Raw genomic sequence first — 90,950 nt, 5'->3', positions numbered from 1 at the left:
TCTATTTCGTTGACCACTTTAAGTTTGAACGACATTGAGTAGTCCTTTTGGGTACGCTTGATGTACATCTGTTCTGATTTGTTCATTACACTTTCTTTTTGTGTAACGCTATTTCAGGACTAGACATATTATACTTATAAAAAACCATCGTAATCGATGGTTTTTTTTTATTTGATAGGCTCCAGGAAAGGATCAGGTTATAATTTCCACTGATGAAGAGCAGATGGCAAGCGTTATGGGACATTTTGATGTTATAATCCATACTGTTTCCTACGCACATGATTTAAATCCATACAACGGGACCTTAGCTACTAATGGCACTTTGGTTGTTGTTGGTTATTTGGGACCTTTGGACCCAATGTTGGTGACTGTCCCTATGATCAGTGGTGGCAGATCGGTTGCGGGAGCATTAATTGGTGGAATTGCAGAAACACAAGAATTACTGGATTTCTGTGGAAAGCACAATATTACTTCGGATATAGAGGTCATTAAAAATCAAGATATTAATAAAGCTTATGAACGTATGCTAAAGAGTGATGTACACTATCGGTTTGTAATTGATATGAAATCACTTAAAGGCTAAGTTCGACAACAATTGAAATACTTTTCAAATTCAGTTATAGCTACATAGCCATTACACACTTATTTATATTTATGGCGTATCCACTTTATAAATAATTGGTCCGGCAGCTCTATTGGATGAACCAAGGAATTATCGTAAATTCATAGAAACCTTAAACCTATCCCGTATGAAAGACTCTCGGATTATCTTTGCATTTGTACTTTCCGCGATGATGGCATGCAATCCAGGGACAAAGCAAAAAAAGGAAGAAACGCTCGCAGTTAAGAACATACCCAAGGTAGTTACGGCCGATATTGAGGCGGGCATTAAGGCCAATATCGCCAAGAAGGTAGAAGAGGGGGGCGGATATTTTAATATGTCTGCGGATGGAAAAGAACTACGCCTGCAATTGGTTCGGGTGCATACCGAATACCTATCCAATTTAGGGCCTCAACGGCATTTTGCATGTGTTGATCTGGCCGATATAAGCGGTGATGTATATGACGTGGATTTTTTCTTGGACGGAGATCCTGGCAGTATGTCCGTAACCGAAACCACCTTGCACAAGCTTAATGGTAAACCCTTTTATACATGGAAACAACGTAAGGACAAGACGTGGTATAGAATGCCTGTTCTAAACGCAACCTCAGATTTGCTTGGTGTCTTGGAAGGGGAGGACAAATTTGAATTTCATTATGAGGTTACACTACCTGAAATGAAGGAATCGGCAAGAATTTGGATTCCCGTTCCGCAGAGCGATCGCTTTCAAACGGTTGTGTTACGGACTATCGAAGCTCCCGCGGAACATCGGATACTTGAAGAAAAACAATACGGAAATTCCATCTTGTACATGGAACTTTTCCCTGAACATAGTGGAAGGAAAATGGAACTGGTTTACGATGTAGTAAGGCAGGAGAAAAAGCCCTATGAAGAAGAAGCTTCACCAACAAGATATCTTAATGCCAATTTACTGATGCCTGTAGGAGACCGATTTAAAATCCTGGCAGATTCCGTTATTGCACAAAAAAGTAGCGAAGGAAGTATTATGGAGGCAAGGGCCTTGTACGACTATGTAATAGATAATATGCGCTACATTAAAGCGGGGAAATACGGCACGGGTGATGCGGTTTACGCCTGTGATGCACTTAGTGGCAACTGCACTGAGTTCCATTCTTTGTTCATATCCCTGGCCAGATCTGCGGGAATACCATCCAGATTTGCCGTTGGGGCGTCCATCCCATCAGACCGGGACGAAGGTGGTATTGATGGTTATCACTGCTGGGCAGAATTTTATGCAGAGGGTAAATGGTGGCCTGTAGATATTAGTGAAGCCAATAAATACACGGCTCTTGCTACCTACTATTTTGGCCGTCATCCGGCAAATCGAATCGAATTTAGTCGAGGGCGGGATCTTAAAGTAGAACCTGGTCCACTTTCAGGACCGATCAACTTTTTGGCCTATCCGGTAATGGAAATAGGAAAAAATCCAGCCTTCCCAAAAACGTTTTTTTGGTTTAATAGGAATGTTGGGAAAGAAACCTCAAAAGATATGGTAAGTCTATTCTGATACGGAATCCTTAGGATGTTCCTCGCTTTTTGGATGTTCTTCTTCCTCTTTTTTGGGATGTTCGTCAGCGTCATTTGTAGGATGTTCTTCATGAACTTCACCTTCTTCCATCATATCCTCTCCATGCTGTTCTGTCTTTTCCTCCTTTTTTTGCTCCCTACAGGAGTTCAATGTTCCGGCCGTAAGAAAGCCAAATAGGAGCATTACCAAAGTAAAATATTTAAGTTCTTTTAATCGGCTCATAATATCTATTGTTTTATTAATAAATAATCAAGGTCAGGGTGTGCTAAACACTTGATTACATTAAAGATAACCAATTTTGCCCTAACCCCGTCAATTACCCTAAGTTTATCCTGACTCTTGACCATTGTTCCCTATTCTGGAATAATAATATTTATGCTATTCTTTTCCACCAGCCATCGGGGGAGTAGGGTAGTATAGCTTTAATCAGCATGCTGATCAACCCTCAATGTCCAGTATAATCCCAACTATAAATAATGCTTATATTTGAGAAAACATATCGTCCACAAATGAATAAATTGGTCTTCTTTCCACTTCTAGCTTTCCTGATTATTTCCTGTAAAAATGAGCCTTCCAATAAAAATGAACTTCAATCCGAAGATAAAACCGTAGTTTTTGAAGGTATTTCAGAAGGGATAAAACCGGGAGATAATTTCTTCGACCACGTTAATAAAACTTGGTATGATGAAGCTGTTATTGCTGAAGACCAAGTAGGAGTAGGGTCTTACCGTTTTTTAAATATTCCGCAGCAAGAATTATTGCAAAACATCCTCGATGAAGTATCCAGTGGGAATCATGCCAAAGGTAGCATTGAACAACAAGTTGGCGATTTTTACGCTTCCGGAATGGATACTATTGGTATAGATCTAAGGGGTGTAACTCCTATATTGCCCATTTTAAAAAGGATAGATGCCATAGCCAATATTCCGATGATGATGGTGTTTGTTGCAGAGCAAATAAAATCGGGCGACTATTCTATGATTGCCCCCTACATTTCTCCTGATCAAAAAAACAGCAGTATCAATATTTTGCATTTCACGCAAACAGGTTTGGGCTTACCCGACCGTGATTATTATTTTGGAGAAGATCCTTCGGTTAAAAAGATTCAAGAAGCCTATAAGACCTACCTTGCCACTGTGTTTGAATTGGTAGGGGTGGCCTCTGCCAAACAGCAGGCAAATACCGTATATGCCATTGAAAAACAATTGGCAGAATCCCATAAAACCCGTTTGGAAAGAAGAGTTGTAAAAGAGAACTACCATAAATTATCCGTTTCTGGTTTAGACAAGACCCAAAGTAATATTGGCTGGAAAACTATGTTGAAAAATTTAGGTGCCGAAGTGGATTCAGTAGACGTTGGTCAGCCGGCATATTATGAAACCCTAAACTCCATGTTGACTTCTATTCCGTTGAAGGATTGGAAGGTATTTTTAAAAGCTAATTCTATAGGCTCGCATGACAATATTTTAAGTACCCCTTTTCAAGATGCAGCCTTTGAATATTCTAAAGTATTATCCGGTCAGACCCAACAACAACCGCGAAAACTACAGATGACACGTAATGTGGACCAGCAAATAGGTTTCGCGCTTGGGCAATTGTATGTAAAGCGATACTTTAATGAAGATGCCAAAAAACGGGCATTGGATCTGGTCAATAATTTTCAGAAAACCCTGGAAAAAAGAATTGAGCAGCTGGATTGGATGAGCGATAGCACCAAGCTAAAGGCCAAGGACAAACTCTACGCCATAAACAAGAAAATAGGATATCCGGATGTATGGAGAACCTACGATGTGGAAATAGATAGAGAGAAGTTTTTTGAAAATGTAGTTGCTTTACGGCAAGACGAATACCAGTATGAATTGGCGGACCTAAACAAAGCGCCCAATAGGGACCAGTGGCATACCACTCCGTCTACAGTTACGGCCTATTATAACCCCTCTTTGAACGAAATTGTATTTCCGGCAGGTATATTACAGTCGCCCTATTTTGATCTGTATGCCGACGATGCCGTTAATTATGGTGGAATTGGGATGGTGATCGGTCATGAGTTTACGCATGCTTTTGACGATCAAGGTGCACAGTACGACAAAAATGGAAATGTATCCAATTGGTGGACGGAAGACGATTACACAAAATTTAAGGCAAAAACACAACAAATTATTGACCAGTATAGTGATTTTACCGTATTGGACAGTGTGCACCTCAAAGGAGCCTTAACGGTGGGTGAAAACACGGCGGATAACGGTGGTATTGCCATTGCCTATGATGCCTTTAAGTTGACAGAACAAGGACAGGACACTACAAAAATTGGCGGCTTTACTCCGGACCAACGTTTCTTTTTATCTATTGCACGTATTTGGCGTGTTAAAATGCGGGATGAATTTTTACGAAATTATGTGGCTACCGACCCACATTCGCCGCCCATGTGGCGTGTAAATGGGCCCTTAATGAATTTCACTCCCTTTTATGAGGCCTTTGAAGTTAAAAACGGAGAAAACAATTTCAAACCTGAATCTGAAAGAATCAAGATTTGGTAAGGGTTAAATTGTCCGCTAATAAAATTATACCGTGGATTATTTAAAGGGATGGCCAGCTGGAGCATTCGCTTTGTTCCAACAATAGTCAGTTGCTTTTTAATATAAGTGTATTTTCGGCTTGTTTACTGTTGTGCCTTTGATCATTTGAACCATGATCACTATACCTTGCTGTTAAAACAATGGCACCTTTTTCGGAAGCGGACACTGCTTTTTCCTTTGTTTTGATAGTACCTTTAATTCCCGTTAAATAATCTTTATTTGAATCTAAATTATTGGCCAAAATCCAACGGACCATTTCTTGGACCTGCCCAACCTTCAAGTCTGGATGGGGGGGCATTTTCTCATCACCCCAAACAGAAGTGCTCCCAGAGATTATTTTTTCAGCTAGGGAATTTATAACATTTTGGTCATTATTGTATTTGGCAGCAATACGTTCAAACGATGGACCTATTAATGTTCCTTTGGCTTTGTGGCAATTGAAGCAGGTTGAATTACCCATCTGGACCAACGGCTTATAATTGGTATTGGCCTCACGCTGTAAATAGGGTTTAACCTCGGATGAATCCTGCAAATGCTTTACTACTAAAAGCACTTCGTTCGGGCTAATTTCATCGTATTCAGAATTGCCATCCTCAACATCCAAAACCTGAATTTCATACTGTAAAATGGAGTTCCATCTAAATGCACTGTTGGCAAAAGGTACTATTATTCTAATTTCTGGTGGGTTATTTTCTTGATTTTGAAATGATGAAAAACCCAAGAGAAAATAGAAACAAATACAAACGATAACGCCACTAATTACATTTTGTCTCATCCTATCAGGGATTAGAGCTTGTCTATGGTTTCTGCAACACGGTTAGCGGACCTAGTAGCGGCTTCTGTTCCCCAATTAAGGTTATCTGCATAAGCACCTGCAAAATGGATGCGGCCTTCAGGTTCTATGATATGGGGCCAAAATTTACTGAGTGCTCCAATTGGAAAGGCGGTTCTTTCACAATTGGGCGAATATTTTTGTTTGGTCCAATCCCGGCCCACAGCCAATTCGATCGTATCTCCCTTTCCAGGATAGACTTCGCGAAAGGCTGCCAGTACTCGCTGCGGTGAAACCCCTCCTGGTCCTGTCCCTAGTACGATCACACGATGGGTATCAACTTCTTCTGCGGATTGCCATACTTCCCAGAGATCTGGATGGTCCAGACTCATGTTAATATCCTTAAAGCCATCATCTTCCCAAAACTTGGAGCTCGCCTGAAATACAAATCGTTGGTAAGAATCATAGGTGATATTTTCGTTGATATATTGTTTTTTATCAGGTAATACAGGCTGTATGGGGATATTTTTAAGGGTAGGAAGTGGAATGCAATTCACAAAATAATCACCGGTAATTTCTTTCACCTCTTTTTGCCTTTCATAGGTAACGGTTACCCCTGTTTCCCCGTTGGTTATGGCAGTAATGGGACAATTAAGCCAAACTCTGGAACCCAATCTTTTGGCAAATGCATTCGGTAACATTTGGTTCCCTCCTTTTAATCTAAAAACTTCGGTGGGGTAGGTAGCCACACCCCTCATTTTTAAGATGGCGGCATACCACAATTCATAAAGTGCGGAAGAGTTATTTCCCCCCAAAAAGCCCAAGGCCGCTGGGGAAGCACCTTCTTTTTTATAAATATCAGACATGGGTACATTGTCCAATGCATCATACCCAACATTGAAGGGTTGGTATTCATCTTTGAAGACATCCAAGTATGGCTTGGTATAAAGCGATTTTAGATCGGACCAAGGATGGGTAGATAAATGGTTTATTTCTTTTTTATTAAATCCAAAATCTTTCAATACCGCAGGGTCTTGGAGCATTTGTTCCGTGTAGAACTTTCCATTGATCCGTCGTTTTAAATTTTTTCTCCTAGGGTAGGGAAGTGCCGTAATGTTGAATTCTTCGAGGTATTTCCAATATCTTTCATAACCGGGTTTAACAATATGTTCCTGACCAAAATCTCCATAAAGCCCATCGGACAACTCATCGCGCGTGGTATACACATGTCCACCATGTCTACCTGATGCTTCCAAAACCACAACCTCATGACCCTTTTTCATCAGTTCATAGGCACAGCATAGGCCCCCAATTCCTGCTCCCCCGATAATTATTTTTTTTGACGCTGCCGAAGGTTTGGTCCATTCGGAGGCGAGCTCCTCCTGCACCTTATTGGCGTTTAATGAATTGATAGGTAGAATAGAGGCCCCAACTCCTGCGGTGACCACATTTTTCATAAAAGTTCTTCTTTTTAGATGGCTCATAAATTGTGTATTAGAACTTGGAAGGGATATGTTGTTAGTAATGAATATACGAACTTTTTTAAAGCCGTCATATGTAATCCTCCTGAATAAATACGTGTGGCTGGAACAAGTAAAGGCCGACTTTTGGGAAGTCGGCCTTATTACTCAATATATCGTCTATAAATTCTTACAAATAAGCTTTTAATATTTTGTTACGTGATTTGTTTTGTAGAATCCGGATTGCTTTTTCTCTAATTTGTCTTACACGCTCTCTGGTTACTTCAAAGAGTTCTCCTATTTCGCTTAAGCTTATTGGGGTTCGTTGTCCAATACCATAATAGAGACGTATAATTTCACTTTCTCTATTTGGAAGTGTTTTTAACACCTGTTCAATATCCATCCTAAGGGAGTCTTTCATCATTTTGGCATCTGGACTGGTAGATTCCTTCGATTTTATTACATTGTATAAATTGGAAGATTCTCCTTCTTCAAAAGGCGCGTCCATGGACAAATGTTTTCCGGAATTTTTAATGGCAAGTTTAACTTGCTCGGGACCCATATCAAGTTCTCTAGCTATTTCTACCGCACTAGGAGGCCGCTGATAGGTCTGTTCCAAAGAAGAGTAAACCCTATTTATTTTGCTGATTTCACCAATTTTGTTCAAGGGCAATCGCACCATACGGGACTGCTCGGACATCGCCTGCAATATAGATTGGCGAACCCACCAAACTGCATAGGAGATAAATTTAAAACCTCGGGTTTCGTCAAAGCGTTTTGCTGCTTTCACCAATCCTATATTTCCTTCGTTGATCAGATCGGAAAGTCGTAAACCGTTGCCTTGATATTGTTTCGCGGCGGATACCACAAAACGTAAGTTGGCATTTACTAATTTATTAAGGGCAACCTGATCTCCTTTACGTATTCTTCTGGCCAGTTCCACCTCCTCATCTGCGCTAATCAAATCAATTTTTGATATTTCTTGAAAGTACTTTTCTAAAGATTTAGTGTCTCTGTTGGTAATTTGTTTAGTGATCTTAAGTTGCCTCATATATTTGTTTTAATTAATAATTCTTTGTAATAATATACGATTATTTTGCAGAATTCCTAATAAAACTGTAATTTTATTAGTTTTTATTTAAACAATTACACTTTTAAACGTGATTTTTCTTAAAAAGGTATAATTTTAAATAGTCCTTGAAACATTTTTTCGCCGAATTGTTTAGGGGAACGCCCAAAGTAATTATTTTCAACTCGTCGCACTGCCTCAATTACCTTCTTCATTTTCAATTTAAACACATAGAATATTAGCCTATTTTTCTGATAGGTCTTTAAAGTTCAAGACAAGATCATAATCAACAAAAGCATTATTGTTGGAAGTGGTTTTTCAATATAAATACACATAATTGGCAGTATACCTATATAGTTGGATGGGTAGCTTTGTTTCTTTTATTGAGAGAAACCTGATGCACCGACTGTTTTCATCCTAACTTTTCTAAATGTTAAAAATCGCATAGGTTAAAATACTATAGGTATTCATCAAGAATAGTGATACCTCCTAGCTTACTTACATTTATTTTTATCGATTCTATAATTGATGCATGATATGAAAAAATTATTCTTAGGTTTTTGTTTACTAGTAGGATTCGCCATTAAGGCGCAAACGGTCGCCGATCAGCCGTTTCTTCAAGATAGCGCTGAAAAGTTTTCTTTGGAAGAGGGGGTAGGGAATGTGGATTTACTTCAAATAGCGAGTGATCGAAATAAAGCCATTAAAGTGCTTTCCAACCAAGGGCTATTGCTCCCACACGAAAAAAGAATGCGACAAGATGTACAATATAGGCCCTTGATCGATATGAACATTGTTGCAATGACCGAGTACCAAGGTCAATTTGTTTACTTGACCAACAAGGCGGTTTTAAGCAATGCTTGGGCTGGCAAGTTATACATCAACCATAAGATAAACGCTCCTAGGGCTATGGGCATAGGTCCTGATTTTTTTACCATGATAGCAGGAGAAGGCGATTTTGTTATTTTTAAGAACAACCAAGAAGTTTGGAGGTCTTCCATCAATATCTTAAATCCGATATCCATACAGCATGACCCTAATTCCAATCAATTTTTTGTTTTGACGGCAGAGGGACTGTACCAAGTGGATAGTGAATTAAAAACAGCAAAAAAGGTATATGAGGCCAATAATTTAACGGCATTCAGTTTGTATGAAGACACCATTGTTGTGGGGACTACCAACGGGATACATATTTTGGACAGCAGATCATTTACCTTAAATAAATTAGACCAAAAACTACCTTGGACAGAAATTACCAGTGTTAAGAACATTCGCGGTAACCTATGGTTTGGGTCTACCAAAGGAGCCTTTAAACTCCGTGAAGATGGCAAATATGATTATTACGCTTCAAAGCGATGGCTGGTAGACGATCATGTGATCGACCTGGCAGATGGTCCTGACGGAAGTGTTCTGGTCCTGACCCAAAAGGGAATGAGTAAAATTGACTTTGTACCCATGACACTGGCGCAAAAGGCGGACTATTTTCAAGAAATTCAGCGGTTGCGACATATTCGCTACGGTTTTACTTCCGATCTGGCCATGAGAACCCCGGGAGACCTTTCTACGGGCTACTTTCATGATACGGATAATGATGGACTTTGGACTTCGATGTACTTGGCAGGGGAGTTGTTTAGGTATGCGGTAACTAAGTCCGAAGACGCCAAGCAAAACGCCTACGAAGCCTTTGAAGCCATGGAAAGATTGACTGCACTTCCCAATTTAAAGGGGTTTCCGGCTAGGTCTTTTGAGAGGGATGGTTATGAAGTAGGGTTGCATGCCAACGGGTTTTCTGAGGAGTGGAGAGAGAAATGGGAAAAAGAAAATGGAAGGATTTGGCAGTTGTCAGATGATGAACTTTGGCGTTGGAAGTCCACAACAAGCAGCGATGAATCTTGCGGACATTTTTTCGTGTATGCACTTTTTGCTGAATTGGCACCCGATAAAGCGTGGAGAGATAGAGCCATACATCAAATAAAAATTGAGATGGACCATATTATGGATAACGATTGGTACTTAATGGATTGGAATGGAAAGCCGACCGCTTGGGGAAAATGGAATCCAGAATATGTAAATAGCTTTCCTATCAATGTAGGGGATCGTCGACTGAATTCTACGCTTATTCTGTCTTTCCTTCAAACGGCCTATCATTTTACCAAGGACAAAAAATACAAAAAGGGGGCGGAAAAGCTGATAAAAAAATATGGCTATGATGAGAATGCCAACAGACCGGCCTCGGTTATTGGTTATGTGGATGGAGAGGATTTAAGCGATAAATGGAACCATTCAGATGATGAAATGTATTTCTTGACCATTCCCGGATTTGTTAATTATTCCTTCTCCGAAGAACAAAAAGAAGCCCATTTTAATGCGGTAAAAAGCCATTGGGAAGTAGAACGCTCTGAAAAAAATCCTCTATGGAATTATCTTTTTGCACTTTCTGGTGGAAAAAATATAGATAGTGAAGAATCCGCCTGGTGGTTGCAGGAGTTTCCAATGGATCTTATCGATTGGAAAATTGATAATGAGCACCGTAAAGACTTGACTAAAATAGAACCTAATTTCCGAAGCCAGACCTATACCGAGGTGTTACCGGGTGACGAGAGGACGCTTCATTTGCACAATGGAGCATACCGAAATAATGGCGGAAGCGATGGAAAACGGGAATACGCCCCCTATATCTATTTGTTGCCATATTGGGCAGGTAGATATGTTGATGCCATAAGTGCACCACAGGCTGAATAAGGTTATATTGCGACATTAAAAAGGGGAAGCCACGTGGCTTCCCCTTTTATTATTTAAAAGTATAGCGCTGCTCTTCTGTTGAAGAGGCGTTTAACAATTGGTTAAATATTCTTATGCTATCAAAATTTCGGGTAATCTCATCAGAGACAGCAAGGCCAGCTATACCCGTCTTCATTATGGCGGTAACATCTGCCAGGGTTATACCTCCAACTCCAATAATAGGAGTATCGGTTTTTAAGATATCTGTAATTGCAGTATAACCGTTTAGGCCTAAAACCGGACTTAAATTGTTTTCGGTCGCTACTGATCTAAAGGGACCTAAACAAATATAATCCACTTCTTTGGCTATTAATGTTTCGCAATCCTGCAAGGTATTTGCGGCACTACCTATCATTTGCCAAGTGTACAACTGATTTCTGGCCACGGTAGGCGTAGGGTCTTTTCGTTCTAAATAAACACCATCTGCTTTAACATCTTTTGCTATTTTATAATGGTCGTTAATAATTAATCTGGTTTGAAAATGAGCCGTAATCTCTCTTGCCTCTTGGGCTAACTTTAGCATTTTTTTATCTGTAACATCTTTCAACCCTAGTTGCACTAATTCTATACCAGAAGTACACGCTTTTTGTATGTTTTCCAAATGTGCTTTTGGTGAATTTCCCTGAGAGATATAATGTAGTTTAGGTATGATCATGCCTTGGTTTTTTGTAATCGAATATACATTTTTCACTATTAAATTGTAGCAGCCAATCTACTGGCCTGATTTATGGCACGTTTGGCATCCAATTCAACAGCTACATCTGCACCTCCCACTACATGTACTTTTATACCTTGTGCTTCCAATGGGGCTACCAATGCTGCAAATGGTACTTGGCCAGCACAAATGATAACGTTATCTACTGACAATACTTTTTGTGCTTCCTTATGAACATAATGCAAGCCATCATCATCAATTTTGGTGTATTGCACCTGGTTGATAAACTGTACTTTTTTATTTTTCAAGGTAGTACGATGAATCCAACCCGTGGTTTTGCCTAAGTTGCCACCAAACTTACCCTTACTACGCTTGAACATAAAAATTTCTCTTGGTGAGGGAGGGACTTCTGCCTTGACACCTTCAGTTCCACTCCTGGCCTTCATTGTTTTATCTATTCCCCATTCCTTTAACCAAGCGTCAATATTTAATGAGGTGCTTTCCCCTTCGTGTGCTAAATATTCTGAGACATCAAAACCGATTCCTCCTCCGCCTATAACGGCGACACGTTTGCCAACCGGCTTTTTCAACTTTAATACATCAATATAATTCAAGACTTTGGGATGATCAATACCTTCAATTTTCGGGGTTCTTGGTTTTATACCTGTAGCTACTATTACCTCATCAAAACTGCCATTTTTTAAATATTCCGCATCTACCCGCGTATTTAACTTTACAGTAACCTTATGTAATGCCAATTGGGTATTAAAATACCGAATGGTTTCATAAAATTCTTCCTTGCCGGGAATTTGCTTCGCCATGTTGAATTGTCCTCCTATTTCCCTATCGGCATCAAAAAGGGTAACCTCATGTCCCCGTTGTGCTGCTACGGTTGCCGCAGCCAAACCTGCAGGACCGGCACCTATTACAGCAATTTTTTTCTTTTTTTCCGTTGGATGATAATTTAGTTCCGTTTCATGACATGCCCTTGGATTCACCAAGCAACTTGCAACTTTTCGTTTAAAAACGTGATCCAAACAGGCTTGATTACAACCAATACAGGTATTTATCTCGTCCGCTTTATTGGCTTTAGCTTTATTTACCCATTCCGGATCCGCTAAAAATGGGCGTGCCATGGAGATCAAGTCTGCATGACCTTCAGCCAATACCTTTTCAGCTGTTTCCGGCATATTTATTCTGTTGGAAGTAACCAGCGGAATGGAAAGTTCTTCTTTCATTTTCTTGGTAACCCAGGTAAAGGCTGCCCTAGGTACCGAGGTTGCAATGGTGGGTATTCGTGCTTCATGCCAACCAATGCCTGTATTTATAATGGTGGCACCTGCTTTTTCGATCTCTTTGCCCAAGTCCACGACTTCTTGCCAGGTACTTCCTTTTTCCACCAGATCCAACATGGATAAACGATAGATGATAATAAACTCTTTTCCAACGGCTTCGCGGGTTTGTTTTACCAGTTCTATAGGTAAACGCATCCGGTTTTCATAGCTTCCACCGTAATCATCTTTACGCTTATTTGTTCTTTCTACAATAAATTGATTAGATACCCTTCGGACCCCATAATTTCTACCCCGTCATAACCAGCTAATTTGGATAGTTTGGCCGAGTTTACAAAGTCGCGAATGGTGCGTTTAATACCCGATGGTTTTAGTTTAAAAGGTTTAAAGGGACTAATAGGTGATTTTATGGCAGACGGGGCAACTGCGAAAGGATGATACCCATAACGCCCTGCATGTAGAATTTGCATACATATTTTACCACCTTCTTTATGCACTGCATCTGTAATTACTTTATGATGTTTTGCGTGTTTTTTTGTGCTCATTCGTGCCGAAAAAGGCCCTGTCCAGCCTTGAACGTTAGGGGCAATGCCACCGGAAACAATTAAACCAACACCACCTTTTGCACGTTCTGCATAATAGGCGGCTATTTTTTCAAAGCCATTTTTTTCCTCTTCCAAACCTGTATGCATGGAGCCCATTATAATTCGGTTTTTGAGGGATGTAAATCCTAAATCCAGCGGTTCGAAAATATGTTTATATTTGGTCATATTGCTTAATGTTTTTTTCGTGAGACCCTTTTTTCCAAAGCCATAGGCGCATTGAAATGTGATGGTCGATTTAACCCCGCTTTTTCAGCTGGGTATGTGGTTTAACACTTCGACACTTGGATCGATTCTTTAAATATTTCCTGCGCTGCACTGGTAATTTAGCCATAATTTTACTATGCACGCATAATAAATGACAAGATACGGTTTTTTTTGAATGTCGAGTGGTGTGTAACTGTTGTTGGCGTTTTATTATCGGTATATCAAAAGTGGTTAATGCCTCAGTTGCATATAAACTGAACGATAGTAGGAGGGGAGGGGCACCGAATTTGTTTGTAAGGTGCATATAATCCTTATTATAGTATAAATAGTTAAAAATTAATCCCCGAAAGAGATTCAAAAGTGTAATAGAGGGCCAACCAATATGCGATAAGTAAATTCCTGTTGGCCAGCAGATGTATGAAACGGTTTTTTTTTGGTTGCTCGAATAAATGCCATGTATTCTCTAAAAGAATGCATCAATCCAAAGGTCTGACTTCCCAATTTAAAAAAGTATTCCTGAAATCAAGAAAGGGTTCAATTCGCATTATTTGTCTTTTGTGAGTAAATTTATCGGAAAGGAAAATCTTTTATTGGACCATCGTGAAAAGGTACATTCGCCTTGAAAATCAATTCCTGGCCACCTGAAACTTTAAGGGGATCTATGTGGTTTTTGATTACTTTTTGCAAGTATTCATCATAATCCTCAATATCACGGTAAGAAACTAGTTCGGTTGATGTTACTTGCATTAAGTTGTCCTTATAAAGTCGCAATAAATTTGATTTATCCATTTCAATCGGTAATTCAGGTAAAACAAGACTGCTAGAAGTTTTACTGTTAAACGTAACATCCCAAACGTAAATGGGGTAGTTGCCACCATCATTTAGCCGAATACGTCCTATAATGTGATCTGTTCCAGTAATGTCAAAATTTATCTTGTTATTAGAAAAAGTAAAATCCAATGTATTATCAGGGACTGACAGGCTGGATTCTGGTATGCCTATGCCTGAGGCATAATAATTTTGATATTGGAGGCTATACCGGAAGGCATAGAAATTAGTGTTTAAATGATAGTTTAGAGGGTTGCCGGGTACAAGGTATTGGCTTCTGCGATCAATTAGCTGAAAATTATTAATGGCATAATCGTTAGCGGTCCAATAACCGTACATTAACAGTGAAGCTGAGTCTAAATCAGGACTATGTGAGGAATTGAAAAAGATGCTATGGGTTTCGACGTCATCAGATGTAAAACTCGTCTTATCCAAAACAAAGTTTTCAGGGAGGGGAGGATAAAGTATTATGTTTTGGTAATTCCCAAAATCATAATTGTATAAATAAAAAATTTCAGGGTCATGGTTGTCACCATCAATGTCATCGATAATGGTTACCGTAAAATTATTTCCCTCAATATTAGATTCAATACGGTAATCTGAATTGTAGGGTACATTAAGGTTCCAAGAGCTTATACGGTCTCCACTTGTGAATCCCTTTGTGGGATAGTTTTTTTTTGAACCTTCTTGGCCCCTGAAAGGCTTCTTTAAGTTTATTACTCCTGGATTGTTTCTAGTGAGGTTTGCATGGGTTGACATTCCAGTTGCAGATCCATTATCCGTTGTGGCAAATGTTAACATGAATTCTTCGTCACTGCCAAATTCTTCAAGTGAACTAAGGGTGACGACGTTGTCATCATTTGTAAATGTTTTTGCCGAAATAAGAGTGCCATCCATCTTAGAAGCAAAGGCTACTGCATTGATTATGTATTGATTTATCATTTTTTCTGGAAGGTTGATGGATATAAGTCTTCGATGGACCTCAAAATTCAATTCCTTGGCTTTGGTTTTCCCCTGAGTATTAGTCAATATTATTTTTAAAACATGTGAACCTGTATTATAACTTTCAGGATTAAAATCAAGTGAAATATCATTTGTGTTTTGAGATGAATAAATGGATTGGGAATCGATAAAAACTTCCACCATACCTTCTGTACTATTAATTGTCGCATTAATTTTAACAACCTCATCGATTATTTGTCCATCAATCATTGAAGAAACCATAATGTTTGTATCCATATCGGGTATATTGGATGAATGATCATTATTACATGAAAGAACTATGAAAAGCAACATTAGAAACGGAAATAATGGTAGTCGAGTAAAAGTCATAACACGGTATCGAACGAGGAATTAGTTTTGTGGTCAAAGCGAGGAATTTTATTCCATATTGCCTAATTTATCACAAAATATTTCTTGTACTCTAAATTTAGATTAATTTAAGAATATCCTTAAGGCTAATAAATATTAAGCATTGAGGAAATGCGACGGTTCGTTGGCCAATTTGTCACTACGCTATTTTAAATACTTCTTCCGGAAAGTTTCTTCATAATTCTTCACAAATGGTAATGAAGTCAATCGCAAACCTTGATTATGCGAGGTTCATGAATACCTAATTAAACCAATGACTAACAATGAAAAATACCAGCCCAACATGGTTCTTCGGACTATCTTATTTACCATTTATAACCTCTTCTGCGCACAGATAAAGTGATAGGGGAGTGTGAATTTTGGTTGACCAATTTCCTGTGGAAAAATACGATTTGTTCGAGGAAGTGTTTGTACATGTAATGGGCCATGTCTTGGGTGTGGGTACGCTTTGGAACTTAGCCCCATTTTTTGACAGGACCCTAAGAGGCGGGTCTGATAGCAACCCGTATTTCTTGGGAAAACAGGCGAACGTATTTTGGAATAGAGAAGGTGGAACCTTGGAATTGCAGATTGAGGGTGACTATGGCCCTGGTACAGCTTTAGGCCACTGGGATGAGGAAATCCTGAACAATGAGTTGATGACCGGATTTATAAACTTAGGTGAAAATCCTTTAAGTAGGATTACGGCAGGATCAATGAAAGATCTGGGATATGGTGCCGCCTCAGTTGGCGAATCGTACAACTTGCCCAAGGGCACAGCTGGCGTAGACATACACGACTTGGGGAACGAGGGAACAGCCGATAATCCAGGACTTCATATTGCAAAAATGGAAGTTTTACTGAAGCCAGTTGGTTTTGTAAACATTAAAAAATAATAAGTAGATCCAGATGCTTTGCTCCTACGTTTTAACAGGCTTAGGGCAAGGCTAATAAAAAGAGCTTTCACCAGATCATTGGTTCCGGTTGGAGGCTTTTTTTATTTGGAATTTCCTTCACTGGAATTTGTCCAGCGCTCAGCTAGGCAATTCATTATGCAATTGCCCTCCATATTTTAACATATCCCACGAGACCTTTTAAAAAAAAATATGTATTCAATATTACATAGGTAATGTTCTATCCATTTGTACGACCAAAAGCAGGATGAACCGTTATAGTTAGAATGAATGCAGCAGCAAAACAATAAACTCCGGACATTTAAAACCCTGAATTTTCTTAAAGCTATTCACTTCCCTTTACTTCAATTTATAATTCCAATATTTCTTTTTGTACATGTTACTGTAGAAGCCCAGGTGAAAGATACGCGTTTACCCCTCATTATAGATGCTGATACGGCAAATGAAGTAGATGATCTTTATGCCATTGTACGAGCAGTTGCAGAGCCTAAATTCAATATTCTAGGCATTACTTCAGCGCAGTTTCATACGTCACCATTGGCAACAGATAGTAGTGTTTATGAAAGCCAGCGAATCAATGAAAGAATACTTAAGTTAATGGGACAGAATACTATTCCGCTTCCTTTGGGGAGTAATGTCCCCATAAAGAATAGTGAGGAACCAGCCAGTTCTCCTGCTTCACATTTTATAGTTGATATGGCGCATGAATTGCCTGACGGTCAAAAATTGAATGTAGTTGTTTTAGGGCCTTGTACCAATATTGCCAGTGCCATTTTGGAGGATCCGTCCATTATTCCAAAATTGAAAGTACACTATCTCGGTTTTTGGCATAATGTGGAAACGAATATTTATAACAAAAAGGAATTCAATTCAGGAAACGACCCTAAAGCGGTAGAGATTCTGCTAAATACCGAAGGCCTTGATATTACTATAATGACAGCAACTACCAGCCAACACCTTGTGTTTACAAAAGCAGAAGTAGATGATAATTTAAAAACTAGGGGAGGTGTCTCCGATTATCTCATAAACCGATGGGAAACCTATGAACGTTGGTGGACCAAAGAAGATCCGGAAAAGAGTAGCTGGATTATGTGGGATGTAGCTATCATAGAAGCACTGGCCCGTCCCGAATTATCAAAAACCGAAACTTTTTTAACGCCTAAAGAAAATACGCAACGCTTAATAAACATCCATACAGAAATAGATGTAGAAATTATGAAAACAGATTTCTGGCAAAGCTTAAAAAAAATATAAAAAATACAGTATGTACCTAGACGTTACTACTTCAATTGCAGAAATTGGGATTTGTTTAAATAATATTGGTTTTATTGATCCAAAACACGAACAAATTCTCTCCGTTGAAAAGCCAGGTGAGGGAAACATGAACGTTGTCCTTAGAATCCGTACCAATAAGCGTTCTTTTGTTGTAAAGCAATCCCGTCCTTTTGTTCAAAAATACCCGCAGATTATGGCGCCCATTGGGCGTATATATGTAGAGTATCAATTTTACCAAGCAGTTTCAAATAAAGCTATTGAACCACATATTCCTGAAATTCTAAGGTATAATACAGACAACCATTTATTAATACTGGAAGACTTGGGGGATTGTAAGGATATGTCTTACCTGTATGATGAAAGAAATATTGGAACCTCCCAACTCCATCAGCTTTTGGATATTGCTTCCCAAATACATAAATCCAAACCTGAGGAATACCCTGAAAATATGGAATTGCGATTGCTTAATCACCAACACATATTTGTACTGCCTTTTCTTAAGGAAAGTGATTTTTCCCTGAATGCTATTCAAGAAGGACTTCAGGAACTCGCCCTTAGGTATAGAAGTGACGAAACATTAAAAAAAGAAATTTCAAAGGTGGGACAACAATACCTGTCCCAAGGCAATACGCTTTTGCATGGTGATTATTATCCCGGGAGTTGGATGTCAAAAGGAGACCACATCTACGTAATTGATCCAGAATTCAGCTTTATGGGATTTGCTGAATTTGACATTGGGGTACTGGCGGCACATAGTATTTTGATTACGATGAATATAGATGGTCTCCAAACCATAAAAAGTGGGTAATCAGAAAGGCTGAACGAACAACTACTCGCTCAAGTAGCCGGAATAGAGATAATGCGCAGGTTAATAGGTTTGGCCCAACTGCCTTTAAAAAGATCTATTCAGGAAAAAAAGTTGCTTTTAGAGATGGCCCGTACTTTGATTATGAATAAAGGCAATTAAGGTTTTACCATCTTCACAGATTTTTTTTCCTTCTATATGTACTTTCTGAAAAGGTAATGGTACATAAATTATGTGACCCGACGGCAGGAGGGAGGGCAATGTGTGCGGAATGGGATTTTATATGAAAACGCTGAAAAACTAGAAGAGTTACAGTAATTTTGTGATTAACATACTTTAAATAATTTCAGAAACTTGTTAGAGAAAAGGCAACAATTACCACAAGAGCAATTTATAGATGCAGATTATTTCATTTATTGTTTGGAAGGGGTTCAAGAAATAGAAACGGACAAGGTTACCGAGGCACAAGAAAACTTGGAACAATTGGCGATGAATTATGGCATAGCAAGTATTTATAAAACGTGCGACACTATTGAAGGACTAGAAGCTAGCTTAAATGCCCTGGTATTGGATGATCATAATTTTAAAGACTATGAAATAATCTACTTGGTTATAACAGGTGAAGCAAATAGTATATGCTTAAATGACTACTATTATAGTTTCCAAGAAATTGCAGAAATTTTTGAAGGAAGGTTAAAAGGAAAGATTTTACATTTTTCGAATGCAAAAATCTTGGATTTAGACGAAGAGGAAGCACAATATTTTTTGGATATCACTGGCGCAAAAGGTGTTTCTGGCTATGGTAATGAATTTAATGGAATAAGCAGCTCAAATCTTGATATAGCATTCTTTAACTTATTTAAAGAAGATGATAATATGTTAGATGTTGTAGAAGAGTTGCACCAAAGACATTACAATGTCTGCAAATTGCTGGATTTTAGATTGTATTATTAGTGAAACTCAATTTTGAGAAGTCAGTAAGACGCACTGAAAATTGAACTAATCCCGCTTTTTTCGGCGGGATCTAGGTTCAATACCTCGACCCTTAGGTCGATTCCCATTATTGGGTTCAGGGCTTGCCCTGAGGATTAATACCTTTTATTAAACCCTTATTGCCACTGGCTAAACCTATACGCGACAAAAAGTGATTACCCTGTGGGTAATCGCTTTTTTCGGCGAGATGATGTGTTGGCAAAAGAACACTCCAGTAAAACGGCTTTTACATACGCGATAAAAATTGATGACCCAGTGGGTGATTAATTTTTTCGCCGAGATGGTGCGTGGGCCAAGTTGTTGTCATCTTCTTTGATTTTTTTCTTTCCAAACGTTTTCCTTTGCAAAGTTAGTGACGCCCACGAAGGAGGTTCACGAGGTCCTATCTAATAAAATATGAAGGTGCCCAGTAAACACCTGCCCGACTTTGTCGTTCATGCGGACTTATTATGTAGCCGAGGCACTAGGGGAGTGGAATGCGTGTGGAATGAATTTTCTGTCTAAAGTTTTTTCTTTAAAATATACCCACTAATGGGTATTCGGTATTTTAACATTTACATGAACAGTGAAATTAAGAAAGGGAATTTTTATTGATTACCACAATTAAATTTAATCTTGTCGTGAATATTAAAAGGTTTAAAGAAATCCGTCTTATCGCCGGCAAGGTGTTCGGGTTTGTAAAAATCAATGGTAGGAGGGAAGAGGCAAGCAAAAGATACCTTTTTTAATAATATATCCATCAGATCATTGATTTAGAGAAGGTTACTGTTTATCACTTAAATATTTTCAATAGCGTTTAGGTAGACCTTGACCCAAATAACACGTATAAAGTCAGTTTTGCAACTACAAAGGGTGTAAAAAAAATACGGCAGCAACCGAGAAGAACTTAACATCAAAGCCATAGAGGCAATGAAAAATTACTTGAACAAAATCAAGGAATTCATTCCTTGTAATCGCGCTGTTTTTAGATTGGTTTAGTTAATGAGGCAATTTCTTTTTAAGCAGGCCATAAAGAAAAGTGCCTATTAAGGCACCCACAATTACAATCAAAATTGAAATGTAACCTGCTCCAGCAAGAACATACATAGGTCCCGGGCACACACCTGCAAGTGCCCAACCTAAACCGAATATGGTACCTCCAAATAAATAACGCCTAACACTTAAATCCTTGGGCTTTAAATTCATTTTTTCACCATCGATAGTTTTTATGTTCTTTTGTTTTATTATCTGTACGCCTATAATACCTATAACAACGGCAGATCCCATAAGACCATACATATGGAAAGAACCAAAATGGAACATTTCATAAATGCGAAACCATGAGGCGGCTTCCGATTTAAACATAATAATTCCGAATAAAATGCCTATACTTAAATATGTGATGTATCTCATCTTATCTAAAAATTAAAGGGTATAATAAATGAATCATAATCATGCCACCAACAAAAAAACCTATAACCGCAATTAGTGAAGGTATTTGTAGATTACTCAACCCAGAGACACCATGTCCAGAGGTACATCCACCGCCATATCGTGCCCCAAATCCCACTAATATTCCTCCGATTAATAACACAGCGATTATAAACGGGTCATCAAGCGCATCAACTGCAAATATTTCAGGTGGCATATAACCTTCTCCTGCACTTGTAATTTGATAATCTTCGGAGAGTTGTTGGGCAACTTTCGGATGAATACCTACACGAGAATCACCCATAAAATTTGAGGCTATAAAACCTCCGATAATAGCACCCAATACTACCATTAAATTCCAGCGTTTAGACTTCCAATCAAAATCAAAATAATTGGCGGTTCTTCCCGCACCCATGGCGGCACAAACAGTACGCAAATTCGAAGACATACCAAATTTTTTGCCTGCAAACAGGAGTAGAAACATCACTAATGCTATTAAAGGTCCTCCCACATACCACGGCCAAGGTTCATAGATTATGTTCATAATGAATTTCGTTATTAATAAAAATTAATTAATTAAAATCTTTCACATTATCTCCCAAATCAAATACGGTGGCATTTAAATATTTGGCTATAATACTACTACCCGCTGCACTTCTATACCCGCCGGCACAATGCACTACAATAGGCTTATCCGTTGGAATGTCATCTGCAGTATACCGCAACTCGTGCAAGGGGTGTGAAAGGGCTTTATCAAAAATCTTACTTTCTTCTACCTCGCTCGCATTACGCACATCAACGATGGTATAATTATTTGGATTTTTTTTAAAATCTTTCAAATTAAGCCGCTTTAAAACTATCAGGTCTTCTTGAGAGATCGTAATGACCTGTGTCAATTGCTTTTCGTATCCTATTTTGGCAACACGGTTTAACAGCCTGTCGAGATGCTCTTTTCCATCAATAACCAAAGTAAACTCTTCCTTTGGTCGCACAATAGCTCCTAGCCAGGTTTCGAACTTTGCATCGTCTGAAACCGCTTGAATATTAATACTTCCTTTTAGGTGTCCTTTTTTAAAGGTTTTTTCATCTCTAATATCCACTAGGAGCCCCGAAGCTGCACTTTTTTCAGAAAAGGGAATCGAACCAATAGCTGTTTCTAAATTAGCTGCGCCCCTCTTGTTAATAGTTACATTAAAAGGGAAATAGGAAGGAATAAAAGGAAGGCTTTCCAATAGTTTCTCAACAAATTTTTCTTTTGACTGTTTCTTAAAAGCCCAATTGTTTTTGCGTTCATCACCCAAGGTACTACTATGGGCATCACCCATACTTTTACCGCATAAAGATCCTGCACCATGGGCAGGGTATACCATTGCATCATCAGGTAAATCGTTGAATTTATGTTGTATGGTATCATACATGGCTTCGGCAAGTTGTTGGCGTTCATCTTTCCCTGCATTCTCGCGTAAATCAGGTCTACCCACATCGCCCACAAACAGTGTGTCTCCTGTAAATAGTAGCGTTTCATCGCCATCAACGGCAACAATGGTTATACTATCCGGGGAATGACCTGGTGTATTTATAACCTTTAATTTAATATTCCCTAAAACCACGGTATCACCTTCATCAAATGCTGTAAATGGATAATTGGGTTCCATTCTTTTACTGTGATATATGGATGCACCCGTTTCTTTATGTATCTGTAAATGGGAGCTTACAAAATCTGCATGCGGATGCGTTTCCAGTACAATAGTTATTTTGGCTTTGTGAGCTTTTGCATAATTATAATAGGGTTTCGGATCGCGTTGCGGATCAATTATCGCCATTTCACCATCGCTTATAACTGCATAAGAATAATGGGATAGGGGGCCATATTCAAATTGCTTGATCTTCATAATTTAAGTTTTAATAATAACCAGATTATACAATCGAATTTATAGGAATATAACAAATTGCTTTAACTGAATTAATCATTTTTGTTGCTCTAAAACAGGCTATAAACATATTTGATTGAGCCTTTTATATTTACCTAAACATTATGTCAAATACTCCGTGCAAAGTGAAAGTCTAGTTGATTTTTAGTTTTTCAGGCGAGACGATGCGCCTGCAAAAGAATGGTTTCTGGGATACGGGTGGGTTGGCATGCGCAGTTGGTTTATTGGCAGCTCATAATTAGCGTATTTGAAAATTTATGGGCTTTTGTACGGGATATTGAAATTATGACCAGTATTCAATAATGGGGATACAGTGGATATAAATTTTTTCGCGGGTTGACGCGGGTAGCCTTGTAGACAAAAAGTTTAATGGAAAGGGACACTCCTGTAAAACGGCTTTGACATACGCGATAAAAATTGATGACCCAGTGGGTGATCGCTTTTTTCGGCGGGTTGATGCGGCTGGGACGATATAAAAAATTTGTGTGTTACTATATCTACAATTATATCAAATACACCGTATACACCGTTTTACGCTATAGGCATAAATGTTCTATAATGTTCCGCGTGGCGCCTGCCCCGCCTTTGTGGCGGGGTAACTTGAGCTTTGGTAAAGCAAAGTTTTCTTCTACGATTTTTCCTGCAAATTTTTCTACCAAAAAGTTTCTTCCACAAGGGGTAATGGAAAACTTATTATACGACCCGACTAGCTTGTCCGCCGAAGCTTTTTTGCATAGGCCGATAGAAAGGGAGTGTAATGTGTGTGGAATGATTTATAAATTTTAATCTTTCATATTATGACCTTCAACTGTGTCAAATTAGAAACAGGATAATGTGATTTGCCTCTTAGGCTATTCCGGATAAACCTTCTTTAATACCAAATTAGCTAGAAATCTATTGGAAGAAGAAATCTCTAATAGGTCCGTCATGAAAAGGTCCATTTCCCTTATAAATAAGTTCTTGGCCCTCGGTAACCATTAGCGGATCTTTATGATCTTTGATTACTTTTTGAAGATATTCGTCATAATCATTTATGCCTTTATATGCTACCAGTTCGGTAGAAGATACTTTCATTAAATTACCTTCATATAGGTCTAATAGATTTGAAGACTTAACTTCATCGGGCAATTGAGGTATCACAATACGCTGTGTTGTTTTACTATTAAAAGTGATATCCCAAAGGTAATTCTGGTTAGTTGGGACCTTATCGAGGTCAAAAAGTCGTATTCTACCCAATATATGGTTTGTGCCAGTAATGATTAAGTCAGCGGTATTATCGGCATACTCGAAGTCTAGTGTAATATCAGGGATGGTAAAAACTTCTTTTGGAATACCTATGCCTGCAGCATAAAAATTACCAAAGGTTATCCAGTATCGGTAATCATAAAAATTGGTGTTTAGTGCATAATTCAATTGATCACCAGTAGAAACAGTTTGACTCATGTTATAAATCAAGTGAAAAGTGTTGATTTCAAAATCGTTGGAATTCCAATAACCATAAATATTCATGAACGCTCTGCTGTTGTCAAAATTCTGGGTCGAATTTAAAATTACACTCTTAGATTCAAGGCCAGCCGTACTGAAGTTGGCTTTATCTAAAATAAAGTTGTCGGGCAGTGTAGGATAGAGCGTTAAATATTGATAATTATTGAACATTCCCGAATTATTATATCCATACATGTAAAAAATTTCCGGATTATTAGTATCACCGTCAATGCCATTTTTGTGAAAAACGGTAAAATTCTCTTCCGCTGCGTTTAATGAAACACCATAATATGATTTAGAAGGTTCGTGCGTATTATCGGAGGTAATAAGTTCGTTGTCGGCAAAACCAACTGCTGGATAAGTTTTGACTTCTCCTTCACCTCCACGAAATGGTTTTTTTAAATTAATTGTTCCTATGTTGTTGCGTGTAAGGTTTGCATGCGTGAAGAGGTTCGTTGCATAGCCGTTATCGGTCAAGACAAATGTCAACATGAATTCTTCATCAACACCAAACTCTTCGGCTGAACTTAAGGTAATGATATCATCGGCATTATTAAAGCGTTTGGCCATAATAAGACTACCATCCATCTTAGAGGCAAAGGCGACAGCATTAATTATATATTGGTTTACCATGTTTTCCGGAAGATTGATGGCAATAAGTCTTCGATGCACCTCAAACTTCACTTCCTTAGTGATGGTTTTTCCATTTGTTTCTGTCAATACAATTTTCAATACATGTGAACCTATAGTATAACTTTCAGGGTTAAAATCAATTGAGATATCATTTGTATTTTGAGAAGAATAAATTGATTGAGAATCGACAAAAACTTCTACCAAACTTCCTGCGCTATTGACTGTCACATTGATTTTTGAAGCCTCATCGATAATTTGACCATCAGCGATTGTAGAAACCATAATAGTTGTATCGATTTCTTGGAGGTCGGATGAAGAATCCTTACCGCAGGAAAGAGCTATAAAAAGCAGTAAAGGCAACGAAAATATTTTTGGTCGGGTAAAAATCATAATATGGTTTTGAGCAACGTATTTGTATTGTTTTCAAACGTCTAATAGTAATCCATATTGTATATTTTGTTACTGAATCATTTTTTGATATAATTTTTTTTTATGCAGAAAAATTTTAAAAAACGTTAATCAAATATTCTCAACTTCATGATTTGACATAAAATAGTCAATATTTGTTATTATGTTCAATCGTTACAAAACATAATAGAATTATGATTTACGTTTTTCATTTAACCTTTACGGTATAATGGCAGCCGCATCATCTTTCTTGATTATTACTTCAGCCACTGGCTAAACCAATAATACAAAATGTATCATAATTTACATTATGTAAAATAGACTTTTTGTATCCCCTAGTTCATTCAAACTCAAAGGCCTCTTTCTTTAGGGTCAATAATTAAATCATCTCCAACAAGCCCTCCCAATCCTTCATCATAATTTCGTGGTCATATTAAACCCAAAATTATATTATATGAAAAAGATAATGTATTTATTTTTGATGGCATCTACAATTTTTGCCACCAGTTGTACTGACGATGATAGTACAGATCAACCCCCAGGAGTTTTTGAGGGTGAAAGCAAAACTTACCAATTACAATCCCGTTCGGATGCTTCCGTGTCCGGGACAGCCACTGTTGTGGAAAATGAAGACGGTACGGCTACCGTAAACCTTAAATTATCAGGTACCTCAGCAGGAAGTTTTCCTGCCCATGTACACGCCAATTCTGCGGCGGAGACCGGAGATATCATTATTGACCTTAATGCTGTTGATGGTGCTTCCGGAGAAAGTACTACCATAGTAACTGCTACTAAAAATGGTACTGCAATTACCTATGAGCAGCTATTGGAATTGGATGCCTATATTAATGTGCATCAATCCGCAACTGATCTTGGTACCCTTATTGCCCAAGGTGATATTGGTGTAAATGAACTTACAGCAGATTCCAGGGAATACGAGCTTAGCAGTGCTGCCGATGCCAATATTAGCGGAACAGCCACTATCTATAAGCGTGTTAGTGGAGCTTCCCTCCTAGAGATCGCTTTGGAAGGTACTCCAGCTGACGGGGAACATCCTGCCCATATACATCTTAATTCTGCTGCCGAAGGTGGTGATATTGCTATTTCCCTATCGCCCGTAATCGGTGCCACTGGAAAAAGTTATACCCATATTGAGGAAGACGATGCGGGCACTGCCCTTAACTATGAAGCCTTGTTGGAAATGGATGGCTACATCAACGTCCACAGGTCCGCTACCGAATTGGATGTACTTGTGGCTCAAGGTGATATAGGTGTCAACGTGCTAACAGGAGACTCCAAAGAATTTGCACTTCACAGTGTATTGGTGCCAACCATTAGTGGTACGGCTATAGTACACAAACGTTTAAGTGGAGCCTCCCTCCTAGAACTTCAATTGGAAGGTACTCCATCGGATGGGGAACATCCTGCCCATATCCATGCCAATACCGCTGCTGAAGGTGGTGATATCGCAATCTCCTTAAATGCGGTAGCTGGTGCCAGTGGAAAAAGCTGGACCCATATTGAGGCCGACGATGCTGGAACAGCAGTTAGCTACGAGGATTTATTGGAATTTGATGGGTATATCAACGTTCACAAGTCCATTGCCGAACTGGACGTTTTGGTGGCACAGGGCGATATAGGTCAAAACGAACTTACAGGTAATGAGGTTTCCTACGATTTAGCGGCAGTTAGTAATGCAGCCATATTTGGTACAGCTACCTTTTCGGAGCGCGTAAACAAAGAAACATTGGTGACTTTGGAATTGGTTGGTACTACCGCAGGCGCAATACATCCGGCACATATTCATTCTGGGGCTGTGGCAGATGCCCCTGGAGCGGTGATCGTAACTTTGGGCAATGTCATTGGAGATAATGGAATAAGCGTAACCAACGTTACCCAGGCAAATGCGGGCGGTGCGTTGGATTATGATGCCCTTTTGGCTATAGACGGATACATCAATGTACACCTGAGCGCCGAAGACTTGGACACTTTAGTGGCCCAAGGTAATGTTGGGGCCAATGTAAATTAAGGAATATTAGCTTCCCCTGAATACTAAAGCCTTGGATCGAAAAGATCCAAGGCTTTTTTTATGCTTTAGTAAGACCAAAGTTATATAAATCAGTTTTTAAACATAAAAAAGCTCTGAATATAATTATTCAGAGCTTTTCTATCCTAATATTTCCATGATTACAATTCCGCCCCTCTGTATGCTTAATGTGTATAATCGGGAAAAATATAGGGATTTCTTAATATCTCAACATGTTGCTGTATTCCTCAACTGACTTTTGTATCTCAATATAAGAACGAATTTGAGCCATTGTTTTTTCAAAGAGTTCAATTTTTAAATCCTTTTCCCTTTTTAATGCCTTGATCAAATCCGCATTCGTATTTTTCAAGGTTTGTAAAGTTTGCCGGAGGGTTTCAGATTTAATAAACAACGTGTATGTGTTGGGTTCACATACATAGGAGGTCAATTTTTTTTCCAATTGGGACAAATCATTATTGGTTCGTTCCAATTTAAGAATACATCCACTGTTGGAAGGCCTGCTAATTAAATTTCTACTAATTTTTGGGGTTGTTTCCATAGGACAAGCTTTGTTTTAGGGTTAACGGTTTTTTCTGATTTACTCTTATAATTTTGATTTTTTTGTTTTGCTCAAAAAAGATACGACAAAAATTCCATTTTTGGAATAGTAAATAGCTCATTAACATTAGTTTAAGCGAAAATTAACACCTCGATAACCTCGACGTACTGAATTATTTCATCGATAAACGGTATAAAATCTTCGGAAAGCTTGCTTTTCATTAGCTTTCTACAATTGCCAAATTGGTTTTCTTCCCCTCCACTCCCCTCCTGCCCTTAACCATTAATTTAGCACTAGAAATGGAAAGAGAAATTAGGTGCAAAAAGAAACCCCGATGAATTTCATCGGGGTTTATTAAAAATTATATTAAAACAAGTTGTTACCAGCTTACTTCCTCAGTGTCACCATTAGGATAAGTTACTGTACCTTTTTGGTCACAAGTTCCAGCTCCAAAATCCAAGGAAGCTGTCATACTATCAACCTCCAACTGCATTACGCCAGATGTTATAAAGGCGCAACCCAAATTCCATGATAAAGGTTCGGTCACTGTAAATTCATAGGTAGTACCGTTTACGGTTATATCCCAATCTCCTGTGCAGGTAGCATCGGGGCCTTCGGCATTAATATTCTCAAGATACCAGGTAAGTACTTTATTTCCTTTCCATTTTACAATATCTCCATTGGCGTCCTCAAAGGTAGCATCGGTAACAATTGTAAAAGCTGGACTGTTGGAAACTGAAAAATCGAAGGAAAAACTCTTGGTACCGTTAAGTATGTGGTCGTTAAAAGTAAAATCGGTAAAAGTAACCTCAAAGCTACCTTTGGTACCATCCGTACTTCCATTATTTCCGGTAAGGACAATAGTTCCGCTGATCGTTTTGCCGTGAATATTACATTGGTCATAAGCTACTGAAATACTTTCTTCGGTAAATGTAACCGCTGCACAGGCAGTCTCAGTTTTGTTACTTTTTCCAGATTTATCGTTGATCAATAATTCTGAAACCAACTCGTCCAGTCCTTCCGAAATGGAATTGACCTCCATTTGGGATTTAACCTGTTCGCTAGTTAGACTTTCATTATTCAATTCATTCATAGCATCATTGCTACAACCAACTAAGAATAATACTCCGAAACTTAAAATTAAATAGTTTACTGTTTTCATAGGATATAGGGGTTTATACCATAATTATCGGGCGCTAAATTAAGCCGTTATATAATATTATGTTAAAAAAAACGAAATTATTCGACCTATAGTATGTTTTATTAAGAAATATCCTACAAAATTGACGTTATTTCGTGAGATTTTACCGCTGTTTCTAAGGTCTTTACCCTTAAATTCAACTAAAATTAGCTGCCAATTCAATAGAATTAATCCAATTTTATACTAAAATTGTTGAATTTATCCTTTTGATAGGCCATTTTTTGCGTTGTGGGCGAGATGGCAAAATAGGGTGAAAAAGTGGTGGTAATAACGGTCTTGCCATCGGGCAAAAATTCCATGATACGGAGCCAACCATCTCCCCCATTACCATTCCAACCTCCACCCATAGCTTGCGCATTAAAAGTAATCTGATTCACTTTTTTGCCAGCTGCATTCCTGTCCTCTTTAAAGGCGGTATGCCCCTTAAAATTATCAGGGGAGCCAATATGGCCCGAAAACACCAACTGTACATTTTGGGATGGTGCCACTAGTTTTTCCCAGATAGCCTTGCCATAGTTGGCATCGATTATCGGGTAGTTTTCCTTTTCCTTATGTTTGTTTTCGGAATTTAAATAGGAATGGGTAAGTAAGACCACCGTATGGTCCTTATAAATTTCTTTGGAAATCTCGTTATTGGCCCATTGCAAAATGGTATCTCTCGGCGCAAATTCCAGATTCAGGAACAAAAATTTCCGTTGTTGGGGGGAAATAAATTCATAGGTAGCGTTTTCCACGGAGGGTAAGCCATCTATGTTTTTTCCAGCCGCCCGTAACGCCTTTGCATTTAATAGGTTCCTATGCACAGGGAAATATTGGCTGTAGTTAGATTTTCGGTTTTCAACACTTTTATAACCAAAGTCATGGTTACCGGCCGCTAAGATATAAGGTACCTTCCCATCCAAACGTTCAAAGGCATGTGACACTGCCCTCCACTGATCTCTACTGGGCATATTGCCGTTTATTTTATCCGAAACTAAAAGTTCGTTCTGTTCTACTAAATCCCCAGTACACAAAACCATTTTTATGTTTAGGGCATCAATATTTTCACTGATCCAGGCGGTCATGGTTTCCAAAGTGCCCTGGTTTCTTTCAAACTTTACATAGGTCTGGGTATCGGGGACCAAAATAATGGACCAGGAATCCGGATTGGTCAATTTTGGAGGGGTATAGGTTTCTTGTGCCTGTAAGGCGGTGAAGATCGTCAATATGGAAACAACAACAAGATAGTAATTACGACAGTGGTTCATTATGGTCAATTATTAAGGTTTGCAATGGATAAATTTAACATTTTTAAGATAAGACCATGCATGGAATCACCCACTAATTAGATTTATTTTTAAGGATTTTAACGTCAATAAAGTTGTTTTGACACTTCAATTATGATTAATTTCGGCCACGCAACAATTTTACCGATATCCATGCCCGATTTCCAGAACGAATTATATCCCCATCTTAAAAAGTACTTTGGTTTTGATAGCTTTAGAGATCAACAGGAGGAGATTGTTACTTCGGTTTTAAATAAGAAGGATTGTTTGGTGATCATGCCCACTGGAGGAGGGAAATCCATATGTTTTCAATTGCCCTCCCTTTTGTTGAAGGGCACTACTTTGGTAATTTCGCCTTTAATTGCCCTTATGAAAGATCAAGTGGACGGACTAAAGGCCAACGGTATACCAGCGGCTTTTTTCAATAGCAGTCAGTCCGCCGAAGAACAACATAAAATACTGGAAAGTACACATCAGGGAGAGTTGAAATTACTCTATGTGGCCCCGGAAAGTTTGCAAGGCCTCTCCCCTATTTTAAAGGAAGAATTTATAAGCTGTGTGGCCGTTGACGAAGCCCACTGTATTTCCTCTTGGGGGCATGATTTTAGACCCTCATATCAACAATTGGGATTTCTAAAAAGCACTCTTCCCCTCACCCCTATTATTGCCTTGACAGCAACAGCCGATAAGGCCACTAGAGAGGACATTATGGCACAGCTGAAGATTCCCAGGGCAAAACAATTTTTGGCCTCCTTCGACAGAAAAAATATTGCTTTGGAAGTAAGGCCAGCCCATGATAGGGTGTCCCAAATACTTCAATTTATAAAGCAACGGCCCAATGAATCGGGTATTATTTATTGTTTGAGTCGAAAATCTACAGAGACTTTGGTGGCAAAATTTTTGGACAACGGCATTAAAGCAGCGGCCTACCATGCGGGGTTGGATTTTGAGAGTCGCAACAAAGTACAGGAAGATTTTATTTTCGACAAAACCCAAATTGTATGCGCTACCATAGCCTTTGGAATGGGAATAGACAAATCCAATGTGAGATGGGTTATACATTATAATATGCCTAAAAATATTGAGGGCTACTATCAGGAAATAGGTCGGTCCGGTAGGGACGGATTACCCGCCCAGGCACTTTTGTTCCACAGTTATGGCGATGTAATACAGCTTCAACGCTTTGCGTCCGGAGCAACTAATGAGGAGGTACAGCTGGCCAAATTGGACCGAATGAAGCAGTTTTCGGAGGCATCCACCTGTAGAAGAAAAATCTTGTTGAGTTATTTTGGGGAATTTTTGGGGGAGGATTGTGGTAATTGCGATGTATGTAAAAATCCGCCGCAGTTTTTTGATGGAACCATTATAGCCCAAAAAATATTATCCACTATAGCCCGATTAAAGGAATTGGAAGCTACGGGAATTGTAATCGATGTATTGAGGGGAGCCCAAAATGCTGCTGTTTTGGATAAAAATTATCAGGAAATAAAAACCTATGGTATAGGTAAGGATATATCTTGGAACGATTGGCAACATTATGCTATTCAGCTTATAAATCAGGGTTTCTGTGAGATAGCCTTTCATAAGAACAACGTTTTGCAGCTTACCCCCTATTCCAAAGACGTCCTATTTGGTAAGACGAGGGTATTGTTGAGTAAACCATTGAAAAAGGAAGAAAGGGTGGCCTTGGAAAAAGAACAAAAAACCAAGAAGGTTGCCAAAAACTCGCTGTTTGAACGTTTACGCCTATTAAGATTCCAGATTTCCTTGGAGGAGAATATCCCCGCTTATTTGGTTTTCAACGATGCAACCTTGAAGGAAATGGAAGCGGAACGACCAACCAGTGAAGAGGAACTAATGCAAATAAATGGGGTTGGCCAGCGAAAGTTGGAAGTTTACGGGGAGGAATTTATTCAAGAGATAAGGGCTTTTCAAGCAGAAAAAAAAGCAAAGAAGAAAAAGAAGTCGCACACCTACCAGGACACCTATGAGCTTTATAAAGAGGGCAAGAGCATTGAAGAGATAGCCCAGTTACGAAAACTAAAGCCCACTACAATTTTTTCACATCTGGCCAAACTTTACTCGGACGGCAAGGATGTGGCTATCTATGAGTTTGTGGATAAGGAAACCATAGGAAAGGTCGCCCAGGCCAAAAAAGAACTTAAAGATCCCGAAGCTTTAAAACCTTATTATGAATATTTTGAAGAAAAATTGGAATATTCTACTATTAGACTGGCGCTTAGTGTTATTGAAAAAGAAAGGATTTTATAAATTGAGTTGAAAGTTGAAAGTTCAAAGTCGAAAGTTCTAACGGAGATTGAGCGTAGTCGAAATCGGAATGCCTCGTATGTGCGACTTCTCTCCCGATAGCTATCGGGAGCCTGAAAATAGGCTCATGTCGAAGTGACTGTTTTGTCTATTCCAGCGGAGTCGAGGATTTGTTTCTATTCAAAGTCCAAATTCCAATCTAATCTCCAAAAAAAAAATAGAACTAATTTTGCTAATAAAAGGAACATAGGTATTCTTAAATATTAATATCCGCAACTGAAAAATTCCCCTCTTGAGAGGGGCTAGGGGTGTGTGAGCTTTAAAGTTAAATCAAGTTTAGTGACAATCCAGTCCGATCCGATTATCTCGCTAGCAAGGGGGAAAACTCCTTAAGGGGTGACGAGACTATAGGCTCCCCCCTTCGTAACAAGGGAGGAGCCGTAAATATTATGTAAAAAATTTAACATTAAAACAACAATTTATTTCTGCTTGCGTTCTATAAAAAAAGTAATTTTATATCACAAAAAAAGATCGATATGTCATTTTTATCACCGCAAATTGAAGCTTTGGCCAAAAGAAAAAAAGAACAATCCCTGATTAAAAAACCAAATTCATGTGGTATTTTTCAGGAATACGGACATCTTGAAAAGATTCAAAAACCTGTGGATAGGAAATAGTCGCTTTTAAAGCGTTGTTAATCTTTTGGGAATAAGCTCTTGTCCAATCCAGGAATGAGTTTTAGCGCATTCTTGTAATAAACTTTTTTAAGTACTTCATCCGGTAGGTCCATACCGTACATGGCCCAGAAAGCATGGTATTTCTTGTGATACGGGAAATATTCGTCATCGGATTCCAAAACTCTAAAATAGGTAGGAAATTCTTCCGGTTTCCAGCTGTCCTTACCAAATAGAATTCGGTCCTGATATTTTAAAAAGAACTTATGTGCATTTCTTGGTTGTCGGCCCAATTCTGCAATAATAGCTCCTATACCCACATACATATTGGGCATTTCGTCCATTAATTTCCCCAAAGTACCCAAATCGTTGGCATACCATCCCATATGGGCATTGATAAATTTGGTTTTTGGATGCTTTTTAAACATTCTGTGTTGCTCTCCAATAATTTGCTCCCACGAAGCTGGATCCGTTGCTGAACGTTTTCTGCGAGGATGCGTCTTTAGTTCCAACCACCTTTCGTTATCGGAATTAACCTCATCCCAAAAGGGTTTTGGATCTGCAGAGTGAATGAGAACGGGCACTCCCAATTCCGCGCATTTGTCCCAAATGGCACTTATACGGTCATCATCTACAGCCAATCGTTTCCCAGAGGTATCAGTATCCCTTAGTCCCAAACTCTTATATACCTTAAGTCCCTTGGCGCCGTTTTTAATATCAGCTTCCAATTGGGCAACGGCCTTCTCGGCCCAGCCAGGTTTACCTACCCCGTCAAAATCCACATTGGCAAAGACCGCAAACCTATGGGGATAATGATCCTTGATATTTTCCAAAGATTTTTTAATTCTATCTCCTGAGCCACCACTTAGATTGACCATTACTCCCATGTTAAGCTTATCCATATCTGCAATCAGGGGGGAAAGGTCTTGTGTTGGCATTTGGTATTGATGGCCATGTACATCGATAAATGGATATTTTGCCCTATGGATTTCCTTGCCGGGAACTTTAAGTGTCGATACCGGATTGTACTCCTCAAAGCTCATGTCTTGGGCTATTAGGTTACAGGAAATTGCTAATTGTAAAATACAAACAAGGGATAAAGTTTTTAATGACATTGCAACATTGGATTAGATCCTAAATTTATACTTTATAGTGGACAACACGAAGTTAGAAGTAAAAAACTTACTTATTAATTAATCCCTTGTTTGAAGTCCGGCCTCAATGACGGAATAGCCAAAAGCCAAAAGCCACAAGGCATAAGAAATAAGCTATTCGGCAAAAACCTACACTCAATCTCTCAAGAGGGGAATTAGGTAGTAGTCAAGAGTCTAGGTTCTTGACACAAGACTCTTCTTCCCACCCTTCAATTCTGATAACTCCTTAGTACCAACTGTTCACTGAAGTTGACACTGACCACTGACTACTTATCACTCTTTTTCACCCGCTCGTATTCTTCCAAGGTATCAATATCAACCTCTTTTCCTTTAGGGGATAGCGTAAGGACATTTTTTATATGGGTCTTGATAATATCCCTAGCTCCAAAATCGGAGTCCAATGCCAGTAAAGCTTCAAAATGGGCTTTTCCAAAAATGGCGGGCACTCCCACCCTACCGGTATATTTTGTGGCTATAATGCTGTGTTGGGAATTTGTAAAATTATCCATCATGGTATTTAAATACTGCCCATCTATATAAGGTTGGTCGGTCAACATTATTAATACACCATCATAGTCTTCTTCCTTTTTTAGCAGATGCTTGGTACCACAGGCAATTGAATTCCCCAGTCCCATTTTCCAATCGGGAGTATAAACAGTTTCCGTATCGCCAAATTGGGTTTCTTTAATTATTTCCTCCTTATAGGCTCCTAAAACGGTCAATATGGTTGCGGCATTGGAATCCTGGGCATTTTTAAGGGCATTGCCGATTAAGGTGGTATTTCCCCAAGGCAATAATTGTTTTATGGCTTTCATACGGGAGGAAGTCCCGGCCGCCATAATCAAAATAGCTATGTTATGCTCTTTAGGTGTCAATCGTGTATGCCAGTTTCTTTATCTTTTAAAAGTATAGGTTCTTTTCGTCTGGAAACCGTTAGGATTTCGGCAACGATGGCTATGGCAATTTCCTGTGGTGTCTCAGCCCCTATATTTAGTCCGGCGGGTCCATGGATACTGTCCAAAAAGTCGTAGGTGATTTCAGGGCTAAGTTCCATTAGTTCGTTAAACAACTTTTCACGTCTTCTATGTGGCCCCAAAAGTCCTAAGTATATTGGTTTTGAATGCCTTAGGGTCAACAAATACTTTAAGTCTTTGGAATAGCTATGGTTCATCAGAATTATGGCCGTATTTTGGTCCACTTCATCCAAAGGAAAGCCCTCGGGTAGGGTTCCAAGAAATTCATTTGCACCTTCAAAATCCAATATATTCTTTTCCTCGGTAGGGTTGGCTATAACAGTTACTTCCCATCCTGTTAATGCGGCAAAACTGCATAACTGTACCGCATCGTGTTCAGCGCCAATGATAAATAGCTTAAAACACGGTTGCATGTTTTGCTCAAAAACCTCAAGTTCATCTTTTCCTTGATAGCCGGGGAACAGTGGTAATTCCTTATTCCCAAAGATAAAGGTTGAGCCAAAATAGGCATTTAACCCTTCTTTTTTTTCAAAATAAGAGCGTACCTTAAAATGTTGTCGAGATTGAATTGTTTGCTCAAAGGTTTCCAACAATATGGTGTCCGGTCTTAAGGGCTCCAATAAAATATAAAGTATACCCTCGCATCCCAAGCGATATCTACCATCATAGGTCATTATTTTGGAAGTTTGATCGTCAAAAACGGGCTGGGCCTGTCTAATTACTTCCTTTTCAACACATCCGCCACTTACGGCACCTACCATATGTCCGTCTTCCAGTATCAGCATCCGCACACCAGGTCTTCTATATGAGGAGCCATCCAAGGCTACCACGGTAGCCAAAACGGTCTTTATGCCTCTTGAAGTGGCAGATTGGTATTCCCGTATAATTTTTTTTAGTTCGTGTGTCATAATTATAATAAATCTCTGGTCGGGACAAAGGGCACCAACTCCCCTACTTCATATGGTTCACTTTTGGGTTCAAGCACAATAAATCCATCAGTATTCACCAAACTGCACAAGTCTCCCGATCCATTCTCCTTTACCAAGGAGACCACTAAATGTCCTCTGTTAAACCCTAGTTTAACCCTTAGCAACATTGTTAAATCGCCCTTCACCTCAGCAGCCTCTTTTAAAATAACATCAATTTTTTGTAGTGGCAGGCCTAATGATAGTTTAAGCCAATCCTTAAAATAGACATTGTAATTTGCAAAAGTGGAGACCGGATTTCCGGGAAAAGAAAATACTACCGTTTTAGTCTCTTTTTGAATTCCGAACCAAAATGGCTTCCCTGGTCGTTGGAAGACCCCGTGAAATATTTTTTCTACGCCCAATTCTTCCATTACCTGTGGAATAAAATCAAATTTACCCTTGGATACCCCTCCACTTAAAAGGACAGCATTGTTTACTTTCAAAGTATTGCCAAGTGTATTTTTTATACTGTCTTTTTCATCAGGGAGATGCAGCTTGCTAGGAACGATGCCCTCTTGTGACAAAGCCGAATAAAGAGTATGGATGTTGGATTTGCGTATTTGGTGTGGCAAAGGGATTTCGTCCACCTCTACCAATTCATTTCCAGTGGAAACAATAGCCACTTTTGGCAATGTTCGTACCAAGACAGAAGCTTTGCCCACTGCCGCCAATACCCCTATTTCTGCAGCTGATATAATAGAATTCTTTTCTAAGACTAGATTACCTTTTTTTTGATCACTTCCATTGAGGTGAATGTCCTGTCCCTGAACCGGGTTTTTAATTAAGCTGGCCCAACCATCGTCTATGACAATATGTTCGTACATTACCACTGTATCTGCATTGCTGGGCACCACTGCCCCTGTCATTATTTCAATACAATTAGCAGTGTTTTTCAGAAGTTGGGAGGGCATCCCTGCGGCCAATATCCCTTCTATTTTAAAAGTGGTCTGCCCCTTTTCAATGGCATCGTAGTTTATGGCAATTCCGTCTTTGGTAGCCCTATTAAAAGGAGGAAAATTTCTATCGGCAATAATATCTTCGGCGAGAATTCTGCCCATAGCTTGTTCAAGGGAAACTAGTTCATTGCCTAAATCCTGACTTAGGTCCAATACTTTTTGATAAGCGTCTTTAAAAGAAATCATGGAACACAAGTTACAATAAAAGAAGATTTGTTAATGGATTGTTCTTTGTAATTCTCTCCAAGTTATAGGTTTAATGTTCCTTTCTTCTAGCAGGGCCGCCGTATTGGGATCGGTAAAAAAGTCAAAATCCATTTGTCGCCATTCGGAACCAAAATTGGGATGGTCCACACAGACCTGTTTCATTTCCATATTGTCAAAGGCCGGATGGATTAAAATCACATTTAGTCCTGCTGTAAGGTTATTTAGCATTTGGGTATACAATTCTCCTAAGCCTGTGCTTTGCATGGCTTTAAAATTGCCTATATGTACTTTATGCACAATGCTGTCCGATTCCTGCAGTGAACCAAGGTTGCCAACACCCTCCAGCAACTCATCACTTAGGAAAATGGGTAGCTTGTATTCCTTGCCCAATTCCCTGTAGACGTCGAGTAATTCTTTGGTGAGCCCTAGGGTGTACATATGGGAATCCAAATGGGTAGGTTTAATTCCGGCATTCAATGCCCTATCAATTTGTGCCTTAAGCTCCTTTTTAACCTCTTGGGGTTTGGCCAATTTCTTTACTTGCTCTCTTTTGGTATGAAAAAAACCGCGCTCATCTACCAAGCTAGGGACTTCAGAATAAGGGAGTACGGGACCAAATTTATAATGTTTCCATTCGCAGGTCAATGTTAGGTGGATTCCACAATCATATTGTGGGTGTTGTTTGGCAAAATTGGCTATATCCCCAAACCATGGACAGGGAACCATAATGCTAAAGGAAGTTACAGTCCCTTTTTTCAAAGCTTCAATTGTGGCTGCATTTTCCGAGCAGGATAGACCGGCGTCATCGGCATGAATCATTAAAAGGATGTCATTCTTGCTATAACCCAATCGCTCTAAGTCGTAATGGTAGGCCATATAATTCCAATTTGTAGGCCATTGAGGCCGATATTATACTTGTTCTATTTATGGTGGGCTAGAAACCTATCGACTCCTCCCATTATATTGTAAAGTTCAAGTTTGTTATTTATTTCTTCCAACATTCTTACCGCCATTTCACTTCTTTTTCCGGATTGACAAAGTAGATAAATTGGTCTTTTGAAGTCCAATTCCTTTATACGGCCCTTTAATTCGTCCAAAGGAATATTTACAGCTTTAACTTGTGGTAAGGAAAAGTTTTCAAATTCCACTTCGGTCCTTACATCGATTATCTGCAGAGCTTTGCCCTCGCTTAACTTTTCTTCAATTACCTCCACACTTATGCCAGCGGTTGCTTCACAAAGATCTGCTCCATAGGATTTTTGAAGTTTTTTCAACATTAAATTTTCTGTTTGAAGACTAAATGTAATGGTTTGATAAGATTGATTCAATCCATTGAACAACAGTAATTTACCATTTAAAACTTCGCCAATACCTGTAACTATTTTTACAGCCTCCAATGCCTGAAGATTTCCAACAATACCGGGAATTACCCCCAAAACCCCATTTATGTTACAATTTGGTATCTCTTCTTGCGTAGGCATGTTGGGAAACAAACATCTGTAGGTTGGGCCGCCTTGATAATTAAAAACGCTAAGCTGTCCTTCAAAGCCTTGTATGGCACCGGAAACAAATGGTTTTTTTAGGATTACACAAGCATCATTTATCAAATAGCGTGTTGGGAAATTGTCGGAGCCATCCATTATAACATCAAATTGTGAAATAATTTCCAAGGCATTGTGTCTAGTGAGAAAAGTATCAAATGTTTTAAATTGTGTGTTGGAATTCTGAATCCTTAATCGCTCCAATACAACCTCCATTTTGGATCTTCCCAAATCCTTTTCTGTATACAGCACTTGTCGTTGCAGGTTGGTGATTTCAATAATATCCTGCTCCACGATACCTATTGTACCTACTCCCATTGCATTCAGATACAGGAGGGCGGGAATTCCCAATCCGCCAGCACCAACCACCAAAATACTGGAGTCCTTCAGCTTTTGTTGGGCTTCGGGTCCGAAATCCTTTAAAATAGTCTGTCTCTGGTATCTATTGAAGTTCATATATAAATAACAATCCGAGTTTAATATTTTCTGCAGTCTGTGGGAACTACCTAATTGGGGGCTAATCTCTGCAATACTTTTTCATAGTCCTCCTTGAAGTTTGCATTCCATAATACTTCTTCGTTCTCAGGAAATACCAATTTAATATTTTCATTGATCAAAAATTTACGCGGACAGGTACCAGGCCCGTTTTCTAAATAATCCAATGATTTTTCTAGACCGGAAGGTTCCCAAATGGCACATAAAGGTTCCGGTAAACCACTTTCCCTGGTGGCAAAGGCAGTAGCCATTTTGTCCGGATTCCTCAAGTCGATCAATTGTTCAAGGGCATCCTGATCCATTAGAGGCAGATCACAGGCCAAAACCAACCAAGCCACGTTAGGATTAAAATTGTGGGCACTTAATAGACCGTTGTAGGGACCTTTAAATTTGTTCCGATCAATAATTAGATTGTGATTCGTAGAGAATTCCGAAGCCTGTTCCTCGCGAATGCTCATATAGGTGTTATCACATACCTGCTGTAGGAGTGTGTAAAGGTATTCGCGTTGTGCTACGCCATGATATTTTATTAAACCTTTATCGGTTCCCATTCTGGTACTTTTTCCACCGGTAAGTACTAGACCATATATTTTAGTGGAGCTCATTATTTGTAGTTAAATTATCCGTGTTCTACCATAAACAAAAATCGTCCCAGGTATGGACACAATGATTTATCCGCCTATGGAGGTCATTGAATTTTCAAATATTCCGACATATTTTTCCTGTTCCTCAAATCCGGTTTTGGATCTACTGCCTATGGCTTTGAGAATCTGATCTTTAATTTTTTCTTTAGCATTTTCACCTCGCATCACCTCCCTAAGATTCATTCTAGGTTTACCATATAGGCAAGTAATCACATCTCCTGTAGCAGATATCCTTAGGCGATTGCAACTGCCACAAAAGGTTCTGGTAAAGGAGGGAATAAGTCCAAAAGTACCCTTGTGTCCCTTTATTTTGTAATTGATGGATGTAGATGTTTTGGGAGATTCAAGCTTGGTAATATCCGCGTATTCCGATTGAATATGGCTCAATATTCTTTTATAATCCCACGTAATGGTGTTGAAGGATTTGCTCCCACCATTGAATGGCATCTCCTCCAAAAAACGAACGGATACCGGATAATGCTTCATCACCTCGAGTATAGGTAATATATCTTGGGTGTTCTGATTTTCGAGCGCAATAAAATTAATGCGGACATTAAATCCTTCCGCAATCAATTTTACCAAATTGTTGTAAACGGTTTCATATTGATTTCGTCTTGTAATACGCTCAAAAGTTTCCTTGTCAATGGCATCGAGGCTAACATTGATATTTTTGATTCCCAAAGATTTTAGTTCCTTGATATGCGGACCGATTAAAGTGGCATTCGTTGTAATCGAAATATCTTTTAACCCTTTTAGATCGGCAAGTTTTCGCAATAATATCATTAGATCCTTCCTTACAAATGGTTCACCACCTGTAATCCGAATTTTATCTATCCCCTGCCCTACCATAATTTCACTCAATTTACAGAGCTCCTCAATAGTAAACAAAGAGTCTTTTTGAGCAAAATTTATACCCTCTGAGGGCATGCAATAGTTGCAGCGCAAGTTGCAACGGTCGGTTACCGCCAAGCGTAGATAATTTATTTTCCTATTGTGATTGTCTATCAGCATTAATCCTCTTTTTTTCTTATCCGCCACTAACTGGTGGAATTAGTGCAATTTCATCAAAATTATCGATTATGGTGTCATCATTTGCATAAGAATTGTTTACTGCCACGGCCAAAGATGATAATTTTTTCAGCTCAGGGTACATTTTACCCAAATATTCCTTTAACTCTTTCACGGTCTTGGATTTTTTCACCCCAAATTCACTTGAGCTTGGCATGGACAATGTTGAGCTACCTATAATGTCCTTTGTAACACCAAAAAGTAATATCGTCATATTTATCCAATTATAGGTTTAGTAGGGACTTGCAATAGTTCCGGGAATTTTGAAAATGGCTGCTGGGTAAATCTATTGCCGGTAGCAGCCTTTAGCGCATTGGCAACAGCTGCACCTGCAGGTGGTAATGTTGGTTCCCCCAATCCCGTTGGTGCTATTTCATTTTGTATCAGATGCGATTCCACTACAGGAATTTCTCCCATCCGTATCAAGCGGTATTTGTCATAATTCTGTGACTGGGGTTTCCCGTCCACAAAGGAGAGATCACCATACATGGCATGGCCCACGCCGTCTATAACACCGCCTTCTATTTGATTTTTGGCGCCCAAAGGGTTAACAACTATACCGCAATCTACCACGCAAGTAACTTTTTTTACGACAGGCATTCCGTTTTCAATTTCCACATCGGCGACTTCCGCAACATGGGAATTATGGCAATAATAAGCAGCAAAACCTTGGAAGACTCCTTCTTCTTTTTTGCCCCAACCCGATTTGTCCACAGCTACTTTGATAACATTTTGCATGCGTTCTGGTGAATATTGGATACGTTCGTCCGTAGTGCCCTTAACTTTTTCCAATAAATCCAAACGTAACTGAATGCGATCCACTTCCATGGTCTCCGCCAGTTCATCAAAGAAACTTTGTTCGGCAAAAGCCAAGAAATTGGTATAAGGTGCTCTCCACGCCCCAGTAGTAATATTGCTTTCATAGTTGGCGACATCCACTTGGTAATTCTCTATGGCACCGGCAGGGAAGAAATTAGGTATTAATCCATACATGTTTCCACCAATAGCTGCCTCCTTTAAATGGTAGGCGGTCACTTGACCGTCTTTTATGGCCGCTTTAATTCTATATTTTATAGCTGGACGATAGGTACCTGCAGTCATATCATCTTCCCGGGAAAACACCAATTTTACCGGCTTTTTTATAGCATTGGCAATTTCCGCTACCTCGTAAACAAAATCCCCGTAAAGCCGCCTTCCAAATCCTCCACCCATACGGGTCATTTCCAAATGAACGTCCTTAACATCCCTACCCAGCATTCCTGCAACAGCGGTGGCTGCAAACTCCGGGGTTTGTACAGGACCTACCAAATGGATCTTTTCATCGGTAATATTGGCGAAAAAATTCATGGGCTCCATACAGTTGTGGGGCAGGAAGGGTGATTCATAGGTACGCTCCAATGTTTTATCGGCCTTGGCAAAGGCTTTTTTGATATCTCCGTCCTTTCTTAGGGTCTTAAATTCCTTTCCATCCAATAATCCAATTAATTGCTTATCCTGAAACTCCGTACTTTCCATAACAGCGTCATCTACCCATCTCGCTGAAATTGCTTCTTTGGCTTTAAGGGCCTCCCAGGTAGTTTTTGCAATGACCACTACTTTATCACTCTTACTCATAGCCACGGTCCAGTTGCCAACTCCTTCTTTTGAAAGTTCCTTAGCCTTTTCGCCTATTCTAATTACATCCAAAACACCGGGCATGGCCTTTGCTTTGGAATCGTCATAAGATTCCAATATTTGACCAAAGGCTGGTGGTCGTAAAACACAGGCGTAGACCATCCCGTCCACCTTGTAATCCAAACCGAAAAGGGGTTTACCTGTTATTATCTTGTCTATGTCCACATTTTGGGCGTCGGTGCCAATAATCTTAAAATTCTTTGGTTCCTTGAGGGTTACACTCTCTGGAACTTCCATGGCCGCCGCCTCCTTGACTACATTACCATATCCTAGGGTTTCGCCTTTGGCATTGCTGATTACACCTTCAGATGTTGTGCATTCAGAGGGGTCTACTCCCCATTTGGCGGCTGCGGCATTTACTAACATTTGACGCGCCGTTGCCCCTGTCTGTCTTAAGGGCTCCCATCCGAGTCGGATAGACTGACTGCCACCTGCAAGCTGTCTGGTATAATTCTCGGTGTCCAAAATTCCCTGTTGTACATAAACCTTATCCCAGGCCACATCCAATTCTTCGGCAATAAGCATGGGCATAGCTGTTTTTACGCCCTGACCAATTTCAGGATTTGGCGAAAAAATGGTTACCGCACCATTATCTGCAATTTTTATAAATGCATTGAAATCATTAAAATTTAACTGGGAAATATCTACAGGTGGTTGCACCTTAGGCTTACAGGCGGTGAAAAGATTAAACCCTATGAGCAGTCCACCACTGGCAAGTGATGAAGTCCTAATAAAGGACCTTCTGTTAAACGTTATTGATGAGTCTGACATAATTTTTTTGTTTTTCATCCTCAATATTTAAAGGATGTATTTTTTTGAGGTAAGCGAATACGGTAACCTTAATGCCCACATGGGAAAGGATTACCCTATTTTGGTGGCTGCAACTTCAACGGCCCTATGAATTCTAGTATAGGAAGCACATCGGCATATATTACCGTGCATAGCTGTCTTTATTTCGTCTGAAGTGGGATTTGGATTTTTGTCCAAAAATGCAGAAGCGGTCATTATTTGTCCAGCTTGGCAATATCCGCATTGTGGCACATCTACTTCCTTCCAGGCCACTTGTACCGGATGGCTGCCATCTTCAGAGAGCCCTTCAATAGTAGTAATTTCCTGTCCGGCCACTGAGGCTATAGGTAAAGAACAACTTCTTACGGCATTGCCACCTAAGTGAACCGTGCATGCACCACATTGGGCAATGCCACAGCCATATTTTGTTCCCACCAAATCCAAATGATCACGTAATACCCATAATAAAGGGGTATCTTCCGCGACATCTACACTATTGGAAACTCCATTAACTTTGATGTCATATTTTGGCATAGTCGATGTTTTTAAGTTGAATTAAGTAATACCCTACAAGGTACCAAATTTAGGGCAAGAATGAATTATTTTAACAGTTTGTTAAGGGGATATTTCATACATGGTTTACAGCCTATCATCCTAGATTATGAACAATAAACGCTAGCGCAAAAGGCCCCTAATTTTAAGCAATAAAATTAAATTAAAGAGAGCTCTTGTCCAAATAACAATCCACATTGGGATGCAACCATAAAAAGGAACCTGGTAATGAAGTGGTAATTTCCTTGCTCAACAACTTTTTTATGGCCTTCTTTTTGTTAGGTCCGGTTAAGAGGAGAATAATTTTTTTAGATTTTAAAATATTGGACATTCCCAATGTTAATCCATATGTTGGCGCGGTCTTCATTTTATTGGCCATGGGATGCTTAAGGGAGGATTTGCTCAAATCTGCTATATGGCAATCCGGGTATAATATTTTAGAGGGTTCGTTAAATCCAATATGTCCATTTTTACCCAAACCTAGAATGCAAATATCTATAGGACCGTGTTCCTGAATTTCGTTTTCCATACGGTCACATTCCTTTTTTGCATCAGTAGGGCTGCTGTCGAAAGAAATATAATTGCTTTTATGAATTTGAAGTGGATCTAATAGATTCTTTTGAAGATAATACTCGGACGTATTGGGATAATCCCCATTGGTCCCTCCCCATTCATCCAATTTTATAATCCTTATTTCCTTGAAAATTTCTGGCGAGCTCTTGTAGGATTCCACCAATTTTTCATAAAGCCTAGTAGGTGAATTTCCCGTAGCGGTGCAAATAAGCTGCTGCGGCTTGTCCTTCAACTGGGACAATACGGAATCAGCAGCCATTTGGCTCATGTTTTCATAATCTGCACAATAATGTATATTCATATCAAGTCCAAGCTTTATCTACTGAAGGTTTATGTAAAATACAAAAATTTAGTGTTCGGCACCCTGCAGCAGCAAAGTTTTAGGCACTTTTATATTAAAGTGTTTTAACTGTCCAAACAGTTCAGTTGATAAATAGTAGTATAATTACCTAATAATCAGATGTAATACAGATCATTTATCAAATTCGAATAATTTTAATAGGGTCAAGTATTTTCAATGATTGATTACTAATATGGACTGCGGAAAAAATGTGAATAAAGTATTTAACAAATATTAACACTCAATTTAAACTTTAATATAATTTTAAATAGTTTTGAGCGTTCTGCTTGTTGAACGTTAAAAATTATGAAAATGAAATTATATATTAGAATGGCGGCTATATGCTTTGGCATAGCCTTATTTGTATCATGCGGAAATGCGGATGATGATGTAAAATATGGTTTAAATACTGGAGGGGACCTAGGTCTTGGAAAGCCAGTGGATGACTGTTTAAATTTAGGTGATGGGGAATTGGTTTTATCCATTCAGGATCAATTTACCACCCTGCCGGGCAAAGTATCTATCTTTTTTAAGGTATCCGATAAGGAAGGAGATCCAGTTCCCGGGCTAAAGGCCAGTCAGTTTACAATTTATGAGCAAGGTAGAAATGATGCCTGTTTTAATACCATATCTACTTCCGAATCATTTGCCAGGATCTCTCCAAATTCACAAATATTCAACAACAATACTATTTTGGTACTAGATTTAAGTAATAGTGTTTTGAGTAGTAGTATGGAAGAATTAAAAAATGCTTCCACTAGCTTTGTAAACAATGTGATGCCTGCAGTAGATACAGAATCGTTTAAAATGGCCATTTATTGGTTCGATGGGGAAGATAAATTGCATGTGTTAAATGAACTTACGCATGTAAAACAGGATTTAGTTTCTTCTATTCAGGGAATCAATGCCAATATTAGTAAAGATCCTTCAACCGATTTATATGGTGCGGTAATTAAAGCTACCGACAAGGCTGAAAAGTTGTTGGCAGAAAGTACTACCAATGACCGTATTGGAGCCGCCTCTGTGGTTATTTTTACGGACGGAACCGATCAGGCTTCGCGCTACACACAAACCGCTGCATTGAAAAAAGTGGATAATGCCAATAAGAACATTGCCTTCTTCAGTATAGGGCTGGGAGCGGAAATTGATGCTAATGTTTTAGGAAAAATAGGTAAGACTTTCAGTGTGTTTGCTGGTAACAAAGAACAATTGGAAACTACCTTCAACGACATTTCATTCAGAGTTTCCGAACAGGCAAATAGCTTTTACCTTTTTGAATACTGTAGTCCAAAACGTGATGGAAGTGGTGAAAATAACCTGGCCATTCAAGTTAAGGAAGGTAACAGACAAGGAGCGGTACAAACTAAATTTAACGCAAAAGGATTTACAGGAGGTTGTGAATAACAGTCATTAAGTTACTTTTAGTCAATAGGTTAGGGCATCAAATTAATTTGATGCCCTTTTTTTTATTAAGATTTCTTTAAGCCTTAACGTCTTTTTCTGCTATATGTCCGTATAACCTTACAGAAAACTATTTGTAAATTTTTTAATCAAAAAGAAATGAAAAAAGTAACGTTAGTTGGTTTGTTGGGAATGGCAGTTTTGGCTTCCTGTGTATCTAAGAAAAAATATGTTGCTCTTGAAGGCGATTTGTCCAATACCAAGAGCATGTTGACAAAAACCCAAGTAGAGAAAGAGGAATTGGAATCCAAAGTTTCCAAAATTGAAGCAAGGGTTGCAGAATACAACGAAAAAATAAATTCTTTACAAGAAATAAACGATTCTCAATTTAGTTCTGTTGATGATGTTGCTGTAATGAGCAACAACACAAAACAAAAAATGAGAGCCACTTTGGCAAAAATAGACCCTAGTGAATTGGCCAAGGCAAAAACTATGGAAGACTCCATGAACCTTGCTATTTCTTATAATTTAAAGAAATCCATTTCCGATGAAGATGATGACGTTCTTGTAGACATTAACAAAACAGTGGTCATGATCAATATTTCAGATAAATTATTGTTCAACTCAGGGAGTTACAAGGTAAGTAGCAAAGCCAACAATATTTTGGCCAAATTGGCCGAAGTGATCAACTCCGAGCCTAGCATGGAAGTCATGGTTGAAGGGCATACCGATTCTAAGACTATAAGCACAGCTATGTTTCAGGATAACTGGGACCTTAGTGTAAAGAGAGCAACTTCAATTGTAAGAATTTTGCAAGATAAGTACAACGTTGACCCTGCTAATTTAATCGCAGCAGGTAGAAGTAGCTATTTGCCATTGGTTGAGAACGACAGCAAAGAAAATATGGCCAAAAACAGACGCACCAGAATTGTGATTATTCCAAACTTGGATAAGTTTTTTGCCCTTTTGGATGCTGAATCCTTATAAGATAAAGTATAATTAAGTTTTAGCACAAGAAACCCCCGATGCCTGGCATCGGGGGTTTTTTTGTCCATGTTGTTCCAATGAATTTGGGCAACCAGAATTTATTATTTCTTCAATTTTTTTACATTCAGTAAATTGAGAATCTTATGAAAAACTTCACTGTTTTCATAGACCCCCTGGAAATCCTGTGAATGGGGTCCGTAGGCAAAAATTGGTACCATGGTCGCAGTATGGTCATCAGTGGTAAAATCGCCCTCGATCATTTTCTTTTCCATATTTCCCTGTGGCATTGTAAATCCGGATGTTTCATGATCTGCCGTAATAACTACCAAGGTGTTTCCAGTTTTATCGGCGAATTTAATGGCCTCGGTTATGGCAACGTCAAAATCTATTCCTTCGGTTACTATACCGGCAACCTCATTCTTATGTCCGTACGAATCTATTTGGGCGGCTTCTACCATTAAAAAGAATGGCTTGTTTTTGGCGTTTAAGAATTGAAGTCCATTTTTAGTGGCTTCTGCCAGTATATTTCCTCTACCTTTCAAAAAGCTGGGAACTTCGTTTTCAGCGAAAAACAATCCAATCTTATCTTTCTTGCTACCTCCTATTTCTGCTACATTCTTTAAAATTGAAAAACCCCTCTCCTCTAATTGATCCTTGTTAAAAATAGACCCCCCTCCCCCAATGAAAAGGGATAGCTTACTCTTTAATAGATCTTCGGCAATTTCCTCGGTGTCATCCCTATCCTTTTGATGGGCATAGAAAGAACTTGGAGTGGCACCTACTATTTTATCGGTAGTTATACAACCACTTATAAACTGATGTTGATCCAATAATTCGGTTATATTCATCAAGGGTTGGCTATTGGTCGCCATACCTATGGATCTATTGTAAGTTTTCGTCCCAGTAGCCAGCGCTGTTCCCGCTGCAGCGGAATCCGTTGTAAAATCGTCAGCGGATTGTGTTTTAATAAAGCCTATACTTTTTAATTGTGTTAAGGTTAGTTTTCCCCCATTGGCCAAAACCGATGAAGAAATTTGGGTTAGTCCGTTACCATCCCCAATAAGCAGTATAACATTTTTGATGCGCTTTTCTGTCTGATCGGACTTGTATGTTGGTGTATATACGTCAGATTTGGCCTTGTTATAATATACCCGGCTCCCTAAAGTTTGTAAATACCCCGATGATTTGTCCGGCATATCCGTATTTATATATTCCACTCCTAAATCATGGAAGGCTTTCCATGCTGTTTTGGAGTCAGGAGTGGCCCAAAAGCGGAAGGGCTTTTGAAAACTATGCGCTTTGTCTATAGTTGTCTTTACTTTTTGCAGGTCTTCGGCGGTTAACCTACCCTTGCCATTCCATCTGGAAAATTTATGAAAGGGAAGGCTTATCAATGCTACTTTTTCCCAAGCATCAGCCGTGGGAATATCGTCCAAACTTTGATAGTCGAACATTATAAACTGTGGATAATTTTTGTACTCTTCGGGCTTGGGTCTATTCCCGGATATTACCATCGTAATATTGGAGTTGTTGATGATAGTGGGATATTTCTCCAGAACGGAGACTATCTTGTTCAAGGTTGTATAGGTTTCGGATTTTATGTCTATCAACAATTGTAGTTCCTGTATTTTTCCCAATTGTAATTCCAGAACCCGTTCAATTGGATCTAAATACAGGCTTTCTATAGTATGGTTATTAATTATATCCTTTTCGTCATGGGTAGCAAACAGGGTATCATTTTTTAAAAAAACATCTACCTCGATGGAGTTGGCCCCATGGGCATAGGCATCCCAGAATGGCATATTCTGTAAATAATCGTTGTGGGAATGTACTTTGAATTGATGTGTTTCCTGTCCTATTATTAAATGAACGGACAGTAAAAAAAGAACTAACAAAAAACCATTTTTCCTAGACATGGATATTGATATTTATTATTATTGATATTAAATTTTACCCTTATTGAAACTTTGTAACTATTCCTGTTTTTGAAGAAATTACCTAGAACAGCCCAATTTAAACAAAACTATATAATTTCTCGTGTTTTAATGGCTGGATGTGGTTAAGTTAACCTATAGATAAACTCTTCCCCGAAAAGGCCGGACACATGGCCAACTTTTTACAAAATCAATGGTCTTAATAGAATTTGCAAACGAGCCGAAAGTAGGGTTTTTGGCGCGATAGTTGTTTTATTAATAACAACCCCAACAAACCTATGTTCATAATGCGTACTAAAAACTAAATTTTGTATCATTTAAAAATTAAAAATCATGGTTGTAATCAACGACATTTTTCAGTATAGCGCTATCAGTGAACTATCCAATTGGTTTAAGGGTGTGGCCATTACCATATTCATTTCTATCGTCACCATTCTATTTATAATGCTTTACTGGATACTTAAATATGGAGACAGTATGCGTATCTCTTTCGGGTATTAGAATTATCTTAAAATTAAGGCATTTTTAAAATTTCCTTCCCCAGATTTTAGATCGATAAGAAATCCATTGACAATGGCATAACGGGGCTTGCCCTGTTGTTCCAATAAAAAGTTAGGATTGATACCTACCCGCATCTTAAATTCAGGTACCTTGTAGTTCTTACCTATGACGTTGATGGGAAGCTCTATAAAATTCTTATCCTTTGGAATATTCTCCACCCTGACATAGGTGAAACCGGAACGCAATAAATCCATAACCTTTAACTGTTCAACCTCTTTTATGGACGCTAAGGTTTTGGGGTAAACCTTTCCGCCAGTCATTGAAAGACCTTTTCCTTCCAAAGTTTCATATCCATAAAAGGTGGAAAGATCTCCCTGATCCACAACCCTACTGCTGTTGTAATAATTTTGGTGCATTGCATCATCCACTTCCAGTTGGTGTATGCCCACATCCAACATATAATTTTTGCCCAACAAATTATAGGTTAGGTTATTGAGTTTTAGATCGAACAGTTTACGATCATTTTCAGGAATTTTTTCATAGTCGGCAAGTGGTATGCTCTTGTAGTTGCCTTTTGCAATACTATAAATTGCCGATAATATGGAAACATAATTAAGTTTTCTTATTTCCTGTTTTTCAGGATCATTATGGTACCCCCCGGATTCAATTAGAATGGCACTTGTACCCCACTTCTGAATATTGTCTCCAAAGGCTCTTGGTTCAAAATCGTCGTTATAACGACCAACTTGGCCTGGCGCATATTTTTGAATAATTTTATTCATATAGACAATGACCTTCATAGCATTGGCACGGACTTCATTGATGTCTTTTTCATAATTGAAGGCTGGGGCCAAATAGGAGATGGTGGCAGGCTTGTTTGTTCTTTCTGCGTTGTAGTACGTGCTTTGGTCATGTAAATTGAATCCAAAATCGGCATTTAAACTATCCCTAACTCTTTTTAAGGTTCTTCCCTCGGGCGATTGCAACGATAGTGCGTCCCTATTGATATCTATGCCCAAGGTATTTCTCCTCTGATAGATTTCAGCGCCATCCGGATTGAGCATTGGTAAAAAATGCAACTTTAGATTTTTTAGAATGTTCTCCTTTTCGCTCTTGAAATCGGTACTGGTTAAAAAGTTTAAAATATCAAATATCGCCTGGGTGGCTGTGGGTTCGTCCCCGTGCATTTGCGACCACAGAAAAACATCGGTCGGGCCTGTTCCAATGCTAATCAAGGAAAGGTTTCTCCCTTCAATGGATTTACCCACAACCGCTACCTTAAATTTAGGGTTGTTGGAAAGGGTGTTTATGAGGGGTTGTATATCTACATGTTTTATCCTTCTTTTATCTAAGGAAGGCTCCTTGTATTTCCCATAGCTAGCATATAAACTGGAGGTAAAATCCTTCTCCTGACCGAAGCTTGAAAACACAATTAAAAAACAAAGGATTAAGGTATATTTATTATGGACCATATTATTATTTTGCTGCTGGAGTTGATTTAAAATTAAGTTTTTTGGAGGCTCTTTTTACTCTTTTTAGAAATTTTTCACCGGGGTCGGTCTTTACGGTTCTATAGCCAGGGTCTTTTTCCAACCATAGGTTGCTGCCCTCAAAAAGGGTATACTCATAGTGGCCAATAAGATAATCGATATCGTATTTGGCTTTTAAATATTTCACTAACCATTTATTAGATCTTAATTGTGCCCGGGTAAGTTTCGTATCCCCTGTACCTCCAACGTTTTCAATGCCAATGGCACAATGATTTAAGCCAATTACGTGTCTGGCCATAGTGGTTTCGGGCATTAGCCTGTAAATTGTTCCATCTTGATCAACCAGAAATTGGGAAGATACATTTAACCCACTGGCCGCGCTTATCTCTGGTCTCCAATCTGGTAAAGTAGGTAATTCAAATGCCTGATACGATTTTTCCAAAGTTGGAATTACCGTCCAATGCAATACTATCATTTTAGGTTCTATGGAAGGTTCTTCTTGAACCAAACCGTAATGGTCGGATAAATATTCCAAGGTGAGATTTTTGCGCTCTTGGTCAAAAATGATGGGTTTGTCTACAATTTCCCGGTTCACAGAACAGGAAAGGGCAAGTAATAGGGTACACAAAAGGATACTGATCTTCATTATTTTTTTCGAATATAAACTAAAGGAATAAAGATACAATATCATTTCAATTCTAGGGAGTCCCTTTTAACCCTATAGTGGATGGTTATTTTTTTTCTTCCCCAATTTAAGGCCTTTTCCTTATCCTCGCCCATGTAGATATCGATGCGATTTTTCCATTTGGAATGCATCCTATCCTTTACCAGATAAATACTGGTATCGCCTTCTATTTTGACCTGGGTATTATAATCCAATCCCAAGGGTATCAAGTCTTTGGAAACGGCAATTATTTTCATGCCCGGCTTCAGCGAATCACCCCAAGCTGTAATACCTGGGTGGATTTTGGAGGTTTGGGAAGGAAAGGAATTATATGCGGTGGCCGTTACCCTTAGCTTTTTCCAGATATACCCATCATCCACAACTTTTTCCTTGCAGGTAGCCAAGGAAAAAAGGATGCCAGGCAGAACTAACCATAGTGTTAGTTGCCGACGATTTAAACCCAATTTACCTACCAAATTATTCACACCAGCTTTTTAGATTAATAAACCCACAAAATAGAGGGTTTGGTATCAGGTAATTAGAAAATTACTTGATATTGTTCTTATCGCTATACCATCTTTTCAGCCATTTGGAAATTCCCTCTAAACCAGGATATATGATCCTTTCAGTAATATTTGCCTGATCGAGCTTATCCCTTATTTCCCACTTTAATCCTGACGGGATAATGACCTTTTTTAAATATTTAGGATGGTTTTTAAGCCACTCCAATGGACTGGAATCCGGATCTAACATAAATGAAAAAAGTGCAAATTGGTTTATTATGCGATCATCAAGGGAAGGTGGCTCAAAAAACACCATGGTGTTTGTGTTCCTACTTGAAAAATCATATAGTTCCTCTAAGGAATTGCCAATCGTTTGTTTCAGTTCCATGGAGCTAAAATAGAAAATATCCTTGCTTAAAATAGGTGTTTTGAGCTCATCCGGCAGGTGCTCCCTTAGTGCTACATAGTTTACCATCCAGATGGCTCCGTCCACATTATAGGTACTCATGTCCTCCGTTAAAAAATGTAATGCAACATTTGGTGAGTGGGTCCAGTCAATTAGTCTTGTGGGCAGCCCATGGTGTTGCCCCAAGGAGATCCAGTTCCAAAGGTTGTTATAATCATCTATCAAGGTGTTTATGGGCGAGTACTTCTTAAAGTTTCTAATCATTGTACCTTCCACTTTAGAAGGTATTCTTCCCAATCTCTGCAGACTGGTTTCTAAACCAAATTGGGCATTATATACTCCTCTATAGGCATACGGAGAGCGAAATCTATCGATCTTATTGTCTTTTTCATTGAATAAATACTCTTGGAGTTCTAACCAATTCTTAGGTTCAAATAACTCGAAATCTGCCATTTTCTGAATAATTTAAGTGCGGACCAACGAAGGGTCCTATTTATGTCAACAATTATGTAAACCAATTTAAGGTTAGGCACTAGCCTTGTATGGGGGCAATGCCTACTTTGTTCCTATATTTTATTTTCAAAACACAATATTCATTTATATACTATTCATTCCCAAAACGGAAACTTGGGAATAATAAATTTAAACCTTTATTTAGAAATAAGTGGAGTCCTTTATAACTGCTTTCAAAACTTAGATATTATAGGCCCCTTAAACCGGACTATTTACCATTTGAGTGGCAACTATTATGTTGAAACCATCAGGTACCTTCTTTGGAACAATAATTTTGTTTTATACCATCTTGGTCGTTTTATACCCTTAATTTTTTTCGAATAAGGTAATTAGAGGTACCTCCATCATAACAAAAATTAGTGCAAATTCCTTTAAAAAAAGGGAGAAGTAATAAACCTCCCTCCACCTAAAGTATTAAAAATAAAACGGTTAACTTAGGGTGAGAATTCTTTTAAGGAAGAAACAGGCGGTATGAAAAAAATCATTTTCCTTTTGATAATTATTACTGGCACAACAAGTTTGGCGCAGTCTAAAATAGAAGGCTTTATTTACGACGGGATGGCGGATGATCCACTCCCCTATTGTACTATAAGAATTTACGGCACAAAGGCACATTCTACAATAACGAACGAGGATGGCAAGTTCGCAGTTGATAGTGTTTTCTCTAAAGATTCAATGGAAGTAAGGCACTTAGGGTTTAAAACGATAAAAACAGTGGTATCCTATTTTGAGAAGGAATCCAAACTTAAATTGGAAATGGATGTTTCCGTTTTGGACGAAGTTGTGCTGACCGCCGGCAAAGACGAGGTGTACCCCTATAAACTATTGGCCAGGATAATAGACGTGTACAGAAAGAGCACTAATACTACCGTCAGTAAGGCCTTTTTGACCATGATTTCCTCCACAAGAAATATTCCGATCGAGCATGTAGAAGGCTTCTATAACAGCGAGCAAAATTTGGCAAAGGGAATTTTGGACCTGAGGGTCAAAAGTGGTCGGTTTGGCCAAAACAGATCATTCCCCTTTTATAGCTTGGACAACACGAAAATTTTGAGCGACTTTCAACTTTTTGGGGCCTCCAAGCAAATATTGCCCGATTATCCAGGGAATTTGAGCTTTAATGCCATTGAAAGAATATACAATGTAAAAATTGATGATTGCATCAGCTGTAGCAAGGAGGAAATATCCATTTCGTTTTCCCCCAAGGTGGCCAATGGTAGATTGTTTAATGGTAAAATGTTGGTAGACCCTGAACTGTTGATGATCAAAAAAATAGAACTCTTGGCTGTTGATCCCATAACAAATGCATTGGCTTCCATCAACCCAGATGTAGTGCTGACTCCAAAGGAAATTCAGCTCAATATTGTTTTTAACCCTATGAATCCCGAAAAGATCCAGTATTTGGAACTTCATTTTCAGATGGGTTACAGATCCCAATATGTTTCGGAAATCATCGATTCCCGCACTTTTTTATACTTCTTTGATTACGACACCTTTTTTGAAAATCCCTATTTTACAAAGAAAATCCCTTTTAACAATGATTATGACAAAATGATTGCCTTGCAGGCATCCGATGATTTTTGGGAGACCAACTACCAATTTCCCAAAAGTATTAAAGAAAACAAGTCGATGGATTTCATGAAGAAAAAGGGATTCCTTATTAATTTTAATAATTATATCCCGTTGGATGACCTAAAATATACTAGGCCTACTGTCATTTCGTGGCAGAGCGAGAGAAGGCTTGGATGGGAACACATACATGATTTATCCACGGAAGAAAATGAGGACGGTACATTGAACAATAACCCTGGAAGAAATATAACAACGGGCAAAACCTATGATACGCCGTTTCAACAGCTGCAAAGCAAACCGTCCCCAAAAGACAAAGAAAATATCAATATTTGTTATATGGTGGATAGTTATATAGGTGAAAATGGGAAAGAGAAAATAGTGAGCCGAACTTTGTTGGATATCGATTCCTCTCAATTTAGCTATGAGCGTACAAAAAATAGGCTGGTCTATTTCAATATTATTTTTGATATCTATGAGGTTTATAGGCAATTGGCTGCTTCCCGGATTACGGAGAATACGACCTTTGATGAGGCAAAATCGATTTATGATGAAATGTACAAGGCGGCTTCAACCGAAGTGAAAAAAATGGAAAAGGAAACCCGTAGCGACAGTGACTACGAGGGCTTGGTTAAATGGAACAACCGGATAAAAGCAAAATTAAACATAGACAATTTCGCTTCGGTTAAATAAGGAATTTCTAATTATTAAGGATTTATTCTGGTGGTATTGGCGCATTCCTACCTTGGTCTATAAACAATTCATTTAGACTGTCCCGTAAAGCGGAATTATCATACTGCTTAACAACTTCACTGTAATCTCTTTGGGACGTGGACTTAGTGTTGATAACAATAACACCGCCTACACCCATTGGTCCATATCTGGATATTGCTGCATTTCGCTCGAGAATAGCCACACGGTCTATATCATGTGCCGATAGATACGTAGGTGCGGTCTCTTGTATGAATCCGTCTACATCAAAAATAGCCTTCGGAGGTGTTCCAATGGAATCATATGTGGAATAAGCAAATCTACGTAAATAAACCTTTACTTCAGGTACTCGAACAACCCTCATACTGGGATTGAAGTTCATCAAAGAGGACAAAAAATCTGGGCCTGTTGCCACCAAATCCTTACCGCTGATAACCTGAAAAGACGATGAAGAACGTTCTTTGTTCAAAACCCCCCTTGAGGTTTTGACCAGATTTGTGTTTTGGGGAAATTCGGCCAAAATATCTTTTTGTGTTTTACGTCTCCTTTTCTTTAAGGTCACTTCGTCCAACTCCGTTACCATTGGGGATAGGATTATCTTAAGTTCTTCTCCTGTTTCTGGAACAACAAGTTTATAACTACCATATCCCAAGGAAGAAAACATTAAGACCTCATTGGCTTGTGCATTTAGGGAGAACCATCCGCCTTCATCGGTTTGAGTTCCACGCTGAGTGCCTGTGAGCAAAACATTAACATTTGGAATAGGTGTGTCCCATACATCGGTCACCCTTCCTGAAATGGCCATTTCAGAAGTTTGGGAGTAGATGGGCAAAACAAACCATAATGCTAAAATCGGCAACCAATTTTTCATATTCATTAGATCGCTCAACCTGTTTTGTTGAAATTGAATCGGAAGATAGTTAGTATTAAAGATAATTTAAAATAAAATAAAAAGTGTTCGATAGTACTTATAAAACAACGGTAATGGAATACCATTATGTGGCTATTCAGTTATTGGCTCTGTAAGATTGTTCTTTTTCCGACAGAGAATCTATTACTTTTTTGTGAGTTTGTGATAGATTTTATAGATCCGAACCCGGTAACCTTAGCAATCCTAAAATTTTATCTCTAAAATAAATATCAATTTTATTCGAGAAGGGGAGTTGGAATCCTGTTTTTGAATGAAGAAAAAAGGAGAGATATCATAAAAAGGTCCATTCACCACATAATTTGGCCATTTCCCAACATTAATTTCTTACCACCAATTGTTCAATATACTTTAGCAATGTAGTAATAACGAAATAAAGATTTTTTCATTTTCATATAGTGTTCTCGTGAAAGAGCTTTGTCCTAAAGGATAAAGCTCTTTTTAGTTTAAGACATTTTTAGGCGTGAGAGAAGAGTTGAAAAAGTTATATTGATAGGCCAATTAACTATTCCCCTACTTCAACAATTTGGGCGTTGGCCATAAACAATTCTTGCATGCGTTCCATACGAGCATCGAATTTTGTGGAAAAAATGGCATACTGACATCTGTCCAAACTTTCTGGGATTCTTATCACATCTGAAAAAGGAGTGGGCTTGGATAAGAATTCAGCGTCGTCCACAATAAATAATTTAAGTTTACCTAGATTGATACCGTTGAGGTAAAAAATCTTGCTCAATCTTTTTGGGGTGGCGATAACAATATCAACTCCCTCAAAAATTTCATTCCGCTGCGCTTCTATATTGTGTTCTTCATAAACAGGGTAGATACGAAGGTCCATTCTCCTTGTGAAGCGTTCAAATTCACTTTGAAGGGCCAAAGCTGATTCCTTGTCCTTTACAAAAATTAGCGCTCGTGGGGCATCCTCAAATGCGGTGCATTCTAGTTTTTGAAGTGTACTTATAATTATGGAGGTGGTTTTACCGGCACCTTCAGGGGCTATACCAAAAACACTGGATCCCCCTTTTATTTTAGAAAGGATTGCCTTTTGGAATGGAAGTGGATCTTTTATTCCTTGTACTTCCAATGCTTCTTTTAACTGTTCCTGTATTTTTTTAAATGCCATAACTTAGTGTTAACTACTCCAATTTTAAATCTTCTATTATTGGTAAATATCAAGTTTCTCTTAACAGACCACAACTTTTTATCGCTTCACAACAATAGTTTTCCCAATAAGCCCCTCTACCCTACTTTAGTAGTGTAATAAAGAAATAAAGATTTTTCATTTTCATATAGTGTTCTCGTAAAAGAGCCTTGATCCAAAAGACAAGGCTCTTTTTAGTTTTTAATGTTTCGGTAATTTTTACTTTGGATCAAGACCGTTAAGGAATCCAATTGTTCTTTCCAAAATTTGGTTTACGCTTTTCCAAAAAGGCGTTTCTCCCTTCTTTGGCTTCTTCTGTCATATAAGCCAATCTTGTAGCTTCCCCTGCAAATACCTGTTGTCCAACCATTCCGTCGTCTGTTAGGTTCATTGCAAACTTTAGCATTTTTATGGAAGTGGGCGATTTTTCAAGAATTTCCTGGGCCCACTCATAAGCGGTAGCTTCCAATTCGTCATGCGGAATAACAGCGTTTACCATTCCCATTTCCATAGCCTCTTGGGCGGAATAATTCCTACCAAGAAAAAATATTTCTCTCGCCTTTTTCTGACCTACCATTTTTGCCAGATAGGCGGAGCCGTACCCACCATCAAAACTGGTCACATCCGCATCTGTCTGTTTAAAGATTGCATGCTCTTTGCTGGCCAAGGTTAGATCGCAGACCACATGTAAACTATGTCCTCCTCCAACGGCCCATCCCGGAACCACAGCAATGACCACTTTTGGCATAAATCTGATTAGGCGCTGCACTTCCAGAATATTTAAGCGGTGCATTCCGTCTTCCCCAACATAGCCCTTATGTCCCCTAGCTTTTTGGTCGCCACCACTGCAAAAGGAATATACGCCATCCTTCGTAGACGGACCTTCGGCAGAAAGTAAAACTACTCCAATGCTGGTATCCTCCTGGGCGTCATAAAAGGCCTTATACAGCTCACTTGTGGTCTTAGGCCTAAACGCATTTCTTACATTGGGCCTGTTAAAAGCTATACGGGCAACACCCCCGGATTTCTTATAGGTTATATCTTCAAATTCCTTAACTACTTTCCAATCAATTTTATTCTGCATTTCAAAAATGGTTTAACAGTTATCAAAGATAACATACTTTGCTAAATTCTTTACTTTGATATATTTAGACTAGAGGGTTTTCACTATTGTGGTCTGGTATTTTTTTCCTCGATCCATTTGGACATAAATTTGGTGCTCGCCAGAGTATGGTGCAGTAGCATGGCTCCTATGAAATTATGAGATCTATGCCCAGCTAAATCCTTTTTGATCAGCCCTATCCTATCCAATAATTTTTGCTGCAGAACGGTCTTGTTGTAATAATTATTGATGATGGCAATACCATTCTGTTGTGCCAGGGACCACTTTTCCTTATTTTGATATAAAAGTATGGCGGCCTTAGCAAAATTCTCAGGGTCATTGGCAATTATTCCGTTCCAAGCTAAGTTGCCACAAATTCCTTCGGCCCCTATTTCCGTTGTAATGCTGGGCGTACCGCTCAGCATACCATTTAACAATTTACCTTTTATCCCAGCCCCAAAATTTAAGGGTGCTAAATTCAGCCTTGCCTTGGAAATAACTTCGCTTGCATTATCGGCATGACCCATAATGCAAAAACCTTCTTTAGGATTGTTGAGCTGTTTAACACTATCTGGCATGTAAGCTCCATAGATATATAAATTGGCACTGGTCAATTCACGGCGTATCAAAGGCCATATGTCCTTTTTAAGGGTTTGAATGGCATCAATATTTGGGGCATGTTTGCCATTTCCGATACAAACAAAGTCCTTTTTTTGCTCAAAATCGAGCCAATTGTTCCGTTGTTCCACATCTATTGCATCATACATCATAGGTAAGTGTAATAGTAAGCCATTATCTATTTTTACGGTCTTGGTCAGCAGGTCCATTTCATACAAGGAAATAATCAAACTAAGATCACATCTATAAATACTGGCTATTTCCCTTTTTGTTTGATCTTGATCTAACCAATTTTCGTTGGTAAAAGGAAGTGATTTTTTATGCGACAGCTGTCGGCATAGTCTCAGTGAGTGCAAATCTTCGGTGTCCAAAATGCGGATGGCATGAGGAGTATTCTGCACAACACGCCATCCAAACTGTTCTTCGGTCATAAAACGATCAAAAAGAACTATAGTTGGATTTAAATCCTTTAGGAAAATATTAAAACTGGAATGATTGAGTAAAATGGGTTTTTTACTTACCCCAATGCTCGTTAGGTCATAGGAAAATTCGCTTTCTGCCGCAGTACAGGCGAAGGTTACCTGGTAGTCCTGTTCCAAAAAGAAATGAATTAACTGCAGCATCCTGCCTCCCGCTGCCGTTGTATTGGGTTCTGGCCAGACATAGCCTACGATCAATATTTTTTTATCCATCTTGGGAGTGATCTTTTCTACATTCGCTTAGCGAACTTCTGAGAGATTTTAGAGCGCAATTTGCGTTCATAGTCCTCTTCCAACCACTCTTTGTAGTTTTTGGTATTGTTCATAATACAATAGGAATATTGGCGGACCCGGTAGGCTATCTCTTCTTTCAATTTTTTGGCTAAAATACGGGCGTCAAAAACATCTTTACTATTTTCTACACATATGGTCGCATGCTGTTCAATACTATTTTCCAGAACAGTTTTGGATTTAAGTCCTTGTGCAAAAACCTTTTTATACTCTGCCTTTACATCAAATTCGATATTATTGGACTTACTAAAAAGTGCCTTTAGGTCGTCCGGCATCTCGTACACAAATTCCCGTTCAATTTCTTCATCATTTTTTAAACTTTCCAAAAAGAAATCCGGAAAGTGAAAAATTTCCTGCCAATCAATGGGAGCGTTCCAAAGACCAAATCGGGCTACATTATTTCCTAAATCCACCACTGTAAACTCATTTTTATTGGGCAGGATTCTGGAACCCCTACCAATCATTTGGAAATAAAGCGTCAAGGACTTGGTGGCCCTGTTTAAAATAATGGTTTCAACGGTGGGTTCGTCAAATCCGGTGGTCAATATACTTACCGAAGTTAGTATGGCATCCGGCGTTTTTGAAAACCATTTTAAAATTTCCTTACGTTCGGAAGCACTGTTCTTATTATCCAAATGACGAATATTGTACCCAGCTTTTTTAAAAGTATCATAAACATATAAGGAGGTATTGATACCATTATTGAAAATTAGTGTTTTGGTACCTTTTGCAATCTCTTCATAGGCATTGACCAATTTTGTAAGCATGTTTTGGTTGCCATATAGCTCATCCGAAGATTTTACGGTATAATCCCCACTAATCCCCAATTTTAAACTTTTGAGGCTTACATCGTAGTTATACATATTGGCCTTTGCCAAAAAGTTTTTTCCAATGAGGGATGAAATGGATTCTCCCACGATCAATTTTTGATAGTGGTCCTTCATTGGGAGCTTTATGTTGGAGCTTAAAGGCGTTGCCGTTACCCCAAGAATAATGGATTTTTTAAAATATTTGAATAATTTTCTAAAAGAATTGTAATGGGCTTCATCAATGATTACAAGTCCTATATCATTGATCTTTACCTTATCATCCTGAAGTCTATTGTTCAAGGTTTCAACCATGGCCACAAAACACATATATTGGTCCTGGTCCTGTAATTCTTTTACCTCACTATTAATTATTTTGTTTTTAACACCAAATCCTTTTAGCATTCTGGAGGTCTGGCTACTTAATTCGATCCTATGGGTAAGAACTACTACCTTTTTATTGGTTTTATGAATATATCTCTTGGCTATTTCAGAGAATACAACCGTTTTACCACCCCCTGTGGGTAATTGGTACAAAAGGTTGATATCGTCTGCGGATTCTTCCAAACACTTAAAAATGGTGTTTAGATCCTCCTCTTGATAATCATAAAGGGTTTTTTCTATACTTTCTTTAGGTTGGTCCAAATGGAATAGGCATTTTTATAATTAAGAAAAATCAAACCTTACAAAATTAAGAGTTTTTTACGCTGGTATCAAATTTAAAAAGCAAAAACGTAAAATTGAAGTCGCTCCAATGGTTCATTTAGAGGGACAAATTTCCAATGGAATAAGGAGATGGCACATAAAGAACTAGGCTACAATTGCGAGGAGTTGAACGTAAAAGAATGGCGGCAGGGCCTAATTAGTCTATTATATCCAAGGACCTTGAGAAGTCTTCCCTATTGGGCCATTGGCGCTCTGTGGCAAATAAATAGCAAGCAACAATTCTGTCCTTATAATCGCTAAGCAATGCGTTTAAAGAAATATATTGAACCAGTTCGTTAAATGAATTCCCCATACTTTTATAAAAGGAGTCCGGGACATTTTTCTCCTCCGAAAAAGATTGGGCCACTTCCAGGTTGTACAACATAAGGTCTCCAATTAAATGGGGGTCTACCCCAAGTTTTATGAAGTGTTTTATAAATTTTTGAGCCACAGATCTTCTGGCCTTTGGTCTTTTTCTTTTTAGTGGAAAGTACTCATTGGAGATCTTTATTTTAGCTTCCTGTACCATCTTGTCTTCCTTGGGGTTGAATACAAAATCGTAATATTCCTTTACAGCCGGAAATCTATGATATAGATCTATTAATTGCTCCTCCAGCTCCTTCTTTTTTAATTCTGACAAATATTTGACCAAGGCTCTTTTACTCATTCTCCCTTTTAATTCGAGTTCTACTTAAAAAACGCAATTTCATATTTAAAAAATTAAAAATAACACAAGAAAGTAAATTAGTATTTTAAAAATTGGATTCCATAATGAATATCTTAAACTTCTCATAAATTATGTATAACTAATGCAGCTTCACTTGGAAAAGACGTAAAAAAAAGGTATAATGAGAGATTAACACTTCTAATTCCAAATAACAAATATATATGAGGCAACTAAAGATTATCAAGCAGGTTACGAATAGGGAATCAAAATCACTAGACAAATATTTGCAAGATATCAGTAAAATAGAGTTGATCACTGCAAATGAAGAGGTAGAATTAGCACAAAAAATAAGGGATGGAGATCAAATTGCTTTGGAAAAACTTACGACAGCCAATTTAAGATTTGTTGTTTCCGTTGCCAAACAATATCAAAATCAAGGATTAAAGCTTCCAGATTTAATAAATGAGGGAAATGTAGGTTTAGTGAAGGCGGCCAAGCGTTTTGACGAAACCAGAGGGTTTAAATTTATATCATATGCTGTTTGGTGGATTCGGCAAGCCATTCTACAAGCGTTGGCCGAACAATCCCGTGTTGTACGCTTACCCTTGAACAAGATCGGTTCCATAAATAAAATAAAAAAAACATTTTCGTATTTGGAGCAGGCGCATCAGCGACCACCATCACCAGATGAAATTGCAAAGGAATTGGAAATGTCCGTTAGTGAGGTAAAACAATCCTTAAAAAATTCTGGAAGACACGTTTCCATGGATGCCCCTTTAAAGGAAGGAGAGGACTCCAATCTGTACGATGTACTCCGTTCAGGGGAATCTCCTAGACCTGATATGCTATTATTGCAAGAATCCTTAAACACCGAGATCAATAGGGCTTTGGATACACTTTCACAAAGGGAGGCAGATGTTGTAAAACTGTACTATGGCATAGGTGACCTACAATCTATGACTTTAGCCGAGATTGGGCTTACTTTTGACCTTACAAGGGAAAGAGTTAGACAGATACGGGAAAAGGCCATTAGAAAGCTTCGTCATAACTCTAGGAGTAAATTACTTAAAACCTATTTGGGATAAATGTCAAAAAACAAAGAGGCCGAATAAAACATCGTTTTATTCGGCCTCTTTATTTCTAAATCAATTTGTTTAAGAGTAACTTAATTTACTGATGTTGAAATCGATTAGAATTTCATTTAAATCTTCAATAAAATTTAAATAAGCTGCGTTGTCTGGATTTTGTTTTGCCATTTTAAATAGGGGTTTTAGATTTTGAATTTTGGGTTGTACTACATGTAGTCCAACTCCACTAATTCGTTTAAACTCAAAATTTCATTTAAATCTTGAAGGAATGCTAGGTATTCCTCTCCGTAGGTATCGTATAACATAGTAAGACTTGGTTTTAAATTATTATTGTTTGGGTCAATAATTATACTGTAAACATATTTATTATCTTTTTTTGTACCAATAAATTGTTGTGTATAGTGGGATTTTAGTTGTCAAATGAAGAGATTATTATGTTTTATCTCTTGAAAATTTTATTGGTCAGATCTTTCAACTGCTCTAGAAAGTGGATTTCTTCCAATTCCTGTATATTCCCATCCTTTCTACCAATGGGCTTATCCTGATCAATTAATTTCTCGGCTGGCGCCATATCAAAATCTATTTGAAAAAGGTCATTAAATTCTGTAGTTTCCTGATGCTCTATGTCTCTATCGTTACGGGAGGTCCTATTAAGCCCAGATGTACTTGCCAATGATATTTTAGCCATGTCCTTGCCGGTATTGGTAATTCCAGAGACTTCCTTCGCTAAATCAACCATATCACCCTTTGTAAAGATTGAAGGGTTTGTTTCCCTCCCATCTTCAATATCCCTTAATTTATCTTTAAGGATGGCAGAAACGGACTTGGCTTTATCCCGTACAATCCTGATCGGATAATTGTGTAGGGTCTCCAAGAAGTCAAGCTCATGTTGTTCCCCAATCTCAACAATTTCTTCCAAAAGGATAAGTTGGGATTCTATGTCCAGGGCATTGAACAATCTATTGAAAACATAATAATGGCCAAAGTCCAATTTATTAGAATTCCTTTCTTTCTGGTCCTCATCCTCGGGATACTCGGAAAGGAATTTGAATATTATTTCCTTTATTAGGTTTCCTATGGATTCATTTTCTTCTACGTCCATCATTTCACTTAATAATGGAACCTCACGAATATCTCCCAATTCGGCTATGGCATGTAATAATTTCACCCTTTTGGACTCTCTGTTCGAATAGAATTTTGCTGCCGGTAGTTGCATTCTGCCCAAATCCAGTACATCATCATCTAGAACGATGGTATCTTCCTGCATTTGCTCTTTGACATGCGACTTTAACATATCGCTAATTTGTTTTTTTATAAAGGGATCTATGCCCACCTCGTAATCCACTTCCATATCATGGATGTCAACTATTGGATTGATGACCTCCTTCTTCTCCTCTACTTCACATATTAAGGGTAAAAAATCTATATTTAAAAACGAGGCTCCCCCTTTTTCTGTTGATGAGGTCTTTTTTTCATTTTCGAATTCCTTGCTTATTCCTTCGTATGGGTTAATTTCAAAATCTTCCAGATCTAAAAACTCCATTAAAAAATCTATATCGTGGTTGGTCAATAACCCTTCCTGCAAATCCAACGATGCCTCATCGGTTTCTACATCACTTTGTTTTACCAACGGAATGAAGTCTAGATTTAACTCCTTCCCAATGGTTTTGTCGGCAGGTAAACCGTCTACTTGAAAATTACTATTCAACGGGGTTTCAAAAGTAGGGTCGTCCATAATTGATTTTACGTCTTTTAACTTCCTCTTTTCCATATTATTAAAATCAGGGGTTGTGGTATTGGGAATATTATTGTTGGCTATATTTTTAAATTTCTCAAAAACTTCAATATGTAATTCAAACTCCTCAGACAGCCCATGTATTATTGGTTTGGCCTCATCTTCAAGGTCATTGTTGAGTTCCAAAAAGATATTTGTCATTATACGCCTGTTGCCTGCCTGTCTCAGTAACTTCCACACTTCAAGCTTGAGATCCATTAGAGCCCTGGCCTCAATCATAACCGTTCCTTGCTCATTAAGTATTAGTTGACTTATAATTCCACGTATATGTTTCTTTTTTTCATCACTATGGTTCCATTTTATCAAAAAGCTATTCCTTAAAAGAAATATGATTATTAAATATGAAACGGTCAATAGCACAAATAAGGCTGTTAGATCCCACAATAGGTTGGTATGTATTTTGGGTATATTCACTTATTGGTGTTTTTAGTTTAAATGGCTTCTACTTTCTATTGTTTTTCAACAACATTAATTCCCTATCAATGGCCTTCTCCATTAAGGGATAGGTCAAAAGTAGCTGGTCGTATAGCCTTCCAATTTTCGGCAGGTCCCTATTGGTTCTGCAGCAGATAACAATTTCATCTACAAGAGAATAAAGATTGTCCGCTTTCATCATGGAAAGTCCCGTTTTAACTGTATGGGCGGCAAACCCCAAGCGACTAAAATTTCCTTCGGGGATATAAATATTGGCTTTACCGATAAAGTCGAGCATATTTTGTTTAAACAACCCAATAAGCTCTTCCAATAGTTCTATTTCTCCCATACACTCTTCCAAAATACCGCTTAAACTAAGCTGCAATGTTTCTTTTTTTATTGAAAATTGGTCAATTCCGAAATCGGGATTCATTCCTGGTTTGATTTCCTTACCCTCTTTGTACGGAATGGAAAACTTATATACAGGGCCATTGCCTAATGTGTCCAGCGTTACTATGGAACCATTTAAGATTTCTATTATTCCCTTAACAATGGCAAGACTAATTCCAGAATCATGCAGGCCGGTTTCTGGTTTTTTTAGGAATTCCGTACTTGACTCGATTTGATTTTTTATAGCACCGGTTCCAGAATCCGTTATTTCAAAATCCACTAAATAATTATTCTTATTTTGTTTTCTGAGTTTAATTTTTAAACGGATGCTTCCCTCGTCTATAAGTTTTATCGAATTTCCTAAAAGAGTGAGCAGAATCTGGGACAATTTGGAGGGGTCTCCATTGAGTATTTCAGGTATTTCAGTATCCAAATCCACCTCTAAACCAACATCCTTGTTAACTATTAGGGTATTACAGAGATACAGCGTATCCTTAATAATGCTGTAAAAATTAAAATCTATACTTTCAAACTTCTCTTTTCCTGAAGTAAGTTTGGTGTATTCCAATAACTCATTAATTATTTCCAAAAGGTTATTTGAGGAGTTGCTTATGGAATTAAGTTGTAATATTTGCTCGGATGTGAGCTTACCTTCTTTTAACAGATCAACGGACTCCATAATTCCGTTAATAGGGATTCTAATTTCCGCGCCCACTTTTTCAAGTAGCTTACCTTCTACCCTTTTCAAACTATTTTTTGAAATATTACTAATCTCTTTATGCCCAATGGCCAAGTCAAAATCTTTGTTCTTTATACTTGAAGGAGAAACTTGTGATTTGGGTCCCAGAACTTTTTCCTCTAGTCGAAATTTAAACGACATAAAGGATTTTTTTAATAAGGAGGCTTCCTCAGATGTTAACTCCTCAAAGGAAAAATGATTTAATTGACCTTCAAGATTTGTCAGATGGGATAGTAGGTTGTTGGATTTCAATTTATAATAATTTGGGTTCTGAAAGTCTAAAACTCTCCTTTTAAAGTTCCGTTTACAACTAAATGTTATCTAGGCTTCATTTTATGTTGTCAAATGCCGTTATTTGTATGTATCAAACCCTTTTAGTATGAAGTATTTTATCGGATTTATATGTATTTTAACGATTATCGCCTGTAAGGAAAAGCAGGATAAATCCACAGAATCGATCGAAGAAAAGGCGGAACGAATCCATAAGGACGTTGTTACTATAGACACCCATGTTGATATTAATGTGGCTAATTTTACCGATACCGTCAACTATACCCAAAAATTGGACAATCAAGTAAATCTACCAAAACTTACAAGTGGTGGTTTGGATGTACCTTGGTTAATAGTTTATACCGGTCAAGGCACTTTGGATGCTGCCGGATATGCCCAGGCAAAGGAAAATGCTATGGCAAAATTCGACGCTATCCATAGATTGTGTGAGGAATTGGCACCGGAGACCATAGAACTTGCCTATTCCTCCAATGATGTAAATAGGATTATTAAATCTGGCAAGAAGGTGGCTATGATAGGCGTAGAAAATGCCTATCCTATTGGCGAAGATCTATCTCAATTTGAAAACTATTACGATTTAGGAGCTCGATATATTTCGCTATCACATAATGGGCACAGCCAATTTTGTGATTCCAATACCGGTGAGGCAGATGGCATTTGGTTGCATAACGGGTTGAGCGAGCTTGGTAAAAAGGCAGTAACTGAGATGAATAGATTGGGTATAATGATCGATGTATCCCATGTGTCCAAAGAATCCATGAAACAAATGATAGCTCTCTCCAAAGCACCAATAATTGCTTCCCATTCTTCTGCACGGGCCCTTTGCAATCATAGTAGGAATTTGGATGATGAACAATTATTGCTCATGAAAGAAAATGGAGGGGTAGTACAGACAGTAGCATTTAGCTCCTATTTAAATACTGAAAAGCATGAAGCACGTACTGCCTTTATGCCAGGATTTTATAAAGAAGTTGCAGATTCCATGGGCATAGAGTGGTATGAAGGCGATGAACTTGCCAATTTGAACGAAGAAAAAAAGAAGACCTTTTCGGAGAATTATCCGAAAGTAATTGAAAAGGCCAAAGTATTGTTAGCGACAAAAAGTGACGCACCCCAGGCGGTTAACGTATCGGATTTTGTAGATCATATAGATTATATGGTGAATTTAATAGGCATTGATCATGTAGGGATTAGTTCCGATTTCGATGGAGGTGGGGGTATTGACGGTTGGTCTGATGCATCCGAAACCCCCAATGTTACTCTTGAACTGGTAAGAAGGGGGTATTCCGAAGAGCAAATTGCCAAACTTTGGGGAGGCAATTTACTACGGGTATTAGATCAGGTACAGGAAGTAGCCAAAGGTTTGGGCCAGAGCTAAACTTCCGCGGCCAATCTATCTTTAACAAATTCTATTTTAGTTTTTCCATGAGGCTTGGGTTTACCGTCAGCACCAAGATTTACCATTATAATATTATCCACGGTAACAATTGTTTCCCTTGTCATTTTGTTTCGGACTTCACAGTTGAGCGTTAAAGAGGTTTTTCCAAATTTCACTACGCCTATTCCTATTTCTACAATGTCCCCTTTTAATGCCGTGGACATAAAGTTTATTTCGGACATGTATTTGGTGACCACGCGCTTATTTTCCAGTTGTATAATACTATATAGAGCGGCTTCCTCATCTATCCAGGCAAGTAACTTGCCTCCAAACAAGGTTCCATTGGCATTTAAATCTTCAGGCTTTACCCATTTTCTAGTATGAAATCTCATAACACAGTAATTTTACCGCAAAATTAGTAAAGAAATTTACCCTAATACCTTCGATAAGAAGAAATGTCCACCGATTTAGGTATATCTAAATTACATCCCAACATTTTATTCAAAATGAAAATAAAATAGGTCTATAATAATGAAAATTCCAATAGCGTGACCATGCATCGGTATAATGTTCATAACCTCGTTAAAAACTAAATGGGAATACCTAATTCTAAAAAACATGAATCCCTACCTTTATAAAAACACCAATGATATGAGCGATAGGTCCCATAGTCTTTTGGAAATTCGTCCTATAATCCCTTCAGCCAAAATATCGGAAAATATGAGCAGTGATGAGAGGTTTCAAAATGTAACCTTGCGTCCCGTGATTAAAATGCAAAATGAATTACTGCTCCTGGTTTTTCAAAATTACATCACTAAACATAAAAACAGTTTTTATGAATTAGGGATGCAAAAACGTCTGTTCTTTATAGAAAACGCAATTCAAAAGGACATTAAGTTCAGAAATTCCTTGAAGGGAATTATTATAGGACAGTTTACCACCGAGGAGTATATATTATACATTCAGAACTCTTCCTCTTTAAATAAACGCATGATGCAAATGGTTGTTGAGCGACTTAAAGATCAGGTTCAATTCTTCGAGATTACCGCTTTACAACCGGCCTAATTTCTTAATCCAGCAGGGATTCCCCATTAAGGTTAGTGGTGAGTATCTCGCTCATTAGGTCAAAATATGGGCGTATAGCTCGAAAAGATAGATCTATCTGGGTCATAAAGTCAGGAGCCAAGACTTCCTTGTCAGAAAAATTTCGCACAAATATAAATTGCTTCTTTTTGATCAGATCAATGTTGGGGTGCTCTTTATTGAATCCTGAAGGGCCGGTTTTTAATTCATCGCCCTGGAGTTGGCCCCATATATTTTGAAAGCCCTTTTTATTAATAATAGAACGGAATTCTGATGCATCTGTTTCAAATTCCTTCCGTATTCTAAACAAGTCTTCTTTATTTGGTTCCCAAAATCCGGTCGCTATAAAAGTTTCACCGGGCTTTATACGTAGATAGTACCCTCCTCGCAACCTAAGGCCGGCTCTGGAAAAAGATCCCGCAAAATGGGTCTTGTAAGGAGTTTTGTCTTTGGAAAAGCGAACATCCCTGTATATCCGGAACATTTTTAATTTTTCAATATCATCATGGACTTTCAACTTGTTCATCAAAGAGGTATAAAAACTTTTCACCCCGGATTCGAGCGCCTTGAATTCACTTTTGTGCTCCGTGAACCATTCCCTGGAATTGTTTTTTTTTAGATTTTCCAAAAATTGAAAAACATCTTTAGTAATTACCTCCTGTTGTATACGACTCATAAGACATTATCTTTGTGCTAAAGTTAACCAAATTAGCACAAGGTGATTTTGAAATAATGGTTAATTTTGAACATATAATTAAAAGTGCAAATGGATAAAGCATCTATAATAAAAAATATTAAGGAGCATAAAAATCAGCCTAACCTCAGGTTTGAGCTAAAGGAAAGAACGGAATTATTTACCAACCGTTTGTTTTATACCTTGTTCGATATAGACACCCCCGTGGACGAAAATCTGGATCTATTGGAAAAAGAATTTGAAGCGTTGGTGAATCTGGCGTGTTGGCAGGTGGAGAAACCTTGCAAAAGGGTTTGGGAAAATTTTGTGGTCCGTTTACCCGAGATTTTGGAAAAATTGAATTTGGATGCGGAGGCTATTGTAAAATGTGATCCCGCTTCCCTTTCCATTGAAGAAGTCTATATGGCCTATCCCGGTTTTTATGCCATCGCCATTTATAGGTTGGCGCATGAACTATATGTAGAAGGCTTTCCGTTGGTTCCCAGGTTAATGACGGAATATGCACATAGGCAAACTGGGGTAGATATTAATCCAGGTGCACAAATAGGAAAATCCTTTTTTATAGATCATGCTACAGGTGTGGTCATTGGTGAAACCGCGATGATTAAAAATAATGTAAAAATCTATCAAGGGGTAACCTTGGGGGCTTTGTATGTAGCCAAAAAACTTCAAAAAACCAAAAGGCACCCAACGATTGAAGACAATGTCACCATTTATGCCAATGCCACTATCCTTGGAGGAGAAACAGTTATTGGAGAAAATTCCGTTATTGGAGGAAATGCCTGGATAACAGAATCTGTACCCGCCAATTCAACAGTTTATCATTCTCCAATTATTAAAATAAAAACCTTACCGCATGTCTCATAGTATTTTGGATATTATAGGGAACACTCCCTTGGTAATATCAAAAGTTGTTAATACAAACCCCAATGTTAAACTGCTTTTTAAACTAGAGGGCAACAATCCAGGTGGAAGTGTGAAAGATCGCGCAGCTTTTAATATGATCAAAGGTGGATTGGAAAGGGGCGATTTTGATACCAACTCCAAGTTAATAGAAGCTACTAGTGGTAATACTGGAATTGCCTTGGCAATGATTGCCGGTATTTACGGATTGGATATTGAATTGGTAATGCCCGAAAATTCCACCAAGGAAAGAGTACAGACTATGAGGGCGTATGGAGCCAAAGTAACCCTTACTCCTGCCGATGTAGGTATTGAAGGCGCCAGGGATTATGCGGAGCTAAAAGTTAAGGAAGAAGGTTATGTAATGATCAATCAGTTTTCCAATGATGACAATTGGAAGGCACATTATAAAAGCACCGGCCCAGAAATTTGGAAGGATACCCAAGGGGAGATCACCCATTTTGTGTCTTCCATGGGTACCACGGGAACTATAATGGGAACCTCTACCTATTTGAAGGAAAAGAATTCCAATATTCAGATCGTTGGGGTGCAACCCGCCGATGAAGCCAAGATTCCAGGAATACGTAAATGGCCCGAAGAATATCTTCCTAAAATTTTTAACCCCAAGAAAGTGGACACCGTTATGGAGGTTACAGAAGAGGAAGCAAGGGACATGGCCAAGCGATTGGCTAAGGAAGAAGGTATTTTTGCAGGAATGAGCAGTGGTGGAGCTGCCGCAGCAGCAGTGAAACTTGCCCAAAGTTTGGAAAAAGGGGTCATTGTGTCTATTGTGTGCGACCGTGGCGACCGTTATCTGTCCTCGGATTTGTTCGATTGATTATAAGCGATTTATCCCAAATCTACAGCCATCTCTTGTTTTTAAAGTAAAATAGCATACCGATAAAAATTACTATCATGAGACCCCATACATAGAAATATCCATTGGGATACTTCAATTCTGGGATATGTTCAAAATTCATTCCGTATACGCCAACAATAAAGGTAAGAGGAATAAAGATGGAGGCCATAATGGTAAGTACTTTCATCACCTCGTTCATTTTATTGCTCATGTTGCTCATATACATTTCCATAAGGCTCATGGACATTTCCCTGAATATATTGAGGCTTTCATTAATTTCTGTGCAATGATCCATGGTATCCCTGAGAAATAGTTTGGTGTCATCGCTAATTAAGGCATGTTCCGTATCCATTAGTTTACTTATCAACTCTTTTACAGGATAAATATACCGTCTGATCCTAAGTATTTCCTTCTTTAAGTCCTGTATGGCATGGGCAGTTTTAGGACTGGGATTGTCGTATATCTCTTCCTCTAGATAGTCAATTTTTTGATTTACATTCTCCAGGACCACAAAATAATTGTCTATTATGGCATCCAAGAGTGCAAAAAATAGGTAGTCGGCGTTTTTGGTTCTAATTCTCCCAGTTTTGTGCCTTGCCCTTTCCCGAACACTATTAAAAACGTCTTCTTGCAATTCTTGGAATACAAGAACGGTATTTTCCATCAAAACCATAGCCAAATGTTCTGTTACCAATTCACTGTTTTCATCTACATAAAGCATTTTGAAGGAACCAAAAATATAATGGTCGTATTCATCTATTTTGGGACGTTGATGGGTATTAACAACGTCTTCCGTGGTTAATGGGTTAAGTGAAAGCGAATTTCCCAAATTTTCAATGAATTTCTCATCGCTTATTCCAATAACATTGATCCAAGAAGTGGAAAGTGATACTTTGTGTTCTATAATTTTATTAAAATTGGATGGCTCGTAAACATCAATGGTAGATTCCTTAATGTCCTGCTTATTGTATTCCATTATGTTCACAAGACTCTTTACACCTCCCCTATTACCCAAATAGGTGACCGTCCCGGGAGACTTACCGGTCTTAATATGTCTTATGGATTGCCGTTTATGTGTTGGTTTCTTTTTGGCCATAGGTTGTAATCTTAATTTAATATTCTAATCGCAATTATTTCTTAGCACTAATTTATGAAATCCAACCGGCGAAATACGGACTTGTCATTATTTTAAAGAATAATTTCAAAATTTCCCGTCAGATTTTTTTCGGAGCATCTATTTAAATTTTAGGTCGTTCAGTAATAAACCTGATCCAGGGGCAACAAAGGTCAAGACAGTTGTGTTTTCCTTTTTTAGGGACTCTTTAATATCCAAAGCCGTAAGTTCGCCTTTTCCTACTTGGATCAAAGCGCCCATAATCATCCTAATCTGATATCTCATAAAGCCGGCTCCAGTGATATGTAGAGCATAACTAATTTCTGGAAAAAAATTGGCCTCCAAAATATTGTTTCTCTTTAGTTCACAGGATTCTATGGTTCTAAGCACTTTTGTGTTTGGTTGGAGTCGGGCCGTGTAGGATGAAAAATCGTGGGTCCCAACAAATAGTTGGGCACAGTCCGTCATTAAATCCACATTGAGATCTTCTATAATATTTGCTAAAAAGGGAGCACAAAAAGGGTGATTTTTTTGTCCAAAAGAGAAAAGATAAACGTATTCCTTTAGCTTACTTTCTTTGATGATATTGAAGTTTTCAGTAACCTGATCTATACTGATTATCCGAATATCCGGTGGCAGGTTTATATTAAAGTCATGCATAAATTCTTTAAGGTCATTTAGCGGTTCCTTATCCAAAAATAATTCAAAGGCAGTGTTTAAAGCAGATACTTTGGCGTCTGTCCTACCAGCTCCCAGAATTTTAAATTTAGCATTGGGCAAAACAAATTTTAGGGTCTTTACCAGCATACCCTCAACAGTTTTTTGATTAGGTTGTTTTTGCCAGCCACTAAACCTGAAACCCAAAAATTGAACATGAATTAAATAGTAAAAACGAGGTGTTTGCATCCAGTTTTAATTAGTAAAAAATCAAATCAGGCCTAATGCGCTCAAAATCAACGTGTAGTCAAATTGGATTTATTTTTTTGTAATTTGTTGGTAACAATAATAACCTAAACCAATATAAAATGAATGATAAATCTACGGTAAAACCACCAATGTGGTTTTGGATAGTTGGCGTAATTGCCCTTTTGTGGAATTTAATCGGAGTTTCTGCCTACCTGTCAGAAGTTTTTATGAGCGAGGAAGTTTTTGTTTCAATGCCCGAAGCGCAGCAAGCATTGTATGAATCACGGCCTAGTTGGGCAACTGCAGCCTTTGCGATTGCTATTTGGAGTGGACTACTCGGTTCTATTGCCCTATTGTTGAAAAAAAAATGGGCTAAGGTTGTATTTATACTTTCTCTTGTAGGTATCCTACTTCAACAGCTCTATCATTTTTTTCTCAGTAATACTTTTGACGTGATGCGGACTACAGCCATGATATTACCTATACTAATCGTGATCTTCGGATTGCTGCTGGTAATTTTTGCCGATTTTGCAGCCAAGAGGAATTGGTTATCCTAACCTTCAGTAGTAAGGAGCATTGTAGTTAGGGTGCATTCTCATTGTCCCCACCGTAATAACCCGTATTTTGCCTGTCACAAATGCTTGTTCCTAGAACAGGGCAGCACTAATTTCATCGAAACTTTTTAGCACTTCCTCCGAGCGCTGTTTTTTCCAACTAAAATTTATATCGATTCAACGATATTTTACATATCATGTAGGAATTTTATTGTAATTATGTTGAATATTGTCCTGGATCTTAAAACTTAATTATGGGAAATTCAATTAAAACAACCGTACCAAAATTGAATATTATTCTATCTATTTTGGTCATAGCATGTCTACTATGCCTTAGTTTTTACAGTATGTATGGCAGTACCTTTATATTCAATAGAATTGAGAACTATATTTTTCCCTTTGTAACCATTATACACTTTCTATTTATGTATGTCCTATGGTTCAAAATCACCGAAAATGAATATCCGGACATGATCATGAAAAATATTGAGTATATCATGTATGGTATTTTATTGGTCTATTTATATGAAATTTCAGAAACCTTTTTAATACTCGGTTCACAACATGAATTTCAAGACCATGTTATTCCAAGTTCTTTTATGCCTATGGGTATTTTAATCATTTCCTTGCAATCACTATTGGTTTTACTTACCATTTGGTCCTTTGTCATTAGAAAGCAAAGGGTGGGCAAATATGATTTCGATTACTTAAATAATCATATAGATGCATGGGAGTAATATTATAATTTTATAGCCCCCTTATAAAACTACCGTAAACATCTTTTATTTGATATCCTGTAGTATAACGCTGTTTGCTCAATTTCTTGTGGGCTACCATTCCCCACAACAGTAATTCTTTTAAGAAATAGGAATCTTCCTTTTGAAATTCGGGCTGATGTTCTTTAATAAGTTGTTGTAAGGGAGCTATGCTATCCAGCTTTTCCATATATTCTTTGTCGGTGGCATCATCCAACAAATCGAAACCTTCCCCGTCAAAAAACCAACTTACCAATTCGTCATAGGGGCCTTCCGCATCTTTGCGTTCCAATTTATCTATCTTGGGAAAATAGTTGGTAAAGAGCGATTTAACGGCATCTTCGATCAGTATTTCAGCAACACTTCCAGAACCTTCCTGTTCGCCTTCATAAACCAATTCTATTTTTCCTATTATGGAAGGAATAACCCCCATAAAGTCGCTTAGTCTCACCATGGTCGATTTTTGACCGTTCTTTAACACCCTCCGTTCGGCCGTACTCATTAGGTTTTCATAGGAAGTGATGCTCATCCTGGCACTTATACCACTTTTGGAATCTACATATTCGCTTTCCCTTGCTTCCCTACTTATTTGTTCCAATAAATCTTTTGCCAGATCCGGGACATAAACGACCTCGCTTTGTCGTTGATCTAATTTGGATTCCTGTTCTGTGATTTTGCGTGCGGTTTCTATGTCCTCCGGATAATGGGTTAAAATTTGGGACCCTATCCTATCTTTTAATGGGGTTACTATACTGCCCCTATTGGTATAGTCTTCAGGGTTTGCGGTAAATACGAACTGAAGGTCCAAAGGTAATCTAAGTTTAAATCCCCTTATTTGTATGTCACCCTCCTGTAAAATATTAAAAAGGGAAACCTGTATTCTGGCTTGTAAATCTGGTAATTCATTGATCACAAAAATACATCGATTAGCCCTAGGTATCATTCCAAAATGGATAACCCTGTCATCTGCATAGGACAATTTAAGGTTAGCAGCCTTTATGGGATCTACGTCACCTATTAAATCTGCTACAGTAACGTCTGGAGTAGCCAGTTTTTCATAGAACCTGTCACTTCTATGCAGCCAGGAAATGGGAGTTAGATCTCCGTGCTCTTTAATGGTATCTATGGCAAACCTGGAAATGGGACTTAAAGGGTCGTCATTTATTTCCGAACCGGAAATGATGGGAATATATTCATCCAATAAATTCACCATAAGCCTGGCCAGACGTGTCTTTGCCTGTCCCCTTAACCCCAATAGGTTAATATTGTGCCTGGATAAAATGGCTCTTTCCAGTTCAGGGACCACAGAATTCTCATAACCCCAAACCCCTGGAAAGGTAACTTCGTCCGATTTTATTTTTTCTATAAGATTTGCCCTTAATTCATCCTTTATCTTTTTGGCTTTGTATCCTGCCTTTTTAAGCTCTCCTAGATTTGTAATTTCCTTGTAATTCAATTTCATTTGTGATATTTATTTTGGTTAACCGACCAATTTAGGCCAGTGGTCACGGTGTCTAAACAACTTTTACAAAATTTTGATTTTGCCTGTTTATCCCTTTAATCTTTTTCTTCTGTTTTGTTCGTAATCCTCAAAAATCATCTCTCCTAGTCCCTTTAGGCCGGTAAAGAATGCCTTTCCTTTATTTGCCTCTGTAAAATGTCTTACGAATTGGGTTAAATAGGGGTCCTTGGCAATCATAAAGGTGGTTATGGGAATATGTAACTTTCTAGCCTGCCTGGCCATGTTATAACATTTTTCAACAATGTAATCATCCAAGCCCACACTATTTTTGTAGTAGGTGCCATCTGGCAATCTAATACAACTGGGTTTACCATCGGTAATCATAAAAATCTGCTTATTGGTATTTCGCTTTCTGCGGAGCATGTCCATAGCCAATTGTAATCCAGCCACAGTATTGGTATGGTAGGGCCCCACTTTTAAATAAGGCAAGTCTTTAATAGGAATGGGCCATGCATCGTTACCAAAGACCAAAATTTCCAAAGTATCTTTTGGATATCGCGTTGTAATGAGCTCGGCTAAAGCCATAGCGACTTTTTTCGCCGGGGTAATACGGTCTTCGCCATAGAGTATCATACTATGGCTTATATCGATCATAAGTACGGTACTCATTTGGGCTTTGAATTGGGTATCCTCTACCACCAAATCCTCTTCGCTTAAATGAAAATTCCCAATACCATGGTTAATTTGGGCATTCTTTAAACTTTCGGTCATGGAAATCCGCTCTAGACTGTCGCCAAATCGATATTCCCTGAACTCACCAGTATGTTCATCTCCCCTACCCGATAAACCGGTTTTATGATTGCCGGAACCACTGCGTTTTATTTTACCAAAAATTTGGTTCAGGGCCGCTTGTCTTATAATCCGTTCCATTTTGGCGGTGATGGACAAATCCGCTTTTTGGTCCCCAGAGCCGGTGCCATCCCCATCTTTAGGTTCTTCCCTAAGAAAACCTTTTGCCTTGAGGTCTTCTATAAAATCATCTATGGTGTAATTCTCATCCGTAAGTTGGTACTCCTTGTCCAATTCCCTTAACCAATCCAAAGCCTCATCCACATCTCCCGAAGTATGTGTAATTAGTTCCTTGAAAATATCAAAAAGCTTTTCGAAAGGAGTTTGCTCGGGGGCTTCATAATTGGAAAATCGAAACCCTTTTCTTTTATTTACAGCCATACTATAAAATTAATTAATTTGGTCTAGACCATTTCCTTTTTATAGAAAACTTAACGGTTTACATATAATAGTATCGTTTGGATCATAAAAACCTTTCATATTATCGGTCATTTTTTGAAACTCCGCCACTCTGGAACGGTAATTTGGATGGCTTGGAGCAATTTAGGTTGCCAAAAATTGATTTTGGAAATCTGGAAACAGCGGTGATTCCAACCAATTTGAGGTTGGGACATAAAATAGAACACATTTTTCATCAACTGATCCAACATTCCCAGGACTATAAGGTTATAGCACACAATATTCCAATTAGGAAGAATAAAGTCAGCATGGGTGAAATTGATTTTTTAGTTCAACATGTTGATAATAAGATATATACACATGTTGAGCTAACGTACAAGTTTTATGTATTACGCCAGGAAACAGCTATTGTTCAACACCAATTGATAGGCCCCAACCAACGTGATTCCTTTTATGCCAAGAAAGAAAAAATCTTAAATCGCCAAATTCCCCTGTTGAATACGCCGGAGGCCATTTCTATATTGAAAGAATTAAATATAAACATTTCCGAACTGAAGCATCAGGTATGCTTTAAATGCCAATTGTTTGTTCCTTATGCATTAAGCAAATTAGATCTGGGTCCATTTAATTCCGATTGTATTGTTGGTAGGTGGATTTCCTTGCGAAAATTTAAGTCCAATAATTTTTTAAACTTGAAGTATTATCTGCCATCCAAGTCAGAATGGCTACTAGAACCAATTAACAAAGTAGATTGGCTATCATATAACGAAGTAATAGATCTTATTTCAAATAAATTGGAAGATGGGTATTCCCCGATGCTTTGGGTCAAAACCGAAGATTTAAAAATTGAAAAACTATTTGTAGTATGGTGGTAAATTCGTTTTAATCTGACGGATTGGATGGGTGTTGGTTTACTGTGCAAAAATCATAGGATTTAGTACGACCAGCAATATTGTAAGAACCGGTTCGTTTTCTTTAGATAAAACTTGAAATCCCCGTTCTTATGAAAAAAGTTTTCCTATTATTCTTTTCGTTATCTATTTTTTCCTTTGCTTCGGCCAAGGACGATTGTGAATTAATCTATTCAACAGCTTCTTATGCCTTAAATCACGCCAAGAGTGCATTAAAGGCCAATAATTATGAGCATCAGAAGTATTATTCAGGAAAGGCCTTGGAGTCTTATGATAAACTTTTAAAGCTATTGGAAGGCAGTCAATGTGAAGGACTCACTGAGAATGTGCAGGATATAATAGCTGATGCTATAAAAGCAGCAAATCCTGCGGATTGGGATCGAGGACGTTATTACAGTAAAAAGGTGTTCAATAGCACTCAGGACCTAATAACCCAATTGGATAGTCGGACCGAAGTAGCGGGAGTAGAAATTACACCTTAGATTTTTTTAAAATTATTTCCCTACTACCTAAAATTAAAAAAGTCATTGTATATAATACAATGACTTTTTATTTGATTATAAGTCTTATGTCATTAGCTGACGATTCCTAATGGTTCCGTAGTTTTCCAATTGCCCCTGGTAAAATCTGGAAACGTTTGTGGAGCTCCGTTTTGGGCCACAGAAACTTCACTTAAAGTTCCGACAGCACTCCAATAACAACCTTCGTAAACATTTTGATCTAAAGGCTCTCCATTTCTTAAACACTCAATAATTCGGTACCTCATTATAAAGTCCATTCCTCCATGTCCGCCCATTTTAGTGGCCAATTCTCCTAAACGGACGTACAGTGGATGTTCGTATTTTTCAAATATTTTTTGTAATTGATCACCTTCTGCGTATTCATGATGGCTATCAGGTCCTCCTTCAACCCCACCTTCCAGGGCGACCCTTGTTGGGAAACCGGTCAAGGTTCCTTTTGTCCCCTGAATCAGATTATGTCTGGTGTATGGCCTAGGGCTAGTTTCGTCCCATTGTACCATAATAGTTCTGCCCAAGTTGGTCTTAACTATAGATGTATTTATATCGCCCCCTTTAAAGTCCAACTTATTCCATTTGTGATCTGGCGGGAAATTTTTGGCAGCATATAGATTTCGTCCTTTGCCTGGGGATGAAAATGAGTTAATAAATTTAAAGTTATCCTCTCCCCTGGCCAAATTCATGTATTGGGCAACTGGGCCCAATCCATGTGTTGGATATAGATTTCCATCGCGATGGGCATAATGCGGGGTACGCCATGAACCGGTACCACGTTCCACCTCGTTCATCTGTCCTCTTAATTCGTGGATATAGGCAGCTTCTCCATGAAGCAATTCCCCAATAACACCCTGTCTGCACATGTTTAGGTAGAGAAGCTCTTCCCTACCGTAGTTGACGTTTTCCATCATCATACAGTGCTTCTGGGTCTTCTCCGAAGTATCTACTATTTCCCACATTTCTTCAAGTGTGAGGGCAAGTGGTACTTCTACAAATACGTGAGCTCCATTTTTCATGGCCTCAATAGCCATGGGGGCGTGCAATTCCCATGGGGTACAGACGAAAACCGCATCAGGTTTTTCCTTTTTCAGCATTTTTTTCCAATCGTCTTCACCATTGGTGTACAGCTTTATCTTCTTGTGACGGGTTCCTGCACCGTTCTCCGTACATACCTTCGCAGATTTCTCGGCCAAATCTTGGTACAAATCACTAATAGCTACTACCTCTGTGCCTTCAATGGCGGCTATCTGATGGGCATGTCCAGATCCTCGGGCACCAACACCTATAAACGCACACTTGACCGTATCCAATTTTGGAGCAGAAAAGCCACCCATATAAATAGCTCCCGGACTTGCTGCAGGTCCGTTATTTATATTATTTCCCATTGTATTATGGGACCAAGCCGGTGCCATTGCCAAACCCATTCCTGCAATGGATGTTTTTCTGATAAAATCTCTCCTATTTGATTTCATAGCCTATGCGATTATTAAGATTATTAATTAACTATTGGAATTTTTGAAGATAAGTCAATTTTTTTTACCAAAAAATACCAAGTTGTAAATTAAACAATTTTCATTTCAAATGAAAATATTCAGAAATTAATGGCGCGACTCCAGAACCTTTACAATATCCTGAAGTTTAAACCCTTTAGCCTGTAACAATATTAGATAATGGAACAATAGATCTGCACTTTCATCTTTGAACAGTTGATCATTATCATCCTTGGCCTCAATTACCACCTCTACAGCTTCTTCCCCTACTTTCTGTGCTACTTTATTGATACCGCTCTTAAATAGTGAGGAAACATAGCTGGGTTTAACTCCTTCGGGAATCGGAATTATACCATCGGCCTGATCTTTTCTGTTCTGAATAATATTTTCCAGTTCTGTAATAAACCCGAATGTAGATTTATTTTCTTCGCCCCAACAGGTATCGGTTCCTTTATGGCAGGTTGGTCCAACAGGATCTACCATGACAAGCAGGGTATCGTTATCGCAGTCCAATTTAATGTCCACTAGATTCAAAAAATTTCCGCTTTCCTCTCCTTTGGTCCATAATCTGCTTTTTGTGCGGCTATAGAAGGTTACTTTACTACTGTCTATTGTTTTGTTATATGCTTCCTGGTTCATATATCCCAACATAAGTACATTTTTGGTATTTGCATCCTGTACTATTGCCGGGACCAAGCCGTCATTGTTTTTGTTGAAGTCTATGTTCATGCTTTTGGATTCCATAATGTAATTTTAGGTTTGTTATAGGAAGTGTTTGGATTAATCCACCTTGCTGATAATAAAATTGATTATAGCCTAACGGGGATATTATTTCTTTTTAACTCTTCCTTTAAGTCTTTGATTTCTATTTCCTTAAAATGAAAAACGCTTGCAGCCAGAGCTGCATCTGCCTTTCCTTCAACAAATGTATCCGTAAAATGTTGCATATTTCCTGCCCCACCCGATGCTATTATTGGAATGTTCAATTCTGTTGATAATTTGGCCAAAGCCTCATTGGCAAACCCATCCTTTGTTCCATCATGGTTCATGGAGGTAAATAAAATTTCTCCAGCCCCACGTTTTTCAACCTCCTTCGCCCAAGTAAAAAGATTTAGTTCTGTGGGTACCTTCCCTCCTACCAAATGCACTATCCATTCCCCATCGATCTGTTTGGCATCTATGGCCACAACAATACATTGCGAGCCAAATTTGGCTACCAGATCGTTGATCAATTGAGGATTTTTGACGGCGGATGAATTTATGGATACTTTATCCGCTCCGTTATGTAATAATATATCCACATCCTTCACAGACGAAATACCACCACCTACGGTAAAAGGAATATTTACCTTTTCGGCAACCCGCAATACCAAATCGGCCAAAGTTCTTCTTCCCTCCTCCGTGGCCGAAATATCCAAAAAGACCAATTCGTCCGCGCCGGACTTGGCGTAGATCTCGGCAAGTTCCACTGGATCACCTGCGTCCCGCAAATCCACAAAGTTTATCCCTTTTACAGTCCTACCATTTTTAATATCCAAACAAGGGATTATTCTTTTTGTTAACATTTGCTACATTTATTTTTGGAAATTTAAGCTGCTACTTACGGTCTTGAAAACTATAAATGGCGCCCAATAATTCAACAACAAGCTTAATATTTATTAGATGTCGAGAATAAATTTTTCCAATTGTTTTAAACTAATTCTATTTTCATAAATGGCTTTTCCAATTATGGTTCCTTCGCAACCCAATTCGGCCAATTTGGGAAGTTCTTCAAAGGTTGAAATTCCTCCACTGGCTATCAGTAAGATATTTGGGCCGCAAGCCTCCAAAATTTTACGGTACAGATCAAAAGAAGGACCCTCTAACATGCCATCTTTACTTATATCGGTACAAATTACTGCTCTAATACCTTCTTTTTGATACGTTTGGATAAAGGGAATCAACTCTTCCTTGGATTCTTCCATCCAACCCGATACAGCTACCATCTCATCTTTTGCGTCCGCTCCAAGAATAATCTTCTCAGGACTGTATTTGTTGATCCAGGAAATAAAAGTATCCCTGTCCTTAACGGCAATGCTCCCGCCAGTGATTTGATTGGCCCCACTTTCAAAGGCGATCCTTAGATCATCATCGGTCTTTAGCCCGCCACCAAAATCTATTTTCAAGTTGGTATTGGAAGCTATTTTTTCCAACACTTTATGATTTACGATATGTTTGGATTTAGCCCCGTCCAAATCTACCAAATGCAAGTATTCAATTCCATGGGCTTCAAACTCTTTGGCCACCTCCAAGGGATTCTCATTATAGATTTTCTTGGTGTCGTAGTCTCCTTTGGACAGTCTTACACATTTTCCTTCAATTATATCTATTGCAGGTATTATTCTCATGTTTATACAGTATTAACTAGTGGCACTATCAATAAAATTCCTAAGGATCTTTTCTCCAACCTCGCTGCTCTTTTCTGGGTGGAATTGAGTTCCATAAAAATTATCTTTTTTTAAAGCGGCACTATATCCCAAGCCGTATTCAGCTTCGGCAATTGTTTCCTCGCAAATTGGGGCATAAAAACTATGTACTAGATAAATATGTTCCTTTTCCTTTATGTTGTTGAATAGGTCGGATTTTAAATTGGTAATTTGATTCCACCCTATCTGCGGAACCTTGACCTTATTGGAGAATTTAACCACATCTACATCAAAAATACCAAGGCCTTGTGTATCGCCTTCTTCCGAAGAATGACACATTAATTGCATTCCCAGGCAAATTCCCAATACTGGCTGTTTTAGTTTAGGAATAATCTGGTCCAATTTACTTTCACGCAATTTCTTCATGGCACTGCTTGCCTCCCCCACTCCCGGAAATATAACTTTATCGGCCGCCATAATCTCATCGGCATCCCGGCTCAAAATAGCCTCATACCCCAAGCGCTGAAAGGCAAACTTAATACTCTGAATATTTCCGGCTCCGTAATCAATAATTACTATTTTCATTTTTAGTTGTCCTTCGGACAGATTTATTTACTCCTATAAAACTCCTTTGGTACTTGGTAGCACCATTTTTTCTACGTCACGTTTCACGGCCACCTTGATTGCCTTGGCAAAAGCTTTGAAAATGGCCTCTATTTTATGGTGTTCATTATTACCTTCAGCCTTAACATTTAAATTGGCTTTGGCTCCATCCGTAAACGATTTAAAGAAATGATAAAACATTTCCGTTGGCATTTTTCCTATCATTTCCCTTTTGAATTCCGTTTCCCAAACCAACCAGTTTCGTCCACCAAAATCGATGGCAACCTGTGCCAAACAGTCGTCCATAGGCAAACAGAAACCATATCTTTCGATTCCCAATTTATTGCCCAAAGCTTTATGAAACACCTCGCCCAATGCTATTGCCGTATCTTCTATGGTATGATGTTCGTCTACTTCCAGATCGCCTTTAACTTTGATTTCAAGGTCCATTTGGCCATGACGGGCCAATTGATCCAACATATGGTCAAAGAAGTCCAACCCGGTGCTAATATCACTCTTTCCGGTACCGTCCAAATTAAGTTTAATGAAAATATCGGTTTCATTGGTTTTACGGGTTATTTCAGAAACCCGATCTTTCAATTTTAAAAACTCGTATATTTTTTCCCAATCATTGCTCTCCAGGGCTATGTAATTATCCAATTCTTCTCTTTTAACGGATATTTCCCCTTTTCCTAAATTGGTATTGTCATTTATAAAGATTCCTTTGGCCCCTAAATTTTTGGCCAATTCAACATCGGTCAATCGGTCCCCTATGACAAAGGAATTTTCCAAATCGTAATCTTCCGAAAAATAAGCCGTTAACAAACCTGTTCCGGGCTTTCGCGTATTGGCATTTTCATGGGGGAAAGTTCGATCAAGGAATACCTTATCAAATACAACTCCTTCATTTTCGAACGATTTCAATATAAAATTATGTACCGGCCAAAAAGTGTCTTCAGGAAAAATATCGGTACCCAAGCCATCCTGATTGGTAATCATTACCAATTCATAATCCAATTCCTTGGCTATTTTCCCCAAAAAGGTAAATGCCTTGGGATAAAATACCATTTTTTCAAAAGCATCTATCTGCTCGTCTATGGTTTCTTTAATAATGGTACCATCCCTATCTATAAACAGCACTTTTTTACCATTTTTATTTCGTTTGGCGGCATTAGTGTTCTTATCCGGACTCATAATATTATAAGGTTGTTATATTTTGCAATGCGCTTATTAATTTCTTATTTTCCTCTTTGGTTCCCACGGTAAATCTCAGTGTATTTTCACAAAGTGGCTGCGAGGTCCTGTTGCGAACTACGATACCCATTTTCAAAAGTTGATTGTATCTTCTGGTAGCATCATCCACTTTGGCGAGAATAAAATTTGCGTCAGTTTGATATATTTTTTCTACAAACTCTACTTGGTGCAACACATTAAAAAGGGCCTCCCTTTCCGTTAAAATATCTATTACCTCCAAATTAACCGCATTAACGTCCAAAACCCGCTCCAAAGCTCTTTGCTGCGTTAATTCATTTACGTTATATGGTGGTTTTATTTTATTTAATACAGCTATTATTTCCTCAGAAGCATAACAGGTCCCTAATCTTATACCTGCCATACCATAGGCTTTGGATAAGGTTTGGGTTACCACTAGATTGGGATAATTCTGCAATTCCGAAATCCAACTTACTTCACTTGAGAAATCGATATAGGCTTCATCTATAACTACCAATCCATTAAAATTGTCCAACAACTCCCTAACGCTGCTACTGGAAAAGCTATTTCCGGTGGGATTGTTTGGCGAGCAGAGAAATAGTAATTTACTCTTACCATCAGCTACTTTCAGTATTTCTGGTACATTGGGTTCAAATTCTTTTGTCAATAATACCTCTCTATTCTCCACATTGTTTATTCCTGCAAGTACCTTATACATACCGTATGTGGGTGGTAAGGAGATAATATTGTCCTCTTTGGGTTCGCAAAAGGCCCGAAAAATTAAATCCAACACCTCATCACTACCATTCCCTAAAAGAAGTTGTTGTGTGGAAACTCCCTTTTTTTCTGCCAAGACTTCTTTTAAGCGTCTTTGATGTGGATCCGGATATCTATTTACACCAGATTCAAAAGGATTTTCATTGGCGTCTAAAAATACCATTTTGGAACCATCTGAAACATATTCATCCCTTGCAGAGGAATAGGGACTTAATCCTTTTACGTTCTCCCGAACTATGTTGTTAATGTTGAATATTTTTGTTTTCATTCTATTTATGCTTTTCGGCATTTTATCCGGCTAGTATCGTGCTGTGCCAGCTCAATACTTCGGTCTTATTATTTTAAACTGTTCAATCTCAGGGTTACTGCATTCTTATGGGCTTGCAGCCCTTCCGCTTCGGCCATCAACTCTATGGTATTGCCAATTTCCTGAATTCCTTTTTCCGATATTTTTTGAAAAGTCATACTTTTCATAAAACTATCCAGGTTTACGCCACTATACTGTTTCGCATATCCATTGGTCGGTAACGTATGATTGGTTCCAGATGCGTAATCCCCTGCACTTTCTGGAGTGTAATTCCCAATAAAAACAGAACCGGCATTATAGGTTTGTCTTAGGAAAAATTCTTCATTTTTAACACATAGAATGTAATGTTCCGGACCGTACTCATTGATTAGATCTACAGCCGTCTGTTGGCTATCCACGTAAATTAATTTGCTATTGGCTATAGCCTTTTCGGCTATATCTTTTCTCGGCAAATCCTTAATTTGCTCAGCTACCTCCGCTTCAACGGCATCTATAAAATTTTTGGAAGTGGATACTAAAATAACCTGACTGTCCACACCATGTTCTGCCTGGCTCAATAGATCTGAGGCTACAAATGCTGCATTGGCGGTATCATCGGCCATCACCAAAAGTTCACTGGGACCTGCAGGCATGTCAATGGCTACACCATATTTTGTGGCTATTTGTTTGGCAACGGTTACAAATTGATTTCCTGGCCCAAATATTTTATAGACGGGAGGAATGGTTTCTGTTCCAAAAGTCATACTGGCAATGGCCTGAATGCCTCCAACTTTAAATATTTTGGTAACTCCGCATAGATTGGCCGTATATAATATGGCCGGATGAACTTTTCCTTCCTTGTTGGGCGGGGTACACAGGATAATTTCTTGGCAGCCCGCAATATTTGCTGGTACTGCAAGCATTAAGATCGTAGAAAACAAAGGAGCCGTACCTCCGGGAATGTACAATCCCACTTTTTGTATGGGACGTTTTTCTTGCCAGCATTGGACACCATTAGCAGTTTCTACGGAAACTTTATCCGTTTTTTGTGCTTTATGAAATATTTCAATATTGTTTTTGGCCTGTTGAATAGCCGACTTTAAATCGCTTGAAATCATTTTTTCAGACTCCTCTATCTCTAAGCGAGATACAAATGCATCCGGTAAAACCACTCCATCATATTTTTTGGTATAGTTGCTTACCACGGAATCGCCGCCAGTCTTTATTTCCATAAAAACGGCATCGACCATATCCTCGATATCGGCAATAGTTTGGGTCGGCCGTTTTAAAACTGCCTTCCAATCTGCTCTCTGTGGATTGTATATCTTATTCATTGCTATAATACTTTTTGCATATGGTAGCCTATGGCCTTATAACCTTGGTTATTCCAAAACTGAATTCCTTTTTCATTTTTTATATAGCAGTTAACTTCCGAGGCATCGCATCCGATTTCTAGAGCATAATTAAATACCCAATCCATCATCAATTTTCCAACTCCAGAACTTCGATATTCCGGTAATACATAAACATTGTCAGGTTCAATATGTTTACCTACATATAATTTATTTAGAACCCATATACCACATATACCTATTAACGCTTCTTTATCGTAGACGCCCAAACATTGATAGCCGTCCCTAAGCATATCCTGCAATCTTTTTTTAAGAATTTCAACAGGAAATTTACCGTTGTTGAGCATTTGTACCAAAGGTAAAATATCATTTATATTCTTCTTTGGGATAAGCTCCATATGAAAGGTAGTAGTCATAAGGACAAGTGTTATAGCACCATTTTTTCAATGGGGCAAACAAGTATTCCCTCAGCTCCAGCTTTTTTAAGCTCTTGGATAACTTCCCAGAATTTATCCTTGTTGATTACAGTATGTACGGAACTCCAACCTTCCTCGGCCAAAGGTAGTACTGTAGGACTCCTCATACCGGGCAGCAGCCCAATAATTTCGTCCAATTTATTGTTAGGGGCGTTCAATAGAACATATTTGGATTGCCTGGCACGTAAAACGGATTGAATTCTAAATCTTAATTTTTCCAGCAACTCCGTTCCTTCCTGAGAAATTTGTGGAGAAACTGCCAGTACGGCCTCACTGGTCAACATCACCTCAACTTCTTTCAAATTATTCTTGAAAAGTGTACTTCCACTTGAGACAATATCACAAATAGCATCGGCCAAACCAATATTGGGTGCAATTTCCACAGAACCACTAATAATATGAAGATCAGCCTTTACTCCTTTGCTATCTAGATAGTTTTTTACGGTATTTGGATACGATGTGGCAATTTTTTTGCCTTCAAAATCTTTTACCGAATTGTACTTTACCGATTTAGGAACAGCCAAAGATACTTTGCATTTGGAAAAACCTAATTTCTCTGCAATTGAAATATCCTCTCCTTTTTCTATTAGTACATTTTCCCCAATAATGGCAATATCTACTACGCCATCCCTTAAATATTGTGGGATATCTCCATTTCGAAGATAGAAAACTTCCAAGGGGAAATTTCTGGAAGAGGCTTTAAGTTGGTCTTTTCCATTATCGATAGAAATTCCACAATCTTTTAGTATTTGAAGTGAGTCTTCATTTAGACGGCCACTTTTCTGGATAGCAATTCTAATTTTTTTCATTTTCTAATTTTTTGTTTTTGGCCTGAACAAATCTAACAGGATGTTAAATACAAAACCCGTTTGATTGCTCAAACGGGTTAGAATATAGTTTAGATACAACAATACATTCCTAGCTCGCTTGACTGCAAGTAAAGAAATGATGATGATGTGTCCTGTTGTTTTTCATGATATGACAAAATTAAAACTATTTTTCAACCTTGGAAAATTTATACGGTACAATTTATTTCAAAATTGTTAAATTATTATTGATTACCTAAAATAATGGGCATACCTGAGTCGCCACTACCTATTACAATAACCTTGGAATTTGGAGATTCCGCTAATTTAATAGTGGCATCAATTCCCTTATCCCGTAATATTTTGTCCGTCAAGGAAGCACTTAGTATTGTATTGGCGTCTGCCTTACCCTGAGCCTCAATGATAACTTTTTGAGCTTCTTTCTGTGCAGTAACCAATCTAAATTCATATTCCAAGGATTCCTGTTCCTGCTTAAGTTTACGTTCTATTGCCTCCTTGATGGTAGCGGGCAGGGTTACGTCCCTAACCAAAATTTCATTTAGCTGAATATATTGTCCATCTACGATTTTTTGGGTTTCTTCAAAGATCTCTTGCTGAATGGCATCCCTTTTACTGGAATACAATTGTTCCGGGGTATATCTTCCCACTACACTTCGGGCGGCAGACCTGATGGTGGGCAACAATACACGTTGTATGTATTCCGTGCCTTTTTCCTGGTGCAACTTTCCTATAAACTCTCTTTTAGGTTCAAACCAGGCAGAAGCTTCCAACTTAATTTCAAGCCCGTTGGATGACAGTACCTGCATTTTCTCCAAAACTTCCTGTTGCCTAACCTCATATATAAAAACCTTGTTCCAGGGAGCTACAATGTGGAATCCTTCACCTAAAGGTGGTTCATCCGTAACCACACCACCAGAAAAAGTTTTATATAACACGCCGGCTTCACCTGAGCCAATGGTAATGGCAGATTTTGAGATTAATATTACTAGTACTATAATACCGAATATGACTGGTAATGCAATTTTTGGTAATTTGTCCATTTATTATATTTATTAATTATTAAGTTAATCCGTTATACTTTCTGATAAACCATTCCAAGGATAGCGCCGCAATAATAGCAGCCAATAGAAATTTAAAATCGATTAAAGGTACGACAATTTCTTTGCTTTTTTGGGTTGGCACGTACTTAGGGTCGGCTTCCAAATCCTTTATCAATGATTGCACCTGGCCGGGGAAATATAACTTTCCTTTAGTGTTGTTTGCCAGACGTTGCAGTTTTCGATGATCACTGGAAGAAAATTGTTTTTCCGCATCAAAATCCAAAATAGAAAAGTTACCGGACCTACTTAGGTTTTCCTTGGCTATAGTGGCCGTAAAGCTATATTCTCCCGAAGATAAATTACTTAGGTCGGCCTCATAATACCCATCTTTTAGCAACATAGGCACCTCCATGGATTTATTATTAGGTTTATCCACTACTTTT

General features: G+C 38.4%; 80 protein-coding genes and 1 pseudogene (1 of these 81 cut by a window edge). 24 read left to right on the top strand and 57 right to left on the bottom strand.

Annotated elements, in window-relative coordinates:
- The first annotated feature begins 223 nt into the window (after positions 1-223).
- Both H4O18_RS09665 and H4O18_RS09660 read left to right on the top strand, forming a co-directional pair.
- Positions 224-583: an MDR/zinc-dependent alcohol dehydrogenase-like family protein gene (locus tag H4O18_RS09665; RefSeq protein WP_246474161.1), complete on the top strand. Its 360-nt coding sequence runs from the start codon at positions 224-226 to the stop codon at positions 581-583.
- A gap of 166 nt (positions 584-749) precedes the next feature.
- The gene (locus H4O18_RS09660) at positions 750-2,129 is read left to right on the top strand and encodes a transglutaminase-like domain-containing protein (protein WP_187583930.1); all 1,380 of its coding nucleotides are present in this window, start codon (positions 750-752) and stop codon (positions 2,127-2,129) included.
- On the opposite strand, the gene H4O18_RS09655 is transcribed toward H4O18_RS09660, so the two are convergent.
- Positions 2,121-2,372, bottom strand: a complete 252-nt coding sequence (locus H4O18_RS09655; protein WP_187583928.1) for a hypothetical protein — start codon at positions 2,370-2,372, stop codon at positions 2,121-2,123. The two genes, H4O18_RS09660 and H4O18_RS09655, sit on opposite strands and share 9 nt — an antisense overlap.
- Before the next feature lie 287 nt (positions 2,373-2,659).
- Between H4O18_RS09655 and H4O18_RS09650 the strand changes: the two genes are divergently transcribed.
- The gene (locus H4O18_RS09650; protein ID WP_187583926.1) at positions 2,660-4,687 is read left to right on the top strand and encodes a M13 family metallopeptidase; all 2,028 of its coding nucleotides are present in this window, start codon (positions 2,660-2,662) and stop codon (positions 4,685-4,687) included.
- Between the two features lie 85 nt (positions 4,688-4,772).
- Here the strand turns inward: H4O18_RS09650 and H4O18_RS09645 are convergent, their stop codons facing one another.
- The 3 genes from H4O18_RS09645 to H4O18_RS09635 form a co-directional block, all read right to left on the bottom strand.
- On the bottom strand, positions 4,773-5,501 hold the full coding sequence (locus H4O18_RS09645; RefSeq protein ID WP_187583924.1) for a c-type cytochrome: 729 nt from the start codon (positions 5,499-5,501) through the stop codon (positions 4,773-4,775).
- A gap of 11 nt (positions 5,502-5,512) precedes the next feature.
- Complete coding sequence (locus H4O18_RS09640) at positions 5,513-6,982, bottom strand: flavin monoamine oxidase family protein (protein WP_246474159.1); 1,470 nt, start codon at positions 6,980-6,982, stop codon at positions 5,513-5,515.
- 166 nt (positions 6,983-7,148) lie between these two features.
- A complete protein-coding gene (locus H4O18_RS09635; protein WP_187583922.1) occupies positions 7,149-8,009 on the bottom strand; it encodes a sigma-70 family RNA polymerase sigma factor in 861 nt (286 codons plus the stop codon).
- Between the two features lie 555 nt (positions 8,010-8,564).
- Here H4O18_RS09635 and H4O18_RS09630 point away from each other — a divergent pair.
- The gene (locus H4O18_RS09630; protein ID WP_187583920.1) at positions 8,565-10,769 is read left to right on the top strand and encodes a hypothetical protein; all 2,205 of its coding nucleotides are present in this window, start codon (positions 8,565-8,567) and stop codon (positions 10,767-10,769) included.
- Between the two features lie 49 nt (positions 10,770-10,818).
- Here H4O18_RS09630 and H4O18_RS09625 read toward each other — a convergent pair whose 3' ends face one another.
- The 3 genes and pseudogenes from H4O18_RS09625 to H4O18_RS09615 form a co-directional block, all read right to left on the bottom strand.
- Positions 10,819-11,463 (bottom strand): thiamine phosphate synthase, encoded by a 645-nt coding sequence (locus H4O18_RS09625; protein WP_187583918.1) that lies wholly within the window; start codon positions 11,461-11,463, stop codon positions 10,819-10,821.
- Between the two features lie 38 nt (positions 11,464-11,501).
- Positions 11,502-13,525 (bottom strand): annotated as a pseudogene (locus H4O18_RS09620) (oxidoreductase).
- 606 nt (positions 13,526-14,131) lie between these two features.
- Complete coding sequence (locus H4O18_RS09615; protein WP_187583916.1) at positions 14,132-15,631, bottom strand: hypothetical protein; 1,500 nt, start codon at positions 15,629-15,631, stop codon at positions 14,132-14,134.
- A 509-nt stretch (positions 15,632-16,140) separates the two neighbouring features.
- On the opposite strand from H4O18_RS09615, the gene H4O18_RS09610 reads away from it, so the two are divergent.
- From H4O18_RS09610 to H4O18_RS09595, 4 genes are all read left to right on the top strand, one after another.
- The gene (locus H4O18_RS09610) at positions 16,141-16,638 is read left to right on the top strand and encodes a M8 family metallopeptidase (RefSeq protein ID WP_187583914.1); all 498 of its coding nucleotides are present in this window, start codon (positions 16,141-16,143) and stop codon (positions 16,636-16,638) included.
- Positions 16,639-16,926: 288 nt separating this feature from the next.
- On the top strand, positions 16,927-17,910 hold the full coding sequence (locus tag H4O18_RS09605; RefSeq protein ID WP_187583912.1) for a nucleoside hydrolase: 984 nt from the start codon (positions 16,927-16,929) through the stop codon (positions 17,908-17,910).
- A 10-nt stretch (positions 17,911-17,920) separates the two neighbouring features.
- Complete coding sequence (locus tag H4O18_RS09600) at positions 17,921-18,739, top strand: phosphotransferase (protein ID WP_187583910.1); 819 nt, start codon at positions 17,921-17,923, stop codon at positions 18,737-18,739.
- Positions 18,740-19,090: 351 nt separating this feature from the next.
- Positions 19,091-19,690 (top strand): DUF6642 family protein, encoded by a 600-nt coding sequence (locus tag H4O18_RS09595; protein WP_187583908.1) that lies wholly within the window; start codon positions 19,091-19,093, stop codon positions 19,688-19,690.
- 1,017 nt (positions 19,691-20,707) lie between these two features.
- Here the strand turns inward: H4O18_RS09595 and H4O18_RS09590 are convergent.
- The 4 genes from H4O18_RS09590 to H4O18_RS09575 form a co-directional block, all read right to left on the bottom strand.
- Positions 20,708-21,121: a DUF6691 family protein gene (locus H4O18_RS09590; RefSeq protein ID WP_187583906.1), complete on the bottom strand. Its 414-nt coding sequence runs from the start codon at positions 21,119-21,121 to the stop codon at positions 20,708-20,710.
- 1 nt (position 21,122) lies between these two features.
- Positions 21,123-21,683, bottom strand: coding sequence for a YeeE/YedE family protein (locus tag H4O18_RS09585; RefSeq protein WP_187583904.1), 561 nt, complete (start codon positions 21,681-21,683; stop codon positions 21,123-21,125).
- A 28-nt stretch (positions 21,684-21,711) separates the two neighbouring features.
- Positions 21,712-23,031 (bottom strand): MBL fold metallo-hydrolase, encoded by a 1,320-nt coding sequence (locus H4O18_RS09580; RefSeq protein ID WP_187583901.1) that lies wholly within the window; start codon positions 23,029-23,031, stop codon positions 21,712-21,714.
- Positions 23,032-23,964: 933 nt separating this feature from the next.
- Complete coding sequence (locus H4O18_RS09575) at positions 23,965-25,578, bottom strand: hypothetical protein (RefSeq protein WP_187583899.1); 1,614 nt, start codon at positions 25,576-25,578, stop codon at positions 23,965-23,967.
- A gap of 472 nt (positions 25,579-26,050) precedes the next feature.
- On the opposite strand from H4O18_RS09575, the gene H4O18_RS22150 reads away from it, so the two are divergent.
- The gene (locus H4O18_RS22150) at positions 26,051-27,625 is read left to right on the top strand and encodes a CHRD domain-containing protein (protein ID WP_187583897.1); all 1,575 of its coding nucleotides are present in this window, start codon (positions 26,051-26,053) and stop codon (positions 27,623-27,625) included.
- Positions 27,626-27,842: 217 nt separating this feature from the next.
- Here the strand turns inward: H4O18_RS22150 and H4O18_RS09565 are convergent, their stop codons facing one another.
- The 3 genes from H4O18_RS09565 to H4O18_RS09555 form a co-directional block, all read right to left on the bottom strand.
- A complete protein-coding gene (locus tag H4O18_RS09565; protein ID WP_187583895.1) occupies positions 27,843-28,181 on the bottom strand; it encodes a hypothetical protein in 339 nt (112 codons plus the stop codon).
- 379 nt (positions 28,182-28,560) lie between these two features.
- The gene (locus H4O18_RS09560) at positions 28,561-29,343 is read right to left on the bottom strand and encodes a hypothetical protein (protein WP_187583893.1); all 783 of its coding nucleotides are present in this window, start codon (positions 29,341-29,343) and stop codon (positions 28,561-28,563) included.
- Positions 29,344-29,549: 206 nt separating this feature from the next.
- Positions 29,550-30,629 (bottom strand): metallophosphoesterase, encoded by a 1,080-nt coding sequence (locus tag H4O18_RS09555; RefSeq protein ID WP_187583891.1) that lies wholly within the window; start codon positions 30,627-30,629, stop codon positions 29,550-29,552.
- 132 nt (positions 30,630-30,761) lie between these two features.
- Between H4O18_RS09555 and recQ the strand changes: the two genes are divergently transcribed.
- Together recQ and H4O18_RS09545 are read left to right on the top strand one after the other, a co-directional pair.
- A complete protein-coding gene (gene recQ / locus H4O18_RS09550) occupies positions 30,762-32,918 on the top strand; it encodes a DNA helicase RecQ (protein WP_425489132.1) in 2,157 nt (718 codons plus the stop codon).
- 533 nt (positions 32,919-33,451) lie between these two features.
- Positions 33,452-33,592: a hypothetical protein gene (locus tag H4O18_RS09545; protein WP_187583889.1), complete on the top strand. Its 141-nt coding sequence runs from the start codon at positions 33,452-33,454 to the stop codon at positions 33,590-33,592.
- Between the two features lie 17 nt (positions 33,593-33,609).
- On the opposite strand, the gene H4O18_RS09540 is transcribed toward H4O18_RS09545, so the two are convergent.
- The 12 genes from H4O18_RS09540 to H4O18_RS09485 form a co-directional block, all read right to left on the bottom strand.
- Positions 33,610-34,704 (bottom strand): amidohydrolase family protein, encoded by a 1,095-nt coding sequence (locus H4O18_RS09540; RefSeq protein ID WP_187583887.1) that lies wholly within the window; start codon positions 34,702-34,704, stop codon positions 33,610-33,612.
- A 305-nt stretch (positions 34,705-35,009) separates the two neighbouring features.
- A complete protein-coding gene (locus tag H4O18_RS09535) occupies positions 35,010-35,618 on the bottom strand; it encodes a nucleotidyltransferase family protein (protein WP_187583885.1) in 609 nt (202 codons plus the stop codon).
- Entirely contained in the window at positions 35,615-36,625 is a 1,011-nt protein-coding gene (locus tag H4O18_RS09530) for an XdhC family protein (RefSeq protein ID WP_187583883.1), read from the bottom strand. Before H4O18_RS09530 ends, H4O18_RS09535 begins: the two co-directional genes overlap by 4 nt.
- 2 nt (positions 36,626-36,627) lie before the next feature.
- Positions 36,628-37,827 carry a molybdopterin molybdotransferase MoeA gene (locus H4O18_RS09525; protein WP_187583881.1) on the bottom strand — a complete coding sequence of 400 codons (1,200 nt, stop codon included), beginning with the start codon at positions 37,825-37,827 and terminating at the stop codon, positions 36,628-36,630.
- 30 nt (positions 37,828-37,857) lie between these two features.
- A complete protein-coding gene (locus tag H4O18_RS09520) occupies positions 37,858-38,724 on the bottom strand; it encodes a polysaccharide deacetylase family protein (RefSeq protein ID WP_187583879.1) in 867 nt (288 codons plus the stop codon).
- A 44-nt stretch (positions 38,725-38,768) separates the two neighbouring features.
- Positions 38,769-39,845, bottom strand: coding sequence for a HesA/MoeB/ThiF family protein (locus H4O18_RS09515; RefSeq protein ID WP_187583877.1), 1,077 nt, complete (start codon positions 39,843-39,845; stop codon positions 38,769-38,771).
- 50 nt (positions 39,846-39,895) lie between these two features.
- Entirely contained in the window at positions 39,896-40,489 is a 594-nt protein-coding gene (locus H4O18_RS09510; protein WP_187583875.1) for an NTP transferase domain-containing protein, read from the bottom strand.
- Positions 40,490-40,555: 66 nt separating this feature from the next.
- A complete protein-coding gene (gene moaA / locus H4O18_RS09505; protein WP_187583953.1) occupies positions 40,556-41,539 on the bottom strand; it encodes a GTP 3',8-cyclase MoaA in 984 nt (327 codons plus the stop codon).
- 16 nt (positions 41,540-41,555) lie between these two features.
- The gene (locus H4O18_RS09500) at positions 41,556-41,810 is read right to left on the bottom strand and encodes a MoaD/ThiS family protein (protein WP_187583873.1); all 255 of its coding nucleotides are present in this window, start codon (positions 41,808-41,810) and stop codon (positions 41,556-41,558) included.
- Between the two features lie 2 nt (positions 41,811-41,812).
- Entirely contained in the window at positions 41,813-44,059 is a 2,247-nt protein-coding gene (locus H4O18_RS09495; RefSeq protein ID WP_187583871.1) for a xanthine dehydrogenase family protein molybdopterin-binding subunit, read from the bottom strand.
- Positions 44,060-44,131: 72 nt separating this feature from the next.
- Positions 44,132-44,593: a (2Fe-2S)-binding protein gene (locus H4O18_RS09490; protein ID WP_187583869.1), complete on the bottom strand. Its 462-nt coding sequence runs from the start codon at positions 44,591-44,593 to the stop codon at positions 44,132-44,134.
- A gap of 181 nt (positions 44,594-44,774) precedes the next feature.
- On the bottom strand, positions 44,775-45,485 hold the full coding sequence (locus tag H4O18_RS09485; protein WP_187583867.1) for a galactosamine-6-phosphate isomerase: 711 nt from the start codon (positions 45,483-45,485) through the stop codon (positions 44,775-44,777).
- A 351-nt stretch (positions 45,486-45,836) separates the two neighbouring features.
- Between H4O18_RS09485 and H4O18_RS09480 the strand changes: the two genes are divergently transcribed.
- Entirely contained in the window at positions 45,837-46,928 is a 1,092-nt protein-coding gene (locus H4O18_RS09480) for a vWA domain-containing protein (RefSeq protein ID WP_187583865.1), read from the top strand.
- Positions 46,929-47,084: 156 nt separating this feature from the next.
- Entirely contained in the window at positions 47,085-47,912 is an 828-nt protein-coding gene (locus H4O18_RS09475; RefSeq protein WP_187583863.1) for an OmpA/MotB family protein, read from the top strand.
- 101 nt (positions 47,913-48,013) lie between these two features.
- Here H4O18_RS09475 and H4O18_RS09470 read toward each other — a convergent pair whose 3' ends face one another.
- Positions 48,014-49,828, bottom strand: coding sequence for an alkaline phosphatase (locus H4O18_RS09470; RefSeq protein WP_222942381.1), 1,815 nt, complete (start codon positions 49,826-49,828; stop codon positions 48,014-48,016).
- A gap of 351 nt (positions 49,829-50,179) precedes the next feature.
- Between H4O18_RS09470 and H4O18_RS09465 the strand changes: the two genes are divergently transcribed.
- The gene (locus H4O18_RS09465; RefSeq protein ID WP_187583861.1) at positions 50,180-50,347 is read left to right on the top strand and encodes a hypothetical protein; all 168 of its coding nucleotides are present in this window, start codon (positions 50,180-50,182) and stop codon (positions 50,345-50,347) included.
- A gap of 2 nt (positions 50,348-50,349) precedes the next feature.
- Here H4O18_RS09465 and H4O18_RS09460 read toward each other — a convergent pair whose 3' ends face one another.
- The 4 genes from H4O18_RS09460 to H4O18_RS09445 all read right to left on the bottom strand — a co-directional run bounded on the left by H4O18_RS09460 (position 50,350) and on the right by H4O18_RS09445 (position 53,863).
- Entirely contained in the window at positions 50,350-51,777 is a 1,428-nt protein-coding gene (locus H4O18_RS09460) for a M14 family metallopeptidase (protein WP_425489131.1), read from the bottom strand.
- A gap of 46 nt (positions 51,778-51,823) precedes the next feature.
- Positions 51,824-52,483: an N-acetylmuramoyl-L-alanine amidase gene (locus H4O18_RS09455; RefSeq protein ID WP_187583857.1), complete on the bottom strand. Its 660-nt coding sequence runs from the start codon at positions 52,481-52,483 to the stop codon at positions 51,824-51,826.
- Positions 52,484-52,524: 41 nt separating this feature from the next.
- Positions 52,525-52,986 carry a 3D domain-containing protein gene (locus H4O18_RS09450; protein WP_343065440.1) on the bottom strand — a complete coding sequence of 154 codons (462 nt, stop codon included), beginning with the start codon at positions 52,984-52,986 and terminating at the stop codon, positions 52,525-52,527.
- A 61-nt stretch (positions 52,987-53,047) separates the two neighbouring features.
- Positions 53,048-53,863 carry an FRG domain-containing protein gene (locus tag H4O18_RS09445; RefSeq protein WP_187583856.1) on the bottom strand — a complete coding sequence of 272 codons (816 nt, stop codon included), beginning with the start codon at positions 53,861-53,863 and terminating at the stop codon, positions 53,048-53,050.
- Positions 53,864-54,394: 531 nt separating this feature from the next.
- Here H4O18_RS09445 and H4O18_RS09440 point away from each other — a divergent pair.
- Positions 54,395-56,185, top strand: coding sequence for a carboxypeptidase-like regulatory domain-containing protein (locus H4O18_RS09440; RefSeq protein ID WP_187583854.1), 1,791 nt, complete (start codon positions 54,395-54,397; stop codon positions 56,183-56,185).
- A gap of 22 nt (positions 56,186-56,207) precedes the next feature.
- On the opposite strand, the gene H4O18_RS09435 is transcribed toward H4O18_RS09440, so the two are convergent.
- From H4O18_RS09435 to H4O18_RS09410, 6 genes are all read right to left on the bottom strand, one after another.
- Positions 56,208-57,080, bottom strand: coding sequence for a carboxypeptidase-like regulatory domain-containing protein (locus H4O18_RS09435; RefSeq protein WP_187583852.1), 873 nt, complete (start codon positions 57,078-57,080; stop codon positions 56,208-56,210).
- 556 nt (positions 57,081-57,636) lie between these two features.
- On the bottom strand, positions 57,637-58,254 hold the full coding sequence (locus tag H4O18_RS09430) for a DEAD/DEAH box helicase (RefSeq protein WP_187583850.1): 618 nt from the start codon (positions 58,252-58,254) through the stop codon (positions 57,637-57,639).
- A 256-nt stretch (positions 58,255-58,510) separates the two neighbouring features.
- On the bottom strand, positions 58,511-59,356 hold the full coding sequence (locus H4O18_RS09425) for a 1,4-dihydroxy-2-naphthoyl-CoA synthase (protein ID WP_222942380.1): 846 nt from the start codon (positions 59,354-59,356) through the stop codon (positions 58,511-58,513).
- An 83-nt stretch (positions 59,357-59,439) separates the two neighbouring features.
- The gene (locus tag H4O18_RS09420; protein ID WP_187583848.1) at positions 59,440-60,684 is read right to left on the bottom strand and encodes a glycosyltransferase; all 1,245 of its coding nucleotides are present in this window, start codon (positions 60,682-60,684) and stop codon (positions 59,440-59,442) included.
- Positions 60,685-60,701: 17 nt separating this feature from the next.
- Positions 60,702-62,213, bottom strand: coding sequence for a DEAD/DEAH box helicase (locus H4O18_RS09415; RefSeq protein WP_187583846.1), 1,512 nt, complete (start codon positions 62,211-62,213; stop codon positions 60,702-60,704).
- Between the two features lie 217 nt (positions 62,214-62,430).
- On the bottom strand, positions 62,431-62,940 hold the full coding sequence (locus H4O18_RS09410; RefSeq protein ID WP_187583844.1) for a DUF6155 family protein: 510 nt from the start codon (positions 62,938-62,940) through the stop codon (positions 62,431-62,433).
- Between the two features lie 221 nt (positions 62,941-63,161).
- Here H4O18_RS09410 and H4O18_RS09405 point away from each other — a divergent pair, with 221 nt between their 5' ends.
- The gene (locus tag H4O18_RS09405) at positions 63,162-64,025 is read left to right on the top strand and encodes a sigma-70 family RNA polymerase sigma factor (RefSeq protein WP_187583842.1); all 864 of its coding nucleotides are present in this window, start codon (positions 63,162-63,164) and stop codon (positions 64,023-64,025) included.
- Positions 64,026-64,467: 442 nt separating this feature from the next.
- Here H4O18_RS09405 and H4O18_RS09400 read toward each other — a convergent pair whose 3' ends face one another.
- Complete coding sequence (locus H4O18_RS09400; RefSeq protein ID WP_187583840.1) at positions 64,468-66,237, bottom strand: hypothetical protein; 1,770 nt, start codon at positions 66,235-66,237, stop codon at positions 64,468-64,470.
- Between the two features lie 28 nt (positions 66,238-66,265).
- A complete protein-coding gene (locus tag H4O18_RS09395; protein WP_187583838.1) occupies positions 66,266-67,507 on the bottom strand; it encodes an ATP-binding protein in 1,242 nt (413 codons plus the stop codon).
- Positions 67,508-67,745: 238 nt separating this feature from the next.
- On the opposite strand from H4O18_RS09395, the gene H4O18_RS09390 reads away from it, so the two are divergent.
- Positions 67,746-69,035: a dipeptidase gene (locus H4O18_RS09390; protein ID WP_187583836.1), complete on the top strand. Its 1,290-nt coding sequence runs from the start codon at positions 67,746-67,748 to the stop codon at positions 69,033-69,035.
- Here H4O18_RS09390 and H4O18_RS09385 read toward each other — a convergent pair.
- Complete coding sequence (locus H4O18_RS09385) at positions 69,032-69,427, bottom strand: acyl-CoA thioesterase (protein ID WP_103475062.1); 396 nt, start codon at positions 69,425-69,427, stop codon at positions 69,032-69,034. The two genes, H4O18_RS09390 and H4O18_RS09385, sit on opposite strands and share 4 nt — an antisense overlap.
- A gap of 259 nt (positions 69,428-69,686) precedes the next feature.
- On the opposite strand from H4O18_RS09385, the gene H4O18_RS09380 reads away from it, so the two are divergent.
- Positions 69,687-70,100, top strand: a complete 414-nt coding sequence (locus H4O18_RS09380) for a glyoxalase (protein ID WP_187583945.1) — start codon at positions 69,687-69,689, stop codon at positions 70,098-70,100.
- 4 nt (positions 70,101-70,104) lie between these two features.
- On the opposite strand, the gene H4O18_RS09375 is transcribed toward H4O18_RS09380, so the two are convergent.
- Positions 70,105-70,794, bottom strand: a complete 690-nt coding sequence (locus tag H4O18_RS09375; protein ID WP_222942379.1) for a DUF2461 domain-containing protein — start codon at positions 70,792-70,794, stop codon at positions 70,105-70,107.
- Positions 70,795-70,884: 90 nt separating this feature from the next.
- On the opposite strand from H4O18_RS09375, the gene epsC reads away from it, so the two are divergent.
- The gene (epsC, locus tag H4O18_RS09370) at positions 70,885-71,679 is read left to right on the top strand and encodes a serine O-acetyltransferase EpsC (protein WP_187583834.1); all 795 of its coding nucleotides are present in this window, start codon (positions 70,885-70,887) and stop codon (positions 71,677-71,679) included.
- Positions 71,669-72,553: a cysteine synthase CysM gene (gene cysM, locus H4O18_RS09365; RefSeq protein WP_187583832.1), complete on the top strand. Its 885-nt coding sequence runs from the start codon at positions 71,669-71,671 to the stop codon at positions 72,551-72,553. Before epsC ends, cysM begins: the two co-directional genes overlap by 11 nt.
- Positions 72,554-72,575: 22 nt before the next feature.
- Here cysM and corA read toward each other — a convergent pair whose 3' ends face one another.
- Together corA and H4O18_RS09355 are read right to left on the bottom strand one after the other, a co-directional pair.
- Positions 72,576-73,670 (bottom strand): magnesium/cobalt transporter CorA, encoded by a 1,095-nt coding sequence (gene corA, locus H4O18_RS09360; RefSeq protein ID WP_187583829.1) that lies wholly within the window; start codon positions 73,668-73,670, stop codon positions 72,576-72,578.
- A 138-nt stretch (positions 73,671-73,808) separates the two neighbouring features.
- The gene (locus H4O18_RS09355) at positions 73,809-74,594 is read right to left on the bottom strand and encodes a tRNA pseudouridine synthase A (protein ID WP_187583827.1); all 786 of its coding nucleotides are present in this window, start codon (positions 74,592-74,594) and stop codon (positions 73,809-73,811) included.
- A gap of 119 nt (positions 74,595-74,713) precedes the next feature.
- Here H4O18_RS09355 and H4O18_RS09350 point away from each other — a divergent pair, with 119 nt between their 5' ends.
- Together H4O18_RS09350 and H4O18_RS09345 are read left to right on the top strand one after the other, a co-directional pair.
- Entirely contained in the window at positions 74,714-75,151 is a 438-nt protein-coding gene (locus H4O18_RS09350) for a hypothetical protein (protein ID WP_187583825.1), read from the top strand.
- A 251-nt stretch (positions 75,152-75,402) separates the two neighbouring features.
- Complete coding sequence (locus H4O18_RS09345; RefSeq protein WP_187583824.1) at positions 75,403-75,885, top strand: hypothetical protein; 483 nt, start codon at positions 75,403-75,405, stop codon at positions 75,883-75,885.
- Positions 75,886-75,895: 10 nt separating this feature from the next.
- On the opposite strand, the gene H4O18_RS09340 is transcribed toward H4O18_RS09345, so the two are convergent.
- Together H4O18_RS09340 and H4O18_RS09335 are read right to left on the bottom strand one after the other, a co-directional pair.
- Positions 75,896-77,365, bottom strand: a complete 1,470-nt coding sequence (locus H4O18_RS09340) for a magnesium chelatase (RefSeq protein WP_187583822.1) — start codon at positions 77,363-77,365, stop codon at positions 75,896-75,898.
- Between the two features lie 87 nt (positions 77,366-77,452).
- Positions 77,453-78,595, bottom strand: coding sequence for a vWA domain-containing protein (locus tag H4O18_RS09335; RefSeq protein ID WP_187583819.1), 1,143 nt, complete (start codon positions 78,593-78,595; stop codon positions 77,453-77,455).
- 77 nt (positions 78,596-78,672) lie between these two features.
- On the opposite strand from H4O18_RS09335, the gene H4O18_RS09330 reads away from it, so the two are divergent.
- Together H4O18_RS09330 and H4O18_RS09325 are read left to right on the top strand one after the other, a co-directional pair.
- On the top strand, positions 78,673-79,488 hold the full coding sequence (locus H4O18_RS09330) for a DUF1853 family protein (protein ID WP_187583817.1): 816 nt from the start codon (positions 78,673-78,675) through the stop codon (positions 79,486-79,488).
- Between the two features lie 128 nt (positions 79,489-79,616).
- The gene (locus H4O18_RS09325) at positions 79,617-80,006 is read left to right on the top strand and encodes a hypothetical protein (RefSeq protein ID WP_187583815.1); all 390 of its coding nucleotides are present in this window, start codon (positions 79,617-79,619) and stop codon (positions 80,004-80,006) included.
- A 92-nt stretch (positions 80,007-80,098) separates the two neighbouring features.
- Here H4O18_RS09325 and H4O18_RS09320 read toward each other — a convergent pair whose 3' ends face one another.
- The 12 genes from H4O18_RS09320 to H4O18_RS09265 all read right to left on the bottom strand — a co-directional run.
- The gene (locus H4O18_RS09320; RefSeq protein WP_187583814.1) at positions 80,099-81,511 is read right to left on the bottom strand and encodes a Gfo/Idh/MocA family protein; all 1,413 of its coding nucleotides are present in this window, start codon (positions 81,509-81,511) and stop codon (positions 80,099-80,101) included.
- 126 nt (positions 81,512-81,637) lie between these two features.
- The gene (gene hisIE, locus H4O18_RS09315) at positions 81,638-82,258 is read right to left on the bottom strand and encodes a bifunctional phosphoribosyl-AMP cyclohydrolase/phosphoribosyl-ATP diphosphatase HisIE (protein WP_187583941.1); all 621 of its coding nucleotides are present in this window, start codon (positions 82,256-82,258) and stop codon (positions 81,638-81,640) included.
- An 80-nt stretch (positions 82,259-82,338) separates the two neighbouring features.
- Entirely contained in the window at positions 82,339-83,094 is a 756-nt protein-coding gene (gene hisF, locus H4O18_RS09310) for an imidazole glycerol phosphate synthase subunit HisF (RefSeq protein ID WP_187583812.1), read from the bottom strand.
- A gap of 93 nt (positions 83,095-83,187) precedes the next feature.
- Entirely contained in the window at positions 83,188-83,916 is a 729-nt protein-coding gene (hisA, locus tag H4O18_RS09305; RefSeq protein WP_187583810.1) for a 1-(5-phosphoribosyl)-5-[(5-phosphoribosylamino)methylideneamino]imidazole-4-carboxamide isomerase, read from the bottom strand.
- A gap of 12 nt (positions 83,917-83,928) precedes the next feature.
- Positions 83,929-84,519, bottom strand: a complete 591-nt coding sequence (gene hisH, locus H4O18_RS09300; protein WP_187583807.1) for an imidazole glycerol phosphate synthase subunit HisH — start codon at positions 84,517-84,519, stop codon at positions 83,929-83,931.
- A gap of 33 nt (positions 84,520-84,552) precedes the next feature.
- Entirely contained in the window at positions 84,553-85,731 is a 1,179-nt protein-coding gene (gene hisB, locus H4O18_RS09295; protein WP_187583805.1) for a bifunctional histidinol-phosphatase/imidazoleglycerol-phosphate dehydratase HisB, read from the bottom strand.
- 4 nt (positions 85,732-85,735) lie between these two features.
- The gene (hisC, locus tag H4O18_RS09290) at positions 85,736-86,794 is read right to left on the bottom strand and encodes a histidinol-phosphate transaminase (protein WP_187583803.1); all 1,059 of its coding nucleotides are present in this window, start codon (positions 86,792-86,794) and stop codon (positions 85,736-85,738) included.
- Positions 86,795-86,862: 68 nt separating this feature from the next.
- Entirely contained in the window at positions 86,863-88,146 is a 1,284-nt protein-coding gene (hisD, locus tag H4O18_RS09285; protein ID WP_187583801.1) for a histidinol dehydrogenase, read from the bottom strand.
- Positions 88,147-88,148: 2 nt separating this feature from the next.
- Positions 88,149-88,580 (bottom strand): GNAT family N-acetyltransferase, encoded by a 432-nt coding sequence (locus tag H4O18_RS09280; protein WP_187583799.1) that lies wholly within the window; start codon positions 88,578-88,580, stop codon positions 88,149-88,151.
- A gap of 11 nt (positions 88,581-88,591) precedes the next feature.
- Positions 88,592-89,449, bottom strand: coding sequence for an ATP phosphoribosyltransferase (hisG, locus tag H4O18_RS09275; RefSeq protein WP_187583797.1), 858 nt, complete (start codon positions 89,447-89,449; stop codon positions 88,592-88,594).
- Between the two features lie 242 nt (positions 89,450-89,691).
- Positions 89,692-90,507: a prohibitin family protein gene (locus H4O18_RS09270; RefSeq protein ID WP_187583795.1), complete on the bottom strand. Its 816-nt coding sequence runs from the start codon at positions 90,505-90,507 to the stop codon at positions 89,692-89,694.
- 19 nt (positions 90,508-90,526) lie between these two features.
- Positions 90,527-90,950: the final stretch of a vWA domain-containing protein gene (locus H4O18_RS09265; protein ID WP_246474157.1), read on the bottom strand. 1,613 nt of this gene lie beyond the right edge of the window; 424 of the gene's 2,037 nt are visible here — the last part of the coding sequence; its start codon lies off the right edge, out of view; its stop codon occupies positions 90,527-90,529.

Origin of the sequence: Arenibacter arenosicollis, assembly GCF_014397245.1 — a bacterium.
GTDB classification, from domain to species: Bacteria; Bacteroidota; Bacteroidia; order Flavobacteriales; family Flavobacteriaceae; genus Arenibacter; species Arenibacter arenosicollis.
The sequence above is the reverse complement of the archived record's forward strand: the minus strand, read 5'-3'. Positions and strand labels throughout refer to the sequence as shown.

What these genes read in the sequence shown, in the direction of transcription:
- H4O18_RS09665 (WP_246474161.1), top strand. Translation starts at nt 224, where the DNA reads ATGGCAAGCGTTATGGGACATTTTGATGTTATAATCCATACTGTTTCC.
- H4O18_RS09660 (WP_187583930.1), top strand. Translation starts at nt 750, where the DNA reads ATGAAAGACTCTCGGATTATCTTTGCATTTGTACTTTCCGCGATGATG.
- H4O18_RS09655 (WP_187583928.1), bottom strand. Translation starts at nt 2,372, where the DNA reads ATGAGCCGATTAAAAGAACTTAAATATTTTACTTTGGTAATGCTCCTA.
- H4O18_RS09650 (WP_187583926.1), top strand. Translation starts at nt 2,660, where the DNA reads ATGAATAAATTGGTCTTCTTTCCACTTCTAGCTTTCCTGATTATTTCC.
- H4O18_RS09645 (WP_187583924.1), bottom strand. Translation starts at nt 5,501, where the DNA reads ATGAGACAAAATGTAATTAGTGGCGTTATCGTTTGTATTTGTTTCTAT.
- H4O18_RS09640 (WP_246474159.1), bottom strand. Translation starts at nt 6,982, where the DNA reads ATGAGCCATCTAAAAAGAAGAACTTTTATGAAAAATGTGGTCACCGCA.
- H4O18_RS09635 (WP_187583922.1), bottom strand. Translation starts at nt 8,009, where the DNA reads ATGAGGCAACTTAAGATCACTAAACAAATTACCAACAGAGACACTAAA.
- H4O18_RS09630 (WP_187583920.1), top strand. Translation starts at nt 8,565, where the DNA reads ATGAAAAAATTATTCTTAGGTTTTTGTTTACTAGTAGGATTCGCCATT.
- H4O18_RS09625 (WP_187583918.1), bottom strand. Translation starts at nt 11,463, where the DNA reads ATGATCATACCTAAACTACATTATATCTCTCAGGGAAATTCACCAAAA.
- H4O18_RS09615 (WP_187583916.1), bottom strand. Translation starts at nt 15,631, where the DNA reads ATGGATACAAACATTATGGTTTCTTCAATGATTGATGGACAAATAATC.
- H4O18_RS09605 (WP_187583912.1), top strand. Translation starts at nt 16,927, where the DNA reads ATGCAGCAGCAAAACAATAAACTCCGGACATTTAAAACCCTGAATTTT.
- H4O18_RS09600 (WP_187583910.1), top strand. Translation starts at nt 17,921, where the DNA reads ATGTACCTAGACGTTACTACTTCAATTGCAGAAATTGGGATTTGTTTA.
- H4O18_RS09590 (WP_187583906.1), bottom strand. Translation starts at nt 21,121, where the DNA reads ATGAGATACATCACATATTTAAGTATAGGCATTTTATTCGGAATTATT.
- H4O18_RS09585 (WP_187583904.1), bottom strand. Translation starts at nt 21,683, where the DNA reads ATGAACATAATCTATGAACCTTGGCCGTGGTATGTGGGAGGACCTTTA.
- H4O18_RS09580 (WP_187583901.1), bottom strand. Translation starts at nt 23,031, where the DNA reads ATGAAGATCAAGCAATTTGAATATGGCCCCCTATCCCATTATTCTTAT.
- H4O18_RS09575 (WP_187583899.1), bottom strand. Translation starts at nt 25,578, where the DNA reads ATGATTTTTACCCGACCAAAAATATTTTCGTTGCCTTTACTGCTTTTT.
- H4O18_RS22150 (WP_187583897.1), top strand. Translation starts at nt 26,051, where the DNA reads ATGAAAAAGATAATGTATTTATTTTTGATGGCATCTACAATTTTTGCC.
- H4O18_RS09565 (WP_187583895.1), bottom strand. Translation starts at nt 28,181, where the DNA reads ATGGAAACAACCCCAAAAATTAGTAGAAATTTAATTAGCAGGCCTTCC.
- H4O18_RS09560 (WP_187583893.1), bottom strand. Translation starts at nt 29,343, where the DNA reads ATGAAAACAGTAAACTATTTAATTTTAAGTTTCGGAGTATTATTCTTA.
- H4O18_RS09555 (WP_187583891.1), bottom strand. Translation starts at nt 30,629, where the DNA reads ATGAACCACTGTCGTAATTACTATCTTGTTGTTGTTTCCATATTGACG.
- recQ (WP_425489132.1), top strand. Translation starts at nt 30,762, where the DNA reads ATGATTAATTTCGGCCACGCAACAATTTTACCGATATCCATGCCCGAT.
- H4O18_RS09545 (WP_187583889.1), top strand. Translation starts at nt 33,452, where the DNA reads ATGTCATTTTTATCACCGCAAATTGAAGCTTTGGCCAAAAGAAAAAAA.
- H4O18_RS09540 (WP_187583887.1), bottom strand. Translation starts at nt 34,704, where the DNA reads ATGTCATTAAAAACTTTATCCCTTGTTTGTATTTTACAATTAGCAATT.
- H4O18_RS09530 (WP_187583883.1), bottom strand. Translation starts at nt 36,625, where the DNA reads ATGACACACGAACTAAAAAAAATTATACGGGAATACCAATCTGCCACT.
- H4O18_RS09525 (WP_187583881.1), bottom strand. Translation starts at nt 37,827, where the DNA reads ATGATTTCTTTTAAAGACGCTTATCAAAAAGTATTGGACCTAAGTCAG.
- H4O18_RS09520 (WP_187583879.1), bottom strand. Translation starts at nt 38,724, where the DNA reads ATGGCCTACCATTACGACTTAGAGCGATTGGGTTATAGCAAGAATGAC.
- H4O18_RS09515 (WP_187583877.1), bottom strand. Translation starts at nt 39,845, where the DNA reads ATGAACTTCAATAGATACCAGAGACAGACTATTTTAAAGGATTTCGGA.
- H4O18_RS09510 (WP_187583875.1), bottom strand. Translation starts at nt 40,489, where the DNA reads ATGAGCTCCACTAAAATATATGGTCTAGTACTTACCGGTGGAAAAAGT.
- moaA (WP_187583953.1), bottom strand. Translation starts at nt 41,539, where the DNA reads ATGCTGATAGACAATCACAATAGGAAAATAAATTATCTACGCTTGGCG.
- H4O18_RS09500 (WP_187583873.1), bottom strand. Translation starts at nt 41,810, where the DNA reads ATGACGATATTACTTTTTGGTGTTACAAAGGACATTATAGGTAGCTCA.
- H4O18_RS09495 (WP_187583871.1), bottom strand. Translation starts at nt 44,059, where the DNA reads ATGAAAAACAAAAAAATTATGTCAGACTCATCAATAACGTTTAACAGA.
- H4O18_RS09490 (WP_187583869.1), bottom strand. Translation starts at nt 44,593, where the DNA reads ATGCCAAAATATGACATCAAAGTTAATGGAGTTTCCAATAGTGTAGAT.
- H4O18_RS09485 (WP_187583867.1), bottom strand. Translation starts at nt 45,485, where the DNA reads ATGAATATACATTATTGTGCAGATTATGAAAACATGAGCCAAATGGCT.
- H4O18_RS09480 (WP_187583865.1), top strand. Translation starts at nt 45,837, where the DNA reads ATGAAATTATATATTAGAATGGCGGCTATATGCTTTGGCATAGCCTTA.
- H4O18_RS09475 (WP_187583863.1), top strand. Translation starts at nt 47,085, where the DNA reads ATGAAAAAAGTAACGTTAGTTGGTTTGTTGGGAATGGCAGTTTTGGCT.
- H4O18_RS09470 (WP_222942381.1), bottom strand. Translation starts at nt 49,828, where the DNA reads ATGTCTAGGAAAAATGGTTTTTTGTTAGTTCTTTTTTTACTGTCCGTT.
- H4O18_RS09465 (WP_187583861.1), top strand. Translation starts at nt 50,180, where the DNA reads ATGGTTGTAATCAACGACATTTTTCAGTATAGCGCTATCAGTGAACTA.
- H4O18_RS09455 (WP_187583857.1), bottom strand. Translation starts at nt 52,483, where the DNA reads ATGAAGATCAGTATCCTTTTGTGTACCCTATTACTTGCCCTTTCCTGT.
- H4O18_RS09445 (WP_187583856.1), bottom strand. Translation starts at nt 53,863, where the DNA reads ATGGCAGATTTCGAGTTATTTGAACCTAAGAATTGGTTAGAACTCCAA.
- H4O18_RS09440 (WP_187583854.1), top strand. Translation starts at nt 54,395, where the DNA reads ATGAAAAAAATCATTTTCCTTTTGATAATTATTACTGGCACAACAAGT.
- H4O18_RS09435 (WP_187583852.1), bottom strand. Translation starts at nt 57,080, where the DNA reads ATGAATATGAAAAATTGGTTGCCGATTTTAGCATTATGGTTTGTTTTG.
- H4O18_RS09430 (WP_187583850.1), bottom strand. Translation starts at nt 58,254, where the DNA reads ATGGCATTTAAAAAAATACAGGAACAGTTAAAAGAAGCATTGGAAGTA.
- H4O18_RS09425 (WP_222942380.1), bottom strand. Translation starts at nt 59,356, where the DNA reads ATGCAGAATAAAATTGATTGGAAAGTAGTTAAGGAATTTGAAGATATA.
- H4O18_RS09420 (WP_187583848.1), bottom strand. Translation starts at nt 60,684, where the DNA reads ATGGATAAAAAAATATTGATCGTAGGCTATGTCTGGCCAGAACCCAAT.
- H4O18_RS09410 (WP_187583844.1), bottom strand. Translation starts at nt 62,940, where the DNA reads ATGAGTAAAAGAGCCTTGGTCAAATATTTGTCAGAATTAAAAAAGAAG.
- H4O18_RS09405 (WP_187583842.1), top strand. Translation starts at nt 63,162, where the DNA reads ATGAGGCAACTAAAGATTATCAAGCAGGTTACGAATAGGGAATCAAAA.
- H4O18_RS09395 (WP_187583838.1), bottom strand. Translation starts at nt 67,507, where the DNA reads ATGTCGTTTAAATTTCGACTAGAGGAAAAAGTTCTGGGACCCAAATCA.
- H4O18_RS09390 (WP_187583836.1), top strand. Translation starts at nt 67,746, where the DNA reads ATGAAGTATTTTATCGGATTTATATGTATTTTAACGATTATCGCCTGT.
- H4O18_RS09385 (WP_103475062.1), bottom strand. Translation starts at nt 69,427, where the DNA reads ATGAGATTTCATACTAGAAAATGGGTAAAGCCTGAAGATTTAAATGCC.
- H4O18_RS09380 (WP_187583945.1), top strand. Translation starts at nt 69,687, where the DNA reads ATGAGCGATAGGTCCCATAGTCTTTTGGAAATTCGTCCTATAATCCCT.
- H4O18_RS09375 (WP_222942379.1), bottom strand. Translation starts at nt 70,794, where the DNA reads ATGAGTCGTATACAACAGGAGGTAATTACTAAAGATGTTTTTCAATTT.
- epsC (WP_187583834.1), top strand. Translation starts at nt 70,885, where the DNA reads ATGGATAAAGCATCTATAATAAAAAATATTAAGGAGCATAAAAATCAG.
- cysM (WP_187583832.1), top strand. Translation starts at nt 71,669, where the DNA reads ATGTCTCATAGTATTTTGGATATTATAGGGAACACTCCCTTGGTAATA.
- corA (WP_187583829.1), bottom strand. Translation starts at nt 73,670, where the DNA reads ATGGCCAAAAAGAAACCAACACATAAACGGCAATCCATAAGACATATT.
- H4O18_RS09355 (WP_187583827.1), bottom strand. Translation starts at nt 74,594, where the DNA reads ATGCAAACACCTCGTTTTTACTATTTAATTCATGTTCAATTTTTGGGT.
- H4O18_RS09350 (WP_187583825.1), top strand. Translation starts at nt 74,714, where the DNA reads ATGAATGATAAATCTACGGTAAAACCACCAATGTGGTTTTGGATAGTT.
- H4O18_RS09345 (WP_187583824.1), top strand. Translation starts at nt 75,403, where the DNA reads ATGGGAAATTCAATTAAAACAACCGTACCAAAATTGAATATTATTCTA.
- H4O18_RS09340 (WP_187583822.1), bottom strand. Translation starts at nt 77,365, where the DNA reads ATGAAATTGAATTACAAGGAAATTACAAATCTAGGAGAGCTTAAAAAG.
- H4O18_RS09335 (WP_187583819.1), bottom strand. Translation starts at nt 78,595, where the DNA reads ATGGCTGTAAATAAAAGAAAAGGGTTTCGATTTTCCAATTATGAAGCC.
- H4O18_RS09325 (WP_187583815.1), top strand. Translation starts at nt 79,617, where the DNA reads ATGAAAAAAGTTTTCCTATTATTCTTTTCGTTATCTATTTTTTCCTTT.
- H4O18_RS09320 (WP_187583814.1), bottom strand. Translation starts at nt 81,511, where the DNA reads ATGAAATCAAATAGGAGAGATTTTATCAGAAAAACATCCATTGCAGGA.
- hisIE (WP_187583941.1), bottom strand. Translation starts at nt 82,258, where the DNA reads ATGAACATAGACTTCAACAAAAACAATGACGGCTTGGTCCCGGCAATA.
- hisF (WP_187583812.1), bottom strand. Translation starts at nt 83,094, where the DNA reads ATGTTAACAAAAAGAATAATCCCTTGTTTGGATATTAAAAATGGTAGG.
- hisA (WP_187583810.1), bottom strand. Translation starts at nt 83,916, where the DNA reads ATGAGAATAATACCTGCAATAGATATAATTGAAGGAAAATGTGTAAGA.
- hisH (WP_187583807.1), bottom strand. Translation starts at nt 84,519, where the DNA reads ATGAAAATAGTAATTATTGATTACGGAGCCGGAAATATTCAGAGTATT.
- hisB (WP_187583805.1), bottom strand. Translation starts at nt 85,731, where the DNA reads ATGAGTCCGGATAAGAACACTAATGCCGCCAAACGAAATAAAAATGGT.
- hisC (WP_187583803.1), bottom strand. Translation starts at nt 86,794, where the DNA reads ATGAAAACAAAAATATTCAACATTAACAACATAGTTCGGGAGAACGTA.
- hisD (WP_187583801.1), bottom strand. Translation starts at nt 88,146, where the DNA reads ATGAATAAGATATACAATCCACAGAGAGCAGATTGGAAGGCAGTTTTA.
- H4O18_RS09280 (WP_187583799.1), bottom strand. Translation starts at nt 88,580, where the DNA reads ATGACTACTACCTTTCATATGGAGCTTATCCCAAAGAAGAATATAAAT.
- hisG (WP_187583797.1), bottom strand. Translation starts at nt 89,449, where the DNA reads ATGAAAAAAATTAGAATTGCTATCCAGAAAAGTGGCCGTCTAAATGAA.
- H4O18_RS09270 (WP_187583795.1), bottom strand. Translation starts at nt 90,507, where the DNA reads ATGGACAAATTACCAAAAATTGCATTACCAGTCATATTCGGTATTATA.